Annotated in this window: 104 protein-coding genes and 1 pseudogene (2 of these 105 running past the window's edge); 43 read left to right on the forward strand and 62 right to left on the reverse strand. The window is 72.6% G+C overall.

Features of this window, described 5'->3' with window-relative positions; genetic code table 11:
- The 7 genes from P2424_RS25685 to P2424_RS25715 all read right to left on the reverse strand — a co-directional run.
- A protein-coding gene (locus P2424_RS25685) for a type II secretion system F family protein (RefSeq protein ID WP_276478082.1) crosses the window boundary here: on the reverse strand, positions 1–76 show its beginning. 917 nt of this gene lie to the left of the window's left edge; the window shows 76 of its 993 coding nt (coding positions 1–76); the start codon lies at positions 74–76; its stop codon lies off the left edge, out of view.
- The gene (locus P2424_RS25690; RefSeq protein ID WP_276478083.1) at positions 73–1,440 is read right to left on the reverse strand and encodes a CpaF family protein; all 1,368 of its coding nucleotides are present in this window, start codon (positions 1,438–1,440) and stop codon (positions 73–75) included. The genes P2424_RS25685 and P2424_RS25690 overlap by 4 nt, the downstream gene beginning before the upstream one ends.
- Positions 1,441–1,489: 49 nt before the next feature.
- Positions 1,490–1,936, reverse strand: coding sequence for a TadE family protein (locus P2424_RS25695; protein WP_276478084.1), 447 nt, complete (start codon positions 1,934–1,936; stop codon positions 1,490–1,492).
- Between the two features lie 6 nt (positions 1,937–1,942).
- A complete protein-coding gene (locus P2424_RS25700) occupies positions 1,943–3,745 on the reverse strand; it encodes an AAA family ATPase (RefSeq protein ID WP_276478085.1) in 1,803 nt (600 codons plus the stop codon).
- A 7-nt stretch (positions 3,746–3,752) separates the two neighbouring features.
- Positions 3,753–4,484: a Flp pilus assembly protein CpaB gene (gene cpaB, locus P2424_RS25705; RefSeq protein WP_276478086.1), complete on the reverse strand. Its 732-nt coding sequence runs from the start codon at positions 4,482–4,484 to the stop codon at positions 3,753–3,755.
- Positions 4,481–5,422, reverse strand: a complete 942-nt coding sequence (locus P2424_RS25710) for a hypothetical protein (protein WP_276478087.1) — start codon at positions 5,420–5,422, stop codon at positions 4,481–4,483. The genes cpaB and P2424_RS25710 overlap by 4 nt, the downstream gene beginning before the upstream one ends.
- A 159-nt stretch (positions 5,423–5,581) precedes the next feature.
- Positions 5,582–6,913 (reverse strand): Nramp family divalent metal transporter, encoded by a 1,332-nt coding sequence (locus P2424_RS25715; RefSeq protein WP_276478088.1) that lies wholly within the window; start codon positions 6,911–6,913, stop codon positions 5,582–5,584.
- Positions 6,914–7,146: 233 nt separating this feature from the next.
- Here P2424_RS25715 and P2424_RS25720 point away from each other — a divergent pair, with 233 nt between their 5' ends.
- A complete protein-coding gene (locus tag P2424_RS25720) occupies positions 7,147–8,181 on the forward strand; it encodes a chitinase (RefSeq protein ID WP_276478089.1) in 1,035 nt (344 codons plus the stop codon).
- 95 nt (positions 8,182–8,276) lie between these two features.
- Here the strand turns inward: P2424_RS25720 and P2424_RS25725 are convergent, their stop codons facing one another.
- The 6 genes from P2424_RS25725 to P2424_RS25750 all read right to left on the reverse strand — a co-directional run bounded on the left by P2424_RS25725 (position 8,277) and on the right by P2424_RS25750 (position 14,476).
- Positions 8,277–9,128, reverse strand: a complete 852-nt coding sequence (locus P2424_RS25725; protein ID WP_276478090.1) for a serine protease — start codon at positions 9,126–9,128, stop codon at positions 8,277–8,279.
- Positions 9,129–9,228: 100 nt separating this feature from the next.
- On the reverse strand, positions 9,229–10,089 hold the full coding sequence (locus P2424_RS25730) for a serine protease (RefSeq protein WP_276478091.1): 861 nt from the start codon (positions 10,087–10,089) through the stop codon (positions 9,229–9,231).
- A gap of 193 nt (positions 10,090–10,282) precedes the next feature.
- A complete protein-coding gene (locus P2424_RS25735; protein ID WP_276478092.1) occupies positions 10,283–11,794 on the reverse strand; it encodes an SLC13 family permease in 1,512 nt (503 codons plus the stop codon).
- Between the two features lie 278 nt (positions 11,795–12,072).
- Positions 12,073–12,486 (reverse strand): RidA family protein, encoded by a 414-nt coding sequence (locus tag P2424_RS25740; RefSeq protein WP_276478093.1) that lies wholly within the window; start codon positions 12,484–12,486, stop codon positions 12,073–12,075.
- Positions 12,483–13,298 carry an IclR family transcriptional regulator gene (locus P2424_RS25745; RefSeq protein ID WP_276478094.1) on the reverse strand — a complete coding sequence of 272 codons (816 nt, stop codon included), beginning with the start codon at positions 13,296–13,298 and terminating at the stop codon, positions 12,483–12,485. Before P2424_RS25745 ends, P2424_RS25740 begins: the two co-directional genes overlap by 4 nt.
- The gene (locus P2424_RS25750; RefSeq protein WP_276479128.1) at positions 13,295–14,476 is read right to left on the reverse strand and encodes a sugar kinase; all 1,182 of its coding nucleotides are present in this window, start codon (positions 14,474–14,476) and stop codon (positions 13,295–13,297) included. Before P2424_RS25750 ends, P2424_RS25745 begins: the two co-directional genes overlap by 4 nt.
- 221 nt (positions 14,477–14,697) lie before the next feature.
- Between P2424_RS25750 and P2424_RS25755 the strand changes: the two genes are divergently transcribed.
- Positions 14,698–16,011, forward strand: coding sequence for an alanine racemase (locus P2424_RS25755; protein WP_276478095.1), 1,314 nt, complete (start codon positions 14,698–14,700; stop codon positions 16,009–16,011).
- Between the two features lie 13 nt (positions 16,012–16,024).
- Positions 16,025–17,620, forward strand: a complete 1,596-nt coding sequence (locus P2424_RS25760) for a D-aminoacylase (RefSeq protein ID WP_276478096.1) — start codon at positions 16,025–16,027, stop codon at positions 17,618–17,620.
- 3 nt (positions 17,621–17,623) lie between these two features.
- Here the strand turns inward: P2424_RS25760 and P2424_RS25765 are convergent, their stop codons facing one another.
- Together P2424_RS25765 and P2424_RS25770 are read right to left on the reverse strand one after the other, a co-directional pair.
- Complete coding sequence (locus tag P2424_RS25765) at positions 17,624–18,151, reverse strand: Uma2 family endonuclease (protein ID WP_276479129.1); 528 nt, start codon at positions 18,149–18,151, stop codon at positions 17,624–17,626.
- A gap of 62 nt (positions 18,152–18,213) precedes the next feature.
- Positions 18,214–19,047, reverse strand: a complete 834-nt coding sequence (locus tag P2424_RS25770) for a hemolysin III family protein (RefSeq protein WP_276478097.1) — start codon at positions 19,045–19,047, stop codon at positions 18,214–18,216.
- 275 nt (positions 19,048–19,322) lie between these two features.
- Between P2424_RS25770 and P2424_RS25775 the strand changes: the two genes are divergently transcribed.
- Entirely contained in the window at positions 19,323–21,185 is a 1,863-nt protein-coding gene (locus P2424_RS25775; protein ID WP_276478098.1) for a phosphoenolpyruvate carboxykinase (GTP), read from the forward strand.
- Between the two features lie 108 nt (positions 21,186–21,293).
- Here the strand turns inward: P2424_RS25775 and P2424_RS25780 are convergent, their stop codons facing one another.
- Entirely contained in the window at positions 21,294–21,707 is a 414-nt protein-coding gene (locus tag P2424_RS25780; protein WP_276478099.1) for a hypothetical protein, read from the reverse strand.
- Between the two features lie 96 nt (positions 21,708–21,803).
- The gene (locus tag P2424_RS25785; RefSeq protein WP_276478100.1) at positions 21,804–23,015 is read right to left on the reverse strand and encodes a pyridoxal phosphate-dependent aminotransferase; all 1,212 of its coding nucleotides are present in this window, start codon (positions 23,013–23,015) and stop codon (positions 21,804–21,806) included.
- 255 nt (positions 23,016–23,270) lie between these two features.
- Between P2424_RS25785 and P2424_RS25790 the strand changes: the two genes are divergently transcribed.
- Positions 23,271–23,924: a TetR family transcriptional regulator gene (locus P2424_RS25790; protein ID WP_276478101.1), complete on the forward strand. Its 654-nt coding sequence runs from the start codon at positions 23,271–23,273 to the stop codon at positions 23,922–23,924.
- 82 nt (positions 23,925–24,006) lie between these two features.
- Here P2424_RS25790 and P2424_RS25795 read toward each other — a convergent pair whose 3' ends face one another.
- Complete coding sequence (locus P2424_RS25795) at positions 24,007–26,031, reverse strand: thioredoxin domain-containing protein (RefSeq protein ID WP_276478102.1); 2,025 nt, start codon at positions 26,029–26,031, stop codon at positions 24,007–24,009.
- A 218-nt stretch (positions 26,032–26,249) separates the two neighbouring features.
- Between P2424_RS25795 and P2424_RS25800 the strand changes: the two genes are divergently transcribed.
- Positions 26,250–26,816: a Uma2 family endonuclease gene (locus tag P2424_RS25800; protein WP_276478103.1), complete on the forward strand. Its 567-nt coding sequence runs from the start codon at positions 26,250–26,252 to the stop codon at positions 26,814–26,816.
- A gap of 51 nt (positions 26,817–26,867) precedes the next feature.
- Here the strand turns inward: P2424_RS25800 and P2424_RS25805 are convergent, their stop codons facing one another.
- Together P2424_RS25805 and P2424_RS25810 are read right to left on the reverse strand one after the other, a co-directional pair.
- The gene (locus P2424_RS25805; RefSeq protein WP_276478104.1) at positions 26,868–27,356 is read right to left on the reverse strand and encodes a MarR family transcriptional regulator; all 489 of its coding nucleotides are present in this window, start codon (positions 27,354–27,356) and stop codon (positions 26,868–26,870) included.
- 202 nt (positions 27,357–27,558) lie between these two features.
- Entirely contained in the window at positions 27,559–28,725 is a 1,167-nt protein-coding gene (locus tag P2424_RS25810) for a hypothetical protein (RefSeq protein ID WP_276478105.1), read from the reverse strand.
- 134 nt (positions 28,726–28,859) lie between these two features.
- On the opposite strand from P2424_RS25810, the gene P2424_RS25815 reads away from it, so the two are divergent.
- On the forward strand, positions 28,860–30,071 hold the full coding sequence (locus P2424_RS25815) for a cystathionine gamma-synthase (protein ID WP_276478106.1): 1,212 nt from the start codon (positions 28,860–28,862) through the stop codon (positions 30,069–30,071).
- Between the two features lie 56 nt (positions 30,072–30,127).
- On the opposite strand, the gene P2424_RS25820 is transcribed toward P2424_RS25815, so the two are convergent.
- The 3 genes from P2424_RS25820 to P2424_RS25830 all read right to left on the reverse strand — a co-directional run bounded on the left by P2424_RS25820 (position 30,128) and on the right by P2424_RS25830 (position 31,479).
- Positions 30,128–30,382, reverse strand: coding sequence for a hypothetical protein (locus P2424_RS25820; protein WP_276478107.1), 255 nt, complete (start codon positions 30,380–30,382; stop codon positions 30,128–30,130).
- Positions 30,369–30,881 (reverse strand): sigma factor-like helix-turn-helix DNA-binding protein, encoded by a 513-nt coding sequence (locus P2424_RS25825; RefSeq protein WP_276478108.1) that lies wholly within the window; start codon positions 30,879–30,881, stop codon positions 30,369–30,371. Before P2424_RS25825 ends, P2424_RS25820 begins: the two co-directional genes overlap by 14 nt.
- A gap of 145 nt (positions 30,882–31,026) precedes the next feature.
- Positions 31,027–31,479: a MarR family transcriptional regulator gene (locus P2424_RS25830; protein ID WP_237735864.1), complete on the reverse strand. Its 453-nt coding sequence runs from the start codon at positions 31,477–31,479 to the stop codon at positions 31,027–31,029.
- A gap of 323 nt (positions 31,480–31,802) precedes the next feature.
- On the opposite strand from P2424_RS25830, the gene ilvA reads away from it, so the two are divergent.
- The 3 genes from ilvA to P2424_RS25845 all read left to right on the forward strand — a co-directional run bounded on the left by ilvA (position 31,803) and on the right by P2424_RS25845 (position 35,199).
- On the forward strand, positions 31,803–33,050 hold the full coding sequence (gene ilvA / locus P2424_RS25835; RefSeq protein WP_276478109.1) for a threonine ammonia-lyase: 1,248 nt from the start codon (positions 31,803–31,805) through the stop codon (positions 33,048–33,050).
- A gap of 215 nt (positions 33,051–33,265) precedes the next feature.
- Positions 33,266–34,342 (forward strand): ATP-binding cassette domain-containing protein, encoded by a 1,077-nt coding sequence (locus tag P2424_RS25840; protein WP_276478110.1) that lies wholly within the window; start codon positions 33,266–33,268, stop codon positions 34,340–34,342.
- Complete coding sequence (locus P2424_RS25845) at positions 34,339–35,199, forward strand: ABC transporter permease (protein WP_276478111.1); 861 nt, start codon at positions 34,339–34,341, stop codon at positions 35,197–35,199. Before P2424_RS25840 ends, P2424_RS25845 begins: the two co-directional genes overlap by 4 nt.
- A gap of 114 nt (positions 35,200–35,313) precedes the next feature.
- On the opposite strand, the gene greA is transcribed toward P2424_RS25845, so the two are convergent.
- Together greA and P2424_RS25855 are read right to left on the reverse strand one after the other, a co-directional pair.
- The gene (gene greA, locus P2424_RS25850) at positions 35,314–35,811 is read right to left on the reverse strand and encodes a transcription elongation factor GreA (RefSeq protein WP_019357705.1); all 498 of its coding nucleotides are present in this window, start codon (positions 35,809–35,811) and stop codon (positions 35,314–35,316) included.
- A gap of 198 nt (positions 35,812–36,009) precedes the next feature.
- Positions 36,010–36,429 (reverse strand): DUF4307 domain-containing protein, encoded by a 420-nt coding sequence (locus P2424_RS25855; RefSeq protein ID WP_276478113.1) that lies wholly within the window; start codon positions 36,427–36,429, stop codon positions 36,010–36,012.
- Between the two features lie 177 nt (positions 36,430–36,606).
- Here P2424_RS25855 and mca point away from each other — a divergent pair, with 177 nt between their 5' ends.
- From mca to cutA, 4 genes and pseudogenes are all read left to right on the forward strand, one after another.
- Positions 36,607–37,485 (forward strand): mycothiol conjugate amidase Mca, encoded by an 879-nt coding sequence (gene mca, locus P2424_RS25860; RefSeq protein WP_112494235.1) that lies wholly within the window; start codon positions 36,607–36,609, stop codon positions 37,483–37,485.
- A gap of 4 nt (positions 37,486–37,489) precedes the next feature.
- Positions 37,490–37,792, forward strand: a complete 303-nt coding sequence (locus P2424_RS25865; protein ID WP_276478114.1) for a hypothetical protein — start codon at positions 37,490–37,492, stop codon at positions 37,790–37,792.
- A 53-nt stretch (positions 37,793–37,845) separates the two neighbouring features.
- The gene (gene msrA / locus P2424_RS25870; protein WP_276478115.1) at positions 37,846–38,511 is read left to right on the forward strand and encodes a peptide-methionine (S)-S-oxide reductase MsrA; all 666 of its coding nucleotides are present in this window, start codon (positions 37,846–37,848) and stop codon (positions 38,509–38,511) included.
- A gap of 110 nt (positions 38,512–38,621) precedes the next feature.
- A pseudogene (cutA, locus tag P2424_RS25875) lies at positions 38,622–38,949 on the forward strand (divalent-cation tolerance protein CutA).
- Positions 38,950–39,080: 131 nt separating this feature from the next.
- Here the strand turns inward: cutA and P2424_RS25880 are convergent.
- Positions 39,081–39,605, reverse strand: a complete 525-nt coding sequence (locus P2424_RS25880; RefSeq protein ID WP_276478116.1) for a hypothetical protein — start codon at positions 39,603–39,605, stop codon at positions 39,081–39,083.
- 460 nt (positions 39,606–40,065) lie between these two features.
- Positions 40,066–40,929 carry a SagB/ThcOx family dehydrogenase gene (locus P2424_RS25885; RefSeq protein WP_346660117.1) on the reverse strand — a complete coding sequence of 288 codons (864 nt, stop codon included), beginning with the start codon at positions 40,927–40,929 and terminating at the stop codon, positions 40,066–40,068.
- 134 nt (positions 40,930–41,063) lie between these two features.
- Between P2424_RS25885 and P2424_RS25890 the strand changes: the two genes are divergently transcribed.
- Positions 41,064–41,942 carry a potassium channel family protein gene (locus P2424_RS25890; protein WP_276478118.1) on the forward strand — a complete coding sequence of 293 codons (879 nt, stop codon included), beginning with the start codon at positions 41,064–41,066 and terminating at the stop codon, positions 41,940–41,942.
- On the opposite strand, the gene P2424_RS25895 is transcribed toward P2424_RS25890, so the two are convergent.
- Positions 41,896–43,605: a hypothetical protein gene (locus P2424_RS25895; RefSeq protein ID WP_276478119.1), complete on the reverse strand. Its 1,710-nt coding sequence runs from the start codon at positions 43,603–43,605 to the stop codon at positions 41,896–41,898. The genes P2424_RS25890 and P2424_RS25895 overlap by 47 nt on opposite strands.
- 116 nt (positions 43,606–43,721) lie before the next feature.
- Here P2424_RS25895 and P2424_RS25900 point away from each other — a divergent pair, with 116 nt between their 5' ends.
- On the forward strand, positions 43,722–44,645 hold the full coding sequence (locus P2424_RS25900) for a phosphorothioated DNA-binding restriction endonuclease (RefSeq protein ID WP_276479130.1): 924 nt from the start codon (positions 43,722–43,724) through the stop codon (positions 44,643–44,645).
- Between the two features lie 16 nt (positions 44,646–44,661).
- Here P2424_RS25900 and P2424_RS25905 read toward each other — a convergent pair whose 3' ends face one another.
- From P2424_RS25905 to hutH, 3 genes are all read right to left on the reverse strand, one after another.
- The gene (locus tag P2424_RS25905; RefSeq protein ID WP_276478120.1) at positions 44,662–45,012 is read right to left on the reverse strand and encodes a DUF1330 domain-containing protein; all 351 of its coding nucleotides are present in this window, start codon (positions 45,010–45,012) and stop codon (positions 44,662–44,664) included.
- 160 nt (positions 45,013–45,172) lie between these two features.
- Positions 45,173–46,405 carry an Ig-like domain-containing protein gene (locus P2424_RS25910; RefSeq protein WP_276478121.1) on the reverse strand — a complete coding sequence of 411 codons (1,233 nt, stop codon included), beginning with the start codon at positions 46,403–46,405 and terminating at the stop codon, positions 45,173–45,175.
- 613 nt (positions 46,406–47,018) lie between these two features.
- The gene (gene hutH / locus P2424_RS25915) at positions 47,019–48,566 is read right to left on the reverse strand and encodes a histidine ammonia-lyase (RefSeq protein ID WP_276479131.1); all 1,548 of its coding nucleotides are present in this window, start codon (positions 48,564–48,566) and stop codon (positions 47,019–47,021) included.
- Positions 48,567–48,715: 149 nt separating this feature from the next.
- Between hutH and P2424_RS25920 the strand changes: the two genes are divergently transcribed.
- Positions 48,716–49,423, forward strand: a complete 708-nt coding sequence (locus P2424_RS25920; RefSeq protein ID WP_276479132.1) for a TetR/AcrR family transcriptional regulator — start codon at positions 48,716–48,718, stop codon at positions 49,421–49,423.
- A complete protein-coding gene (locus P2424_RS25925) occupies positions 49,416–50,300 on the forward strand; it encodes an alpha/beta hydrolase (protein ID WP_276478122.1) in 885 nt (294 codons plus the stop codon). Before P2424_RS25920 ends, P2424_RS25925 begins: the two co-directional genes overlap by 8 nt.
- A gap of 84 nt (positions 50,301–50,384) precedes the next feature.
- Here P2424_RS25925 and P2424_RS25930 read toward each other — a convergent pair whose 3' ends face one another.
- The 4 genes from P2424_RS25930 to P2424_RS25945 form a co-directional block, all read right to left on the reverse strand.
- Complete coding sequence (locus tag P2424_RS25930; protein ID WP_276478123.1) at positions 50,385–51,626, reverse strand: sensor domain-containing diguanylate cyclase; 1,242 nt, start codon at positions 51,624–51,626, stop codon at positions 50,385–50,387.
- A gap of 136 nt (positions 51,627–51,762) precedes the next feature.
- Positions 51,763–52,563, reverse strand: coding sequence for an enoyl-CoA hydratase-related protein (locus P2424_RS25935; protein ID WP_276478124.1), 801 nt, complete (start codon positions 52,561–52,563; stop codon positions 51,763–51,765).
- A gap of 88 nt (positions 52,564–52,651) precedes the next feature.
- Complete coding sequence (locus tag P2424_RS25940; RefSeq protein WP_276478125.1) at positions 52,652–53,908, reverse strand: adenylate/guanylate cyclase domain-containing protein; 1,257 nt, start codon at positions 53,906–53,908, stop codon at positions 52,652–52,654.
- Positions 53,909–54,074: 166 nt separating this feature from the next.
- On the reverse strand, positions 54,075–54,923 hold the full coding sequence (locus P2424_RS25945; RefSeq protein WP_276478126.1) for a biotin--[acetyl-CoA-carboxylase] ligase: 849 nt from the start codon (positions 54,921–54,923) through the stop codon (positions 54,075–54,077).
- Positions 54,924–55,092: 169 nt separating this feature from the next.
- On the opposite strand from P2424_RS25945, the gene P2424_RS25950 reads away from it, so the two are divergent.
- From P2424_RS25950 to P2424_RS25965, 4 genes are all read left to right on the forward strand, one after another.
- Positions 55,093–56,697: an acyl-CoA carboxylase subunit beta gene (locus tag P2424_RS25950; protein WP_276478127.1), complete on the forward strand. Its 1,605-nt coding sequence runs from the start codon at positions 55,093–55,095 to the stop codon at positions 56,695–56,697.
- Between the two features lie 10 nt (positions 56,698–56,707).
- Positions 56,708–56,977, forward strand: a complete 270-nt coding sequence (locus P2424_RS25955) for an acyl-CoA carboxylase subunit epsilon (RefSeq protein WP_276478128.1) — start codon at positions 56,708–56,710, stop codon at positions 56,975–56,977.
- Between the two features lie 94 nt (positions 56,978–57,071).
- Positions 57,072–57,209, forward strand: a complete 138-nt coding sequence (locus tag P2424_RS25960) for a hypothetical protein (protein ID WP_019357729.1) — start codon at positions 57,072–57,074, stop codon at positions 57,207–57,209.
- Between the two features lie 88 nt (positions 57,210–57,297).
- Positions 57,298–57,921: a nucleoside triphosphate pyrophosphatase gene (locus tag P2424_RS25965; protein WP_276478129.1), complete on the forward strand. Its 624-nt coding sequence runs from the start codon at positions 57,298–57,300 to the stop codon at positions 57,919–57,921.
- On the opposite strand, the gene P2424_RS25970 is transcribed toward P2424_RS25965, so the two are convergent.
- Positions 57,896–58,399 (reverse strand): hypothetical protein, encoded by a 504-nt coding sequence (locus tag P2424_RS25970; protein WP_276478130.1) that lies wholly within the window; start codon positions 58,397–58,399, stop codon positions 57,896–57,898. The two genes, P2424_RS25965 and P2424_RS25970, sit on opposite strands and share 26 nt — an antisense overlap.
- A gap of 424 nt (positions 58,400–58,823) precedes the next feature.
- On the opposite strand from P2424_RS25970, the gene P2424_RS25975 reads away from it, so the two are divergent.
- Positions 58,824–60,608, forward strand: coding sequence for a biotin carboxylase N-terminal domain-containing protein (locus tag P2424_RS25975; RefSeq protein WP_276478131.1), 1,785 nt, complete (start codon positions 58,824–58,826; stop codon positions 60,606–60,608).
- 82 nt (positions 60,609–60,690) lie between these two features.
- Here P2424_RS25975 and P2424_RS25980 read toward each other — a convergent pair whose 3' ends face one another.
- Complete coding sequence (locus P2424_RS25980) at positions 60,691–61,656, reverse strand: DeoR/GlpR family DNA-binding transcription regulator (RefSeq protein ID WP_276478132.1); 966 nt, start codon at positions 61,654–61,656, stop codon at positions 60,691–60,693.
- 180 nt (positions 61,657–61,836) lie between these two features.
- Positions 61,837–63,315 (reverse strand): NAD(P)H-quinone dehydrogenase, encoded by a 1,479-nt coding sequence (locus P2424_RS25985; protein WP_276478133.1) that lies wholly within the window; start codon positions 63,313–63,315, stop codon positions 61,837–61,839.
- A 155-nt stretch (positions 63,316–63,470) separates the two neighbouring features.
- On the opposite strand from P2424_RS25985, the gene P2424_RS25990 reads away from it, so the two are divergent.
- The 3 genes from P2424_RS25990 to P2424_RS26000 all read left to right on the forward strand — a co-directional run bounded on the left by P2424_RS25990 (position 63,471) and on the right by P2424_RS26000 (position 66,759).
- Positions 63,471–63,908, forward strand: a complete 438-nt coding sequence (locus tag P2424_RS25990) for a gamma-glutamylcyclotransferase (protein WP_019357735.1) — start codon at positions 63,471–63,473, stop codon at positions 63,906–63,908.
- 144 nt (positions 63,909–64,052) lie between these two features.
- Positions 64,053–64,874, forward strand: a complete 822-nt coding sequence (locus P2424_RS25995) for a purine-nucleoside phosphorylase (RefSeq protein WP_276478134.1) — start codon at positions 64,053–64,055, stop codon at positions 64,872–64,874.
- Positions 64,875–64,983: 109 nt separating this feature from the next.
- Positions 64,984–66,759: a phospho-sugar mutase gene (locus P2424_RS26000; RefSeq protein ID WP_276478135.1), complete on the forward strand. Its 1,776-nt coding sequence runs from the start codon at positions 64,984–64,986 to the stop codon at positions 66,757–66,759.
- A gap of 66 nt (positions 66,760–66,825) precedes the next feature.
- On the opposite strand, the gene P2424_RS26005 is transcribed toward P2424_RS26000, so the two are convergent.
- The 3 genes from P2424_RS26005 to P2424_RS26015 all read right to left on the reverse strand — a co-directional run bounded on the left by P2424_RS26005 (position 66,826) and on the right by P2424_RS26015 (position 70,955).
- Positions 66,826–67,617, reverse strand: coding sequence for a PH domain-containing protein (locus P2424_RS26005; RefSeq protein ID WP_276478136.1), 792 nt, complete (start codon positions 67,615–67,617; stop codon positions 66,826–66,828).
- A gap of 144 nt (positions 67,618–67,761) precedes the next feature.
- Positions 67,762–70,554: a lanthionine synthetase LanC family protein gene (locus P2424_RS26010; RefSeq protein ID WP_276478137.1), complete on the reverse strand. Its 2,793-nt coding sequence runs from the start codon at positions 70,552–70,554 to the stop codon at positions 67,762–67,764.
- Positions 70,555–70,796: 242 nt separating this feature from the next.
- Positions 70,797–70,955 (reverse strand): hypothetical protein, encoded by a 159-nt coding sequence (locus P2424_RS26015; RefSeq protein WP_276478138.1) that lies wholly within the window; start codon positions 70,953–70,955, stop codon positions 70,797–70,799.
- 318 nt (positions 70,956–71,273) lie between these two features.
- Here P2424_RS26015 and deoC point away from each other — a divergent pair, with 318 nt between their 5' ends.
- From deoC to P2424_RS26030, 3 genes are read left to right on the forward strand one after another with little or no spacing between them, the layout of a single operon-like run.
- Complete coding sequence (gene deoC, locus P2424_RS26020) at positions 71,274–72,251, forward strand: deoxyribose-phosphate aldolase (protein ID WP_276479133.1); 978 nt, start codon at positions 71,274–71,276, stop codon at positions 72,249–72,251.
- Between the two features lie 3 nt (positions 72,252–72,254).
- Positions 72,255–73,721, forward strand: coding sequence for an aldehyde dehydrogenase family protein (locus P2424_RS26025; RefSeq protein ID WP_276478139.1), 1,467 nt, complete (start codon positions 72,255–72,257; stop codon positions 73,719–73,721).
- Positions 73,708–74,607: an aldehyde dehydrogenase family protein gene (locus P2424_RS26030; RefSeq protein ID WP_276478140.1), complete on the forward strand. Its 900-nt coding sequence runs from the start codon at positions 73,708–73,710 to the stop codon at positions 74,605–74,607. Before P2424_RS26025 ends, P2424_RS26030 begins: the two co-directional genes overlap by 14 nt.
- 203 nt (positions 74,608–74,810) lie before the next feature.
- On the opposite strand, the gene P2424_RS26035 is transcribed toward P2424_RS26030, so the two are convergent.
- Positions 74,811–75,503: a helix-turn-helix domain-containing protein gene (locus tag P2424_RS26035; RefSeq protein ID WP_276478141.1), complete on the reverse strand. Its 693-nt coding sequence runs from the start codon at positions 75,501–75,503 to the stop codon at positions 74,811–74,813.
- Positions 75,504–75,591: 88 nt separating this feature from the next.
- Here P2424_RS26035 and P2424_RS26040 point away from each other — a divergent pair, with 88 nt between their 5' ends.
- The gene (locus tag P2424_RS26040) at positions 75,592–76,803 is read left to right on the forward strand and encodes a pyridoxal phosphate-dependent aminotransferase (protein WP_276478142.1); all 1,212 of its coding nucleotides are present in this window, start codon (positions 75,592–75,594) and stop codon (positions 76,801–76,803) included.
- A 51-nt stretch (positions 76,804–76,854) separates the two neighbouring features.
- Here the strand turns inward: P2424_RS26040 and P2424_RS26045 are convergent, their stop codons facing one another.
- A complete protein-coding gene (locus tag P2424_RS26045) occupies positions 76,855–77,463 on the reverse strand; it encodes an MBL fold metallo-hydrolase (protein WP_276478143.1) in 609 nt (202 codons plus the stop codon).
- Positions 77,460–78,548 carry an S-(hydroxymethyl)mycothiol dehydrogenase gene (locus P2424_RS26050; protein WP_276478144.1) on the reverse strand — a complete coding sequence of 363 codons (1,089 nt, stop codon included), beginning with the start codon at positions 78,546–78,548 and terminating at the stop codon, positions 77,460–77,462. The genes P2424_RS26045 and P2424_RS26050 overlap by 4 nt, the downstream gene beginning before the upstream one ends.
- A 239-nt stretch (positions 78,549–78,787) precedes the next feature.
- Between P2424_RS26050 and P2424_RS26055 the strand changes: the two genes are divergently transcribed.
- Positions 78,788–79,453, forward strand: a complete 666-nt coding sequence (locus P2424_RS26055; protein ID WP_276478145.1) for an ATP-binding protein — start codon at positions 78,788–78,790, stop codon at positions 79,451–79,453.
- Between the two features lie 195 nt (positions 79,454–79,648).
- Here P2424_RS26055 and P2424_RS26060 read toward each other — a convergent pair whose 3' ends face one another.
- Positions 79,649–80,494, reverse strand: a complete 846-nt coding sequence (locus P2424_RS26060; RefSeq protein WP_276478146.1) for a SigE family RNA polymerase sigma factor — start codon at positions 80,492–80,494, stop codon at positions 79,649–79,651.
- Positions 80,495–80,696: 202 nt separating this feature from the next.
- On the opposite strand from P2424_RS26060, the gene afsQ1 reads away from it, so the two are divergent.
- The 5 genes from afsQ1 to P2424_RS26085 all read left to right on the forward strand — a co-directional run bounded on the left by afsQ1 (position 80,697) and on the right by P2424_RS26085 (position 85,253).
- Entirely contained in the window at positions 80,697–81,374 is a 678-nt protein-coding gene (gene afsQ1, locus P2424_RS26065) for a two-component system response regulator AfsQ1 (RefSeq protein WP_177214322.1), read from the forward strand.
- A 100-nt stretch (positions 81,375–81,474) separates the two neighbouring features.
- Positions 81,475–83,112: a HAMP domain-containing sensor histidine kinase gene (locus P2424_RS26070; protein ID WP_276478148.1), complete on the forward strand. Its 1,638-nt coding sequence runs from the start codon at positions 81,475–81,477 to the stop codon at positions 83,110–83,112.
- Positions 83,109–83,927 carry a hypothetical protein gene (locus P2424_RS26075; RefSeq protein ID WP_276478149.1) on the forward strand — a complete coding sequence of 273 codons (819 nt, stop codon included), beginning with the start codon at positions 83,109–83,111 and terminating at the stop codon, positions 83,925–83,927. Before P2424_RS26070 ends, P2424_RS26075 begins: the two co-directional genes overlap by 4 nt.
- 216 nt (positions 83,928–84,143) lie before the next feature.
- Positions 84,144–84,896: a VanZ family protein gene (locus P2424_RS26080; RefSeq protein ID WP_276478151.1), complete on the forward strand. Its 753-nt coding sequence runs from the start codon at positions 84,144–84,146 to the stop codon at positions 84,894–84,896.
- 153 nt (positions 84,897–85,049) lie between these two features.
- On the forward strand, positions 85,050–85,253 hold the full coding sequence (locus P2424_RS26085) for a PspC domain-containing protein (protein WP_019357753.1): 204 nt from the start codon (positions 85,050–85,052) through the stop codon (positions 85,251–85,253).
- Between the two features lie 148 nt (positions 85,254–85,401).
- Here P2424_RS26085 and P2424_RS26090 read toward each other — a convergent pair whose 3' ends face one another.
- Together P2424_RS26090 and P2424_RS26095 are read right to left on the reverse strand one after the other, a co-directional pair.
- Positions 85,402–85,827, reverse strand: a complete 426-nt coding sequence (locus tag P2424_RS26090; RefSeq protein ID WP_276478152.1) for a hypothetical protein — start codon at positions 85,825–85,827, stop codon at positions 85,402–85,404.
- Between the two features lie 209 nt (positions 85,828–86,036).
- Positions 86,037–87,167: an adenosine deaminase gene (locus P2424_RS26095; RefSeq protein ID WP_276478153.1), complete on the reverse strand. Its 1,131-nt coding sequence runs from the start codon at positions 87,165–87,167 to the stop codon at positions 86,037–86,039.
- 86 nt (positions 87,168–87,253) lie between these two features.
- Here P2424_RS26095 and P2424_RS26100 point away from each other — a divergent pair, with 86 nt between their 5' ends.
- Positions 87,254–88,114: an alpha/beta hydrolase gene (locus tag P2424_RS26100; RefSeq protein WP_276478154.1), complete on the forward strand. Its 861-nt coding sequence runs from the start codon at positions 87,254–87,256 to the stop codon at positions 88,112–88,114.
- Positions 88,115–88,302: 188 nt separating this feature from the next.
- Here P2424_RS26100 and P2424_RS26105 read toward each other — a convergent pair whose 3' ends face one another.
- Together P2424_RS26105 and P2424_RS26110 are read right to left on the reverse strand one after the other, a co-directional pair.
- Positions 88,303–89,211, reverse strand: a complete 909-nt coding sequence (locus P2424_RS26105; RefSeq protein WP_276478155.1) for a class I SAM-dependent methyltransferase — start codon at positions 89,209–89,211, stop codon at positions 88,303–88,305.
- Positions 89,208–90,185 carry a LysR family transcriptional regulator gene (locus P2424_RS26110; protein ID WP_276479134.1) on the reverse strand — a complete coding sequence of 326 codons (978 nt, stop codon included), beginning with the start codon at positions 90,183–90,185 and terminating at the stop codon, positions 89,208–89,210. The genes P2424_RS26105 and P2424_RS26110 overlap by 4 nt, the downstream gene beginning before the upstream one ends.
- Before the next feature lie 141 nt (positions 90,186–90,326).
- Here P2424_RS26110 and P2424_RS26115 point away from each other — a divergent pair, with 141 nt between their 5' ends.
- A complete protein-coding gene (locus P2424_RS26115; RefSeq protein ID WP_276478156.1) occupies positions 90,327–91,685 on the forward strand; it encodes an MFS transporter in 1,359 nt (452 codons plus the stop codon).
- A 278-nt stretch (positions 91,686–91,963) separates the two neighbouring features.
- Positions 91,964–96,070 carry an AMP-binding protein gene (locus P2424_RS26120; protein WP_276478157.1) on the forward strand — a complete coding sequence of 1,369 codons (4,107 nt, stop codon included), beginning with the start codon at positions 91,964–91,966 and terminating at the stop codon, positions 96,068–96,070.
- A 198-nt stretch (positions 96,071–96,268) separates the two neighbouring features.
- On the opposite strand, the gene P2424_RS26125 is transcribed toward P2424_RS26120, so the two are convergent.
- The gene (locus P2424_RS26125; protein ID WP_276478158.1) at positions 96,269–96,898 is read right to left on the reverse strand and encodes a DUF6461 domain-containing protein; all 630 of its coding nucleotides are present in this window, start codon (positions 96,896–96,898) and stop codon (positions 96,269–96,271) included.
- A gap of 506 nt (positions 96,899–97,404) precedes the next feature.
- Complete coding sequence (locus P2424_RS26130) at positions 97,405–97,845, reverse strand: ATP-binding protein (protein ID WP_276478159.1); 441 nt, start codon at positions 97,843–97,845, stop codon at positions 97,405–97,407.
- A gap of 154 nt (positions 97,846–97,999) precedes the next feature.
- Between P2424_RS26130 and P2424_RS26135 the strand changes: the two genes are divergently transcribed.
- From P2424_RS26135 to P2424_RS26150, 4 genes are all read left to right on the forward strand, one after another.
- Complete coding sequence (locus tag P2424_RS26135; RefSeq protein WP_276478160.1) at positions 98,000–98,845, forward strand: helix-turn-helix transcriptional regulator; 846 nt, start codon at positions 98,000–98,002, stop codon at positions 98,843–98,845.
- Positions 98,842–99,030 carry a DUF397 domain-containing protein gene (locus P2424_RS26140; RefSeq protein WP_276478161.1) on the forward strand — a complete coding sequence of 63 codons (189 nt, stop codon included), beginning with the start codon at positions 98,842–98,844 and terminating at the stop codon, positions 99,028–99,030. Before P2424_RS26135 ends, P2424_RS26140 begins: the two co-directional genes overlap by 4 nt.
- Positions 99,031–99,285: 255 nt before the next feature.
- Complete coding sequence (locus P2424_RS26145; RefSeq protein WP_276478162.1) at positions 99,286–99,480, forward strand: DUF397 domain-containing protein; 195 nt, start codon at positions 99,286–99,288, stop codon at positions 99,478–99,480.
- A gap of 222 nt (positions 99,481–99,702) precedes the next feature.
- The gene (locus tag P2424_RS26150) at positions 99,703–100,290 is read left to right on the forward strand and encodes a hypothetical protein (protein ID WP_276478163.1); all 588 of its coding nucleotides are present in this window, start codon (positions 99,703–99,705) and stop codon (positions 100,288–100,290) included.
- 155 nt (positions 100,291–100,445) lie between these two features.
- On the opposite strand, the gene P2424_RS26155 is transcribed toward P2424_RS26150, so the two are convergent.
- The 11 genes from P2424_RS26155 to P2424_RS26205 all read right to left on the reverse strand — a co-directional run.
- Complete coding sequence (locus P2424_RS26155) at positions 100,446–100,829, reverse strand: hypothetical protein (RefSeq protein WP_276478164.1); 384 nt, start codon at positions 100,827–100,829, stop codon at positions 100,446–100,448.
- A gap of 100 nt (positions 100,830–100,929) precedes the next feature.
- The gene (locus tag P2424_RS26160; RefSeq protein ID WP_276478165.1) at positions 100,930–102,207 is read right to left on the reverse strand and encodes a thymidine phosphorylase; all 1,278 of its coding nucleotides are present in this window, start codon (positions 102,205–102,207) and stop codon (positions 100,930–100,932) included.
- An 86-nt stretch (positions 102,208–102,293) separates the two neighbouring features.
- Complete coding sequence (locus tag P2424_RS26165; protein WP_276478166.1) at positions 102,294–102,716, reverse strand: cytidine deaminase; 423 nt, start codon at positions 102,714–102,716, stop codon at positions 102,294–102,296.
- 2 nt (positions 102,717–102,718) lie between these two features.
- Entirely contained in the window at positions 102,719–104,011 is a 1,293-nt protein-coding gene (locus tag P2424_RS26170) for an ABC transporter permease (RefSeq protein WP_276478167.1), read from the reverse strand.
- Positions 104,008–105,144, reverse strand: a complete 1,137-nt coding sequence (locus P2424_RS26175; protein WP_276478168.1) for an ABC transporter permease — start codon at positions 105,142–105,144, stop codon at positions 104,008–104,010. The genes P2424_RS26170 and P2424_RS26175 overlap by 4 nt, the downstream gene beginning before the upstream one ends.
- The gene (locus P2424_RS26180) at positions 105,141–106,832 is read right to left on the reverse strand and encodes an ABC transporter ATP-binding protein (protein WP_276479135.1); all 1,692 of its coding nucleotides are present in this window, start codon (positions 106,830–106,832) and stop codon (positions 105,141–105,143) included. Before P2424_RS26180 ends, P2424_RS26175 begins: the two co-directional genes overlap by 4 nt.
- 371 nt (positions 106,833–107,203) lie before the next feature.
- The gene (locus P2424_RS26185; protein ID WP_276478169.1) at positions 107,204–108,235 is read right to left on the reverse strand and encodes a BMP family ABC transporter substrate-binding protein; all 1,032 of its coding nucleotides are present in this window, start codon (positions 108,233–108,235) and stop codon (positions 107,204–107,206) included.
- Positions 108,236–108,729: 494 nt separating this feature from the next.
- Positions 108,730–110,058: an amidohydrolase gene (locus tag P2424_RS26190; protein ID WP_276478170.1), complete on the reverse strand. Its 1,329-nt coding sequence runs from the start codon at positions 110,056–110,058 to the stop codon at positions 108,730–108,732.
- Between the two features lie 206 nt (positions 110,059–110,264).
- Entirely contained in the window at positions 110,265–111,482 is a 1,218-nt protein-coding gene (locus P2424_RS26195; protein ID WP_276478171.1) for a hypothetical protein, read from the reverse strand.
- 261 nt (positions 111,483–111,743) lie between these two features.
- A complete protein-coding gene (locus P2424_RS26200) occupies positions 111,744–112,739 on the reverse strand; it encodes an N-acetylneuraminate synthase family protein (protein WP_276478172.1) in 996 nt (331 codons plus the stop codon).
- Positions 112,740–112,928: 189 nt separating this feature from the next.
- Positions 112,929–113,009 carry the 3' end of an acylneuraminate cytidylyltransferase gene (locus tag P2424_RS26205; protein WP_276478173.1) on the reverse strand. The gene runs 1,230 nt beyond the window's last position, so 81 of the gene's 1,311 nt are visible here — the last part of the coding sequence; the start codon falls outside the window, past its right edge — the gene reads right to left on this strand; its stop codon occupies positions 112,929–112,931.

Here is a 113,009-nt window from a genome sequence, read left to right on the forward strand (position 1 = left end):
GTGCCGCACCGAGAGCGGTTCCGGCGGCGGCCTCCAGTGCGAGCGCCGTGCCGGGCGGGCGCGGGTCGGGGGTCACACCGCCTCCCGGGTGGCGAGCTGGTCCTCGGAGTGGGCGATGCCGAAGGCGGCGGGCACCGGTTCCCCGGCCAGATGGAGCCGGTCGGCGACGCGGCGGGGCAGCGGCAGATGGGTGAACGTGCCGTGCACCCGGCCGTCGGGTCCGGTGGGCCGCGCCGCGAACCGGGAGACGGTCGCGATCTGGAAGGTCTCACGGCCGTGCGAGGCCAGCAGGGCGATCTCCACGATCCGGCGGGAGCCGTCCGCGAGCCGCGCGAGTTGGACGATCACGTCGACGGCGGAGTTGATCTGGTCCTGGAGGGCGGCGAAGGGAACGTCGACCTCGGACATGGAGGCCAGCGTCTGGAGCCGCATCAGGGCGTCCTCGGCGCTGTTGGCGTGCACGGTGGCCAGGGAGCCGTCGTGCCCGGTGGACATGGCCTGGAGCATGTCGAGGGTCTCGCCGCCGCGCACCTCGCCGACGATGATGCGGTCGGGGCGCATCCGCAGCGAGTTGCGCACCAGGTCGCGTACCGTCACCTGGCCCTTGCCCTCCACGTTGGGGGGCCGGGTCTCCAGCCGGATGACGTGCTGCTGCTGGAGTTGCAGTTCGGCGGCGTCCTCGACGGTGATGATCCGCTCGTGTTCGGGGATGAGCGCGGACTGCGCGTTGAGCAGGGTCGTCTTGCCGCTGCCGGTGCCGCCGGAGACGATCACGTTGAAGCGGGCCCGGATGAAGGCGGACAGCAGTGCGAGCATGTGCTCGTCCAGCGTGCCGAGTCCGATCAGTTCGCCGAGCGCGTAGGCGCGCGGGAAGCGGCGGATGGTGAGGGTGGCACCGGTCAGCGACAGCGGCGGGATGATGACGTTCACCCGCTCCCCGGACGGCAGCCGCGCGTCCACCATCGGGTTGGACTCGTCGACCCGGCGGTTGACGGTGGAGACGATGCGCTCGATGGTCTGCAGCAGTTGCTCCTCGGAGGCGAACCGGACGGGTACCTGCTCGACGCGTCCGCCGCGCTCGACGAAGATGTGGTCCGGCCCGTTGACCATGATCTCGGTGATCGAGCCGTCCTCCAGCAGCGGTTCGAGCACCCCCAGGCCGAGGGCCTCGTCCACCACGCGCCGGATCAGCAGCGTGCGGTCGCCGGTCGCCAGGACCGGGCCGTCCCGGCTGATGAGGTGGCCGAGCACCCGCTCCAGGCGGGCCCGGCGCTCGGCGGGGCTGAGCGCCGACATCTCGGCGAGGTCGATCTCCTCCAGCAGCTTGGCGCGGTAGGCCGGCACCAGGTGCCCGGTGCTGTCGGCGGTGGAGCCCGGCGCTCCGGGGCCGGCGGCCGCCGCGGGATTGTCGTGCCCGGTGATGCGGGAGCGCAGACTCATGGACCGACCTCGCTCATTCCTGTCCTCTCCGTCGCGGCGGTCGCCCGGCTCATCGGCGGCGGTCGCTCGGCATCGTCGCGGAGCGGGACGCGGAGCCCAGGCTGTCCATCCCGGGCAGCAGGGAAGGGATGGACACGGTCGCGGTGACCCGCACCTCGCCCCGGCCGTCCGCGCGCGTGAAGCTGCTGCGCTCCGCCGTCCAGTCGGACATGGCGGCCCGTCCGCCCGCCGCGTACCGGTCGCTCGTCTCCTCCCGGGAAGCCACCCGCGCCGCCGCCCGGGCGCCGGTGCCCGCCTGCTGGACGGCGTAGCCGACGATGCCGAGCTGGATCGCCGCCATCGCCACGAGCAGCAGCAGCGGCAGCATCCCGGCGAACTCCAGCGCGCTGGAGCCGCGGTCGGCCGCCCGGCCCCGAACACCCCGGCACTCCCGCAGACCTCGAAGGTCCCGAAGGCCCTCGCGGCTGGGCAACTCCCGGCGGGCGCTCCCCGGCATGCCCCCTCACCCCTCCTCCGCCGCGCCCGCCGCACCGCTCACCGTGAACGGCAGACCCGCGCCGCCCGGGAACAGCAACGGTGTGCGCAGGTCGACGTCGGCCTTCCAGACGGTGTCGCCGCGGGTGCAGCTGACCGCCGCGTCGGTACGCCACTTGGCGGGCAGGTGTGCGCGGGCCGCGGCCTCGCAGGCGCTCCGCGGGTCCCCGTAGGCGGCGGCCGCGGTGGCGGCGCGGGCTGCCTCGTCGGCGGAGTTGCCCGCGAGGGAGAAGGTGTAGCCGATCAGGACGCACTGCCACAGCAGCACCAGGGTGAGCAGCACGACCGGCGCCATCCCGGCGAACTCCACGGTCAGCGAGCCACGGTCGCCGCCCCACGCGCCGGCGCGTCCCTCCGGTGGCACCCGGCGGGGGAGGCCCGGGGCTCCGCGGTCGGAGCCGGGCGACGGCACGGTGCCGGCGGCCGGACCGGGCGGCAGCGCCTGCCGCGCCTGCCGCGCCTGCGGGGCGAGCGCGGGTCTGTGTCCGGCCTGCTCGCCCCCGCTCCCGCCGCCACCGCCCTGGCCGCCACCGCGCGCCCGGCGCCGGGCCGCGGGGCCGCGGGGCGGCTCTCCGCCCGGCCCCGCGGCCAGTCCGAGCTCGCCCGCCAGTGCCCACAGCGCCTGCCGCACGCTGCCTTTGGGGTCCAGGTCCTGCATCCGCCCGGCGTCCAGCGCGGACTGGAGCTCCTTGAAGTGGGCGGGCACGGTCGTGCGGGCCACCGGGCTGCCGGTGATGCGGGCGACGAGCTGCGGCTGGATCTCGGCCTGCCGCGAGGCCCGGTTGACGACGACGACCGTCTCCTCCGCCGTGCGGACCCGCAGCCGGTCCCACATCCGCACCATCCGCTTGGCGCCCCGTACGGCGAGCACGTCGGGGGTGGTCAGCAGCAGGGCGAGGTCGGCCGCCTCGACGGCCGCGGCGTTCCCGGCGTGCAGCTGGCTGCCGCAGTCCAGCACCACCGTCTCGTAGTGGGAGCGCAGCGCGGCGACCAGTTGGCGGGCGGTCCGCTCGTCCACGTCCTCGCCCCGCTCACCCTCGTCCGGGGCGAGCAGCAGGCCGAGACCGGTCTCGTGCGGGTAGACGGCGTCCTGGAGGACGCGCGGGGTCAGGTCCTTGATCCCGGCCAGGTCGGCGACGGACCGGCGGAAGCGCACGTCCAGGAAGGAGGCCACGTCCCCGGACTGGAGGTCGAGATCGGCCAGCACCGTGCTGCGGCCCGCGGCGCGTGCGGCGAGCGCGAGCTGGACGGCCGTCAGGGTGGTGCCGACGCCGCCCTTGGCCCCGGAGACGGTGACGACGGTGCCGCCGCCCGGTCCGGCGGCGCCGGGCGGCGCGGCGGCGCGGCCCTCGGGACCGCCCAGGTGGCGGCGGACTCCGGTGGCCCAGGCCGCGGCGGCGCCGACCCGGGCCGCCAGTTCGTCGTAGTTCAGCGGCAGTCCGGCGACACCGCGGGCTCCGGCGTCCATGGCGGCGGCGTACAGCGCGGGGCTGGTGTCCTGGGTGGCCAGGACGAGGGCGACGGCGGGGAACCGGAGGGCGACCTGACTGATCAGTTCCAGTGCGGGGATCGGGCCGATCAGTTCGTGGACGAGCACCACCTCGGGCAGCTCGGCGGGTGCCTCGCCCGCCTGCTGGGCGAGGGAGTCCAGCAGCTGCCCCGAGTCGACGGCGGGCGCCACCGGCTCGGCGTCGGGGAGCTGGCTGAGCAGGGTGACGAGAGGGCGGGCGGCGTCCGGGTCGCTGACGGCGGGCTGGATGCGGATGACCATCGGGGCCTCACTTGTCTCCGGGGAGCGTGTAGATGCGGTCCTCCTCGGGGACCTCGGTGTCGTCACCCGGTGCGACCAGGGCGAGCCGGACGTGCTCGGCGAAGGACTCGGCGTAGGCGACGCGCTGGGCGTCCTCGGTGGTGAGCGCGAAGGTGATGGGCACGCCGTCGCGGTCGCGGGCGCGTTCGTCCCGGTCCCCGCCGTCCTTGAGCGGGGTGAGCTTGCCGACGTCGATGACCTTGGCACCGCTGACGATGACCCGGGATTCGGAGGGGGTGCTGCCGCGGCCGTCGCCTCCGGCGCGCTGCTCGCCCTCGAAGGTGGCGTAGATGTTGACCCGGTTGCCGGGGCGGATCTTCCCGGCGACGCCGGTCTCGGCGTCGATCATGATGGCGATCTCCTGCTCGCCGGCCTCGAGTTCGGGCCGCTCGGCCAGCATGTCCGACTGGAGCAACGAGCCCTTCTTGAGGGGATTGACGGCGATCTTGCGCCGGATGTCGTCCAGGTCGGTGACGGCGGTGGCGGGCAGCCACCGCTTCGGCATGGACACCTCGGTGAACTGCGAGCTGTCCAGCGCCCGGTAGGCGGGCACGTCCTCCTTCAGTTCGTAGGCCGTCGTCTCCTCGCCCACCTTGGACTCCACGTTCCGGACGACGGCCAGCACTCCGGCGAACGCGGCGAGGGCGCACAGGCCCGAGAGGACCAGCAGGAGGACACCGCGGCGCTGGCGTGAGTTCATGGACGGATTCCTCGGGGGTCGGCGACGGCGGGCTCGGGCTGGGCGGGCGCGGACGGCGCCGCGGAGTGGGCGGCGGCCGCGGACGCGGGCGGAGCTGAGGCGGCGGGAGGCGTGGGCGGCAGCGCGGCGGCGCAGAACGCGCAGCGGTCGCCAATCAGTTCGAGGCCGCATCCGGGGCACTCGTCCCGGCGTACCGAGGCGACCAGTTGGTAGAGGACCGAGACGTCGGGGATGGCGGCCACGAACTCGGTCAGCCGGGCCGTGCCCCACCAGCCCGCCGAGTCCCGGGGCAGCGGCGCCTGGTGTACGTGCCCCACCCGCCAGCGGGCCGGGAGGGTGTGCAGGGCCCAGTCCGCGGCGAGCCCTCCGGGTGCGACGGTCAGCTCCGTGGCGAACTGTGGCGCGGTCAGACCCGCGTCCGCCTCGGGGGTGCCGAGCCGGACCAGTTCGGGGGTGGGCGCCGCCAGTACCGCGAACCGGCTGCCCGGTAGCCAGGAGCGGGCGTGCGAGGTGACGCCGACGGGAACCCGGTCCAGCTTGGCGACGGACCCGAGGACGGCGCCGGCGTACAGATAGTGGGTCAGCAGGCGGGCCGCGGCACCGAGCACTCCGGGGGTGAAGTCGCACAGCGAGAGCTGCCGAAGCTGCCGCACCAGCACGCCGGTGGCCAGCGGCGGCAGCTCGACCGGCAGCAGGGCGATCCGGCGGCTCTCCAGCAGGGAGCGGACGGTGTGCAGCCGGTGCCGGTGGCGCAGCGGAAGGGTGGCGGGGAAGACGGTGACCAGGTGGCCGTGCCGCTCCAGCAGGCCCTGGGTCTCGGCCAGCGCCGCGTCCAGCGGCTGCTCCCCGGGCGGGGAGAGCACATGGGCGTGCGGGGTGTGCCGGTCGGAGGCGGCGAGCAGGTGGTCGGGGCAGGTGACCGCTAACGCCGTCGACACATCAGCCTCCCCCGGAGCCCACCACCGGGCTACCACACTAGCCATGGGCCCGCGCACCGGGAACCGTTCCCCGCAACTGGGCGCAGCCGGACCACTACCCGCCCCACCCGGCCCGCCAATCCCGCGGCGGGAAAGTCCGCGGGCCGCCGGCCGGCCGCGTCACCAGGGCAGGTCGCGGACCTGCTGCACGCACAGCACGAGGAAGAGCACGCAGGAGGCCCCCAGCAGGCCGTTGCTGACCGGGCCGTTGCGCCATTCGCGGGGCGTGCGCTCGCTGTTGAGCAGCCACAGCAGGGTGGCGGCGAGGAAGGGCATGAAGAACGCGCCCAGCACTCCGTAGGCCACCACCAGGCCGAAGGGCCGGTCCAGCCACAGCAGGACCATCGGGGGGAAGGTCAGCCACAGCAGGTAGCCGCGGAAGGGCAGCGAGCGCTCCTGCTCGCCGCGGGCGAGCGGGGCGACGCCCGCCTCGGCGGGTCCGCCGCGGGCGGCCCTGCTCCGGGCCACGAAGTCGGCGAACATCAGGCTGACTCCGTGCCAGACGCCCACCAGGGAGGAGAAGGAGGCGGCGAAGAAACCGATCAGGAAGAGCGTGGCGGTGGAGCTGCCGAAGCGCTTCTCCAGGACGGATTCGAGGTCGAGCAGCCCTTGGTCGCCGGAGGCGAGCGCCAGGTGCGAGGAGTGCAGCAGTTCGGCGCCGATGATCAGCATCGCGACGACGAAGATGCCGGTCGTCAGGTAGGCGACCCGGTTGTCGAGCCGCATCATCCGCATCCAGCTGCTGTCGGCCCAGCCCTTGGCGTTGATCCAGTAGCCGTATGCGGCCATGGTGATGGTGCCGCCGACGCCGCCGATCAGGCCCAGGGTGTAGATCAGCGAGCCGGACGGCAGGACGGGGACGAGTCCGGCGAGCGCGTCGCCCAGGTCGGGGCTGACCCGGATCGCTACGTAGACCACGACCAGGAACATCACGCCGACGAAGGCCATCATGATCTTCTCGACGACGGCGTAGCGGTTGGTCCACACGAACAGCAGCCCGACCAGCCCGGTGAGGATGGCCCAGGCCTTGAGCGGCAGGGCGTCCGGGAAGAGCGCCTGCAGCGGCAGGGCGCTGGAGGACATGGCGGTCGCTCCGTAGACGAAGCCCCAGATCACGACGTACCCGGCGAAGTAGACCGTCGTCCAGGCGCCGAGGCCGCGCCAGCCGTCGAAGATGGTGCGGCCGGTGGCCAGGTGCCAGCGGCCGGTCGCCTCGGCCAGTGCGATCTTGACGACGCAGCCGATGACGGCGGCCCACAGCAGGGTGTAGCCGAACTTGCTGCCGGCCACGAGGGTGGCGACCAGGTCGCCGGCGCCGACTCCGGTCGCCGCGACGACGACGCCGGGGCCGATCTTCTTCCAACTGGGCTTGCGCACCGCGGGTGCGGCGGCGCCGGCCGTGCCGGATGCGGCACTGCCGGTCGTGCCGGGTGCGGTCTCCTCCGCTGCCATGACGCCTCCGCGGAACACGTGCTCGTGGGTGGGACGACCGTGCAGGTCGCAGGTGATGAAACCGTCTGCGGACGATCAGCACAAGGGGTTGCGTGCTGCGAGGTGGGCTCGCTTCGGGCACCGGGCCGCCACGGGTGCGCACGGTCCGGCACCTTGACAACCCCATTGGTCTGGACCAGGTTGTACGGCACACACGCACCACCCACCTCCCATCCCCCACACCGGAGGCAGTTGTGGCACGTTCCGGAAGACTCCGCTCCCCCCTGCGCCCCCTCGTCGGACTCCTCGCCTCGGCCGCACTGGCCGCGGGCGGGCTGGTCGCCCTCGGACCGGCCGCCGCGCACGCCGGCAGCACCCCCGACGGGCCCGGCCCCCGGGTCGGCGCCTCCCAGGTGCCGGCCCACGCGGTCACCGGCTACTGGCAGAACTTCGACAACGGCGCCACCGTCCAGACGCTCGCCGAGGTGCAGGACGAGTACGACATCATCGCCGTCGCCTTCGCCGACGCGACCGGCACGCCCGGCGAGGTCGACTTCACGCTCGACCCGGAACTGGGCTACTCCGAGCAGCAGTTCAAGGACGACATCGCCGCCAAGCAGGCGGCCGGCAAATCCGTGATCGTCTCCGTCGGCGGAGAGAAGGGCGCCGTCTCGGTGAACAGCGACGCCTCGGCCGACACCTTCGCGGACAGCATCGTCGGGCTGATGGACGAATACGGCTTCGACGGCGTCGACATCGACCTGGAGAACGGCCTCGACTCCACCTACATGACCAAGGCGCTGGAGTCGATCCACGCAGCCCGCGGCGACGCGGTGGTCACGATGGCCCCGCAGACGATCGACATGCAGTCGCCGCAGAACGAGTACTTCAAGACGGCGCTCAACATCAAGAGCTTCCTGACCGTCGTCAACATGCAGTACTACAACAGCGGCTCGATGCTCGGCTGCGACGGCAAGGTCTACTCCTCCGGCACGGTCGACTTCCTCACCGCGCTGGCCTGCGTGCAGATCGAGGGCGGGCTGGACCCCTCGCAGGTCGGCATCGGGACCCCTGCCTCACCGAGCGCCGCCGGATCCGGCTACGTCGACCCGGGGGTGGTCACCGACGCGCTGGACTGCCTCGCCGAGGGCACCGGCTGCGGCAGCTTCACGCCCGACGAGCAGTGGCCCGGTATCCGCGGCGCGATGACCTGGTCGACCGCGTGGGACGCCGCCGCCGGCAACGCCTGGTCCGGCACCGTGGGCCCGCACGTGCACGCGCTGCCCTGAACCGGCCCCGGCAGCTCCGCGCCCCCGGACCCGGGCGGGTCCGGGGGCGCGGCCGTACGGGTCGGCGGTGCGACGGCCGTCCGGTGCCGGAGTGACTACCCGGCCGGCTGCGGCAGGACGCAGCCGCGTGCGTCGAGGTCGAGCTGGTTGCCTCGGCCGAAGCAGCGGTTGATCCAGTAGGTCTGCTGACCGTAGGCGTTCCGGTAGCGGATGCTGACCTCGCCCTTCCGGTCCACCTCGCACGGGTTGTTGAGCGTGCAGCGCTCCCCGTCCTCGTTGTGGGTGTTGTTGACCCCCACGACCTTGCCGGTGCGGTCGTCGATCACCGGGGAGCCGGAGGTGCCGCCCTTGGTCTGGCAGTCCATGGTGTAGCGGATGGAGTTCTTCCAGGTCCAGTCCGCCTCTTTGAGCCGGTAGGCGAACCCGTCGACCGCGCAGCCGAAGGTCTCCTTCCAGTAGCCCGAGACGACGGTGATGTCCCGACCGGCGCGCGGGCGCTTGGCGTCGAGCTTCAGCGCGTCGATGCCGTACTTCTTCTTGATCTGCCGGTACGTGGAGGTGGTCTCGTACAGCGAGATGTCGGTGTCCGTCATCGTCGCGTACGCGATCTTGTCGGAGTGGATCTTCCCCGCGTCGCTGCCGTCCGCGTTCAGCAGGGTGAAGTCGCGGCTGGTGGGCTGGTCGACGACGACCTCGCCCGCGCCGGGCATGCCCTCCTGGAGGCAGTGGCCGTTGGAGAGCACGAGCGCCGGGTCGCCCGGCCGGGAGTGCTTGAGCTTGACCACGGAGCCCGAGCAGTTGCTGAGCGCGACGGTTCCCTCGAAGGAGGGGGTGCGGTGGGCGGTGGGCTGGGCGGGGGCTGCGGCGGCGGGGGCTGCGGATATGCCCACCAGCGCGGCGGCGCTCAGCAGCGCCGCCGCGGCCGTGCCGACGAGGGACTTTCTCATGTACTCCTCATTCATCTCGGGTGCGGGAGAACCGTCCCCGGGCGGGGACGGTGGTGGCGGTTCCTGCGCCGGGCCCCCGGTCCGCACGGATCAGGTGGCGTCAGGGCTTGGGGAGCGTGCAGCCCGCACGGTCGAGGTCGACCTCGTTCCCCGCGCCCACGCACGGCGCGATGATGTAGGTCTCCTGGCCGTAGCCGATCCCCGGGCGGACGGTGACCTGCCCGGACTCGTCCACCTCGCAGGGGTTGTTGAGGGTGCAGCGCGCGCCGTCCTCGTTCCGGGTGTTGTTGACGCCGACCACCTTGCCGGTGGCGTCGTCGATCACCGGGGAGCCGGAAGTGCCGCCCTTGGTGCGGCAGTCGGCGGTGTAGCGCAGTGAGTCCTTCATCGTCCAGCCGGCTTCCTTGAGCCGGTAGGCGAACCCGTCGAGCGAGCAGCCGTACTTCTCCCGCCAGTAGCCGGAGACGACGGTGATGTCGCGGCCCTGGGTGGGGTGCGCCGCGTCGACGTCGAGCGCCTCGATGCCGTACCGGGACTCGATCTGCCGGTAGGTGGAGCGCACCTGGTACAGCGAGACGTCGGTGTCGGTCATCGTCGCGTAGGCGACCTTGCTGGCGCGGACGGTTCCGGCGCGGCCGCCGCTCGCGGTCAGCAGGGTGAACGAGCGGCTGGACGCCTGGTCCTTGACGACCTGGCCGGGTGAGGGCATGCCCGTCTCCAGGCAGTGGCCGTTGGAGAGCACGAGCGCCGGGTCGTCGGGCTGCGAGGTGGGCATCTTCACGACCGAGCCGGAGCAGTTGCTGAGCGCGACGGTGCCCTCGAAGGAGGGCGTTGCCGCCGGCTTCGCGCCGTGCGCGGCCGTGTCGTGGTCGACGGCGGCGGCCGGTGCGGCGGCGATCCCGGTGAGTGCCGCGGCGCCGAAGAGCGCGGCGGAGAGGGAGGTTGCGAGAGGTCTGTTCACGGTGGGGGTTCCTCTCTTGATACCGAAGGTTCGTTCGGTCCGACGCCGTGCATTCTTGGGCCAGACGGCAGCCACCACAAGAGCGCCCCCGGAATCGGGAGAACCGATTCCGGGGGCGTACGGGTGGCCGGGGCGTCCGAACAGCGCTCCGGTCGTGCGGCGTTGCCGTCGTCCGGCCGCTGCCGGACGCGGGCTAGACGACGATGCTGACCAGCGCCGCCACCGCGAATCCCGCGACCGACAGCACCGACTCCAGCACCGTCCACGAGGCGAGGGTGTCCCGTTCGGAGATGCCGAAGTACTTCGAGACCATCCAGAAACCGCCGTCGTTGACGTGCGAGGCGAAGATGGACCCCGCGGAGATCGCCATGATGACCAGCGCCAGGTGCGCCTGCGAGGGGTCGCTCTGCGCCAGCAGCGGTGCCACGATGCCCGCGGTGGTGACGATGGCGACCGTCGCCGAGCCCTGCGCCACCCGCAGCACCAGCGAGATCAGGTAGGCCAGCACGATCACCGGCAGCCCCGCGTCCCCGAACACGTCCGCGAGGGCCTGCGCGACGCCCGACCCCTGCAGGACGGCGCCGAAGACGCCGCCCGCGCCGACCACCAGCAGGATGTTGCCGACCGGCTTGAGCGACGCGGTGGAGACCGACTCCAGCGACCTGCGGCTCCACCCCCGGCGTACCCCCAGCAGGTAGTAGGCCATCAGCAGGGCGACGGTCAGCGCCACGAAGGGATGCCCGACGAACTCGATGACCGAGCGGAGCGTCGAAGGGTCGAGCGCGAGCGACGAGAAGGTCGCCGCCAGGATGAGGACCAGCGGCGTCCCGATGATGGCCAGCACCGTCCCGAGGGCGACGGGCTGCTCCGCGGCCGCCGCTTCCTGCCCGCCCTCCGCGGACCCGCTGCCGCCGGTGCCGCTGCCGCCGGTGCCGGACGCCCGCTTCTCCGCCGCGACGGCGCGCTTGGCCTCCTCGGCGGCCTCCAGCATGTCCTGCGGCACCGCGACGAAGATCCGGTTGCCGATCCAGGCCGCGTACGCCCAGGCGGCGAGCACGGCGGGGATGCCGCAGACGACGCCCATCAGGATGACCCAGCCCAGCTCCACGTCCAGCAGCCCGGCCGCGGCCACCGGCCCGGGGTGCGGCGGCAGGAACGCGTGCGTCATGGACAGTCCGGCGAGCATCGGCATGCAGTAGAGGAGGATCGACTTGCCGCTGCGCTTGGCCGCCGCGTAGATGATGGGCGCCAGCACGAAGATGCCGACGTCGAAGAAGACGGGGATACCGAAGATCAGGCCGGTCAGCCCCATGGCGAGCGGCCCGCGCCGCTCCCCGAACAGGCCCAGCAGCCGCGCCGAGAGCGCCTCGGCGCCGCCGCTGACCTCCAGGATCGCCCCCAGCATGGTGCCGAGACCGATGATGATCGCGACGTGTCCGAGGATGCCGCCCATCCCCGACTCGATCATCGAGACGGCGTCGGACTTCTGGACGGTGCCGAAGAGTTCGGTGACGGACAGGCCCGCACCCAGCCCCACCGCGATGGAGACGGCCAGCAGCGCGACGAACGGCTGGAGGCGGACCTTGATGATCAGTACGAGCAGCAGGACGATGCCGAGGGCCGCCACGGTGAGCAGGCCCCCGGTCCCGGGTATGAGCGCGAGCAGGCCGCCCGTGTGGGGGGCTGCCTCTCCGGCGAGCAGCATGAGAACTCCGTTGTTCGGTACCGGGAGGGGGACTCCGCGCCGGCCCCGGACCGCGGGGGTGCGGCCGCGAGGGCTCGCTTGCCGTCGCCGGGTACGCCGGACCGCCCGCCCGCGGCCGGACGGGTGCCGGGGCGGGACGGGGTGACCGGTGGGGTGCGGGACGAGCGGGCGGCGCGGGGGAACCGGAGGCACACGGCCTCCGGAACGGGGAGGGGAAGGGCAAGGGAAGCGGGGAGGAGAGCGGAAGGCGCCGGGGTGGGGGCCCGGCGCGGCGGGGATCAGCCCAGGACGGCGAGGGCGTCGATCTCGACCAGCAGTCCGGCGGGCAGTCCGACGTAGACGGTGGTGCGGGCCGCGGGAGCCTCCTGGAGGGAGGCGAAGTACTCGTTGTAGATCTCGTTGAACTCCGCGAAGTGCGCGGTGTCCGTCAGATAGACGCGGATCATCATCGCGTCCTCCCAACCGGCGCCGCCCTCGGTGAGGACGGCCGCCACGTTGACGAGGGTCTGCAGGGTCTGCTCGCGCAGGCCCGGGCCGACGGGCGTGGGGGCCGCGCCCTCGGCGGCCGGGCCGAACCCGACCTGTCCGGCGACCTGGAGGATGTTGCCCTTGCGCACGCCGTGCGAGAACTTCGCGGGCGGCGTGGTGTGGGTGGCCGGGGTGAGGGCGGTCTTGGCAAGCTTCTCGCTCATGGTGCGGCTCTCTTGCTGCTCGGTTGCGCGGACGGTTGGTGCTGCGGCTCCGGCTGGGGCCGCAGGTGGGGCGACTGGCCCGTGTACTCGGCGCTGACGGCCTCGGCCGTCCGCCGGACGCGGGGCAGCAGGGCGAGGAGTTCGTCGGCGGAGACGACGACGTTCGGCGCGGAGAGCGACATGGCCGCCACGACCCGCCCCTCGGCGCCGCGGATGGGTGCCGCGACGCAGTTGATGGACTCCTCGTGGCCACCGAGGTCGGTGGCCCAGCCCTGTTCGCGCACCGCGGCCAGTTCCGCGAGGAACGCGGCGGCGTCGGGTGTCGAACGGGACGTGTAGCGGGGGTAGTCGAGCCGTTCGGCGAGGGCGCGCCGCTCCGGCTCCGGGAGGTCGGCGAGCAGCAGCTTGGCCACGGCGGCCACGGTGGGCGCGACGGGCTTGCCGATGCGCGAGTACATCCGCACCGGGTAGCGGCTCTCGACCTTGTCGATGTAGAGGACCTCGTCCTCCTCGTGGACGGCGAGGTGCACGGTGTGCCCGCAGGCCGCGTTGAGTTCGGCCAGGTAGGGGTGGGCGATCTCGCGGATGTCCAGGTTCTCCATGGCCTGCTGGGCGAGCGCGAACAGCCGCGTCCCGAGCCGGTAGCGCTGGTCGGGCTGGCGGTAGACGATGCCGTGCTCGTGCAGGGTGCGCAGCAGCCGCAGCGCCGTGGACTTGTGCACCTCCAGCCGGGCGGCGACCTGCTCCAGGTTGGCGGGCCCTTCGGCGAGCAGCGGCAGAATGCTCAGTGCCCGGTCGACGGTCTGACTCATGCGGAACGCACCTCCGGCTCCTGTGCGCCGGGGCCGTCGGGCCGTCCGGCGGCTGCGGACTGGGGCCCGCTCGCCGTCCAGCCGGGGCCCAGCCGCAGTCTCCCCCACCGCTCCTCGTCCAGTGCCACCAGCCGGTCGGCGGCGGCGCGGTCGGGCGGTGCGGCCAGGTCGCCGGCGTCGGTGAGCGCGGCCGCGGCCATCAGGTGCCCGTGCCGGACCCGGTCGCGTACCGGCAGTCCGCGCAGGGTTCCGGCCAGGAAGCCCGCGGCGAAGGCGTCGCCCGCGCCGACCGGGGAGACCACGTCCACCTCCAGCGCGGGCGCGAAGACGCCCGGTTGGTCGCCGACGAACGCGGTGGCCCCGCGTGCGCCCTGCTTGACGACGAGCACGGCGGGCTCGCGCAGCAGTGCGCGTACCGCGCCGGGCCCGCCGGTGACGCCCCAGGCGGCGGCCGCCTCGTCCTCGCCGACGAAGACGAGGTCGCTGCCCCGGGCGAGTTCGAGCAGCACCTCGGCGCCGGACTCGGCCGCGGTGTGCCACAGGCCGACGCGGTAGTTGACGTCGAAGGACACCAGCGGCCGGTGCGCGGTGTCCGTGCCGGCCGGGGTGCCGTCCGCGGTCGGGGCGCGCTCTGCCGCCGGGGCGCGGTACGCGGTCGGCTCGCGGCCCGCGGTCAGGGCGCGCATCAGGGCCAGGCAGTCGGCGGAGAGGGCCGCGGTGATCCCGGTCAGATGCAGTATCCGCCCGGCGCGTACGGCCTGCGGCGGGACGGTGGCCGGGGACATGGCGGAGGCGGCGGACCCGGCGCGGTAGTAGAGCACTTCGGACAGTTCGGCGGGGGCGGCGGCGCCGGGCACCGCGGGGTCGGCGCCGGACGCGGCGGGGGCGGGGACGCCGGGGTGCGGGGCGGCGGTGGGGCGTTCGCCGTCCGTGCGGAAGTAGATGCCGGTCGGCCGGTCCGGGTCGCGCTCGACGGCGGAGGTGTCCACCCCGTGTCCGGCGATGGTGCGGACCAGGTGGTCGCCGAAGCCGTCCGCGCCGACCCGGCCCACCCAGCGGGCACGGTGCCCGGCGCGGGCGAGGGTGCAGGCGACGTTCGACTCGGCGCCGCCGATGGCGCGGCCGAAGGAGGGCACGTCGGCGAGCGGGCCGGGGCGGGAGGGCAGGAACGTGACCATGGACTCGCCCAGGCAGACGACGTCGATGTCGGCGGTGGTGGTCACGATGGGATCTGCTCCTCGCTGCGGGGTCTTCGCCGGGCGGCCGGGCCGGTGTGGGAGGGGCTGTGCGAGCCTCGGCTCCATTGACCGGCTGTTCGGCGGGATGCTAGACAGCAACAAGCGTCATACGCAATGGTCGTTGCAAGATATGCAACACCGCGAGTGCTCAGGGAGACCGCATGGCAGCCCCCGTCCCCTCCCCCGGATCCACCGCGTCCCGGGCCGTCGCCGCGGCCGCCCGCCTCGCCGACGAGCCGGTCGGCCACCTCTTCAAGGGGCTGCCCCCGAACGCCGCCGACCGCACCCTCGGGGAGCTGGCCGCCGAACGCCGCTCCCTGTTCACCGGCGGCTTCACCACCCCGGTCCTCGCCCTGTCCGCGGAGCGCCTGGAGCACAACCTCACCGCACTCGCCGACTACACCGCGCGCCATGGCCTGGCCTTCGCGCCGCACGGCAAGACCTCCATGGCGCCCCAGCTCTTCGCCCGCCAGCTCCAGCACGGCGCCTGGGGCATCACGCTGGCCGTCCCGCACCAGGTGCGGGTGGCCCGCGCCTACGGGGTGCCGCGGGTCTTCCTCGCCAACGAACTGGTGGACGCGGCGGCGCTGCGCTGGCTGGCCGCCGAGCTGGACGCCGATCCGGACTTCCGCTTCGTCTGCTACGTCGACTCCCCGCAGGGTGTCGCGCTGATGGACGAGGTCCTGCGCACCGCCGGGGCCCGGCGCCCGGTCGAGGTCGTGGTGGAGCTCGGCGCCGGCACCGGGGCGCGCACCGGAGCCCGCACCCGGGCCGAGTGCGCCGCGGTCGCCGAGGCGGTGGCCGCGACCGGGACGCTGCGGCTGGTGGGCGTCGCCGGGTACGAGGGCGAGGTGCCCGACGCCGACCTCGCCGCGGTGCGCGGCTGGCTGCGGCAGCTGGTCGAGGTCACCGCGGCGCTGGACGCGGCGGGCCACTTCGCGGGGGCCGAGGAGATCGTGGTCAGCGCGGGCGGCAGCGCGTGGTTCGACGCGGTCGCGGACGCCTTCGCCGAGCTGCCCGAACTGTCCGCGCCAGTGCTCAAACTGCTGCGCTCGGGCGCCTACGTCTCCCACGACGACGGCCACTACCACCGGTTGACACCGTTCAACCGGCACCCCGACGAAGGGGCCCTCCAGGCCGCCTTCACGCTGTGGACCCAGGTCGTCTCCCGGCCCGAGGCCGGGCAGGCGTTCCTCAACGCGGGCAAGCGGGACGCCGCCCACGACCTGGAGCTCCCGCAGCCGCACGCGGTACGCGGCACCGACGGCACGGTGCGCCCCGCCACCGGGCTCGCCGTCACCGGACTCAACGACCAGCACGCGCGAGTGCGGGTCGAGGAGGGCACAGCCTTGGAGGTGGGCGAGTGGGTGGGCCTGGGGATGTCCCACCCCTGCACCATCTTCGACAAGTGGCAGGCGATCCCCGTCGTCGACGCCGACGGCGCGGTCACCGACCTGATCCGCACCTTCTTCTGAGGCCGGTGACCCCATGGACACGGTCATCCGCGGCGCCCGCGTCATCGACGGCTCCGGCGCCCCCTCCTACCGCGCGGACGTCGCCCTGAGCGAGGGCCGCATCGCACGGATCTCCCCGGAGGGCGAGCCGCGCCCGCACGGCGCCCGCACCCTGGACGCCGACGGACTCGCGCTGGCCCCGGGCTTCATCGACATGCACGCGCACTCGGACCTGGCGATCCTGCGCGACCCGGAGCACACCGCGAAGGCCGCCCAGGGGGTCACTCTGGAGGTGCTCGGCCAGGACGGGCTGTCCTACGCGCCCACCGACGACACCACTCTCGCGGCGATCCGGGAGGCGATCACCGGCTGGAACGGCGACGGCAGCGACATCGACTTCGACTGGCGCACGGTCGGCGGCTATCTGGACCGCATCGACCGCCAGGGCACGGCCGTCAACGCGGCGTATCTGATCCCGCAGGGCAGCGTCCGGATGCTGGCCGCCGGCTGGGAGGACCGCCCGGCCACCGCGGACGAACTGGCGGCCATGCGGCGCCTGGTCGCCCAGGGCATGGCGGAGGGCGCGATGGGCATGTCGTCCGGCCTGACCTACACCCCCGGCATGTACGCCTCGGACGCCGAGCTGACCGAGCTGTGCCGGGTGGTGGCGGCCCACGGCGGCTACTACTGCCCGCACCACCGCTCCTACGGCGCCGGCGCGCTGGAGGCGTACGCGGAGATGGTGGCGCTCACCCGCGAGGCCGGATGCGCACTGCACCTCGCCCACGCCACCATGAACTTCGGCGTCAACCGGGGACGGGCCCCGGAGCTGCTGGCTCTGCTCGACGAAGCGCTCGCGGACGGCGCCGACATCACACTCGACACCTACCCCTACACCCCCGGCTGCACCACGCTGGCCGCGATGCTGCCGAGCTGGGCCAACGAGGGCGGCCCCGAGGCGACGACGGCCCGGCTGGCCGACCCGGCGACGGCGGCCCGCATCCGGCACGTGATGGAGGTGGAGGGCGCCGACGGCTGCCACGGGGTGCCGATCGAGTGGGACACGATCGAGATCTCGGGCGTCGGCAACCCGGCGCTGGCCGACCACGTGGGCCGCACCGTCGCCGAGTCCGCCGCGCTGCACGGCCGGGAGCCGTGGGAGACGGCGCTGCGGCTGCTGGTCGAGGACCGGCTCGGCTCGACGATCCTGCAGCACGTCGGCCACGAGGAGAACGTCCGGGCGATCATGCGGCACCGGGTGCACACCGGCGGCAGCGACGGCATCCTGCAGGGCGCCAAGCCGCATCCGCGGGCTTACGGCACCTTCCCGCACTACCTGGGGCACTACGTACGCGAGTTGGGCGTCCTCTCGCTGGAAGAGTGCGTCGCCCACCTCACCGGCCGCCCGGCCGCCCGACTCCGCCTGCCCGACCGCGGCCTGGTCCGCGAGGGCCACCGCGCTGACCTGGTGCTCTTCGACCCGGACACGGTGGCGGCAACGGCCACCTTCGAGGCGCCGCGCTCCCTGCCGGCCGGCATCCCGCACGTCCTCGTCGCCGGGCAGCCGGTCGTCGCGGACGGCCGCCGCACGGATGTCCTCGCCGGACGGGCGGTACGGCGGGCGGGGTGAGGGTTACGTCCGCACAGGGAAGTCGGAGGTGTCGATCTCGATCCGTTCGCCGGTGGAGAGGCCGAGAGTGAAGCTCTGCCCGTAAGGGATTTCCTGGACCTTGGTGTATCCCGTCGGCTGTGGCCCGGTCATCAAGGTACAAACTTGCTTGAACGGATCAGCGATCACGTAGGTCGCGATGCCGTACCGGCCATACTTGGCAACGTTGCGCACGTAATCCTTTTCATCACCCGGCCGAGAAGCGACCTCAAGCGCGGCCAGAACGTCAACGCAGTAGTAGCTGTTGCCCTCGCCATCAGCACCATCGGCGACGATCACCCAGTCCGGAGCGGCGTCATTCTCCCCGGGAAACCGCACCAGCACATCACCGGCCATGCGCCCAAGAGGAACACCCGCCGACTCCGCAGCCCTGCTGAATCGGTAAACAGTCTGAAACTGCTGAGTACTCCGCGGAGTCATGATCACTTCCCCGTCGAAGATCTCGATCTTGTAGCCCTCGGGGACGGCTCCGCGTTCGAGCAGGTCATCCATGACTGTCACGGCCGCTCACCTCCTGTGCCCATTATGCGTGCTCTCCGCCCTCCTCGTGGGGACTACGCGTGCTGGTAGGCGACCAGCGAGATGCCCACGTAGTGGACGACGAAGGCGGCCAGGGTGAAGGAGTGGAAGACCTCGTGGAAGCCGAACCAGCGGGGCGAGGGGTTCGGGCGCTTGATGCCGTAGATGATGCCGCCCGCACTGTAGAGCAGGCCGCCGACGATGACGCACACCATCACCGCGATGCCGCCCTGCCGCATGAACTCGGGCAGGAAGAAGACCGCGGCCCAGCCCATGGCGATGTAGCAGGGGGTGTAGAGCCAGCGGGGGGCGCCGACCCAGAAGACGCGGAAGGCGATCCCGAGGCCCGCCGCTATCCAGATGCCCCACAGCAGCAGATCGCGCCGCCCGTCGGGCAGCAGCAGGATCGTCAGCGGGGTGTAGGTGCCCGCGATGATCAGGAAGATGTTGGCGTGGTCGAGGCGCCGCAGCACGGCGTTGACCCGGGGGCTCCAGTCGCCGCGGTGGTAGAGCGCGCTGACGCCGAACAGCAGGCAGGCCGACAGCGTGTAGACGGCGCAGGCGACCCGGCCGCGCATGCTGTCGGCGAGCGCGGTCAGGAACATGCCGGAGATGAGCACGGCGGGGAACATGCCCAGGTGCAGCCAGCCGCGCAGCTTGGGCTTGATGACCTGGGCCGCCGAGTGCGCCGAGGCGGACAGCTTGGCGGCGGAGAAGTGCGCGGAGGAAGACGCAGCGGAAGGAGCGGAAGAGGAGGACGAAGAGGAAGAAGAGGGGGCTGCGGAGGGCGCTTCGGGGGACGACGAGGCGCCGGGAGACGGGGAGATCACAGCGGCGGGCTCCGGGGACGGGGACGCGGAGTCTGTCATCGGGACATCGTACCCACGACACCTTCACGACCTACGCCTCCGTAGGTTACGGCCCGTGGACAGCGAGTATGACCCTGTGTGGCACAGGGAGGAACCCTGCGTGTCGACAGCCACACGCCCCCCGTCTGGACAGACGAAGCCTCCGCACCGCATGATCAGATGAGCACAAGCGGCACCGGATGAGCGAAAGACATATTGCCACGAAAGCATCCGGGTCGCGGCCCCCAAGGGGCGCGCTGGCAGTCGGTACCCAACCCTCAACGTCTGGAGCGATCGTGGCGCGCAGTTCTGCGGCTCCCCTCACCTCGACCCCGTCCGACCCGTCTTCCTCGAAACCCGGGGACGCCCCCACCCGCCACCAGGAGCTGCTCTCCTGGGTCGACGGGATCGCCGAGCTGACCCGACCCGACCGCGTCGTCTGGTGCGACGGCTCCGAGGCCGAGTACGAGCGCCTGTGCGAAGAGCTGGTCGCCAAGGGCACGTTCAAGAAGCTCGACCCGGTCAAACGCCCCAATTCCTACTACGCCGCGTCCGACCCGTCGGACGTCGCCCGGGTCGAGGACCGCACCTTCATCTGCTCCGAGAAGGAGGCGGACGCGGGCCCCACGAACCACTGGAAGGACCCCGCGGAGATGAAGGAGGTCTTCGCCGGGGAGCAGGGCCTCTTCCGCGGTGCGATGCGCGGCCGCACGATGTACGTCGTCCCGTTCTGCATGGGCCCGCTGGGGTCCCCGCTCTCCGCGCTCGGTGTCGAGATCACCGACTCGGCGTACGTCGCCGCCTCCATGCGCACGATGACCCGCATGGGACAACCAGTGCTGGACGAGCTGGGTGAGGACGGCTTCTTCGTCAAGGCCGTGCACACCGTGGGCGCCCCGCTGGCCCCGGGCGAGGCGGACGTGCCGTGGCCGTGCAGCACGACCAAGTACATCTCGCACTTCCCGGAGACCCGCGAGATCTGGTCCTACGGCTCCGGCTACGGCGGGAACGCGCTGCTCGGCAAGAAGTGCTACGCGCTGCGCATCGCCTCGGTGATGGCGCGCGACGAGGGCTGGCTGGCCGAGCACATGCTGGTGCTCAAGCTGACCCCGCCGCGCGGCGAGTCGAAGTACGTCGCCGCCGCCTTCCCGTCCGCCTGCGGCAAGACCAACCTGGCCATGCTCCAGCCCACCGTCCCCGGGTGGACCGTGGAGACGATCGGTGACGACATCGCCTGGATGCGGTTCGGCGAGGACGGCCGCCTCCACGCCATCAACCCCGAGGCCGGCTTCTTCGGTGTCGCCCCGGGCACGGGCGAGGACACCAACGCCAACGCCATGAAGACCCTGTGGGGCAACGCGGTCTTCACCAACGTCGCGCTCACCGACGACAACGACGTGTGGTGGGAGGGGATGACCGACGAGCCGCCCGCCCACCTCACCGACTGGAAGGGCAACGACTGGACGCCGGAGTCGGGCACCCCCGCCGCGCACCCCAACGCGCGGTTCACCGTCCCGGCCGGGCAGTGCCCGATCATCGCCCCGGAGTGGGAGGACCCGCGCGGCGTGCCGATCTCGGCCATCCTCTTCGGCGGCCGCCGGGCCACGGCGGTGCCGCTGGTGACCGAGTCCTTCGACTGGCAGCACGGCGTCTTCCTCGGTGCCAACGTCGCCAGCGAGAAGACCGCGGCGGCGGAGGGCAAGGTGGGCGAGCTGCGCCGCGACCCGTTCGCGATGCTGCCCTTCTGCGGCTACAACATGGGCGACTACTTCGCCCACTGGCTGGAGGTCGGGGAGAACGCCGACCCCGCCAAGCTGCCGAAGATCTACTACGTGAACTGGTTCAAGAAGGACGCGGACGGCACGTTCGTCTGGCCCGGCTTCGGCGAGAACAGCCGGGTGCTCAAGTGGATCGTCCAGCGGCTGAACGGTGAGATCGAGGGGGTCGAGACGCCCATCGGGATCCTGCCGCACAAGGAGGACCTGGACACCGAGGGGCTCGGGCTCTCGGACGCCGAGCTGGACTTCGTCCTCGCCGTCGACAAGGAGGTCTGGCGGGACGAGGCGGCACTCGTCCCCGAGCACCTGAACACCTTCGGCGAGCACACCCCCAAGGCCCTGTGGGACGAGTACCGGTCCCTGGTGGAGCGCCTGGGCTGAGCCCCGCGCGCGTGGGGCGGGCGGCGTGCACAGCACCCCGGCCGCCCCACGCCGCCCGGGCTCTTCCGTACCGGGAGGCGGGATGCCCGCATCCGGCATCGGGGCCGGCTACACCGGGAGGGCCTCCGCCGCGGTGTGGGCCGCGAGGCGTTCGGTCATCAGGGCGGTGACCTCCTCGTCGCCGCGGGAGGTGGCGACGGCGAGGGCGTTCCCCGCGAGGGTGCCGGCCCGGGCGTGCAGGGAGGCCACATGACCGGCCTCGGCCCGCGCCGCGGAGGGCGCGGCCCGCAGCGGGTCGCGGCCGCCGGAGAGCCGGGCCGCGTGGGAGGCGAGCTGCGCGGCGGCGGTGTCCAGCGCGGAGGACGGCGTCAGCACCCGCAGCTCGTCCGTCACCGTGAGCAGCGCGGTCAGATGTCCGGCCAGGCGGATGTCCAGCTCCTCCTCGCGGGTGCGCCGCGGCAGGCCGGACCGGGTGCTCTCGGCCGCGGTGTGGACCGATTTGGTGCGGATCGGTTCGTACATGGATGGCCTCCTGATGCTCCAGAAGGCCATCCTAACTTGGACAGCGTCTAAATTTGTCCTTCGTTCATCGAACTCGCCACGAACGGTCACACTCGGTCACGGCTGGCTGTATCCGTCCAGGAAGCGACCGATCCTGGTCACGGCATCGCGCAGTTCCGTCACGCTCGGCAGATTGACGATCCGGAAGTGATCGGGCTCGGGCCAGTTGAACCCGGTGCCGTGCACGATCATGATCTTCTCGGCGCGCAGCAGGTCGATCACCATCTGCCGGTCGTCCTTGACCTTGTACACCTTGGGGTCGAGCCGCGGGAACGCGTAGATCGCCCCCTTGGGCCGGACACAGCTGACGCCCGGGATGTCGGTCAGCAGCTCGTACGCCGCGTCCCGCTGCTCGCACAGCCGGCCCCCGGGCAGCACCAGATCCTCGATCGACTGCCGGCCGCCCAGCGCGGCGGCCACCGCGTGCTGCGCGGGCATGTTCGCGCACAGCCGCATGTTGGCCAGCACCGTCAGACCCTCGATGTAGCTCGCGGCGTGCGCCTTGGGCCCGCAGACCGCCAGCCAGCCGCTGCGGTATCCGGCGACCCGGTAGGACTTGGACAGACCGTTGAAGGTCAGCGTCATCAGGTCGGGTGCGACCAGGGTCGTGGGGGTGTGGGTGGCGCCGTCGTAGAGGATCTTGTCGTAGATCTCGTCCGAGCACACCACCAGGTTGTGGCGCCGGGCGATGTCGGTGAGGCCGCGCAGGACCTCCTCGTCGTAGACCGCGCCGGTGGGGTTGTTCGGGTTGATGATGACGAGGGCCCGGGTGCGGTCGGTGACCTTGCGCTCGACATCCGCCAGGTCGGGCATCCAGTCGGACTGCTCGTCGCAGCGGTAGTGCACCGCCGTGCCGCCCGCCAGCGAGACCGACGCGGTCCACAGCGGGTAGTCGGGCGCGGGCACCAGCACCTCGTCGCCGTCGTCCAGCAGCGCCTGCATCGACATCTGGATGAGCTCCGAGACCCCGTTGCCCAGGTAGACGTCCTCGACCGACAGCTCTATGCCCTGCGTCTGGTAGTGCTGCGCCACCGCCCGGCGCGCCGAGAGCAGGCCCTTGGCGTCGCCGTAGCCGTGCGCCGTCCCGACGTTGCGCAGCATGTCCTCGAGGATCTCCGGCGGGCAGTCGAAGCCGAACGCGGCGGGGTTGCCGGTGTTGAGCTTGAGGATCTGGTGCCCTGCCGCCTCCAGCCGCGTCGCCTCCTCCAGGACCGGGCCCCGGATCTCGTAACAGACGTTGGCGAGCTTCGTCGACTGGATGACCTGCATAACGTCAGCCTACGGGCGGTGTTGACCCGGCGCGCTATGTTTTCCCTCACCTCGGGGACCCTCGAACACCCCTTCACCCTGGAATGGCAGTAACTGTCAATCGCCACTCACTGCCATAACCCGGCCGACGGCACGGCACGGTGCCGTACGGGAGGCCGTGTCGCCGACCGGCACCGGACGCGTGCGGCACCGTGAAGACACCGGCGGCTTCCGGAACATGGCCCTGCCCGCGGACGATGCATGACAATGAGATCCATGGCCCCCGCACCCACAGAAGCCGACGACGACACCGCCGTGGACTCCGACGCGCCTCCGGCCAGACCGGGGCTGCGCGAGCGCAAGAAGATCCGGACCCGCCAGGCCATCCGGCGGGCCGCCTACCGGCTCTTCGAGGAGCAGGGCTACGACACCACGCCGGTGGACCGGATCGCCGAGGAGGCGGACGTCTCCCCCAGCACCGTCTTCCGCTACTTCCCCACCAAGGAAGACATCGTCCTCACCGACGAGTACGACCCGCTGCTGGAGGAGGCGCTGCGGCAGCGCCCGCCCGGAGAACCGCCCGTCACCGCGCTGCGCGAAGCCCTGTGCACCTCGCTGACGGGCATCTACCGGGCCGACGCCGAGGAGACCATGCTGCGCATCCGCCTCATCCGCGAGGTGCCCGCACTGCGCGGCCGGATGAGCGAGCACTCCGCCGACACCGCGTGGCTGCTGCGGCGTTCCCTCGCCGAGCGCACCGGACGCGCCGAGGACGACCTCGAACTGCGGATCGTGACCAGCGCCATGCTCGCCGCGCTCACCGAGGCCCTGTACTCCTGGGCGGACACCGGCATGGCGGGCACCCTCGAGGACCTGCGCGCCCTGGTCACCCGCGCCCTGGGCGTACTGGAGCGCGGCCTGACGCTGTAGAGGCGGAGCAGGCCGACGGGGCACGGCCCGCGACCGCCGGGGCCCGGCCACCCGGCCCGGCGGCGGACGACCCGGCGGCACGCTACTCGCGGAGGGCGGCGTCCAGCGCTTCGGGATCGGTCACCGGTGCGGCGCACACGAAGCCGCGGCACACATACGCGGCCGGGTTCCCGTCCACCAGGCCCCGGTCCCGCAGCAGCGGAACGCCGGAGGCACCCGGTACGCCCACCGCCACCACCGCGCCGGGCGCGCCGGACAGCAGGGCGGCCCGGTGCAGCGCGCCGCCCGGCTCCTCGCCCACCACGGCGACCTCCCGCGGCCCGTCCAGCAGGGCCTCGCCCGCGGCCAGCCCCCAGCCCAGGAAGCGGGGTGCCCGCGCGGCGAGTTCGCGTACGACGCCCAGGGCGCGCTCGGCGGCCTCCCGGTAGCGGTGCTCCCCGGTGTAGGCGCCGTAGGTGAGCAGCGCGGCGGCCGCCGCGTTCCAACCGGAGGGCACGGCGTTGTCGGTGGGGTCCTGGGGGCGCCGGATCAGCTGCTCGGCGTCGTCGGCCGTGTCGAAGAGGGCGCCGTCCGCACCGGCGAACCGCTCCAGCACGGTGTCCAGCAGGGCGCCCGCACGGGTCAGCCACTCCGCTTCGCCGGTCACCGCGTACAGCGTCAGGTAGCCCTCCGCCACGTCGCCGTAGTCCTCCAGCACCCCGGCGCTGCTGCCCGGCACCCCGTCCCGCGAGGTGCGCACCAGGCGCCGGCCCGCGTCGGAGGTGTGCACCTCGGCGAGCAGCGCGGCGGCGCCCGCGGCGGCCTCCACCAGGTCTGGCCGGCCGAACCAGGCACCGGTCTCGGCCAGGGCCGCGACGGCCAGCCCGTTCCAGGCCGTGACGACCTTGTCGTCGCGCGCGGGCCGGGGACGCTCCGCACGCGCCTCGAACAGCCTGCGCCGGACCGACGCGAAGCGGTCGGCGTCCAACAGCGGCGTCTCCCGGTCGGGGAGTTGCAGCACCGAGGCGCCGCCCTCGAAGGTGCCCTCCTCGGTGACGTGGAAGCACTCGGCGGCCAGTTCGCCGTCCGCCTCGCCCAGCACCTCGGTCAGCTGCGCCGGGGTCCACACGTAGTAGGCGCCCTCGGCATGGCCGCCGTGCCCGTCGTCGCTGTCGGCGTCCAGTGCGGAGGCGAACCCGCCCTCGGCGGTGCCCAGTTCGCGGACCAGGAAGTCCGCGGTCCGCAGGGCCACGTCGCGGGCCTGCTCCGAACCGGTGGCCCGCCACAGACGGGCGTAGACGCGGCACAGCAGCGCGTTGTCGTACAGCATCTTCTCGAAGTGCGGGACGACCCATTCCGCGTCGACGGAGTAGCGGGCGAACCCGCCGCCGAGCTGGTCGTGGATACCGCCGCGGGCCATTGCCTCGCACGTCGCCGAGGCCATCTGCAGTGCGCCCTCGGACCCGGTGCGGGCGTGGTGCCGCAGCAGGAACTCCAGCACCATGGGCGGCGGGAACTTCGGCGCGCCGCCGAACCCGCCCCACCGTGCGTCGAAGTCCTTGGTCAGCCCGAGCAGCGCGGCGCCCATCTCCTCGGCGCCCGGGGGCTGCGGCTCTCCGCTCAGCCGGATGCTGCGCCCTGCCAGGTCGGCACTGATCCGGGAGGCGACGTCGGCCACCTCGTCGTGCCGGTCCTGCCACGCGGTGCGCACGCCCTCCAGGATCTGCCGGAAGGACGGCATGCCGTGCCGCGGCTCCGGCGGGAAGTAGGTGCCGAAGTAGAACGGTTCGCCGTCCGGCGTCAGGAACACCGTCATCGGCCAGCCGCCTTGCCCGGTCGCCGCCTGGACGGCCTCCATGTAGACCGCGTCCACGTCCGGGCGCTCCTCGCGGTCCACCTTCACGCTGACGAAACCCTCGTTCATCAGCCGCGCTGTCGCCTCGTCCTCGAAGCTCTCGCGTGCCATCACGTGGCACCAGTGGCACGAGGCGTAGCCGACCGACAGCAGCACGGGCACCTCGCGCCGCCGCGCCTCCTCGAAAGCCTCCGTCGACCAGGGCCACCAGTCGACCGGATTGTCCGCGTGCTGGAGCAGATAAGGCGAGGTCACGCCAGCCAACCGGTTCATACGCCCCAGGCTCTCACGCTGCCGCACCCCGGACGGCTCAGCCCGCGAGCCGATTGCCTGCTCGGCCGAATTACACTCATGCGCCTTCACGTGGGAAGACCAGTTCGCCCCGGTGCAATCGTGTGGAAGGCGGGCTTCGAGCCCGTCTGTGGACTCGTGGGAACAGTAAGCTGGTACCGAGCAGTACGGAATCGTCGGCCACGTGAGGGAGGTACGCCGTGACCGCGGAGATGATCGCCCCCGACTGGATGCATACGCAGATCAGCGCGGAACAGTACGACTCCTGGACCGAGGAGCAGTGCGCCGGCATCGAGATCGTGGACGGGATGGTCGTCGTGAGCCCGAGCGCCTCCAAGCGGCACAACAGGCTCGCCCGGATCCTGGCCAATGCCCTGGACGCCGCCGCAGGCCCGGACTGGAACGCCGACACGGACTTCGATGTCCGCCTGCAGGACGTTCCGCTCACCAACCGCCGCCCGGACGTCATCGTCTACCGGGCGGAGACCATCGACCTCACGCCCACCCGCCCCGAGCATGTGCTCCTGGTCGTCGAGGTCGTGTCGCCCGGTTCGGAGACCACCGACCGGATCGTGAAGGTCGACCAGTACGCCAAGGCCGGCATCCCCTTCTACTGGCGGGTCGAACAGGCCGCCACCGGCGTCCCGATCGTCTACACCTACGTCCTCGATCCCGCTACCAGGACCTTCCGGGACGGCGAGATGTTCACCGGCGTGATCAAGACTGCCGCGCCGTTCACCCTCACCGCCGATCTCGACGCCCTCTGAGGACTCGCCTCCGTCGGGTCACGCGCACACCTCCGATGGGCGGCCCGGCTCCTACGTGTCGGCCCTGGCGGTCCTGGCGGCCTTGTCGGCCTGGCGGCCGAGGTCCGCGAGGCGGACCAGGGCCGGCAGGGCCTCGGCGATCGACCGTCGCTCCTCGGGGGTCAGTTGGGCGATCAGCGGGGCCAGATGGCGGCCACGGTCCTCGTGCCGCGCCAGGCAGATCTGCCGGCCGCGGTCGGTGAGGTGGACGAGGACGGCGCGGCCGTCCGTCGGATCGCGACGGCGTTCCACGAGCCCGTCGTGTTCGAGCCGGGTGACCAGCTGGGTCAGCCCGGGCTGGCTGATCTGCTCGGCACGGGCGAGTTCGGTGAGCCGCCTGGGACCGCTCTGGGAGAGGGTGTCCAGCACGGACAGCGTGGTGAACGGCAGCTTCTGCACCACGGGGAGCCGGATGTAGTAGCGGTTGAAGTCCTCGATCGCCCGGGTGAGGTCGCCGACGGCCAGGTCGGTTCCGTGGCCGGAGGGCTGCGTAGAAGTCACTCCGTAAACATATCGCGAACTTATATAAATGCTTGATCGACCACTTGGTGCGGTCCTGCCGCACCGGAGTCGGTGGCGTCCGACTGCGGCCTCGCCTACGCGCTCGGCCCGGTGCCGGGCGCACGGCTGGACGGCTGGACGGCTGGACGGCTGGGGGCGCGCCTTCGGCCGACGGCGGTTGTTCGCCGAAGGCGCGCCGCGCTCAGTGCGGGGCGCGGGCGCCGCCCGCGGCCTCCCAGCCGGCCACCGCGAGGGCGCGGTAGGCGGCGTAGGCGGCGGCGGGATCGCCCTCGTCCACCCACGGGACGGCGCCGACGTGGCCGTCGACGGCGGCGAGGGCCTCCATGGCCTCGCCGTAGCGCTCGGCCCGCACCAGGAACCAGACCAGCAGATGGAGGATGTGCGGGCGCACCGGGTGGTCGTCCTCGACCTGGTCGACGGCGTACTCGGCGGCCTCGATGGCGTTGCCGATCTCCTCGCTCTGATACAGCCCGCGGACCATGTTCACCTCGGGCAGGTGCCCGTAGACCGCGAACAGCGGCAGCGCCGCCAGCAGCGAACCCTCGGGCGCCTGCGCGGCGGCGGCGCGGGCGAACGCGTCGGCCTGCTCCTTGGAACCGGCTCCCCGCGCCGACCAGTAGGGCAGCACCGCCAGATGGGCGCCCATGTGCTCGGGCGCCAGCCCGCGGACGGTGCCCCACAGGGAGTCGAAGTCGGCCTCGCGGTAGCCGAGATGGCGTGCGAGGGTCAGCTCGGTCAGATGCGGTGTCGGATCGGCGGGGGCGAGCTTCGCCGCGTCGTGTGCGACGTTCCGCGCCTCCTCCAGGATGATGCGGCGGCTGTCGGGGTCGCTCTCGGCCAGCGCCTGGAAGACCAGGAAGTGCGCGTACACCTGGGCGCCCCCGTGATCGCGCGGCTGCTGGGCGCGCCACTCGCGCAGCCACCGCGCGTCCGGCAGCCCGGCGGCCGGCTCCTTGCTGAAGGACACCCCTTCGGTACCGGTGTCCGCACCCGCCGCGGCGGCGTGCTCCCGGGAGCGGGCCAGTTCCATGGCCGCGGCGCCCGCCAGGGACTGCACCCGCTGCCAGCGCAGCTCGTACTCGTCGCCGGTGAAGGCCAGCAGGTGCGCGACCGGCTGCCAGTCCTGGGTGCGCTGCACCTCCTCCAGCGCCTCGACCAGCTCCCGGTCCGGCCCCGGCAGCCGCACGTCGAGCTCGTCGGAGGGGACGAAGCCGTACCCGGCCGTCGGGTCGACCGCCTGGGCCAGGCCCCGGGCTCCGTCCTGCCGCAGCTTCCTGCGGCGCATGGCGGGGTAGACGACCACGCCGAAGACGGCGGCGAGGGCGATCAGGAGGAGCAGGGCTTCCATGGCGTCGGATCTCCACGCTGTGACGGACGGCTGGGCGGGGCGGCACGCCCCGGGGGCGCTGCCGCCTCCGGGGCGGTACGTCCCCGGGGAGGAGTGCGCCCCACTCCACCGTACGGCCCACTAGTCTCGCCCCCATGAGTGAGCAGCGCGACAACGGCATCGACAGCGGGGCGGACGGCACCCCGGACACCCCGCGGCAGAGCTTCGAGACCCTCGCCATCCATGCGGGGCAGGCCGCCGACCCGAGGACGGGGGCGGTGGTCCCGCCCATCCACCAGGTCTCCACGTACAAGCAGGACGGTGTCGGGGGGCTGCGCGGCGGCTACGAGTACAGCCGCTCGGCGAACCCGACCCGCAGCGCGCTGGAGGAGAATCTGGCGGCGCTGGAGGGCGGCAGACGCGGGCTGGCCTTCGCCTCCGGGCTGGCCGCCGAGGACTGCCTGCTGCGTACCCTGCTCACCCCCGGGGACCACGTGGTGATCCCGAACGACGCGTACGGGGGCACCTTCCGGCTCTTCGCCCGGGTCGCCGAGCGGTGGGGTGTGCAGTGGTCGGTGGCCGACTCCTCCGACCCGGCGGCCGTCCGCGCCGAGCTGCGCGAGCGCACCAAGGCGGTCTGGGTGGAGACCCCCTCCAACCCGCTGCTGGGGATCACCGACATCGCGGCGGTCGCCGAGGTGGCGCACGGGGCGGGCGCCCGGCTCGTGGTCGACAACACCTTCGCCAGCCCCTACCTCCAGCAGCCGCTCGCGCTGGGCGCTGACGCGGTCGTGCACTCGACGACCAAGTACATGGGCGGCCACTCCGACGTGGTGGGCGGCGCACTGGTCGTCGGCGACCCCGCGCTCGGCGACGAACTGGCCTTCCACCAGAACGCGATGGGCGCCGTCGCGGGGCCGTTCGACGCCTGGCTGGTGATGCGGGGGATCAAGACGCTGGGCGTGCGCATGGACCGGCACGGGGAGAACGCGGCCCGCGTGGTGCAGCTGCTGACCGCGCATCCGGAGGTGACGGAGGTCTACTACCCGGGGCTGGCCACGCATCCCGGGCACGAGATCGCGGCCAAGCAGATGCGCGGCTTCGGCGGGATGGTGTCCTTCCGGGTGGCGGGCGGCGAGGAGGCCGCGGTGCGGGTGTGCGACCGGGCCCGGCTCTTCACGCTGGGCGAGTCCCTGGGCGGGGTCGAGTCGCTGATCGAGCACCCGGGGCGGATGACGCACGCCTCGGCGGCGGGCTCCGCGCTGGAGGTACCGGCTGACCTGGTGCGCCTCTCGGTGGGCATCGAGTCGGCCGACGACCTGCTGGCGGACCTGACGCAGGCGCTGGAGGGGGCCGCAGCGGGCTGAATCCGCAGGGCCGGGACGCGGGTCACCGGCCCGCCGCGGACGGGATCGCCGCCGGGTCACCAGCCCACCGCGGGCGGGGTCGTCGTCGGGGGCGGGGCCGACCAGGGGTGCAGCACCAGCGCCCACACGGCCAGGGCCAGCAGCCCGGCCAGCACCCCGGTCCACAGCACCGCGCCGAGCGCCCGGCGGCGCCGCAGCAGCCGGGCGCCCTCCGCCAGGGCCCGCTCCGCCAGGTCGGCGGGGACGGGCTCGGCGGTGCGCTGCTGGACCAGGCGCCGCACCTCGGCCTCCTTGCGATCAGGCGGGCTCATGGGCGCTCTCCGCTGTGTCCGTCTCGTCCCGCTCGTCCCGCGGGGGCTGTGCCGGTCCGCGGGCCGGGCTGCTGAGCACCGTCGCCATGGCGCGGGTGTGCAGGGCGCGCACGCGTTCGACGGGGAGCCCGAGGCCGGCGGCGACCTGTTCCTCGGCGATCCCCTCGTGCAGCCGCAGGACGAGTACGAGCCGCTCCTGCGGGGCGAGGACGCCCAGCAGCCCGCCGCGCGGACGGCGGTGCCGTCGGCCGGTGCGGGCGAAGCGGAGGGCCAGCGCCTGCCGGGTGTGCTCGTAGGGATCGTCGCCGCGCAGCCGGGCCCAGTCGGCGCGGGTCCGCGCGAGTGCCCGCACCAGCAGCCGCTCCGCCTCCGGAGCGGCGCCGGGAGGTTCCGCGGTCAGCAGGGTGGCGGCATGCAGCAGCCGGCCGCCCGCGCCCGCGACGAACGCCTCGAACTCCTGGGCGCGGAGGCTCTCCTGCCGTGCCTGACGCTCTCGCACGCCGCCTCCCGTGCCGCCTATAGGACGGTAGGCAGGGAGATCAAATCAAGAGGCGCGTCACCACCGCGCCGCCGCCGGAACCGGAGTGCTCGGCGCCCCGGCGGTGGCGGCCGGGTTCCCGCGGCCGGGGGCGGGCCCGGGCGGGTCAGGAACCGGACTCCGGCGGCTGCGAGAGGCTGCTCGGGTTCAGTTCGAGCATCGCCGTGTTGAAGCGGGTCAGCAGTTTGCAGAACGTCCCGCGCTCCTCCTCGGTCCAGTCCTTGGTGATGAGCTGCATCAGGTTGCGGCGGGAGGAGCGGACCTCCTCCAGCCGGGCCTCACCGCGCGGCGAGAGTTGGAGGACGACGGCGCGCCCGTCCTCGGGGTGCGAGGTGCGCTTGACCAAGCCGGACTCGACGAGCGGGGCGACCTGCCGGGTCACCGTCGAGGAGTCGATGCCCATGCCGGCGGCGAGCGCCTTGACGCCCATCGGGCCTTCCTGGTCGAGGCGGTTGAGCAGCAGATAGGCGGCGCGGTCCATGGAGTTGCGGGCCTGTCCGAGCCCGCCGAGGCGGGTCTGCTCCGCGCGCCGCGCGTACACCGCGAGTTGGTGCTGCATGGCGTCCAGCGCGGCGGTTCCGGAGGCGGCACCGTCGTCGGCAGGCACCGCGGAGTCGTCCGGCGCGTCGGGGGTGTCTGTCGTCATGTCCGGATGCGTGGGCATGGCAGGTGCGCTCACTTCGTCGATCAGCAGGAGTTTTTGTTGAGTTTTGACAGTTTTGGGGTGGTCTGTTGGGTGTATCGACCTGAGGTGGTGGCCACAGAGTACGCGGAGCGGACCCACGGCGTACCTCCACTGCACGAACCAGTGACGCGGACCACCCCGCGCGGCCGCCCGGGCGGTGATCCGCCCACCGGCCGGGCGGCTGCCAGACTGGCGGAATGGTCACCAGCGCAGCCCCCTCCGCCACCTCCGGGCATCCCGAACTCCCCGTCTCGCTGGACGAGGTGCGCCTCGCCCGCAAGACGCTCGCGGGGGTCGCCCGCACCACCGCCGTCGAGGGCAGCCGGCACCTCTCCTCGCTGGTCGGCTCACCGGTGCACCTCAAGTGCGAGAACCTGCAGCGCACCGGGTCGTTCAAGCTGCGCGGCGCGTACGTGCGGATCGCGGGCCTGACGCCCGAGGAGCGGCGGCGCGGCGTGGTCGCGGCGAGTGCGGGCAACCACGCGCAGGGCGTGGCGCTGGCGGCGTCGCTGCTGGGAGTGCCGTCCACGGTCTTCATGCCGGTGGGGGCACCGCTGCCGAAGGTGGCGGCCACCCGCGACTACGGAGCGCGGGTGCGGATGCACGGCCAGGTGGTGGACGAGACGCTGACGGCGGCGAAGGAGTACGCGCAGGCCACCGGGGCCGTTCTCATCCACCCCTTCGACCACCCGGACGTGGTGGCCGGCCAGGGCACGCTGGCCCTGGAGCTGCTGGAGCAGTGCCCCGAGCTGCGGACCGTCGTGGTGGGGGTCGGCGGCGGCGGGCTGCTCGCGGGCATGGCGGTGGCGATCAAGGCGCTCCGCCCCGATGTGCGGGTGGTGGGGGTGCAGGCGGAGGGCTCGGCCGCGTATCCGCCCTCGCTGCGGGCCGGGCGTCCGGTGGCGCTCGGTTCCGTCTCGACGATGGCGGACGGCATCAAGGTCGGCCGGCCCGGCGACGTGCCGTTCGAGATCATCCGGACGCTGGTCGACGACATTCGCACAGTGTCCGAGGACGCGCTCTCCCGGGCGCTGCTGCTCTGCCTGGAGCGGGCCAAGCTGGTGGTGGAGCCCGCGGGGGCGAGCTCGGTCGCGGCGCTGCTGTCGGCCCCGGACAGCTTCGAGGGGCCGGTCGCCGCGGTGCTCTCGGGCGGCAACGTCGACCCGCTGGTCCTGCAGCGGACGCTGCGGCACGGCATGGCCGCGGCCGGCCGCTATCTGTCGCTGCGGCTGCGCCTCTCGGACCGGCCGGGCGCGCTCGCGGCGCTGCTCGGGGAACTGTCGGTGGCGGATGCCAACGTGCTGGACGTCGGCCATGTGCGGACCGATCCGCGGCTGGGCCTGGACGAGGTGGAGGTGGAGCTGCACATGGAGACGAAGGGCCCGCAGCACTGCGTGGAGGTCGCCTCGGGGCTGCGCGCGGCGGGGTACACGGTCATGAGCTGAGCGGGCGCGGGACGCCTCACCCCCTCGCTCCCCGGTTCTCACGCCCGGGAAGCACAGGACGCGAACTATCGCGTATTTCTTGACGCGATACATCGCGTCGCTTCATACTGCTGTGCGGCGAACCCCGGTACGCCGCATCTCCGTACATGCCGGAACTTCCCGGCACCTCTAGCATTTTCGTAGCGTGTCTCGCTCCACACTCTGGGAGTCCATCCATGCCAGGTGCCATATACGCCGAGGGGCTGGTGAAGACCTTCGGCGAGGTGAGGGCTCTGGACGGCGTCGACCTCGACGTCCCCGAATCCACCGTGCTGGGCCTGCTCGGCCCCAACGGCGCGGGCAAGACCACCGCGGTCCGGGTACTGACCACCCTCCTGCGTCCCGACGCGGGCCGCGCCGTCGTCGCCGGCCTCGACGTCCTGAAGAACCCGACCGCGGTACGCCGCTCCATCGGCCTCTCCGGCCAGTTCGCCGCCGTCGACGAGTATCTGACCGGCCGCGAGAACCTGCAGATGGTCGGGCAGCTCTACCAGATGTCCGGACGCGACGCGAAGAAGCGCGCACGGGAACTGCTGGAGCGCTTCAACCTCGCCGACGCCGCCGACCGGACGGCCAAGACCTACTCGGGCGGCATGCGCCGCCGCCTGGACCTCGCCGCCGCGCTGGTCGTCAGCCCGCCGGTGATGTTCATGGACGAACCCACCACCGGCCTCGACCCGCGCAACCGGCAGCAGTTGTGGGAAGTCATCGAGGAACTCGTCGCGGGCGGCACGACGCTGCTGCTGACCACGCAGTACCTGGAGGAGGCCGACCGGCTCGCGCACGACATCGCCGTCGTCGACCACGGCAAGGTCATCGCACGCGGCACCTCCGACCAGCTCAAGGCCCGCACCGGCGGCGAGCGCATCGAGGTCGTCGTCCACGACCGCGCGGACATCCCCGCGGCCCGCTCCATCCTCGACAGCCACGCGCTGCCCGGCCCGGCCCACGAGGGCTGCACCGTCGAACAGCACACCCGCAAACTGACCGTCCCGGTCGCCGGCGGCGCCAAACTGCTGGCCGAGGTGATCCGGGAGTTGGACGGCCGCGGCATCGAGATCGACGACATCGGCCTGCGCCGCCCCACCCTCGACGACGTCTTCATCTCCCTGACCGGCCACGCCGCCGAAGACGCGCGCGGCCCGGGCACGACCGACCAGGACGCGATCCCGAACCCGGGACCGGACGGGGACCGGTCCGCATCCCAGCAGCCGGGCGCGCACGCGCCGGAATCCGAGGAGAACACGCCATGACCGCCGCAGCGCAGGCGGCGTCGCCCACGGCCCCCAGGGGCCGCGGCGGCGCCGCCCAGTCGATCACCGACTCACTGGTGATGGCCAAGCGCAACCTGATCCGCATGGTGCGCATCCCCGAAGTCGTCATCTTCGGACTGATCCAACCGATCATGTTCGTGGTGCTGTTCAGCTACGTCTTCGGCGGCTCCATCAAAGTCCCCGGAGCCGGCACCGACGCCGGTTCCTACCGCGAGTTCCTGATGGCGGGCATCTTCGCGCAGACCGTCACCTTCGCGACCGCCGGCGCCAGCGCGGGCATCGCCGAGGACATGCACAAGGGACTCGTCGACCGGTTCCGCTCGCTGCCGATGACCCGCGGGGCCGTACTGACCGGACGCACCCTGGCCGACCTGGTGCAGACGGCACTGACCCTGGTCGTACTCGCCGTCGTCGCCGCACTCGTCGGCTGGGCACCGCACGACGGCATCCCCGACGCACTCGCCGGCTTCGGCCTGCTGCTGCTGCTCGGCTACGCGTTCACCTGGATCGGGGCGCTCATCGGGCTCTCGGTACGCACCCCGGAAGCCGCCACCTCCGGCGGGCTGATCTGGCTGTTCCCGCTGACCTTCATCTCCGTCGCGTTCGTCCCCTCCCAGAACATGCCCGCCTTCTTGCAGCACGTAGCGGAATGGAACCCCTTCAGCGCCACCGTGGTGGCCTGCCGCGAACTGTTCGGCAACCTGCCCGCCGGCTACCCCGTCCCGGACGCCTGGCCCATGCAGCACCCGGCCGTGGCCTCGGTGCTGTGGTCCGTGGTCATCATCGCCGTCTTCCGCACCCTGGCGGTCCGCAAATACCGCTCGGCCACCGGGTGAACGGCGCGGGCCGCACGGCCCGCGGCGCACCCGCCCCAGCACCCGCGCACACGCGGCGGACGGCCCGCGCGAAACCGCGCGGGCCGTCCGCCGCAGGCGTCGGGAGTTCCGCCATCAGCTCCGGTAGGGCTTCGCCTCCATGATGCGGACGGAGGCCATCTTGCCGTTCGGCAGCTCGTACTCGGCGTCCTGGCCGACCTTCTTGCCCATCACGCCGGAGCCCAGGGGCGACTGCGGAGAGTAGGTCTCGATCTCGGAGCTGGCGTACTCGCGTGAGGCCAGCAGGAAGGTGATCGTGTCGTCCTCGTCACCGTCGAAGGCGATCTTGACCACCATGCCGGGCTCCACCACACCGTCGTCCGCCGGAGCCTCACCGACCTTGGCGTTCTCCAGGAGCTGCTGGAGCTGCCGGATACGCAGCTCCTGCTTGCCCTGCTCCTCCTTGGCCGCGTGGTACCCGCCGTTCTCGCGGAGGTCGCCCTCCTCGCGAGCCGCCTCGATCTTCTTGGAGATCTCGGTGCGTGCAGGACCCGACAGGTACTCCAGCTCGGCCTTGAGCTGGGAGTACGCCTCCTGGGTCAGCCAGGTGACGTTGTCGCTGGTCTGGGTCACAGGTGCTCCTCGTCGGTACTGGGATATGAAGCTGATGCAGAAAACGCCCTACCAGAAAGGGTGCGCCTGCACTGGTGGGCGAAACCACGAGCTTAACAATTCCGCCGGAAAAGGGAAGAAGACTCCGGCTCCACCCCAGGTCAACAGGGTCCGCCGGACGAGCCGGAAGGTCGGCCGGACGCCGGGAGGCCGCCCGCCTCAGCGCTCCTGGCAGCCGATCAGCTCGGCACTCGTGGCGCGCGCCGTGGTACGCACGGTGACGACCTCGTCCACCCGGGAAGCCCCCGCGGCGAACTCCGCGTTCTTGCGGCCGACCTCGCTGCCGTCCTCCGCACGGGTGCGCAGCGTGCACACGCCCGCGGCCCCGGCCTCCTTGCGCACCTCCACGTGGACCTGCACCGCGCTGTCGGAGACCACCTTGAACTTGATCAACTCTCCGCTCACCTGCTGGCCGGAGATGTACGCGACCCCGAACCAGGTGATCAGCGCGAGCATCAGCGCCCCCAGCACACCGCCGGTGACCTTCAGCCGACGATCCGTGCGCGCCTCCCCGCCCGCGGCACGGCCCGCGGCACGCCCGTACCGCCCCTCGGGGACCTGTTGGCGCAGGTCGACCATGGTCCGTTCCTCTCGGCAGGCGCTCCGACCGTGCGCGGCGGACCCGGCCGGAGCCGGGCGGGCCCGGACCGGGAATACATCACGGTGCTGATTCGGTCACTATAGAAGCCGCTCCCGAATCCGCCGACGGCGGGCGGGGCCGATGGCGGAGCCGCTTTGACCTATGAGGATTGAGTTGTGACTGAGCAACTGCGACTGATGGCCGTGCACGCACACCCCGACGACGAGTCGAGCAAGGGTGCGGCCACCATGGCGAAGTACGTCGACGAGGGGGTGGACGTGCTCGTCGCGACGTGCACGGGGGGCGAGCGGGGCTCCATCCTCAACCCGAAGCTCCAGGGCGACACCTACGTCGAGGAGCACATCCACGAGGTACGCCGCAAGGAGATGGACGAGGCCCGGGAGATCCTGGGCGTGAAGCAGGCGTGGCTCGGCTTCGTCGACTCGGGCCTGCCCGAGGGCGACCCGCTGCCGCCGCTGCCCGAGGGCTGCTTCGCCCTCCAGGAGGTGGACGAGGCCGCCGGAGCGCTGGTGCGGCTCATCCGCGAGTTCCGCCCCCAGGTGATCACCACCTACGACGAGAACGGCGGCTACCCGCACCCCGACCACATCATGACCCACAAGATCTCGATGGTCGCCTTCGAGCACGCGGCGGACACCGAGAAGTACCCCGAGGAGGCGTTCGGCCCGGCGTGGCAGCCGCAGAAGCTCTACTACAACCAGGGCTTCAACCGGCAGCGCACCGAGGCGATGCACCAGGCGATGCTGGACCGCGGCCTGGAGTCGCCCTACACCCAGTGGCTGGAGCGCTGGGAGAAGATGGGGATCAAGGAACGCGAGATCACCACCTTCGTACCCTGCGGCGACTTCTTCGAGATCCGCGACAAGGCACTGATCGCGCACGCCACCCAGATCGATCCGGACGGCGGCTGGTTCCGCGTCCCGATGGACATCCAGCGGGAGGTCTGGCCGACCGAGGAGTACGAGTTGGCGAAGTCCCGCGTGGAGACCTCGCTCCCCGAGCACGACCTCTTCGCGGGCATCCGCGAGAATTGACGGTATGAGCCCGACGCAGACAACGCTCGTCCAGGTCCTTCCGCTCGCGAAGGACCTGGACGAGAACAAGGTGACCCCCGGCGTGCTCGGCTTCGTCGTCTTCGCCCTCATCGGCGCGGCCGTGTGGATGCTGATGAAGTCGATGAACAAGCACATGCGGCGCGTGGACTTCGAGGAGCCCGCCGGCACCGCGCCCGCGGCGGGCGCCACCGGCGGGACCGCCGAGGAGACCGCCGACGGGACCGACGCCGCCGACGCGCGCAAGGCCGAGGCCGCCGCCCCGGCACCATCCGAGCGAAAGGGCTGAGCGGCCCGCCGACCGCCCCGGCCCCTCGCCGCGACCTCCGTCTGGAGAACGACATGCTGTTCGGCAGGTTCAAGAACCGCGTCCCCACCCCCGAGGAAGCCCTCCAGGGCCGCCCCGAGCCGGAGTACGCGGTACCCGGGCGCCACACCGTGCTCGGCACGGCGCTCCAGGGCCCGTACCCGGAGGGTCTGGAGATCGCCGACTTCGGCATGGGCTGCTTCTGGGGCGCCGAGCGCGTCTTCTGGACGACGGACGGCGTCTGGACGACCCTCGTCGGCTATCAGGGCGGATCCACCCCGAACCCCACCTACGAGGAGGTCTGCTCGGGCCTGACCGGGCACACCGAGGCGGTACGCGTCGTGTACGACCCGGCGAAGGTCTCCTACGAGACGCTGCTCAAGCGCTTCTGGGAGTCCCACGACCCCACCCAGGGCTTCCGCCAGGGCAACGACACCGGCACCCAGTACCGCTCGGCGATCTACACTCACTCCCCCGCGCAGGCCACCACCGCCGAAGCCTCCCGGAACGCCTACCAGCAGGTCCTCACCGGCTCCGGACACGGCGGGATCACCACCGAGATCCTCCCCGCCGAGGGCCGCCCCTTCTACCCCGCCGAGGGCTACCACCAGCAGTACCTCGACAAGAACCCGGCCGGCTACTGCGGCATCGGCGGCACGGGCGTCAGCTGCCCGATCGGGCTGGCCCCGTCGGGCGAGTGAGGCGCGGAGAGCGGGCCCGCAGCCGCGTGGGGGCGCCGTCCGCAAGGACGGGGCGAACGAGCGTCGCCGCATCGGAGCGCTGACCGGCGAGGCGGACTGGGCTCGCCGGTATGACCGACTTCCTTCAGGTGGCGACGGAGACCCGGGAGCAGGCCACCACCCTCGCGGGATCGGTGGTGACGGCCCGGCTCGAGCCACGTGCGCAGATCGTCGGTCCGGTGGTCTCCGTCTTCCGGCACCTGGGCGAGTTCGGCACGGGGGAAGAGTGGCAACTGCTGTTCAAGAGCCCGTGCCGACCGGTACGCAGATCTTGAGGCGCACCTCGTGGAGCACCACCCGTGGAAGAACCCGGAGGTGTCGGCAGTGCCGATCGTGGCGGGTTCGGACGCCTACCTGCGGTGGGTGGAGCGGACAACCGAGCCGAACCCTGCGGACTGATCACTCAATTCCGGCCCGCTCCAGCACATCGGCCACGGCCGGAAGCCCCCGGTGATCGCTGAGCTGCCGGAGGAGCGGGGCGAGGCGCTGCCGTGGTCGGGCGGACGCACCGGAGGTCACGGGACGCTCTCCTACACCGCCCCGGGCGGCAGTGGCCATACACCCTCATGTACGGCACGGTGCACTGTCAGCGACAGCTCCGCGGCGTCTTCGGTGAATCCGGTGAGCAGCAGGCTCTTGTCGGCCCTGGTCCGGATTCGGCAGTGTACGTCCCATCCCATGGCCCTACTGATTGCGTTGTCCTGTCCGTGATCAGACACCTTGGCGATACTTTCCCATGGAATCACCCGGGTTTCGCCGGTCCTGCGATAGACCAGCCCGCCCTGGCGCAGCATGTAGACCTCGCCGTGCCGGCTGAGGTAGCGCAGCCCGTTGGTGATCCCCGACCAGAGAGAAACCAGCGCTACGCCGAGCAGCAGTCCGGCAAAGGCGCCGCTGGCCGACTCCTTGAAGGTCTGGATGACGACCGGAACGGAAACGGCCAAAGCCACCAACCCGGTCGGTAACCAGATGATCCCGGCCCGTCCATGTCGCGCCACGTCGGTCTCGTACCGACGCACGAACCTGCCCAGCTCTCTCTCACCCGGTACTGCCATCCGCCCCTCCCCCTGTCGTGCGTAGCATCTTCACTAGATGCTACGCAGGGCAAGAACACCGTGACAGTGGCTCCTTGCTCCCCGTGCCGTGCGGCGCGTCGTCCAGAGGGTTCCTCGCGGGAGCGGTCAGGGGGCGATCCGCCGCGCCGCACACAGAACCCGAACGAGAGCTCTCGGGCAGCCGGGGCTGATCCATCGGGGCGAGGCGCTGCCATGGGCGGACGGATGCCACTCTCGCTGAGAGTTCCCATCCCCGGCGATGGCTCGGCGATGGCCGTGGCCTGCTCGATCTCTCCCGCCAGGGAAGCGTCCCCGGGGCATCAGGATCGCGAACAGGTTCTGCCGACACACCGGCTCCATGCTGCGACCTGCGGCCATCAGATGTTCGATTGCCCTTACAGGCCGATGGTCAATGGCCGCACCTGTCGGCGCCGCAACGTCAGGTGCAGATGCGCCTCTGTCATTCGGCCGGATGGCCGACGCCGAGCAGGGCCAGAGGGTGCTGACCGGATGGCACTACCGCAGGAGTGAGCTCAAGGAGCTGGTCGTCGTCGAATCCGGCGACGAGCACAGCCCCCAGGCCGCTCTCGGCGGCTTGGAGGTAGATGTTCTGGCTGGCGTGCCCGGCCTCCAACCACACGTACCGCGCGCCCCGCTGCCCCAGCGGCCGCTGGTCGGCGAAGTGTTGCGTAGCCGCCTCCAGATCTCCGCTGAGCAGCAGGAGCACCGGCGCCTGACGCAGCCAGAGGTGGTCGGCGAGGGTGGTGCCGGCGACCCGGTCGCGGTGGTCGCCGTCGGCGATCAGGGTCAGGACATCGCGCTCGGCGTCGTATCGGTAGGCACCGGGGGCCAGGCCGTCGACGCTTCCCGCGACAGCTGTGAGTGTCAGTGGGTACAACGCATGTGCCGACGGGCTTGTGCGGCGCTCACCAGTAGTCCGCCCCTGCGCCGCCCACACCATGAGCGCGACGTGGCCGATGCTCAAGGGACGGGGCGCGAAACTGCGAGTGCTGCGTCGCTTTATCAGCATGGCCCCCAGACTTCCGACGGGAGGCGTGTGCCGAGCAGCCTGCAGTGGCGCTTCTCGCTGTGTCATCAGCCCAGGCAAGCACACACCGCAGGGCGGAGGTTGAGAGTGCCATGGCTGTCCCCGAGCAACGCGGGGAGGCCTCACGGTCGCATAGAGGTACGGCGTCTGTCGACGGAACTTCGAAGGCGCCAGTCCGGCACGCCTCCGGCCGCCTGCGGCGAGAGGGCCCTGGACATCGGGTTCACCGGGGTCGCCCGAGAGGCTGCCTTGGAATCCGAAGGCGTCGGCGAACATGCTCGCCGGAGGGGCGGGCAACGGCCGCGGGTCCGGCGGGACGACGCTGGGCTGTCCGCCGGGCGTGCCGGCCGGGCCCGAGGACGCGGGCTCACCTGCTGTGTCCGGGGCGCCGCGGAGCGCATGCTGGGTGGATGGATTGGTTGGTGTCGCTCCTCGGGGCCGGGCTGGTGCTGGCCGCACTGCGGGATCTGTTCCACACGCTCTGGCATCCGACCCGCAGGGGCGGCGCCAGCCGCCTCGTGATGACGGCGCTGTGGAGGCTGTCGCATCTGTTCCCCGCGCGCAGGGGCATGAACGAGCTGGTCGGGCCGCTGGCGATGGTGACGGTCGTCGGGATGTGGACCTGTCTCGTGGTCCTGGGGTGGGCGCTCGTCTATCTGCCGCACATGCCGGAGGGGTTCGCCTTCGCGGCCGGGCTGGCGCCGCACGAGCACGGGGATCTGCTCGACTCCCTGTACGTGTCGCTGGTCAACCTGGCGACGTTGGGGATCGGGGACATCGCGCCGACCGCGGGCTGGCTGCGGCTCGTCGCACCGCTGGAGGCGCTGGTGGGGCTGGCGTTGCTGACCGCGACGGTCTCCTGGGTGCTGCAGATCTATCCCGCGCTGGCCCGCCGGAGGAGCCTGGCGCTGCGGCTGGCCATGCTGCGCCGCGTCCAGCCGCCCGCCCAGTATCTGCACTCGGCCACGGGGGCGGCACTGCTGGAGGGCATCGCCGCGGAAGTGGTGCGGATCCGCGTGGATTTCACCCAGTACCCGGACGCCTACTACTTCCACGACGGCGAGGAGGACCTCTCGCTGGCCGCCACGATCGACTATGCCGTCGATCTCGGCCGCCGCGGGCACTCCAGTGAGCAGAGCGAGGTGCGGCTGGCCGCCACCGTACTCGGGAATGCGCTGGCAGACCTCGCTCTCGCTCTCGACCAGCGGTTCCTGCGGACGGGCGGCACTCCCGCGGAGGTCTTCACCGCGTACGCGCACGACCATGGGCGGCGGCCTCCCCTGCCATGACGGGGTCGGACGACTGCGCGTCCGGGAGCCGGCCGCCGGAGAGCCGCCGGGGCGCCCCGAGGACGGTCGGCGGGGGGACCGCGACGCGCCAGCCCGGGTTGTAGGTGTGCGGTACCGGGTGCAGTCGCCAGTCGGCCCGCGCCGCCCACGCGGGCAGCGGGACGCCGCGCAGGACGAGGGCGTGGGGGCGGCCCCCCGCGGCAGGACGGTCCTCCGCAGCCGGGTGGCCCTGCGCGGCGGGCCGGCAGCCCGCGGTGTGGGCGACGGGGATGGTGGAGCTGTTCCCGGCCAGTACGCACGGTGGGCGCACACCGTGGGCGCGCAGGACGCGTTCCATGCGCTGCCAGTCCTGGCGGGCCGCTGCCTGGATGCCGGAGTGGAGGTCCAACTGGTGGAGTTGGAAGCCGAGGTGCAGCAGCGCCAAGGTCGCCGCGAGCGGGACGAGCAGCCGCAGCTTCCGCGCCGTCCTCGCCCACCGGAGTGCTCCGCACACTCCCAGCGCGGCCACCGGTGCCAGCAGCGCATAGGTGGGCAAAAGGAAGCGCGGCGCCGCGTAGTCCATGAAGAACAGGTACGGGACGGCCACGGCGGCCGCCGCCGCGGTGGGCAGCACCGCGAGTGCCGTACGGCCCTCCTCGCGCGCCGTGTTGACGCCGAGGGCGACCAGTGGCGGGATCAGCAGCCACCATGCGGCGGACGCCCATCCGACGGTCGCCCCTTCACAGGGGCGGCAGAGCAGTGGCCCGTCGAGTGCCGCGGCGTGCCGGAACACGGTGTCCAGGGACAGGTGGAGGTGCATCCCGCCCTGGATGTCACCGGCCGCACGCACCCGCTCCAGCACGCTGCCGAAGCGCAGTCGGGCCTCCACTGCCCAGGGCAGCAGCCCGAGCAGCACCCCGGCCGTCGCGGCGAGCGCGACGGCCGGGGCCAGGGGCGGGGCCGGGGCCGGGGCTCCGGAGCGTGGCGGCCGGCCCGATTCCGGCCCGCCCGGCTCCGTCCGCTCCGGCTTCCGCCGGCTCTGCCTCAGGTGGGCCCACAGCGCGGCCCCGAGCAGCACGGCGACCGGCCAGACGGTGTCGTTGGGCCGTATCAGGGTGGCGGCGGCCAGCGCCGCCGCCACGGCGCCCCAGGTGCGCACCCGCGCCCGGACCGGTCCGGGCGTGGCCCCGCCCGCGGCCGCGGGGGACGACGTGTCACCGGGCGCGGGCACGCAGCAGCCGAGGGCCGCGGTCAGCCCCATGGCGACGTAGTGGTTGGGCATGGCGGCGCCCGCGTAGAACAGCGCGAACCACACGCTGCTGTAGAGCGCGGCGGCGAGCGGCACCACGCCCCGCCGGGCGACCGCGCGCAGCCACGGCAGGAAGCCGAGGTAGAGGGCGAGTGCCGCGGCGACGGTCAGATAGCAGCGCAGCAGCGGCACGGAGTGGCCGAGGGCGGCGACCGGGGCGATCAGCAGCGGCACGCCGCGGGTGCGGGGGGCGCTGAACGGCGTCTCGGGGCCGTAGGGGGCGAAGCGGCTGGCGTAGACGAGCTCGTCCCAGCCGAGTGGCAGGCCGGGGTGGACGACCGCCAGTGAGAGCGCCCCGAAGACCCCGCAGACGCCGGCCAGCCACCAGCGGTCCCGGCAACCGGTCGGCTCGGCATTCCGTGCAGTTGTGGACATGCACGGCATCCTGCCGCCGCGGCGGTGCCGTTCGCCGCAGGCGCCGCCGCGCGCCGGACCACGTGCGGGCGGGACGGCGTACCCTCGCTCGGGTGGTGGACGTGGACGTGGCGGACGTGGACTGGGTGGGGCGGGTCGGCGGACTGCGGCAGTGGTCCTCCGGGACGGAACGGGCGCCGCACAAACCGCTGTTGCTGCTGTACGCGCTGGGCCGGTTCCAGACCGCGCCGGGGAGCGGGCTGCGGTACACGGATGTCGAGGAGGACCTGGCCGGGCTGCTGCGCGAGTACGGTCCGCCCCGCAGGACGTCGCCGGGGTACCCCTTCCATCATCTGGTGAACGACGGCGTGTGGGAGGTGCGTACGGACTCCGGCCCGGACAGTCCGGGTCCCGGCGTCCGGCGGCTGCGGGAGAGCGGCGCGGTGGGCCGGCTGGTGCCGGAGCTGCGCGAGGCGCTGGACACCGATCCCGCCCTGCTGTCCGTCCTCGCCCGCACTCTCCTCGACCTGCACTTCCCGCCGTCCCTCCAGGCGGACATCGCCGCCGACGCGGGGCTGGACCTGGAGGCGGCGGACCTGGCCCGGATGACCGGGGAGCCCGGCGGGGCGGCAGACCGGACGCGGGTTCCGGCCCACCGCTTCGTCCGGGACCCGGGTGTCGCGCGGCGGCTCCGTGCCCGGGTGCTGGCCGCGTACGGCAACCGCTGCGCCTTCTGCGGTTTCGACGGCGCGCTGGGCCGCCGCCCGGTGGGGCTGGAGGCGGCGCATGTGCACTGGTGGGCGTACGACGGGCCGGACGAGCTGTCGAACGCGCTGTGCCTGTGCTCCCTGCACCACAAGCTGTTCGACAAGGGCGTGCTGGGATTGGACCCGGGGCTGCGGATCACCGTCTCCGCCCGCTTCTCCGGCGCGGGCGCCGCGGCCCGCGCCCAGGTCCGGGAACTGGCCGGGCGGCCGGTGGCGGCACGGGAGGAGGCCGGGGCGGCGCCGGTCGCCGCGCCCTACGCGCGGTGGCACACCACGCAGGTCTTCCGGGGTTAGGCCGGGGGTCGACGTATTACGGCTGCCGGGCCATCGCCCGGTGGAAGGCGGCGGCCATGGAGGCGGGGTCGTAGTCCTCGCCGACGCCCTCCGCGATGATCACGTCGCCGTCGATGTGCGCGGTGCGCAGCGGGAGCAGTTCCTGGTAGGCCGGGGAGGCGTACCAGGCGCGGGCCGTCTCCCGGTCGGGGAACTCGATGACGGCGACGCCGCCGGCCCAGGAGCCCTCCACCACCTCGGGGGCGCCGCAGTGCACGAGGAAGCGGCCCCGGTAGGGGTCGAGGCCCGCCTGGATGCGCTCGACGTAGGTGACCAGGTCGGGGTGGATCTCGCGGTTGCGCAGCCGGGCTATCGCGTACGCGGCCATGGGGGCCTCCGTGGGTCGAGTGGCGGTCTGGTGCGGCGCGACCAGTGTCGCCACGCGAGGGCCCGGAGGCGATGACCCGGCAGGTAAGGGCGGGCCCGCACACGGCTGCGGGCCCCGCGCAACGCGGGGCCCGCAGCCGTGTGGCGGAGGTGTCGGCGGATCAGACCGCGGAGCCGGCCTTCCACTCCGACCAGCTCATGTTCCAGCCGTTGAGGCCGTTGTCGGGCTGGATCGTCTTGTCCGGGGAGCCCTTGACCACGACGACGTCGCCGATCATCGAGTTCTCGTAGAACCAGCCGGCGTCGGTCGAGGTGCTGCCCGCGCCGCGGGTGTCCTTGAGGCCGACGCAGCCGTGGCTGGTGTTGCCGGAGCCGAAGGGCGCGCCCCAGTAGTTGCCGTGGATGAAGGTGCCCGAGGTGGACAGCCGCATGGCGTGCGGGACGTCCGGGATGTCGTAGCCCTCGGCGCCCTTGCGGCCGAACCCGACGGTGTTGCCGTCCATCCGGGTCTCCTTGTGCTTCTCGGAGATCACCATCTGTCCGTTGTACGTGGGGTTCTTCGCGCTGCCGGCCGAGATCGGGATGGTCTTGACGACCTTGCCGTCGCGCTCGACCTTCATCTTGTAGGACTTCACATCGACTGTGCTGACCTGCTTGCGCCCGATGTTGAAGGTGACCTTCTTGTCCTGGACGCCGACGTTGCCGTTGCCCGCCTTCACCCCGTCGAGGCCGAGGTCGAGGGTGACCTTGGTGTTGGGCTGCCAGTAGTCCTCGGGGCGGAAGTCGAGGCGGTCGTTGCCGAACCAGTGGCCGACGACTTCCTGGCCGCTGCTGGAGCTGACCTTGATCGCGGACTGGACGGCCTTCTTGTTCTGGATCTGCTTGTCGAAGGTGATGGAGACCGGCATGCCGACCCCGACCGTGGAGCCGTCCTCACCGGCGTAGGTGCCGATGAAGCTGTGCTCGGGCGCGACGGTGGTGAAGGTACGGTTCTCGACGGCCTTGCGGCCCTCGCCGTCCTTGGCCGTGGCGCTGATCTCGTACTTGGTGGCCCGCTCGAGCTGCTTGCCGGGCTTCCAGCTCTTGCCGTCGGAGCCGAGGCTGCCCTCTATGGTGGCGCCGCTCTGGACCGCCTTCAGGCTCACCTCGGTGAGCTTGCCGCCGGTGACGGTGACGTTGCCGCCGGTGTTGATGCTGGCGTTGTCGGCCCCGTCCTTGGCGGAGATCTTTATTCGGGCGGACGAGCTGTCCTTCTCGGCGGATATGTCGTTCTTGGTGGCCGACTTCTCGGTGTCGTCGCCGTCGTCACCACCGCCGCAGGCACTCAGCGTGAGCACCCCACCGAGCAGCGCGGCCGTGACCGCGAGACCCCTGCGGTGCTTCCCACCCGTCATCACTGGCTTCTCCATCTGCCTTCGGAACCCCATGTCTCCCCGGTAAAAAAAGCTGCGCAGCCCCCACAGCGTCCGAAATCGGACATGTGCGCTCCAGCTCCTTGCACAAGAACGCATCGGGGACTATGACCGGTTCCACTTTCTGTCAAACTGTGGTCCAGGACACCTGTCGCCTGGTAGGTAACTTCTCCTGGTTCCCAGGAAAAGCGGAAGTATGACTTCCCCCTTGCCTCCGCTTCTCAGTAACATCGGCCCGCGTACGGCCAGTTCGTCACTGACCCCCAAGCCGTACGCCGTACCCACGCACCCAGGAGGGCGTTCGTGTCCGAGGCCGGACCCTCGAAGCTGTCAGTCCACCGCCGCCCTCTGGCCACTGCCGCGGCGGCCGGCGGAGTCCTGCTCGCTCTCGGGTTCGTACCCACCGCCAACGCTACCCCCGAAAAACCTGAACATCCCACCCATCACAGCAACTCTGTGACGCGGTTGGAACATGCCGGGGGCGCGGCCGCGGAGTGACCCGCCGGTCACCGGGGGCGACGCTGCGTCACTCCGCCGCGGCGGCCCGGGCGGTCCCGCCGTCCCCGCGAGCCCGGCGAGGCCCGTAGCGGCGCAGCTAGGCGAGCGGTCCGGTGACCGGCCGGATCGCGTCCAGCAGCGCGCCGGAGCGGACGAAGTCCTCGGCCGCCGCGAGGTCCGGGGCGAGGTAGCGGTCCCCGCCCGGCCCCCCGGCCCCGGCCTCGCGCAGTCCCGCGATCACGGCCCGCGCAGCCTCCCCGGGCGCCAGTCCGGCCGTTCCGGAGCGCAGCTCGACGGCCCGGGCCGCCGCGTACACCTCGACGCCGATCACCCGGGCGAGTCCGTCCACCGCGGTGCGCAGCTTCCGGGCCGCCGACCAGCCCATCGACACATGGTCCTCCTGCATCGCGGAGGACGGGATGGAGTCGACCGAGGCGGGCACCGCCAGCCGCTTCAGCTCGCTGACCAGCGCGGCCTGCGTGTACTGGGCGATCATCAGTCCGGAGTCGACACCCGCGTCATGGGCCAGGAACGGCGGCAGGCCGTGGGAGCGGTTCTTGTCCAGCAGCCGGTCGGTGCGGCGCTCGGCGATCGAGGCGAGGTCCGCGACGGCGACGGCGAGGAAGTCGAGGACGTAGGCGACCGGGGCTCCGTGGAAGTTCCCGTTGGACTCGACCCGCCCGTCGGGCAGCACCACGGGGTTGTCGACGGACGAGGCCAGCTCCCGCTCGGCGACCGCGCGGGCGTGCGCGAGCGTGTCCCGGCCCGCTCCGGCGACCTGCGGCGCGCAGCGCACCGAGTAGGCGTCCTGCACCCGCGGCGCGTCGTCCTGGTGGTGGCCGGTGAGCCCCGATCCCTCCAGCACCTTGAGCATGTTGGCCGCGCTGGCGGCCTGCCCCGGGTGCGGCCGGACGGCGTGCAGTTCGGGGGCGAGCACCCGGTCGGTCCCCAGCAGCGCCTCCAGCGACAGAGCCGCCGCGACATCGGCCGAGCTGAACAGCCGCGCGAGGTCGGCGCACGCCATCAGCAGCATGCCGAGCATCCCGTCGGTGCCGTTGAGGAGGGCCAGCCCCTCCTTCTCGCGCAGTTCCACGGGGGCGAGGCCGTGCTGGTCGAGCAGCTCGGCGGCCGGTCGCAGCACGCCGTCGGGGCCCTCCGCCTCGCCCTCGCCCATCAGCGTGAGGGCGCAGTGGGAGAGCGGGGCGAGGTCGCCGGAGCAGCCGAGCGAGCCGTATTCGTGCACCAGCGGTGTGATGCCCGCGTTGAGCAGGTCGGCCATGGCCTGGGCCACCTCGGCGCGTACCCCGGTGCGGCCGGAGGCGAGGGTCTTGAGCCGCAGGAACATCAGCGCGCGCACCACTTCGCGCTCCACCCGCGGGCCCATTCCCGCGGCGTGCGAGCGGACGATGTTGCGCTGGAGCTGGGCGCGCAGGTCCGGGCCGATGTGCCGGACGGCGAGGGCGCCGAAGCCGGTGGAGACGCCGTAGACCGGGTCGGGCTTGGCGGCCAGGTCGTCGATGAAGCGGCGGGCGGTGCGCAGCGCTTCACGGGCCTCTTCGTGCAGCTCGACCCGGGCGCCGTCCCGGGCCACGGCGACGACCTCCTCGGGGCTGGTGCCCGAGCTCCGGACGACCACAGTGTGCATATTCATATTCACGAACCCTAGTGAGTGAATTGCCATCTGTCACGAGGTGCCGACCGGCCCCGGGCTAGGAAAACTAGCTTTCTACCTAGGGATCCTAGGTTTAGGCTGCGGACCGTACGCGGCCGACGCCGGAGAGGATGGGTGAGCGCATGGTGCGCGCGGGTCTGACCGTGGACCGGATCGTCCAGGCGGCAGCCGAGCTCGCGGACGAGGTGGGCCTGGACAATGTCACGCTGTCCGCGCTGGCCCGCGGGTTCGGCGTCAAGGACGCCAGCCTCTACTCCCACGTCCGCAACCTCGCCGACCTGCGCACCCGGCTCTGCGTCCGCGCGGCCCGCGAGATGACCGACCGGATCGGCGCCGCGGTCGCCGGGCGCGCGGGCAAGGACGCGCTGATCGCGTTCGCCGACGCCTTCCGCGGCTACGCCCTCGAGCACCCCGGCCGCTACGCCGCAGGGCAGCTCCAGGTCGATCCCACCGTCGCCGCCGAGTCCGTCGGCCACCGCCGCAGCATCGAGCTGACCTACGGCATGCTGCGCGCATACGGCCTCCGGGAACCCGATCTGACCGACGCCGGACGGCTGCTGCGCAGCACCTTCCACGGCTACGCGGACCTGGAGACCCGCACCGGGTTCAGCCACCCGCGGCGCCTCGACGACTCCTGGCACCGCTCCCTGGAAGCGCTGCACTTCCTGCTGGAGAACTGGCCGCGGACCACGCAGCCGGAGCCGCGGAACACCGGTGCCCCGCACCCGGTTCCGGACCCGGACCCGGCCGCCGGGTGCGGGGCCGAGGACACCGGGTACGGGGCCGAACACATCGAGCACACCCGAGAAGAGGAGAAGACCGGTGAATGACCGATCCCCCGACGCCGCCGAGCCCCGTTCCGGCTCGCTGCCCGTCCCGGGCGCCACCCTCGGCTACGAGGTGCGCGGCACGGGACCGCTGCTGCTGCTCATACCGGGCGGCGCCGGGAACGCGCACGTCTTCCACGGCGTGGCGCCCGCGCTCGCCGCCCACTTCACCGTGGCGAGCTACGCACCGCGCGGGGTCAGCGGCAGCCCGCTGGACGCCCCCGGTGAGGAGCAGCGCGTGGCGGTGCACGCGGCCGACGCCGGACGGCTGCTCGATCTGCTCTCCCCCGACGAGCCCTGCTATGTGTTCGGCACCAGTTCCGGCGGCATCACCGCCGTCGAACTGCTGACACTCCACCCCGACCGGGTGCGGCTCGCCGTCGCGCACGAGCCCCCGCTGGCCCGGGTCTCAGCCGACCCCGGACCGGCACTGGACGCGTTCGCGCAGATCAGCGACGTCGCCGTACGCGAGGGTGTCGGGCCCGGCTACGCGCGGATGGGTGCGGCGATGGGCGAAGCCAAGCCGCTCGACCCGGACGAGGACGAGGGCGCGCCGGAACCGATGCCGGAGGGGCTGCGGGCCGCCGTCGAAGCGAGCAGCGCCCACTTCCTGGGACACGTGCTGAAGCCCTTCTCCCACCACAGCCCGGACCTCGCCCGGCTCCGGGCCGCCTCGGGCCGTCTGGTCGTCGGGGTCGGCCGGGCCTCCCGCGGGCAGCTCCCGCACACCCTCGCCACCGAGCTGGCCGAGTCGGTGGGGGCGCGGTGCCGGGAGTTCCCCGGCGGCCACCTCGGCAGCGTCGAGCACCCGGCGGCGTTCGCCCGCGCGCTGCACCGCACCCTGCGGGAGGCGGAACCCGCACCGGAAGCCGACCGCTGACACCGGCGCCGCGGCCGGCGACTGCGCCTGCGCGCCTGCGCCCGACGAGGACTCCGTCCGGGGGCGGGCGCGCGGCGACCGGGCTCAGCTCCGGCGGAAGCGACGGCGCTCGGGGGCGGGCGGCAACGGATCGGGGGTGGCGGCCAGCCGGACCGTGGGGTCGTCGGGCCCGCCCTCCCGGCCGGCGATCACCGGCTCGCCGGAGCGCAGTGCCTTGGCGCGGTACTGGGCGGCGTCCGCCAGCCGGAAGAGGCGGTGCGCGGAGCGTACGGCGCCCACCGGCTCGCCGGTCGACGCGATCCCGCAGGCCACCCCCTCCCCCAGCTCCAGCTCGGCGGCCCTGCGGCACAGTCCGCCGACGGCGTCCACCACCTCGTCGGCGGCGGGGCCCACGGCCAGCAGGCAGAACTCGTCGCCGCCCAACCGCCCGGCCAGTGCGCCGGGCAGGGCGGCCGCCCCCGCGGACAGCACGGCGGCGAACCGTTCCAGCAGCCGGTCGCCCGCCTCGTGGCCCTGGGCGTCGTTGACCCCTTTGAGCCCGTTGATGTCGCAGACGACGAGGCTGACGACGGTGCCCAGATCGCGGTGGAGCGCGATCGCCTCGTCCAGCCGGGTCTCGACGGCGCGCCGGTTGGCGAGTCCGGTGAGGGGATCGGTGTAGGCGAGCCTGCGGACCTCCTCGAGCTGCTCGTTCTGTGCGATGCCCGAGGCTATGAGGGCGGCGAGCACCGCGGCGAAGTCGGCGTCACCACGGGTGAAGGGGGAGGCCCCGGCGGGCCGTGCCACATACAGCTCTCCCCAGGCCCGGCCGCGCAGCACTATCGGTGCGATCACGCAGGAGCCGCGGCCCCTGCGGCGGCGTGCGGCCACCTGCCGGTAGCCGTACGCGGCCGGGTCCCCGGCGCCGCCCACCGCCTCCGGGCCGTCGCCCACCACCCACGCCTGCGGCCGGCCGCCGCCCGCCCACCACTCGTGGAGCAGGTCGGCGAGCTGCGGGAAGTCGTGCACCGGGTAGGACTCGTCGGCGGGGAACTCGGCCTCTTCCGGGGCCCGCTCCCCCACGTTGGCCAGTACGCGCAGTCTGCCGCCGGCCGGCTCCCAGACGGACACGGCGGCGAACGCGCCGCCCATCGCCGCGCGGGCGCCCTCGGCCGCCGCGTGCGCTATGTCCCGGTGGGAGCGTGCGACGGCGGCCGCGGGGTCTTCCTCGGGGTGCGGGTGCGGGCGGGCCGCTGCGGGCGCCGAGGTCTGGGCCGCCGCCATGGCCTGGGACAGCACGACGACGGCATCGAGGCGCGCGTCCGCGTCCTCCACTGTTCGACCCATACGCCAAGATTAGGAGGCTTCGTCCTGTTCCGCCGCACGGATCATTACGCAGAGCCTCACTCTAAGAAGAAATCCCCGGGCCGCACACCGGACCGCCGGGCCGCCGCAACGACCCGCCGACGGGCGAGCCCCGAGGTCAGACCCCGGGCCAGTCCGGCTTCCGCTTCTCGTTGAACGCCGCGACCCCCTCGGCGCGGTCACCGGAGAAGGCAACCGTGCGCCAGGCGGCCTCCTCCACCTCCAGCCCCGCCCGCAGGTCCATCCCCCATCCGGTGCGCAGCGCCCGCTTGGCGGCGCGCAGCCCGACCGGCGAGTTGGCCGCGATCCGGGCCGCCAGCGTCAGCGCCTCGGCCCGGTCCTCACCCTCCTCCGCGAGCAGGTCGACCAGGCCGAGCGCCTGCGCCTCCTCGGCGGCCACCCGGCGCGCGGTGAAGATCAGCTCGGCGGCCCGGGCCGCACCCACCCGGCGCGGCAGCAGTTGGGTGCCGCCGCCGCCCGGCACGACACCGACCGACACCTCGGGCAGGCCCAGCACCGCGGTGGGGTCGGCCACGATCAGATCGCAGGCCAGCGCCAGTTCGTACCCGCCGCCCAGCGCGTAGCCGTGCACGGCGGCGATCGTCGGCATCGGCAGCTCCAGCACCCCGGTGTAGGCGGCCCGGGCGTGCGGACGCTGGGCCGCCAGCTCCGCGTCGCTGAAGGAGTTGCGCTCCTTGAGGTCGGCGCCGACGCAGAACGCGCGCTCGTGCGTGGAGGTCAGCACGGTGGCCCGCACCTCGCCGTCCCGCGCGAGCGCGGCGCACGCGTCGGCCAGGGCGCCCGCGAACGCCGTCGACACGGCGTTCATGGCCCCTCTCCGGTCCATCACCAGCTCCGCGACGTGCCCGTCCTTGCGGACCCGCACCCACTCCCCGAACGCCTGCTCGCTGAGATCCATGGCCGCCACGATAACGGTCGCTAACTTCCGCCCGTCAACGTCCGGCGCGCACCCGGCCGCGTCCCGCGACCCACCCGGGTCGGCGCAGCTAGCCCCCGGTGCCGCGGCGCCGCAGCAGCCAGGGCTCCACGACGCCCAGCCCGCGCACCGGACGCTGGTAGAGCGGCTGGAGCGCGAACCGGTACCCGGACAGGTCCTCGCTCTCCTTCTCCGACTCCGGCGCGGCGCCCGAGGCGGTCAGCTCGGCCCGCAGCGCACCGTCCACCAGCACCGTGTCCTTGGGCGCTATCGAGGTCAGCCTGCTGGCGAGGTTGACCGTGTTGCCGAAGACATCACCCATCCGGGTCGTCATCGTCCCGAAGGCGATACCGACCCGCAGCTCCGGCATCGTCGCGTCGTTGGCCATCGTCTCGATCAGCCGCAGCCCGATCTCCGCCGCCGTGCCCGCATCCTCGGCGACGTAGAGGATCTCGTCGCCCAGCGCCTTGATGAGCCGCCCGCCGTGCGCGGCGACCAGGTCGGCCGAGGAGGTCTCGAACGCCTCCACCAGCTCGCCCAGTTCCTCGTCCTCCAGGCGGCGGGTCAACCGGGTGAAGCCCACCAGGTCGGCGAAGCCGATGGCCTGCCGCCGGTTGACCATCTCCTCGTCGTCCTGCGCCTGGACGACGCGGCCGGTGGCGGCGGCCAGCTGCCGCCGCCACACATAGACCAGGAACTCCTCCAGTTCGGGCAGCAGCAGCTGCACCAGCGGGAAGGTGACCTCGTTGCGGGTCATCCCGGGCTCGGGCGGCTCGGTCAGCCCCATCAGGAACGAGTCGATCTGCCAGTCCGCGAGCCGTGCCGTGGTCTGGCCGGTGGAGCGGGCCACCTGCACCGCCATCGTCTCGCTCAGCAGTCCCGCCTCGACCAGGCCCGACAGCCGCCGCAGCGCCAGCACGTCGGCCTCGGTCAGCGCCCTGGCCTGGCCGACGTCGGCGAAGCCCATCGCCCGCCAGAACCGGGAGGCCAGCTCCATGGAGACCCCGGCGGCACGAGCGGCCTGGAAGGGCGTGTACTGCCGCTCGGACCCGAGGATGAGCTCCTCGATGCGCAGCGCGCTGGGGTCGGGCTCGTCGTCCGGGTCCCCGGCGCCCTCGGCGAAGGGGCCCGCGAGATCGCCCGCCGCGGGAGCACCGTCAGCGGGGTCGCCGGGCGGATCCGCCGCGGCATCCGCCGGATCGGCGGCGTCCGGCGTTCCGCGGTCGTCGTCCCCGGCTCCGGCTCCGGCGCCCGTGGCACCCGGTTCCGATGCGGGCCCGGCTGACGCCGCTCCGCGTCCGGGCACGCCCGGTTCGTCCGCGGTCACCGCGGGCTCCCCGCACCCTCCGCGGCGTGGTGTCGCGGCCTCGCGTCGTCCCTGCGCACAGCCCTTCCGTTCCCTCTTGCCCGATCTGCCGGCGGGCCGGCCACCGCTCCCGGATGGCACCCGATGTCACCGCCGATTGCCCACCCTACGGCAGTTGTGCGCTACCTCACGCTCCGGCCGCGGGGCGCAGATGGACGATGTCACCGGCCGCGACCGGATGCTGTACGCCCTGTTCCGAGGCGATGACCAGGCGGCCGTCGCCGTCCACCGCGACGGCCTCGCCCACCAGCTCGCCCCCGCCGGGCAGCGTCGCGCGCACGGTCCTGCCGAGTGTCACGCAGCCCGCCGCGTAGGCGTCCAGCACGGCCGACGCCGCCGGATCGCCGTCCGCCGCCGTCCAGCGGCCGTACCAGTCCTCCACCGCGCGCAGCACCGCACGCAGCAGCGGGTCCCGGTCCGTGCCCTGAGCTCCGGCCAGCAGCAGCGAACCGGCGGTGGGGACCGGCAGCTCGTCCTCGCGGAGGCTGACGTTGAGCCCGATACCGAGGACGACGGCGTCGGAGTCGACCCGTTCCGCCAGGATGCCGCCGACCTTGCGTTCGCCGCCCCGGCCGGTCGTCAGCACGTCGTTGGGCCACTTGAGGCCGGTGTCGACACCGGCCGTACGGGCGAGCGCACCGGCTGCGGCGACCCCGGCCAGCAGCGGGAGCCAGCCCCAGCGCTCCGCCGGGGGCTCGGGGCGCAGCAGCATCGAGAAGAAGAGGCCGGAGCGGGGCGGGGCCGTCCACGAGCGGTCCAGCCGGCCCTTGCCCGCGGTCTGCTCCTCGGCGACGAGGACGGCGCCGGGCTCGGCCTTCCCTGTGCGGGCGCGGGCCACCAGCTCGGTGTTGGTCGAGCCGATCGACTCGACCACCTCCAGATCGGTCCAGAGGGAGTCCTGGGCGAGCAGGGCCCTGCGCAGGGCCGCCTGACGGAGCGGGGGGCGGTCGAGGTCGGACCAGCGGTGTGACGTCATGCGGCCAGGTTATGGGCGTACGCCGGATCCGGCCCTCCGCCACCCGCCGACGAGGCCGGACGCCGGTCCGGGTGGACCCGAGTGTGGCCAACGACGCACTCCGTGACGGGCAGGTCGCAGATAGCCTACGGGTCGGTAGCCAACCCGCGACGGTAAGGAGCCCTCCGAGATGTCCTCGCCCAGCCCCGACATCGACGACCTCGACATCCACACCACCGCGGGCAAGCTCGCGGACTTCGAGCAGCGCACGGCGGAGGCCGTGCACGCGGGCTCGGAGCGTGCGGTGGAGAAGCAGCACGCCAAGGGGAAACTGACCGCCCGGGAGCGGGTGGAACTCCTGCTCGACGAGGGGTCGTTCACCGAGCTGGACGAGTTCGCGCGGCACCGCTCGACCAACTTCGGGCTGGAGAAGAACCGCCCGTACGGAGACGGCGTGGTCACCGGCTACGGCACCGTCGACGGCCGCCCGGTGTGCGTCTTCTCGCAGGACTTCACCATCTTCGGCGGCGCCCTCGGCGAGGTCTACGGCGAGAAGATCGTGAAGGTCATGGACTTCGCGCTGAAGACCGGCTGCCCGGTCGTGGGCATCAACGACGGCGGCGGCGCCCGGATCCAGGAGGGGGTGGCGGCGCTCGGCCTGTTCGCGGAGATCTTCCGCCGCAACACCCATGCCTCCGGGGTGATCCCGCAGATCTCCCTGGTCCTGGGCCCGTGTGCGGGCGGCGCGGTCTACTCGCCCGCGATCACGGACTTCACGGTGATGGTCGACCAGACCTCGCACATGTTCATCACCGGGCCGGACGTGATCAAGACGGTCACCGGTGAGGACGTCGGCTTCGAGGAGCTGGGCGGCGCCCGCACGCACAACGCGACCTCGGGTGTGGCGCACCACATGGCGGGGGACGAGAAGGACGCCATCGAGTACGTCAAGGCGCTGCTGTCCTACCTGCCCTCCAACAATCTCTCCGAGCCGCCCGGCTATCCGGAGGAGGCGGACCTGGAGACCTCCGAGGAGGACCGGGAGCTGGACGCCCTGATCCCGGACTCGGCGAACCAGCCCTACGACATGCACACCGTCGTCGAGCACGTGCTGGACGACAACGAGTTCCTGGAGACGCAGGCGCTGTTCGCGCCGAACATCGTCACCGGGTTCGGCCGCGTCGAGGGCCGCCCGGTGGGGGTGGTCGCCAACCAGCCGCTGCAGTTCGCCGGCTGCCTCAACATCGACGCGAGCGAGAAGGCGGCGCGCTTCGTGCGCACCTGCGACTCGTTCAACATCCCCGTGCTCACCTTCGTGGACGTCCCCGGCTTCCTGCCGGGCACGGACCAGGAGTACGACGGGATCATCCGGCGCGGCGCCAAGCTGATCTACGCCTACGCGGAGGCGACGGTGCCGCTGATCACGGTGATCACCCGGAAGGCGTTCGGCGGCGCCTACGACGTGATGGGCTCCAAGCACCTGGGCGCCGACCTCAACTTCGCCTGGCCGACGGCGCAGATCGCGGTGATGGGCGCGCAGGGCGCGGTCAACATCCTGCACCGCAAGAAGCTGGCCGGCGCCGGTAGCCCCGAGCAGACCGAGGAGCTGCGCGCCCAGCTCACCCAGGAGTACGAGGACGCGCTGCTGAATCCGTACGTGGCGGCCGAGCGCGGCTACGTGGACGCGGTGATCCGCCCGGCGGAGACCCGCCGCCACATCACCCGCGGCCTGCGCACGCTGCGCAGCAAGCGGGAGCAGCTCCCGCCGAAGAAGCACGGCAACATCCCGCTGTGAGGAGAGTGCGATGACGACGGAGTCCGTCGAGACCGCCCCGCGGGGCGCAGCCGAGGGCAACGCCGGGGACGAGCCGTCCATCCGGGTGGTCCGGGGCAACCCCACTCCCGAGGAGTTGGCGGCGGCGCTGGCGGTGGTGCGGGTGCGGGCCGGCGCCGTGCCGGCCGAGGCGCCGCGGCGGGCGGTGCCCAGCGCCTGGTCCGACCCGGCCCGTACGGTGCCCGGCCCGCCGCCGGCTCCGGGGCCGGAGGCCTGGCGCCGCACCTTCTGGGCCGGCTGACCGGTCGCGCACGCCCGCCGGCGTGCCGCGCGTGCGCCCGCGCCTGAGTACGCGTACTCAGGCGCGGGCGCGGTGGTGCGGCCACCATGGGCGGATGCTGTGGTCCGACCCCCGAGACGAGCCGCCGCCGGACATCCGCAGGACCCAGGAGAAGGTGCACCGCCTCGGCTGGGTACTGCTCGTGGTCACCGCGGTGGTGATGATGCTGCTGTTGTCGGTCACCTACTCGTAGGCGTTCCCGGTCTCCCCGGTCTCCTGGGCCTCCCCGGCCTCCCTGGACGCGGGCGCCCCCGCCGTACCCGGTCCGGCGACTCCTTACGATGGCCCGCATGAACTCACCGCGTCTTGTGCTGGCCTCCGCCTCCCCCGCCCGTCTCGCGCTGCTGCGGCAGGCCGGGATGGCGCCCGAGGTGGTCGTCAGCGGGGTGGACGAGGACGCGCTCGACGCGCCGACGCCCTCCGAACTGGCCCGGGTGCTGGCCGAGGCCAAGGCCGCGGCGGTCGCCGCGCGGGCCGAGGCCGCCGAGGCGCTGGTCGTCGGCTGCGACTCGGTGCTGGAGCTGGACGGGCTGCCGCTGGGCAAGCCCGCCGACGCGGCGGAGGCGACGGCCCGCTGGCGGGACATGCGCGGCCGCTCCGGGGTGCTGCACACCGGGCACTGCGTCGTGGACACCCGCGCGGCCGCGGAGGGCGCGCGCCGCTCGGTGACGACCTCGACGACGGTGCACTTCGGGCGGCCCTCCGACGCGGAGGTCGCGGCCTACGTCGGCAGCGGCGAACCGCTCCACGTGGCGGGCGCGTTCACGCTCGACGGCCGCTCCGGGCCGTTCGTGGACGGTATCGAGGGCGACCACGGCAATGTGCTCGGGCTCTCCCTGCCCACGCTGCGCAGGCTGTTGGGCGAGCTGGGCGTCGCCGTCACGGACCTGTGGGCTCCGCGCTGACGCCGGCGCCGGTCCCGTCGCCGGGGCGCTCATCGGTCCCGTCGCCGGGGTGTCCGGCGGGGCGCCCGGCCGGCTGGGCCATCGCCTCGCCGTACCAGGTCAACGACCAGACGATGAGGCCCAGGACGCTCACCATCAGCGCGAACGCCAGCCAGCCGACGAGGCCGACGCAGAAGGCGCCGAGCACCCCGTGCACCACCGCGCAACTGATCAGCACGATGCGCCAGAAGCCGCGCGGCGGTACGTCACGTATCGCCGTCCGCAGGAGGATCAGCGCGCAGCCGAGCAGATAGCCGCCGACCAGCACGGCGCCGATCACCGCGGAGATCGTCATGGCGCGCGGTTCGATACCGGCCAGGGACATCTGCTGGGCGTCCGCGACCTTGCCCAGGAAGAGATTGAGCCCCACGAGCACGGCTGCTTCCATCGTGAGCACCAACGCGGTCACCGCGGCCACTGCCCGTCTGCGCCCTGCCACTCCGCCACCTCTTCCGTCGCCTGCATCTTCGGTGCGCCGACGGTCACTTGACGGCCGTCCCGCCCGACACGGTTCCGCTGCGCGCTGCGTGTTACTCCAGGTACGTGCTCTTGGCAGGGCGAACGCTACTCACGGGTACAAGCCGGGGCAAGAGAATCGACGCAAAGCAAAAATTACGTCTATGAGTCGTAGGGACCCCACAAAGACGACGCGCTCAGGCGCACGACTCCGACAGAGAGCTAGCCCACATGCCCGAGGCGCACATTCCACCGCCGAATGCGGCGTACCGTGGGACAACGAGGGGAGATCCGGTCCTGCGTGACCCACGGGTGACACTCCGTGTGGGCAAGCTCACCCCCCTTGGCGGCTCGGCGTCAGGTGTCGCCTGTACCTAAACTCAGGTTGTTCCAAGGAGGGAGCCATCGTGCGCAAGGTGCTCATCGCCAACCGCGGCGAAATCGCCGTCCGCGTCGCCCGCGCGTGCCGGGATGCGGGAATCGCGAGTGTCGCCGTCTATGCCGAGCCGGACCGGGACGCGCTGCACGTCCGCGTGGCCGACGAGGCATTCGCCCTGGGCGGTGACACCCCGGCGGCGAGCTATCTGGATGTCAGCAAAGTACTGAAAGCGGCCGCCGACTCGGGAGCCGACGCCGTCCACCCCGGCTACGGATTCCTCTCCGAGAACGCCGAGTTCGCGCAGGCGGTGCTCGACGCGGGCCTCAACTGGATCGGCCCGCCCCCGCAGGCCATCCGCGATCTGGGCGACAAGGTCGCCGCGCGGCACATCGCGCAGCGCGCGGGCGCCCCGCTGGTCGCGGGCACCAAGGACCCGGTCTCCGGCGCGGAGGAGGTCGTCGCCTTCGCCGAGGAGCACGGCCTGCCCATCGCCATCAAGGCCGCCTTCGGCGGCGGCGGGCGCGGGCTGAAGGTGGCCCGCACCCTGGAGGAGGTCCCCGAGCTGTACGACTCGGCGGTCCGCGAGGCCGTGGCCGCCTTCGGCCGCGGCGAGTGCTTCGTGGAGCGCTATCTGGACCGGCCCCGGCACGTGGAGACGCAGTGCCTGGCCGACAAGCACGGCAACGTGGTGGTCGTCTCCACCCGCGACTGCTCTCTCCAGCGCCGCCACCAGAAGCTCGTCGAGGAGGCCCCGGCCCCGTATCTGACGGACGAGCAGAACGCCGAGCTGTACCGCGCGTCCAAGGCCATCCTCCGCGAGGCGGGCTACGAGGGCGCGGGCACCTGCGAGTTCCTCGTCGGCCAGGACGGCACGATCTCCTTCCTGGAGGTCAACACCCGCCTCCAGGTGGAGCACCCGGTCACCGAGGAGGTCACCGGGATCGACCTGGTCCGCGAGATGTTCCGGATCGCCGACGGCGAGAAGCTGGGGTACGACGACCCGCCGCTGCGCGGTCACTCCTTCGAGTTCCGGATCAACGGCGAGGACCCGGGCCGCAACTTCCTTCCGGCGCCCGGCACCGTCACCACGTTCGCGCCGCCCAGCGGTCCCGGCGTACGGCTGGACGCGGGCGTCGAGTCCGGCTCGGTGATCGGTCCGGCGTGGGACTCGCTGCTCGCCAAGCTGATCGTCTCCGGCGCCACCCGGCAGCAGGCGCTCCAGCGCGCGGCCCGTGCGCTGGACGAGTTCGAGGTCACCGGCATGGCCACCGCACTGCCCTTTCACCGCACGGTGGTCCGGGACGCGGCGTTCGCGCCCGAGGTGAGCGGCCGCGAGGGTGAGCCGTTCGACGTCCACACCCGGTGGATCGAGACGGAGTTCGTCAACGACCTCAAGCCGTTCTCGGCGCCCGCCCCCGGCGAGGCCGAGGAGGACGACGCCGCGGGGCGCGAGACCGTCGTCGTCGAGGTCGGCGGCAAGCGGCTGGAGGTCTCCCTGCCCTCCTCGCTGGGCATGCCGCTGGCGCGGGCCGCGGTCGAGGGCGGTGCCCGCAAGCCGCGGCGCAAGGCCGCCAAGAAGTCCGGCACCGCCGTCTCCGGCGACGCGCTCGCCTCCCCCATGCAGGGCACCATCGTCAAGGTGGCCGTGGAGGAGGGCCAGCAGGTCGAGGAGGGCGAGCTCGTCATCGTCCTGGAGGCGATGAAGATGGAGCAGCCGCTGAACGCGCACCGCGCCGGTACCGTCAAGGACCTCAACGCGGAGATCGGTGCCGCGGTCACCGCGGGCGGCGTCATCTGCGAGATCAAGGACTGACCCGGACCGGCCCCGGATCCGCACGCCGCGCCCGCCGCCGGAGGTACGCCTCCGGCGGCGGGCGCGTCATGTGCGCGGCCGGTCAGCGGCGCCTGGGTGCCATGTCCGCCACCCGGGGCGGCGCCGCGGCCGCCGGTGCGGACCGCAGATGGCCGGGAGGTGGGCCGCCCGGCGCACCCGCGGACGGTCCCGGGTGGTTGTGGTTTCCGGGGTGGCCGCCGGAGTGGTTTCCGCCCTGCGGCGCCGCCCTGCGGGGCGTGGGCATCGGCACCTCGGGGCGGCCCCGCTCCGGACCGGCGGACGGCGTCCCGGCGACGGCCACCTGGACGCCCCGGTCGGCGAGGGCCTGCAGTTCGGTCTCCGCACGGTCGTCGTGCGGCGGGGGCTCGTCCGTCACCAGCCGGGTGATCACGTCGGTGGGCACCGTCTGGAACATCGTGTCGGCACCCAGCTTGGTGTGGTCGGCCAGCACCACCACCTCCCCGGCCGCCTGCACCAGGGCCCGGTCCACGCTCGCGGAGAGCATGTTGGAGGTGGACAGCCCGCGCTCGGCGGTCAGCCCACTGCCGGACAGGAAGGCCCGGGAGACCCGCAGCCCCTGCAGGGACTGCTCGGCACCGCTGCCGACCAGCGCGTAGTTGGAGCCGCGCAGGGTGCCTCCGGTCATCACCACCTCCACCCGGTTGGCGTGCGCGAGCGCCTGGGCCACCAGCAGCGAGTTGGTGACCACCGTCAGGCCGGGCACTCTCGCGAGCCGGCGCGCCAGCTCCTGCGTCGTCGTCCCGGCTCCGACGACGACGGCCTCGCCCTCCGAGACGAGGCCCGCGGCCAGATCGGCGATCGCCGTCTTCTCCGCGGTGGACAGGTGGGATTTCTGGGGGAAGCCGGATTCCCGGGTGAAGCCTCCCGGCAGCACGGCTCCGCCGTGACGGCGGTCGAGGAGCCCTTCGGCCTCCAGCGCCCGTACGTCACGGCGCACGGTCACCTCGGAGGTCTGGACTACGCGGGCCAGCTCACGGAGCGAGACTGCTCCGTTCGCTCGCACCATTTCTAGGATCAATTGACGACGTTCCGCAGCGAACACGAAACTGACAGTAACCCCAACGACCGTCTGGTTTCAGCGCTATCCGCCGATTAACAGAAGTTGTCCGTCCAGCGTCCCCGAATGTGGTATGGCGGACTGTTCGGGACTGCGGCGCCCCGGCAGGCACCCCGCTTCCGCCCCGGTTCAGTGCAGTTCGGTCATCTTGCGGGTGTGCAACTGACGGGCGACCTCGGCGATCGAGCCGGTCAGCGAGGGGTACACGGTGAACGTATTGGCGATCTGCTCCACGGTCAGATTGTTGTCAACCGCGATCGAGATCGGATGGATCAGTTCGCTGGCCCGCGGCGAGACGACCACCCCGCCCACGATGATCCCGGTACCGGGGCGGCAGAACAGCTTCACGAAGCCGTCCCGGATGCCCTGCATCTTGGCCCGCGGGTTGCGCAGCAGCGGAAGCTTCACGACGCGGGCCTCGATGGCCCCCTTGTCGACGTCCGCCTGGCTGTAGCCGACCGTCGCGATCTCCGGGTCGGTGAAGACGTTCGCGGAGACCGTCCGCAGATCGAGCGGGTTCACCGCGTCGCCGAGGAAGTGGTACATCGCGATCCGGCCCTGCATCGCCGCGACGGACGCGAGCGCGAGGACACCGGTGCAGTCGCCCGCGGCGTAGACACCCGGGGCCGAGGTGCGCGAGACCTTGTCGGTCCAGATGTGCCCCGAGTCCTTGAGCCGGACCCCGGCCTCCTCCAGCCCCATGTCCGAGGTGTTGGGGATGGCCCCGACCGCCACCAGGCAGTGCGTACCGGTGATCTTCCGGCCGTCCTGGAGCGTGACCTCGACCCGGTCCCCGTCCGGCTTCGGCTCGCCCCCGGCCGCGGCCACCCGCTGCGCCGAGGCGGCCCGCGAGCGGCTCATCACGTTCATCCCGCGGCGCCGGAAGACGTCCTCCAGCACCGCCGCCGCGTCCGGGTCCTCGCCCGGCAGCACCCGGTCCCGCGAGGAGACCAGGGTGACCTGCGAGCCCAGCGCCTGGTAGGCGCCCGCGAACTCGGCCCCGGTCACACCGGAGCCGATGACGATCAGCTCCTCGGGCTGCTCCTGGAGGTCGTAGAGCTGTGTCCAGTTCAGGATGCGCTCGCCGTCCGGGCGCGCGTCCGGGATCTCCCGCGGGTGGCCGCCGGTGGCGACCAGCACCGCGTCCGCCGTGAGCTGCTCCTGGCTGCCGTCCGCCGCGGTGACCGTCACGACGCGGGAGCCGTCCGGGGCCTGGCCGGGCTCCAGCCTGGCGCGGCCGCGCACCACCCGGCCGCCCGCCCGGGTGACCGAGGCCGTGATGTCGTGGGACTGGGCCAGCGCGAGCCGCTTGACCCGCCGGTTGACCTTGCGGATGTCGACCCCGACCACGCGCGCCGGATCGTCCGGGTCGTGGGTGGTGTCCTCCACCCGGATGCCCAGCTCCTCGTACGAGGAGTCGAAGTTGGTCATCACCTCGGCCGTGGCGATCAACGTCTTGGACGGCACGCAGTCGGTGAGCACCGACGCACCGCCGAGGCCGTCGCAGTCGACGACGGAGACTTCCGCGCCGAGTTGCGCCGCCACCAGCGCCGCTTCGTATCCGCCAGGGCCACCACCGATGATCACGATCCGAGTCACATGCCCCATTGTCCCGCACCCGTCAGGTCCGGACCCGCCGGGGGGCTCCCTCCCCGCGCCGGTCCGGCGCCCCGGCGGGTCCGCGCTCCGGCCGCACCGCCCGGCCCACGGGGCGCGGCCGCGGGAGACGCCCCTCCCGTGAGGGCCCCCGTTACCCTCGTGGGATGTCGCTCTACGCCGCCTACGCCGGCAACCTCGACGCCCGCCTGATGGCCCGCCGCGCCCCGCATTCCCCCCTCCGCGGCACCGGCTGGCTCACCGACTGGCGGCTCACCTTCGGTGGCGAGCACATGGGCTGGGACGGCGCGCTGGCCACCCTCGTGGAGGCGCCGCGCTCCCAGATCTTCGTCGCGCTGTACGACATCGCGCCGATGGACGAGGACTCGATGGACCGCTGGGAGGGCGTCGGTCTGGACATATACCGGCGGATGCGGGTGCGGGTGCACACCCTGGAGGGTGAGGAGCCGGCCTGGTGCTACGTCCTCAACGGCTACGAGGGCGGCCTGCCCTCGGCCCGCTATCTGGGGGACATCGCCGACGCCGCGGAGTCCGCCGGTGCCCCGCACGACTACGTCATGGAGCTCCGCAAACGACCGTGCTAGCGGCGGAACGCTAGCGTCGCGGGCCGACAGAATCTCCACACGCGCCCCGCCCGCTCCTCCCGTCGCCCGTGTGTTCGTCCGGACTTGCGGACGAGTTGCGCCGCGCGTCTACGCGCGTAGGCGATAACGGGCTACCCTCGTCGCGTGAACGCATCTGCCACTACTCACGCTGCCGACGACCCCTACCGCTCCGCCGAGGAGGCCGCCGCCCGGCTGCGCGCCCTGACCGGCGAGGACAGCCACGACGTGGCGCTCGTCATGGGCTCGGGCTGGGTTCCCGCCGCCGACACGCTCGGCGCGGCCGACCACGAGCTCACGATCACCGAGCTGCCGGGGTTCCCGCCGCCCACCGCCGCGGGCCACGCCGGCCAGATCCGCTCGCACCGGGTGGGCGACAAGCGCGCGCTCGTCTTCCTCGGCCGTACGCACGCGTACGAGGGCCGCGGTGTCGCGGCCGTCGCGCACGGGGTGCGCACGGCCGTGGCGGCGGGCTGCAAGACCATCGTCCTGACCAACGGCTGCGGGGGGCTGCGACCGGGCATGCGGCCGGGCCAGCCGGTCCTCATCAGCGACCACATCAACCTCACCGCCACCTCGCCGATCGTCGGCGCCAATTTCGTCGACCTGACCGACCTGTACTCGCCGCGGCTGCGCGCGCTCTGCCAGGAGATCGACCCGACGCTGGAAGAGGGCGTCTACGTCCAGTTCCCCGGCCCGCACTACGAGACCCCCGCGGAGATCAACTACGTCCGCACCATCGGCGGCGACCTGGTGGGCATGTCCACCGTCCTGGAGGCCATCGCCGCACGCGAGGCGGGTGCCGAGGTACTCGGCGTCTCCCTGGTCACCAACCTCGCCGCCGGGATGACCGGCGAGCCCCTCAACCACGAGGAGGTCCTGCAGGCCGGCCGCGACTCCGCGGTGCGCATGGGCACCCTGCTCGGCGAGGTACTCAAGCGGCTCTGACCGGCCGGGGCCGCCCCGGAGCATCCCGGAGGCGGCTCTTTCCGGGCCCCACGGGCCCCTCAGCCCCACCGGGCTCCCCAGCCCCACCGTGAAAGGCAGGACCACCAAGATGACCGACAGCCTGCGGGAGGACGCGACAGCCGCACCGGACGCGCCCGCGCCCGGATCGGACGACGCGCTGCTCGCCCGTGCCCGCGACTGGCTGGCCGAGGACCCGGACCCGGAGACCCGCGAGGAACTCGCCGCGCTGCTCGAGGCCGGCGACCTGGCCGAGCTGCGGAACCGGTTCACCGGCACCCTCCAGTTCGGCACCGCCGGACTCCGCGGCGAGCTGGGCGCGGGGCCGATGCGGATGAACCGCGCCGTCGTCATCCGCGCCGCGGCCGGCATCGCCGCGTATCTGCGCGCCCGCCTCCCCCACCCGGCGGAGGGCGACGCGCCGCTGGTCGTGATCGGCTACGACGCACGCCACCGGAGCGCCGACTTCGCCCGGGACACCGCGGCGGTCATGACCGGCGCCGGACTGCGCGCGGCGACGCTGCCCGAGCCGCTGCCCACCCCGGTGCTGGCGTTCGCCGTACGGCAGCTCGGCGCGGCGGCCGGGATCATGGTCACCGCCAGCCACAACCCTCCGCGCGACAACGGCTACAAGGTCTATCTGGACGACGGCCTGCAGATCGTGCCGCCCGTCGACGGCGAGATCGCGGACGCCATCGCGGCCGTCGGCCCGCTCGCGGGCGTGCCGCGCCCCGAGTCGGGGTGGCAGGTGCTCGGCGACGAGGTACAGGACGCCTACCTGGCCCGCACCCGGGCCGTGCTCACCGAGGGCTCGGCCCGCGAGGTGCGGGTCGTACACACCGCCCTGCACGGCGTCGGCCACCGCACGGCGCAGCTCGCCTTCGAGCGGGCGGGCTTCCCCCGCCCGGTCCCGGTGCCCGAGCAGGCCGAGCCGGACCCGGACTTCTCCACCGTCGCGTTCCCCAACCCGGAGGAACCGGGCGCGATGGACCGCGCGTACGCGACCGCCCGCGCCTGGGAGACCGAACACGGCGAACGCCCCGACGTGATCATCGCCAACGACCCGGACGCGGACCGCTGCGGCGTGGCCGTACCGGACGCGGCGGCCGGAAGCGGCTGGCGGATGCTGCGCGGCGACCAGGTGGGCGCGCTGCTGGCCGCCCATCTGATCCGCAAGGGCGCCGCCGGGACCCTCGCGACGACCATCGTCTCCTCCTCGCTGCTCTCCCGGATCGCCGAGTCCGCCGGGCTGCCGTACACCGAGACGCTGACCGGCTTCAAATGGCTGGCCCGCGTGGAGGGGCTGCGCTACGGCTACGAGGAGGCGCTGGGGTACTGCGTCGACCCGCAGGGCGTCCGGGACAAGGACGGCATCACCGCTGCGCTGCTCGTCGCCGAGCTGGCCGCCGAGCTCAGGCAGGCCGGGCGCACGCTGTCCGACCTGCTGGACGAACTCGACGTCGAACACGGCGTGCACGCCACCGACCAGCTGTCGGTGCGGGTGGCGGACCTGTCGCTGATCGCCTCCGCCATGGAGCGGCTGCGCGCCCAGCCGCCGGCCTCGCTCGGCGGGCTGGCCGTCGCGCGGGCCGAGGACCTGAACCGGGGCAGCGCGGCCCTCCCGCCCACGGACGGACTGCGCTACCTGCTCGGCGGCGCGGACGGCGACGCGGCCGACGGCACGGCGGGGCGGATCGCCGGGGGCCGGGTCGTGGTGCGGCCCAGCGGTACCGAGCCGAAGCTCAAGTGCTACCTGGAGGTCGTCGTCCCGGTCGGAGAGGCGGCCGGCCTCCCGGCCGCGCGGGAGCGCGCGGCCGGGGTGCTGGAGCGGATCAAGGACGACCTCAAGCGGGCCACGGGGTTCTGAACCGTCCGGCGGGCCGGCGGGACTGTGCGGACCGGACTGCCCGGCTCTCCCGTGCCCGCGGTCGGGTCAGCCCGTCGCCAGCAGCACGGCCAGCAGCACGGCACCCGCCAGCGCCGGGGCGATGACCTCGAAGGACCACCGGACGGCGACCTCTCCCTGGGCCGCCTCCTTCCGGCCGTGGGTCTCGGCCAGCTCGCGGAGCTCGTCGACGGACTGGTCGGAGGCGGCCCGCTTCTCCCGCAGCTCCGAGGTGTCCGGACCCACGTTCGGCATCCCGCGGCCGCCGAACAGCCCGCCCGGCCCGGTGGCGGGCGGCCGACCCGAACCGATCCGCTCGTTGTGCCGGGTCGCCTTCTTGCGGGCCCGCAGGGAGACGGGGATGGACCACAGCTGGTACTTCGCGCCTCCGGCCAGCACCTCGCTGGAGTACCCGGCCCGCAGCGACTCCACGGCTCCCCACGGCACCTCGATGGTGCGGAACGGGTTGCGCACCCGCATCCGCCGCTCCCCCGCGAACACGGCGGGACGCAGCGTGAAGGCGACGACGAGCGGCACGACGCACAGCATCGCGGCGAGCGTCAGCCACGGCGTCCTGCCCTCGCCCCCGAGGACCGCGTCCGTCGCGAGCCACAGCCCGATGGCGAGCAGGACGATGCCGCCCGCCATCCCACCGGCCGAGCGGTACACCCGGTCGGGGAACTCCTGTCCGCCGGTCCCGCTCCCGGAGCCGCTGTCGCTTCCGGAACCGGTCTCCCCGCCGGAGCCGGGAGCGCTTCCGCGTTCCCTTCCGGCCGCGCGGTCGCCGTCCGTCGCGCCGCCGCGGTCCTCGCCCGTGCCCTCGCTGTCCTCGCTCGTCATGCGAACGATTGTGCCGGACCGTCCGCATGACGGACATTGCGGTACGGCATCGAAGGGACAGCCGGTGGGCCGGTGCCCCCCAGCGCCCGGACCGGACTCACCGCAGGGCCACCCCGGCCCCGGCCCCGGCGTGGCCCTGCGGGCTCAGCCGCCGACCGTCCTCCCGTGCGGGGCCGGGGTGTTCCGTGCCGTCGGCTCCGGCAGCAGATCGGGGCCGGCCGGCTCGCGCAGCCGCCGCAGGAAGGCCAGGATGCCCGCGTAGCCCTGCGCCCACGAGTAGGGGGCGTCCCTGGTGTGGGTGTTGGCCACGAGGGCGGGCGCGTCGTCCGGGCCGTGGCTGCGCCGCATCAGATGGCGTGCCGCCTCGTGGGCGGCGTCGAGGTAGCGGTCCTCCCCGGTGTCCACGGCCAGGTCCAGCAGGACCGCGCCGAGCCCGGCGGTGCCGCAGCACTGGCCGAGCGTGCTGAGCCTGGTCAGCCAGGGCAGGCAGCCCCTGGTGGCGGTCTCGGCGGCCCGGCGCAGCTCCGGTTCGTCGAGGACGAGCCAGGCGTGGCGCAGGACACGGGCCAGGCCGCCGAGCCCCCGGCACCAGGAGACCGCCATCTGCGAGGCGGTGGGCGCGGCTGCGGCGGCGACCACGTCCGGGACGAGAGCGGCCAGCCGGTGGGCCCGCAGCCGGCCGGTCTCCAGCAACCCTCGGTCGCCGTTGCGGGCGGCGAGCAGCAGCAGGAAGTCGGTGACGCCGAGATATCCGTGCGCGTACCCGAAGGTGGTCTCGCGGCCCAGTTCAGCGGCCAGGTGTGCGGATGGGACGGCAGGGTCCTCGCGCCGCAGCAGCGGCTCGGCGAGGGCCGCGGCCGCCGCCGGCGCGCCCGGGTCGCCGAGGTCGGCCAGCAGGAGCCTGCCGAGTCCGACGCCCGCGTGCCCGGAGACGACGTCGATGTCGACGGCCCGCAGCACTTCCGGAACCTCCGCGGCGTCCGGTGCGCGGCCGCGGGTGGCGGCGGGCAGCACCGGTCCGGTCGGCACCTCCACTCCGGCACGGCGGGCCGCGGCCAGGAACACCTCGGTGCCGGTGCGGCCGGAGAAGAGGCCGTCCGCGGTGGGCACGGTGGCCAGGCTGCGGTGGGCGTGCCGGGCGAGCCGCCGCAGCAGTTCCGGGACGCCCGGGCGGTGGCGGTGTTGCAGCAGTTCCAGCCCGACCCCCGCGCTTCCGGTGTACAGGCTGGCGTCGACGGCCGGGAAGTCCACGCCCTCTCCGCCGAGGTGGTACTCCCCCGCCTCGGCCAGCAGGATCTCCAGCACCCGGTCGGCGAGGTCGGCCTGGCCGGTGGGGGCCGCGGGAGGCGTGAGGGCGTGGCCGCCGGTGCGGGCGCGCCAGTCCCCGGAGGCGAGGTCGGCGAGCGCCCCGGCGGAGCGGTCCGGATCGCGGGAGAGGAGGTCGCCGACCACCGCGCGGAGTTCCGGCCGCCGGGTGCCGTGTACGGCGTGCAGGCACTGCAGCGCCCGGGTGCGGGCGAGGGCGGTCGACGCCTCCCCGGTGACCGGGGGCAGCCCGGTGGCGGCGAAGACGAGGACCATGCCGAGCGCGTAGTGGTCGTCGGCCGCCGACGGTTCCTGCGTGCGGTCGAGTTGCTCCCGCGGGGCGTAGCCCGGGGTGCCGCCCGGCAGGTGGATGCCGTCGAGCGCCGAGATCCCGAAGTCGATGAGGTGGGACCGCCCGGTGTCGTCCAGGACGATGTTGCGGGGTGTCACGTCCCGCATGACCACCCCCTCGGCGTGCAGAGCGCCGAGCGTGGTGGCGAGTTCACGTGCGAGGCGGGTGAACGCGTCGGCCTCGTCCGCCGGCCGGGTGGCCCCCGCCTCTCCGGTGGCCCCGGGGTCCTCGCCGTCATCGGCGGCGGGCATGGAGGCGGGCGTGCAGGGGGCCGGCAGCAACGCGCCGTTGCGCCATATGTGTTCCATGAGGTTGCGGTCGCCGACATCGCTGGTGACCAGGTATTCGTCGGCGGCGTGGGCGAAGTGGTCGAGGAAGGCGGGGATGCCCGGCACCCCGGCACACGCCGTCAGGACGCGGCGCTCGTTGCGCAGCCGGACCCGGACGTCGTTGCCGTCGCGGTCCTCGCTGACGTGCGCGCGGGCGGTCTTGACGATGACGGTGCGCCCGTGCGCGGCGTCGCCGGCCCGGCCCGTCGTCTCCACGGCGCGGTAGACGTTGCCGCGGGCCGACTCGTACACGCCCTCGACGGCCCGGTACCGGCCCCCCAGCAGCACGTCGGCGGCGGGGCGCGGCGCGTGGTCGTCCGGCGCGGGGTGAGCCGCGGTGTCCGCGGGGGCGACTTCGGTGCCGGGCGGCGGTTCGTCCGTACGGAACGGGTCGCTCACCCAGGGGGGCTGGCGGTAGCCGAGCGAGGCGGCTGCCTCGAACTCCTGGCCGTCCGGGCCGTGGATGACCACCACCAGGGTGCCGTAGGGGCCGCTGCGCCAGTGGGTGCGGAAGGGGCCGTAGCGGTAGTACACGGGGGCGTCCTCCGCCACCCGTCGGTCGCTGGGCACTCTCGGGCCGGGATGGCCCCGGAGCAGCTCGGCCAGTTCCCGGCCCAGCTCGCGGACCCGTTCGGGCGGCGGATAGACGGTGACGGCCTTGCCCACCGCTCCCGACCCGGCTCCGGCGTCGTTGAGCCGGCGCAGCACCCGGTCCGAGCGGGCCACTTTGAACCCGCACCCCTCGGCGAGCAGACGGGGGAAGAGAACCGGCGCCAGTTGCGGCAGCGCGTCGGCCCGGGAGGAGATGTGCAGCTTCCAGCCGTGTTCGGGGAGGTCGGGTGCGGGCTCACACCTCACCCGTGTCCAGGTGGCCCCGGTGACGAGCGAGTGCGGAGCGCCGCACTCCTCGGTCAGTCTCCGGAGCACGTCCTGCGCGTTCCAGTCGGCCACCCGCCGCTCCTCGGTCTTCGGGGCCGCTCGGTCGGGCCCTGGGCTTCCACCGTGTGAGCCGGTCGGTACGGGGTGCCGGGCGTTCGCCGCCGGACCGGTGAGCGCCCGCTGACGCACGGGCGGCCCGAGGCGGCCCGGCCCAGGACGCCGCGGCGTCCGGTCCGGCGACCTCCTCGGGCCGTCGTGCGGGGCGCCGACCGCCGCGCGCGGCGGTCGGGGCACCCCGGTGGTGGTGCGCTGGGTCAGCCGGTGTTGCCGGTCCCCATGCAGGTGTAGTCGCAGGCGGTGATCGGGCAGCGGTCGGTGGCTCCGGCGGCGAGGTCGTTCTCGTGGAACGACACCTCCGGGTCCTGGTTCAGCACCCCTGCCTCGCGGGGCGTGAACTGGGACAGGAATTCCATGGTCTCTCCCGTGCCAGTAGGGACAGTTGCGTGAACTCCTTGCTGAATCACCGCACTTGAGGTTCGAGTGCCTGGTGATGTGAACGAGGCTAGGGCGCCCGTCGAAGGGGCGGCAACCCCCGCGCGACGTGCCGTTCCGCTCGGGCTTCCGACCTGCGTTCCGACACAGGTCCAGACCCGTGCCGACGTGCTCGCCGGGCGCCCTGGAGGGGGAGTGACGCCGCGGAAGGCCGACAGCCCGGGCCCGGAGAGCCGGTGGCGGTCCCCCCGGGGGGGGGTGACAGCTCCTACGCGCGTAGATATGGTGCTCTGGTGACCATGCCTACCGATGCGGCCCCTCGCGACGCGGGGAGGGGCTCCCTCTCCGACGTCGCGACCTCCGATGCCGCACTCCGCCGCTTCCTGCAGGGGCTCCCCGGTGTCGACGCGGTCGGGCTGGAAGCCCGGGCCGCCGCGCTGGGGACCCGTTCCATCAAGACGACCGCCAAGGCGTACGCGCTCGACCTGGCGATCTCGATGATCGACCTGACGACGCTGGAGGGGGCCGACACACCGGGCAAGGTGCGGTCCCTGTGCGCGAAGGGCGCGCGTCCCGACCCGGGTGACCGGTCCGCGCCCCCCGTCGCCGCGATCTGCGTCTATCCCGACATGGCGGCCACCGCACGGCAGGCGCTGACGGAACTGGGCGCCGAAGGGATCAACGTGGCGTCCGTCGCCACCGCGTTTCCCTCCGGACGTGCCTCGATGGCGGTCAAGCTGGCGGACACCCGGGAGGCGGTGGCCGCCGGGGCCGACGAGATCGACATGGTGATCGACCGGGGCGCCTTCCTCGCCGGCCGCTACCTCCAGGTGTTCGAGGAGATCCGCGAGGTGAAGTCCGCCTGCGGCGCGGCACACCTGAAGGTGATCTTCGAGAACGGGGAGCTGGCCACCTACGACAACATCCGCCGGGCCTCCTGGCTGGCCATGCTCGCGGGCGCCGACTTCATCAAGACCTCCACCGGCAAGGTGGCCGTGAACGCGACGCCGCCGAACACGCTGCTGATGCTGGAGGCCGTCCGCGACTTCCGCGCCGCCACCGGGCAGCAGGTGGGCGTGAAGCCCGCGGGCGGCATCCGCACGGCCAAGGACGCGGTCAAGTACCTGGTGATGGTCAACGAGACGCTGGGGGACGACTGGCTCAGCCCCCACTGGTTCCGCTTCGGCGCCTCCAGCCTGCTGAACGACCTGTTGATGCAGCGCCAGAAGCTCGCTACCGGCCGCTACTCCGGCCCCGACTACGTAACGGTGGACTGAGCCATGAACGACCAGCAGTCCGGGTCGACGACGTCGACTCTGTTCGGCTACGCGCCCGCGCCCGAGTCGCGGTCCGTGGTCGACATCGCACCGTCCTACGGCCTGTTCATCGACGGGGAGTTCCGCGAGGCCGCCGGCGGCATGGTGTTCACCACCCGCTCCCCGGCCGACGAGGAGGTGCTGTCCGAGGTCGCCTACGGCCAGGCGGACGACGTCGACGCGGCGGTGCGCGCCGCACGCGCGGCGTTCGAGACCTGGTCGGCGCTGCCGGGTGCCGAGCGGGCGAAGTACCTGTTCCGGATCGCCCGGATCATCCAGGAGCGCTCGCGCGAGCTGGCGGTACTGGAGACCCTGGACAACGGCAAGCCGATCCGCGAGACGCGGGACGCGGACCTGCCGCTGGTGGCGGCGCACTTCTTCTACTACGCGGGCTGGGCCGACAAGCTCTCCTACGCCGGCTGCGGGCCCGACCCGCGGCCGCTGGGGGTCGCCGCACAGGTCGTCCCGTGGAACTTCCCGCTGCTGATGCTCGCCTGGAAGATCGCCCCGGCGCTGGCCGCGGGCAACACGGTGGTGCTCAAGCCCGCCGAGACGACGCCGCTCTCGGCGCTGTTCTTCGCGGACATCTGCCGGCAGGCGGGACTGCCCAAGGGCGTCGTCAACATCCTCACGGGCGACGGCGCGACGGGCGCGGCCCTGGTGGGCCACCCGGACGTGCACAAGGTCGCGTTCACCGGATCGACCGCCGTCGGCAAGGAGATCGCGCGGACGGTCGCCGGTACGGACAAGCGGCTGACCCTGGAACTCGGCGGCAAGGGCGCCAACATCGTCTTCGAGGACGCCCCGCTCGACCAGGCCGTCGAGGGCATCGTGGGCGGGATCTTCTTCAACCAAGGGCAGGTGTGCTGCGCCGGTTCCCGGCTGCTGGTGCAGGAGTCGGTGCACGACGAGGTGCTGGACGCGCTCAAGCGGCGGCTGCGCACCCTGCGGGTCGGCGATCCGCTGGACAAGAACACCGACGTGGGCGCCATCAACTCCGCCGAGCAGCTGGCCCGGATCACCGAGCTGGCCGAGGCGGGCGAGGCCGAGGGCGCCGAGCGCTGGTCCCCGCCGTGCGAGCTGCCCGAGCGCGGCCACTGGTTCGCGCCCACCGTCTTCACCGGAGTCGGCCAGGCGCACCGGATCGCGCAGGAGGAGATCTTCGGCCCGGTGCTCTCGGTGCTCACCTTCCGTACGCCCGAGGAGGCGGTCGCGAAGGCCAACAACACGCCCTACGGGCTCTCGGCGGGCATCTGGACGGAGAAGGGCTCGCGCATCCTGAAGCTGGCGAACCAGTTGCGCGCGGGCGTCGTCTGGGCCAACACGTTCAACAAGTTCGATCCGACCTCGCCGTTCGGCGGCTACAAGGAGTCCGGCTACGGCCGCGAGGGTGGCAGGCACGGTCTGGAGGCATACCTTGAGCACGCCTGAGGCACGTACATCCCCGGCACGGGGCGCACGACTGTCCGTGCTGAAGACCTACAAGCTGTACGTGGGGGGCAAGTTCCCCCGCAGCGAGAGCGGCAGGGTGTACGAGGTGACCGACGCGAAGGGCCAGTGGCTGGCCAACGCCCCCCGCGCGTCCCGCAAGGACGCGCGGGACGCGGTCGTCGCGGCCCGCAAGGCGTTCGGCGGCTGGTCGGGCGCGACGGCCTACAACCGCGGCCAGATCCTCTACCGCGTCGCGGAGATGCTGGAGGGCCGCCGCGAGCAGTTCGCCGCCGAGGTGGCAGCGGCCGAGGGGCTGTCGAAGGCGAAGGCGCAGGCCCATACGGATGCGGCCATCGACCGCTGGGTCTGGTACGCGGGCTGGTCGGACAAGGTGGCCCAGGTGGTGGGCGGCGGCAACCCGGTCGCGGGCCCGTTCTTCAACCTCTCCACGCCCGAGCCGACCGGTGTGGTGGCGGTAACGGCCCCGCGGAACTCGTCACTGCTGGGTCTGGTCTCCGTGCTGGCGCCGGTGATCGTCACCGGCAACACGGCCGTCGTCGCCGCCGCACAGGACGCTCCGCTGCCCGCGCTCTCCCTCGCGGAGGTGCTGGCGACCTCGGACCTGCCCGGCGGCGTGGTCAACGTGCTGTCCGGGGAGACCGCCGAACTCGCCCGGCCGCTCGCCGCACACCAGGACGTGAACGCGATCGACCTCGCGGGCGCGGACCCGGAGCTGGGCACGGAGCTGGAGCGGGCTGCTGCGGAAAACCTCAAGCGGGTGCTGCGCCCGGCGCCGGGCGCCGTCGACTGGACGGCCGAGCCGGGGCTGGAGCGGATGACGGCCTTCCTGGAGACGAAGACCGTCTGGCATCCGATCGGCGCCTGAGCACAGCCGGGACGGCGCCCCGCGCGGCGGGCGCGCCTCGCTCCCGGTCGGGCCGCGGCCCGCGCCCCCTGGCGGGGCGTGGTCCGCGGCTCTTCTCGTGCGCCCGGCACGGTCCGCGGCCGGTGCCGCGGTGTGCCCGGCGCGGTCCGCGGCCCGGCCCGCGCTGCCCCGGTGCCCCGCTTCCGGGGCGCCGGCGGGAGCGCTCAGTCCGCCGCGGCCAGCGCGTGCGCCAGCGGCCCTTCCCGGGCGCCGTCCGGGAACGTCACCCGCACCGTCCCGGCCCGGATGCCGTCGGCCAGCGCCAGCGAGCCCTCCGCGAGGGCCGCGCACGCCTCCGCGTCCAGTTCCAGCCGCGCCTCGGCGTCGTCCGCCGGGCCCTCGCCGTACAGCGGACCGTCCGACGCGTCGCCCACCCGCAGGTGGAACGCCCCTTCGGGCAGGACGACCTCGATGAGCGCGGCCGCGCCGGCCCCGGTCAGCCGGCCGACCGCGTCGCGCAGCGGGAGGGCCCACCAGTGGGCGCGCACCGCGTCGGTGGGGCGGGGTGCGCCCAGCGCGGGGGCTCCCCAGGAGGCGAGCGCGGTCAGCACGGGCAGCAGCGCACGGCCGCGCTCGGTCAGTTCGTAGACGTGGCCGGAGGCGGGGCGCGGCTGTCGGCGCCGCTCGGCCAGCCCCTCGCCCTCCATGTGCTTGAGCCGCGCCGCCAGCACGTCGGTGCTGACGCCGGGCAGGTCGGCGTGCAGATCGGTGTAGCGGCGCGGTCCGGCGAGGAGTTCGCGGACGATGAGCAGGGTCCAGCGGTCCCCCACCGAGTCGAGGGCGCGCGCCGTGGCGCAGAACTGGTCGTAACTGCGGCGGGTGCGCCCCGGACTCGGCTGGCTGGCGTGGCTCGGCATGCCGTTCAGTGTAGACATGTGGTTGGACTTTCCAAGTGCCGACTTGGTAGAACCAAGAAGCCAGGTTGGACGAGGAGGGTGGGGCAGCATGGAGTTCCGGCAGTCGAACAAGCTCAGCGAGGTCTGCTACGAGATCCGCGGTCCGGTGATCGAGCAGGCCGACGCGCTGGAGGAGGCCGGCCACAGCGTGCTGCGGCTGAACACCGGCAACCCCGCGCTCTTCGGCTTCGAGGCGCCCGAGGAGATCATCCAGGACATGGTGCGGATGCTCCCCCAGGCGCACGGCTACACCGAGTCCCGCGGCATCCTGCCGGCCCGCCGCGCCGTCGCCCAGCACTACCAGCAGCGCGGCTTCCCCGACGCCGACGTGGACGACGTCTACCTGGGCAACGGCGTCTCCGAACTCGTCTCCATGGCCGTGCAGGCGCTGGTGGAGGACGGCGACGAGATCCTCATCCCGGCACCGGACTTCCCGCTGTGGACGGCCGTGACGACGATGGCGGGCGGCAAGGCCGTGCACTACGTGTGCGACGAGCAGGCCGACTGGCTGCCCGACCTGGACGACATGGCGGCGAGGATCACTCCTCGCACCAAGGCCGTCGTCATCATCAGCCCCAACAACCCGACCGGCGCCGTCTACCCGCGCGAGCTGCTGGAGGGCATCCTCGACCTGGCGCGCCGCAACGGGCTGATGGTCCTCTCCGACGAGATCTACGACAAGATCCTCTACGACGGCGCCGTCCACCACCACGTCGGCGCCCTCGCCCCGGACCTGGTGTGCCTCACCTTCAGCGGACTGTCCAAGGCCTACCGGGTGGCGGGCTTCCGCTCGGGCTGGCTGCTGGTCTCCGGCCCCAAGCAGCACGCCCGCGACTACCTGGAGGGGCTGGGCATGCTCGCCTCCATGCGGCTGTGCCCCAACGCCCCGGCGCAGCACGCCATCCAGGCCGCGCTGGGTGGCCGCCAGTCCATCGAGGACCTCGTACTGCCCGGCGGGCGGCTGCACGAACAGCGCGACGTGGCCTGGCAGAAGCTCAACGAGATCCCCGGTGTCAGCTGCGTCAAACCGAAGGGCGCGCTGTACGCCTTCCCCCGGCTGGACCCCGAGGTGCACCGCATCCACGACGACGAACGGTTCGTCCTCGACCTGCTGCTGCGGGAGAAGATCCAGGTCGTCCAGGGCACCGGCTTCAACTGGGCCCGCCCCGACCACTTCCGGGTGCTCACCCTGCCCAGGGCGGAGGACCTGGACGCGGCCGTCTCCCGCATCGGCCGCTTCCTGGAGAGCTACCGGCAGTGACCGTCCGTTCCGCCCCGGCCCGGGGCGGAACGGACGGTACCGGGCGCCGTGTCAGACGTTCGCCGTCTCCTCCCCCACCGTGGTGCTGTCGCCGTGCCCGGTGCGCACGACGGTCTCCAGCGGCAGCGTCAACAGCCGCTCCTTGATCGACCGGACGATGGTGGGGTGATCGGAGAAGGACCGGCCGGTGGCACCCGGGCCGCCCTGGAAGAGGGTGTCGCCCGTGAAGACGGTGCCCAGCGCGGGAGCGTAGAGGCAGACCGCGCCCGGTGCGTGGCCCGGGGTATGCAGGACGGTCAGCTCGACGCCCGCCACCTGCACGGTTTCGCCGTCGGCCAGTTCCCCGTCCGGCGACCGGTCCGGGTGGGTCATCTTCCACAGCGGCAGGTCGTCCGGATGCAGCAGGACGGGTGCACCCGTGCGGTCCGCGAGGGCGGGCGCGGCGTCGATGTGGTCGTTGTGCGCGTGTGTGCACACGATCGCGCGCAGCGTCCGCTGCCCCAGCGCCGCCGCGATGGCATCGGCGTCGTGTGCCGCGTCGATGACGACGGCCTCCGTGTCGTCGCCGACGATCCAGACGTTGTTGTCGACCTGGTGCGTCTCGCCGTCCAGGCGGAACTCCCCGCTGGTGACGAGGTGGTCGATCCGGGCCGCCGTCACAGGACCACCACCGAACGCAGCACGTCGCCGCCGTGCATCCGCTCGAACGCCTTCTCCACCTCGTCCAGCGCGATGGTCTCGGTGACGAAGGCGCCCAGGTCGAGCCGCCCCTGCTGGTGCAGGTCGATCAGCATCGGGAAGTCCCGGGAGGGCAGGCAGTCCCCGTACCAGGAGGACTTGAGCGCACCGCCCCGGCCGAAGACGTCCAGCAGCGGCAGCTCCAGCGTCATCTCCGGCGTCGGCACGCCGACCAGGACGACCGTGCCCGCCAGGTCGCGGGCGTAGAACGCCTGCTTGTAGGTCTCGGGACGGCCGACCGCCTCGATGACCACATCGGCGCCGAACCCGCCGGTCAGCTCCCGGATGGTGGCGACCGGGTCGGTGGTGGCGGAGTTGACGGTGTGGGTCGCGCCGATCTTCTCGGCGGTGGTGAGCTTGCGGTCGTCGATGTCCACGGCGATGACCTTCGCCGCGCCCGCGAGCCGCGCCCCCGCGATGGCGGCGTCCCCCACCCCGCCGCACCCGATGACCGCGACCGAGTCGCCGCGCGTCACCTGGCCGGTGTTCATCGCCGCGCCGATCCCCGCCATGACGCCGCAGCCCAGCAGTCCGGCGACGGCGGGCGAGACCGACGGGTCGACCTTGGTGCACTGCCCGGCGGCGACCAGTGTCTTCTCCGCGAACGCACCGATGCCCAGCGCGGGCTCCAGTTCCCGCCCGTCGCTCTTGAGGGTCATCTTCTGCTCGGCGTTGTGGGTGTCGAAGCAGTACCACGGCCGCCCGCGCTTGCAGGCCCGGCACTGTCCGCACACCGCACGCCAGTTGAGGACCACGAAGTCCCCGGGCGCCACCTCGGTGACCCCGTCACCGACCGCCTCCACGACACCCGCCGCCTCGTGCCCGAGGAGGAAGGGATAGTCGTCACTGATGCCGCCCTGCTTGTAGTGCAGGTCGGTGTGGCACACGCCGCACGCCTGCACCTGGACGACGGCCTCGCCGGGCCCCGGGTCCGGAACCACGATCGTCTCGACCCGCACCGGCTCGTCCTTGCCCGGTGCGACGACTCCGCGTACTTCCTGAGCCATACGTGCGGGCCTCCCTCTTCCCTCGGCTGCTTGGGGGGTCATTCTCGCTGGCCGGGGGCCGATTTCGGGAGGGGCGGAGCCGAGTCGGCCCGGACGAGTTTCCGCGGCCCGCCCGCGCGGGGTGTGCGGGCCCGCCACGGGGGGGTGCCGCCCCGCCGCGCGGGAGTGCCGCCCCGACTCCCGCTCTCTTCCGCACGCGCCTTCGAATCCGGCGGGGTGATGGCGGACAATGGGTGCCCGTGACCGACTCCAGCCACGCATGCGACCTGTCCGAGCGAACCGCCTCCGCCGGGGGCACCGCGCGGGTCATCCTGCTCACCGGCCCTTCCGGGTCCGGCAAGACCCGCCTCGCCGCGCGCAGCGGGCTCCCCGTGCTCCGCCTGGACGACTTCTACAAGGAGGGCGACGACCCCACCCTCCCGCGTATCGGAGCCGGGACCGACTGGGACTCCCCGCTCTCCTGGGACGCCGAAGCGGCCGTCCGCACCATCGCCCGGCTCTGCCACGAGGGCGCGGCCACGGTGCCGCTCTACGACATCGCCACCAGCGCCCGCACCGGCGCCGAGCACCTGGCACTCGGCGGGTCCCCGCTCTTCATCGCGGAGGGCATCTTCGCCGCGGACATCACCGCGCGCTGCGCGGCACTCGGCCTGCTGGCCGACGCCATCTGCCTGCGGGGCCACCCCACCACCACGTTCCGCCGACGCCTGCTCCGCGACATCCGCGAGTCCCGCAAGCCGCTCCCGGTGCTGCTCACCCGCGGCGTCCGGCTGCTGCGCGCCGAACCCGCCATCGTCGCCCGCCACCGGTCGCTGGGCGCGCACGCCTGCGCCCACCGGGAGGCTGCGGCGCGCATCGCCCGCCTCGGCCGGACGACCGCACCGGTGCCGCACGGGAACCGCTGAGAGGGCGGTTGCGGCCGGGACCCCCGTCCCGGGCGCAACCGCCCTCTCTCATCCCCCGATTCCCCCTGTTTCCCCTTTTCCCTTTCCCCAGTTCCCCCCGTTTCCCCGTTTTCCCCCGTTCCCCCGTATCCCCCTTGCGCCCCATGTCCCCGAGGGGCGGCCGGAGGACCGTTCGTGCGGCCGAGCGGTGCGCCGTCAGGCGACCAGCTCGCCGAAGCTCTCCCCCTGGTCCCGGCCGAAGCTGAGGACCTCGTCGTCGCGGAGGCGGCGGAGCGAGCGCCAGATGCTGCTCTTGACCGTGCCGACGCTGATGTCCAGTATCTCGGCGATCTCCGGGTCGGTGCGCCCCTCGTAGTAGCGCAGCACCAGCATGGTGCGCTGCATCTCGGGCAGCCGGGCGAGGGCCTGCCACAGAACGGTGCGCAGTTCGGTGCCGCGCATGGCGTCCTGGTCGCCGGCGGTCTCCGGCAGCTCCTCGGTCGGGTATTCGTTCAGCTTCCGGCGGCGCCAGGCGCTGATGTGCAGGTTGGTCATGGTGCGGCGCAGATAGCCGCCGAGTGCCGCCTTGTCGCTGATCCGCGACCAGGCCCGGTAGGTGGAGAAGAGGGCGCTCTGCAGCAGATCCTCCGCCTCGTACCGGTCACCGGTGAGGTGGTAGGCGGTGGCGTACAGGGAGGCCCGGCGCTCGCGTACGTACGCGGTGAACGCCGCTTCGGCGTCCGCGTCCGCACCGTCCGCGACGGCGTCCCCCGTGGGCGCCCCGGCCGTCCCCAGGACGGCCGCCTCCCTGTACTCGCCACTTCCCCGGGAGCCCCCCTTGCTCCCGTTCTCCCCCGTCCCCCCAGGGGCCTCCCCCCGGAGCCCCTCGACCGCGGGACCGAAGACGGTCCGCGGACGCATACGCCCCGTGCCGCGAGCGCACCCCCGTCCGCTCACGGCACCGGGCTTCTCCGCAGACCGGGTCTGCTGAGCGGGAACCGAGGGGAGGTGCAGACGCGTGTGAAGTACTGCGCTCGTGTTGGTGCCGTGCAGTGTGTTCATCTCGCGCCCCCTCGGAGCAGACCCAGTCGCTTGCTTGACCCCGTAAACACTGCCGCCCCGACTTCATCGCCAGGTCCCCCGTCTGTCACAGCGGTGTCACAAGGCTCGGCGGGCCGCATACTGCGCAGGTCGGCGGGCGTGTCGCTGCGCTGCGGCGACCACCGGTCGAACTATGGGTGCGCCATGGGCCAGAATGGCGCGCGTGCCTTTCCTGTTGCTGATCGAGGACGATGACGCTGTCCGTACCGCCCTGGAGATGGGTCTCACCCGCCAGGGGCACCGCGTGGTGACTGCCGCGTCCGGCGAGGACGGCCTGAAACTGCTGCGCGAGCAGCGCCCCGACCTGATCGTGCTGGACGTGATGCTTCCGGGCATCGACGGCTTCGAGGTGTGCCGCCGCATCCGCCGTACCGACCAGTTGCCGATCATCCTGCTGACCGCCCGCAGCGACGACATCGACGTCGTGGTGGGCCTGGAGTCGGGCGCGGACGACTACGTCGTCAAGCCCGTGCAGGGCCGGGTGCTGGACGCGCGCATCCGCGCCGTGATGCGGCGCGGCGAACGGGAGTCCAACGACTCGGCGACGTTCGGCTCGCTGGTGATCGACCGCTCGGCGATGACGGTCACCAAGAACGGCGAGGACCTGCAGCTGACGCCGACCGAGCTGCGGCTGCTGCTGGAGCTGAGCCGGCGGCCCGGCCAGGCCCTCTCCCGGCAGCAGTTGCTCCGGCTGGTGTGGGAACACGACTACCTGGGCGACTCGCGGCTGGTCGACGCCTGCGTGCAGCGGCTGCGGGCCAAGGTCGAGGACGTGCCCTCCTCGCCCACCCTGATCCGCACGGTGCGGGGTGTCGGCTACCGGCTGGACGTTCCCCAGTGAGCGCACGACTCCCCACGGTGCGCGCACGCACGACGGAACCACGCACGACGGAACCGGGCCGGGCGCCGGTGGCGACGTGCACGGCGAACGGATCCGCCGCGTGACAGACGCTCCCTCCACCGGCGGGCGGCTGGGCACCCGCCTCGCCGGTGTGCTGCCGACTCTGCGCCTGCGACTGGTCGTCGTCTTCGCGCTGGTGGCGCTCACCGCCGCCGTCTCCGCTTCGGGTATCGCCTACTGGCTCAACCGCGACGCGGTCCTCACCCGTGCCCAGAACGCGTCCCTCAACGACTTCCGCAAGGCGATGGAGGACAACGCGGGCAACCTGCCGCGCAAGCTGAGCTGCCAGGAACTGCGCGAGGCCGCCGCCAAGATGGCCCACAGCTCGCAGAACTACCAGGTGCTGCTCATCGACCGCGCCGAGGACGGCAGGACCTGCGCCACCGCCTCCAACGAGGACGACTTCACCCTCGCCGACGTCCCCCCGCAACTGCGCAGGGCCGTGGCCAAGAAGCGCACCGTCGACGAGAAGAACAAGCATCCGTACCACCTGTACTGGCAGCGGATCACGCTGGACGGCGACCCCTATCTGGTGGGCGGCGCCAAGGTGGTGGGCGACGAGCCGACCCCCACCGGCTATCTGCTCAAGTCCCTGGGGCCCGAGCGCGACGACCTCAACTCGCTCGCCTGGTCGCTGGGGATCGCCACGGCCCTGGCCCTGATCGGTGCGATGCTGCTGGCCCAGGCGGCGGCGACCACCGTGCTGCGCCCGGTGCGGAGGCTGGGCGACGCGGCCCGCAGGCTGGGCGAGGGCAAACTGGAGACGCGGCTGCGGGTCTCGGGCACGGACGAACTGGCCCAGCTCTCCCGCACATTCAACGACGCGGCCGCCTCGTTGGAGCAGCGGGTCGCCGACCTGAGTGCCCGGGAGGCCTCCAGCAGGCGCTTCGTCGCCGACATGTCGCACGAGCTGCGGACCCCGATGACGGCGATCTCCGCGGTCACCGAGGTGCTGGAGGAGGAGCAGGAGAATCTCGACCCCATGATCGCTCCGGCCGTGCAGCTCGTGGTGAGCGAGACCCGGCGGCTCAACGACCTGGTGGAGAACCTGATGGAGGTCACCCGCTTCGACGCGGGCACGGCCAAGCTGGTGCTGGACGACGTGGACGTCGCGGACCAGGTCACCGCCTGCATCGACGCCCGCGCCTGGCTGGACGCGGTGGAACTGGACGCGGATCGCGGCACCATGGCCCGGCTCGATCCGCGGCGCCTCGATGTCATCCTCGCCAATCTGATCGGCAACGCGCTCAAGCACGGCGGCTCCCCGGTGCGGGTCTCGGTACGGACCCGGGAGCGGGAGGACGGCGCCGGAGTCGCGGGAGGCGGCGACGAGCTGGTGATCGAGGTCGCCGACCAGGGCCCGGGTATCCCGGAGGACGTACTGCCGCACGTCTTCGACCGCTTCTACAAGGCCAGCGCCTCCCGCCCCCGCTCCGAGGGCAGCGGTCTGGGCCTGTCCATCGCGATGGAGAACGCTCACATCCACGGCGGTGAGATCACCGCGCACAACGCGCCCGAAGGCGAGGGCGGCGCGGTCTTCACTCTGCGGCTGCCCCGGGACGCCCGCCGGATCGCCGAGGAGCGGGAGAGCGGCGACGAGCACGCGGACGAGGGCGGGGGCGACCCCGACGACGACGCGCGCCCGAGTGACGGACGGGACCGGGGAGGTGACCGATGAGCGACCGTACGGCCGACCGCACGATGCCGCACACCACCACGCGGCCCACGCCCGCGACCGCGCCCGCGCCGACCCCGGCGGCCGCGTCCCCGCGTCGCCGGGTAGCGGGGGGCCGCGTGCCGGGCGCCGGGCGGGGCCGGGGACTGCGCCGCGCCGCGCTGAGCGCCCTGGCGCTGTCCGTCCTCGTCCTGCCGGCCGCCGGGTGCGGCATCCGTGCCACGTCCGTGCCGGTGGACGCGGGGGCTGCGCCGTCCCGGGTGGGCTGCGTGCTGCCGGACGACCGCAAGAGCCCGGAGGGCGGCGGCGGAGCGTCCGTCGTCCGGGTCTATCTGGTGTGCGGGGCGCGTGTCTCGCCCGTCGAGCGGAAGGTGCGGATGCCCGACGGGCGCTCCTCGGCCCGGCGGCTGCCGGTGGCCCGGGAACTGCTGGACGAGCTGCGGCAGCGGCCGGAGCCGGGGGAGGACACGGCGGGCTTCGAGACGGCGGTACCGCGAAGGCTGACGGTCAGCGGCGGGACGGACGGCGACCCGGACGGGGCGCTGCGGCTGAGTGAGCCGCTCGAGGAACTGCCGCCCTACGCGCTGGCGCAGATCGTCTGCACGTACGCGGACACCTCCGCGGCCGACGCCGAGGGAGGTGTGATCCTCGGGGGGCCCGCCGGCGACCGTTCCGCGGGCGGCGACGACGCCGTCAGCGAGGCGGAGGGTGCCGAGGGCGCCGACGGCGAGGCCCGCTCGCCGCTGCGCCGCTACGAGTGCGGCACGGCACTGCGCACCCACCCCCGGTCCGCCGAGTCGGCCGGCACCCAGGTGTGAGCACCGCCCCGGGCCTCCGGTGCTCGGGGCGGCCCCGCGCTGCCCGGCTGCCCGGCTGCCCGGCTGCCCGGCTGCTCGAGGCGACTGAGGCGCAAGGTGTGGATGTGACGGGAGGGGCAGGACCGACAGCCGCTGGAACACGCGTGTGACACAGCCTTGACCCGCTCAGGACACCGCGCCGGAACCGCGGCGGAACGGAAGGGCGTCTTCAGTGACGTGCAGCGCCTAGGCCACGGCGGCCCGACCTCCGCCGCCTCCCGAATCCGCCTCGCGGGACTCCTCCTGCTGGCGGCGCATCTGTGTCTCGTCGGCTGGCTGACGCTGCGCCCGCTGGCGGTGCCCTGGGTGACGCCGGCCAATCTGCATCCGCTGGCGACCATCCGTACCGATCTGTCCGAGGGCCCCCGCGCCGCGCTGACGGGGATCGGTGGCGATCTGCTGCTGCTGGCCCCACTGGGTGTCCTGCTGCCGCTCGCCACCGGGCGGCTGCACCGGGGGCTGCCGGGCACCGTGACCAGGACCGTCTTCGCGGGCGCGATGCTCTCGGTCGTCCTCACCCTGGCGCAGTCGGGGGTGCCGGGGCACGTGGCCGATGTCGACGCGATGCTCCTGAACGCCACGGGGGTGGCGCTGACCGTCGGGTTCGCCTTCCCGCCGCTGCGGCGCAGGCTGCGGCACCGGGACGGCGGCCCCGGCAGAGCCGACCGGCTCCGGACCGGACGACGGGGAACCGAACTGCCGAGAACCGAACTGCTCGGGGATGCCGGCGTCGCGGACGGCCCGACCGTTAGCAGCCGGGCCAACGGCGCCGGAACCGCGGAGGTACGGGGGACGGACGGGCGGGTGGCCGACCGGCGGTCCAGGCGAGCGCACTCCGCGAGCGTGGCACCGCGGGCCGGGCTCCGGCTGCGGGAGGGGAGGACTCAGGGTCCGACCCCGAGGACGACCAGGGTCGGAACAGCCCCCTGAGGGGAGGTTTCGCACCCTCTGTCCGGTCTACCGTCGAAGGCAGGACGTCAGCACAGCGACGGCGGCCGCGGCGGCACCCGGCAGGGCAACCGTACGGCGCAGACAGTGCGACCGCGCAGCCGCACCGGACCGGAGAGCTAAGGAGCATTCCTCATGTCCACACTCGCCCGCCCCACCGAAGGCCGGATGATCGCCGGCGTGTGCGCCGCACTGGCCCGCAGGTTCGGCACCACACCCACCACGATGCGGGTGATCTTCCTCGTCTCGTGCCTGCTGCCGGGACCGCAGTTCCTGCTCTACCTCGCCCTGTGGATCCTCCTCCCGGAGGAGGGGCGCACACACAGCTCCGCCTGGTAGTCACCCGGCAGTCGTCTGGTGATCGCCTGAGGGCCGTCCGGCGGGCGCCGCCGCACGAGGGCGGCAGCGCGCGGCGGCGGGCCCCCGAGGGGTGCCCGCCGCCGCCTACGTGCCCGTACGCATCTGCCCGGGGGCAGAAACGCTTCGGTCAGTGCGAGCCGCCGACCGGCAGGGCGCTGCCCAGCGGCAGCCCGCCGATCATGCCGCCGCCGGGTGCGGAGCTCTTGCCCTCGACGGACTTCTGCGCCTGGCCGGCCACCTTCTCGGTGGCGTCCAGCGGGGTGCCGGTGAGCGCGCCGGACAGCGCCTCCTGGGCGACACCGACCGGCTGCGAGAGCCCGCCCGGAAGGCCCTGGGTGGCCTCCTCGAGGGGAAGGTTCCCGAGGGTCCGCCCCGCGGTCTGGGCGAGCGGGCCCAGGGCCCGGCCACCGGCGCCGACCGCGTCGGTGCCGACCACGTCGGTGGGGGCACCGAGACCTTCGACGGGGAGCGCGGAGGCGGCACCGGCGCCCGCCACGACGACCGCCGCGCTCATCGCGGCGACACCCAGGGTCTTCTTGGCTACCTGCTTCATCAGTTTTTACGTCCTCGAAATGGGGGCTTGAGCAACCCGGAAAGGGGCTTGAGCAGCCCGGCGAACGTAGCCAGGAATTCCGAGGGGCCGCAAACACCCTGGTGCTGCCGTAAGTCGCCGCCGCGCGGCGCATTCCGGCTCCGTGCGGCACCGGCCCAGCCGTCCCGCACAGGGTGTGCGACGACGGCTGAACCGCTGGTCACGGGGGGTCAGCGGGGTGAGTCCTGGAAGAGCCACTCGGACTTCAGCGCGGCATAGCCCGGCTTGACCACATCGTTGATCATGGCGAGACGTTCATCGAAAGGAATGAACGCCGACTTCATCGCATTGACCGTGAACCACTGCATGTCGTCCAGCGTGTAGTCGAACGTCGAGACGAGGTGCTCGAATTCGCGGGTCATGCTCGTCCCGCTCATGAGCCGGTTGTCCGTGTTCACCGTCGCCCGGAAGTGCAGCCGCCGGAGCAGTCCGATGGGGTGCTCCGCGTAGGAGGGGGCGGCTCCGGTCTGCAGGTTGGAGGTGGGGCACAGCTCCAGCGGGATGCGCTTGTCGCGCACATAGGACGCCAGCCGGCCGAGCTTGACGGCGTCGTTCTCACCGACCTGGATGTCGTCGATGATGCGCACCCCGTGGCCGAGCCGGTCGGCACCGCACCACTGGAGGGCCTGCCAGATCGAGGGAAGCCCGAAGGCCTCGCCCGCGTGGATGGTGAAGTGGTTGTTCTCGCGCTTGAGGTACTCGAACGCGTCGAGGTGGCGGGTGGGCGGGTGGCCGGCCTCGGCCCCGGCGATGTCGAACCCGACGACGCCCAGGTCGCGGTAGCGGTTGGCCAGCTCGGCGATCTCCAGGGCGCGGGCCGCGTGCCGCATGGCCGTCAGCAGCGCGCCGACGCGGATCCGGTTGCCCGCGGCGCGGGCGCGGCGCTCTCCCTCGCGGAACCCCTCGTCGACGGCCTCGACGACCTGTTCGAGGGTCAGCCCGCCGAGCAGGTGCTGTTCGGGTGCGTACCGGATCTCGGCGTAGACCACGCCGTCGGCGGCCAGGTCCTCGGCGCACTCGGCGGCGACCCGGAAGAGCGCGTCGCGGGTCTGCATGACGCCCACCGTGTGGGTGAACGTCTCCAGATAGCGCTCCAGCGAGCCGGAGTCGGCGGACTCGCGGAACCAGACCTCCAGTTCCGCCGCGTCGGTCGCCGGGAGCGCGTCGTAGCCGGTCTCGCGGGCCAGCTCGACGATCGTCGCGGGGCGCAGCCCGCCGTCGAGGTGATCGTGGAGCAGGACCTTGGGTGCCCGGTGGATCTGCTCCTGGGTGGGGACGGTGCTCGAAGATTCGCTTACCATCACGGCACTGTAGCTCCTACGCGCGTAGATCGCATGTGCTTTCCCAACTGCCTTACGTACGCGTGCGGCCGTGCCATTGTTGCGCCATGGCTCAGCGAGCTTCGCCCGAGAGGGACTCACGTCTGGGAAGGCCCCGCGGGGCCGCGGGAAGGGCCCCGCACGCCGCCGTCCTCGTCCTGCCGGGCGGCGGATCGTCCGGGGGCGCCCGCGGCGGAAGCGTGCTGGCGGCGGCCTCCGCGCTGCCGCTGGCGCGCCGGCTGGGGCGCGCGACCTCGGACGACGACCCCGTGGTCACCCACCTGGTGCACTACCGCAACGGACGGCGGCCCCGCCCCGGAGCGGACGCCGCCCGCCGGACGGCGGACTGCGCGGCCGACGCGGAGGAGGCGGTCGCGGAGGTGGTGCGGCGATACGGCGACATCCCGGTGTGCCTCGTGGGCACCGATGTCGGCGCCCTGGCCGCACTGCGCGCCGCGGGGCACGAGGCGGTCGCCTCCGCCGTCGCCCTCGGGCCGCTGCTGCGGACGGACCCGGACCACCCGCGGAGCGGGAGCGGGGCCGGGGACCGGCCCGCCGAGGGGAACGCGAGCGGGGCCGGCGACCGGAGCGGGGGCGGGGACGGCGAGGAACCCGTGCAGCAGTTGCGCGGACGGGACGTACTGATCGTGCACGGGACGAACGACACCCGCTGCGACCCCGAACTGTCCTTCCGGCTCGCGGAGCGTGCGAAGAAGGTCAACACCCGGGTGTGCCGCTTCGAGGTGCACACCGACGGGCACGGCCTGCGCGGATACGCCGCCGAGGTCGCGGCGTTGACCGAGGATTTCGCCCTCGGCACGCTCTGCGGCCGCGATCTGTGCCGCCCGCTGACCGATGCCCTGGCCGCGCCGCCGCCGCTGGGGCTGCGGATGCCCCTGGCGAGCGGTTTCGGCAAGAACCTGCGCTAGTCGCAACGCCGCTGGACCTGCCACCGCGCCTTCCGCGGCGGCACCGGGCCCGTGTCCCGGGCCAGGGCCCAAGGCCCGGGGCACGGGGCCCGCTCCGGCGGGGCTGCGCCGGGACGGCGGCCCGCCGGGCGGCAGTACGGGTGCGAGCGGCGGGCCGGCGCGCGGCGGCGGCCGGAGACGGATGCCCTTCAGGTGCGTACCGCCGTGTGCACGGTGGTCGCCGTGAGGAAGAAGGCGTCGGGGCGGCGCAGCAGGCCCTCCGGCGAGACGTCGTCGAGCAGGGTGTCGAGGGTGGCCAGATCCTCGGCGGACAGGTCGTCCGCCAGGCTCTCGCGGAGGCGTTCGACGCGGGCGCGCACATGGGCGCGGGCGACGGGGTCCAGCGGGGCCGAGAGGTCGGTGAGGAAGGTGCGGCTGCCGGTGGGGGTGAGTCCGGCGGCGACCAGCAGCGCGGGCCAGTCCTCCACGACGCGGGTGTGGTCGGGCAGTTCGGCGCGCATCGCGCTGAACCGGTCCTCCTCGGCGGCGTCCAGGCGTGCCTGCAGGCCGGCGCGTCCGATACCGATGTCGCGGGGCAGGAACCGGGTCGGCAGGCCGCCCTCGCGGACCGCCAGCACCCCGCCGGGACGCAGCGCCCCGGCGAAGGTCTCCAGCGCGGCGCGCTGGTCCCCGAAGTGGTGGACGACGTTGCTGGTCCAGATGAGTTCGGCGGTTCCCAGGTCCGGCAGCCCGGCCGGGAGTTCGGCCGCGCGGAAGGTGATGCGGGCTGCCAGGCTCTCCCGTTCGGAGCGGGCCCGGGCACGCTCCAGCAGCGCGGGGGAGCTGTCGACCGCCACGGTCTCGGCACCGGGGAAGGCGTGCGCGAGTGCGACGGTGGTGACTCCGGGGCCGCTGCCCAGGTCGAGGACGCGGGTGACGTCGAGGGGGCCGAGCAGGTCGTGCAGCCAGGCGGCGGCCTCCTCGAGGAACGGCACCTTCAGCTCGGCCTCCCGTTCGAGGTGCACGGCCAGCGCCTCCCAGTCGGGCTCGGTCCCGGTGTTCCCGGTGTGTCCGGTGTGCGGGGCGGCGTGCCGGGGGTCGTGCGGGTGCGGGGTCATGGACGCTCCTCGGAGGCGGGGTGGGCGGACCGGTCGGGGGCGGGGTGGGGCGACGGCGCACGCAGGAGGTGTCCCCTGCGGCCGAGCAGGAACTTCTTGAACGCCGCGACCGGCGGCGGGTCGGGGCGCCCCGCGAGCCAGGCGAGCCCGATCTCGCGGACGGCACGCGGCGCGGTCACCGTCAGTTCGCGCACGCCGGGCCGCGGGAAGACCGGCGGCGGCAGCAGCGCGACGCCGAGCCCGGCGGCGACCAGCCCGCGGATCGTCTCGGCTTCCTCGCCCTCGAAGGCGATCCGCGGTGTGAACCCGGCCTCGGCGCACAGCGTGTCGAGGATGCGCCGCATCCCGTAGCCGGGCTCCAGGGTGACGAAGGACTCCTCGGCGGCCTCGGCGAGCCGCACCCTTCTGCGCGCGGCGAGCCGGTGGTCGTCCGGTACGACCAGCCGCAGCCGCTGCTCGTCCAGCCGTCGGACCACCAGGTCCGGCGCCTCCGGCATGGGCGAGGTGAGGCACAGGTCGAGTTCACCGGCGCGGAGCCGCTCGAGCATGGCGTCACCGTAGTTCTGCACCAGCGCGAAACGGACCCGCGGATGGTCGGCGCGGAAGGCGCGCAGCAGTTCGGGGACCGTCTCCCAGCCGAGGGTGTGCAGGAAGCCGAAGGCGACCTTGCCGGTGGCGGGATCGGCGTCGGACCGCACGTCCTCGGCCGCCTGTTCGACGGCGGCCAGGGCGCGTTCCGCGGAGGCGAGGAAGGTGCGGCCGGCCGGAGTGAGGGAGAGCGCGCGGCCGTGCCGGGCGAACAGGGCGATGCCCAGGTCCTCTTCCAGCCGGGCCAGGGCGCGACTGAGGGAGGACTGCGGGATGCCCAGCTCCTGCGCGGCACGGGTGACGTGTTCATGGCGGGCCACCGCGGCGAACTGCGCCAACCGCGGGGTGAGGGTGAGCGCCGAGGGCGGCGCGGCCTGGCCCGGCACCGTGAACGAGGGGTCCTTCTTGTTGCGCGGCGGTGACACAGGACGCTCCCGCTGTCGGCTGGCTGCGATGATGCATAAGGGGATCGATTGTCGCACTTTCATGCATTGGACGGATGAAAGGCCGAGTCGTACGTTCGGGGCATGCCTGCTCTCGATACCGAGGCGTCCTCCGGTCCGGTGGACGCCTCCCCCGCCGGTCCCGCCTCTCCTGTCACTGACGCCTCCCCCGCCCTTGCCGTCGCCGCTCCAGCCGCTCCCGATGCTCCAGCCGCTCCCGATGCCGCTTCAGCCGAGCACTCCGACGCGACCAAGCTGAGCCCCGGCGACCCCGGGCACGGACGGATGCGGCTGGCGCTCTTCGCCGCCGGACTGTCCACCTTCGCGCTGCTCTACTCCACCCAGGCGCTCCTCCCCGAGATCTCGCAGGCGCTGCACGCCGCCCCCGAGCAGGCGAGCTGGACCGTCTCCGGGGCGACCGTCGGGCTCGCCGTCGCCGTCCTGCCGCTGGCGGCGCTCTCCGAGCGGTTCGGACGCCGCCGGATGCTGACCGCCTCCCTGGCGGTGGCGGTCGCCCTCGCCCTGGTCATCCCCTTCGCGCCCAGCCTGCCGGCGCTGATCGCGCTGCGGACGCTCCAGGGCGCCGCCGTCGCCGGGGTGCCCGCCTCGGCCATGGCGTTCCTGTCCGACGAGGTGCGGGCGCGGCATCTGGTGGGCGCCGTCGGGCTGTTCGTCGCGGGCAACAGCGTCGGCGGGATGAGCGGGCGGATCCTCACCGGATGGGTCACCGAGGCGTGGGGCTGGCGCGCCGGGCTGGGCGCCGTCGCCGTCACCTCGCTGCTGTGCGCGGTCGCCTTCCGGCTCCTCGTCCCGCCCGCCCGGCACTTCACCCCCGCTCCGCTGCACCCGCGCCGGATCGCCGCGACCGTGCGCGCGCACCTGGGCAACGCGCTGCTGCTGCGGCTGTACGCGATCGGGCTGCTGTTCATGGTGGTCTTCGGCGCGGTCTACACCGTCATCGGCTACCGGCTGGTGGCTGAACCGTTCGGGCTCTCGCAGGGCCTGGTCGGCTCCGTCTTCGCCATCTACCTGGTGGGCACGGCCGCCTCCGCCACCGCCGGGCGGCTCAACGCGCGGCTGGGCCGGCGCGGCACCCTCTACCTGGGCATCGGCACCGCGTCCACGGGGCTGCTGATCAGCCTCGCGGACAGCGTCGCGGCCGTCGTGGCGGGCCTCGTGCTGATCACCGCCGGGTTCTTCGCCGGGCACGCGGTGGCCTCCGGCTCGGTCAGCCGCACCGCGGCACACGGAGCCGCCCAGGCGTCCGCGCTGTACCAGATGAGCTACTACGTGGGCAGTTCCCTGGGCGGCGCGCTGGGCACTGTCGCGTTCGCCGCGGCCGGCTGGGCCGCCACGGTCGCGCTGGCGCTGGGCGCCATGGTGCTCGCGGCCGGCATCACCCTGTACGCGAGCCGCCGCGCGGCGGTTCCGGCCCGCGCCTGATCCCATTCCGCCGCGCGCTGTTCCGGTTCCGGGGGGCGCGTGGCGGAGAACGGGTACGGCGCACGGCGGGGAACAGCCCGGCGCGCGGCGAAGATCGAGCGCTGCGAGTGCCGGAGGGCTCCGCGAGTCGCCGAAGTGCGCCGGAAGAACGTCACCCGAACGGCCCTGCCCGGCGACCGCCGCACCATGTTCGAAACGCCTGTCTCCGAAAGGTGCCCTCTCCCCTGTCCGTCTCGTTGTGCTCCCAGACGTGAGGCTGCGATCGGGAGTTGGTACGGATGGCCAGGTTCGACATCGGTGAGGGTCTGCCGTTGACGGCGGCGCAGTCGGGGATGTGGTTCACCCAGCAGCTCGCGCCGGACAGTCCCTGCCTCCAGCCCGCCGAGGTGGTCGAGATCCGGGGCGCCGTCGACGAGGAGCTGCTGGAGCGCGCCCTGCGCCGCACCGTCACGGAGACGGAGGCGCTGCGCGTCCGGTTCGTCCCCGAGGGGCCCGAAGGAGGCCGCGGCGTCCGGCAGGTCGTCGAGCCCTGCGAGGGCTGGCCGCTGCACCGCCTCGATCTGCGGGGCGAGCCCGACCCCTGGGCCGCGGCGCACTCCTGGATGCGGGCGGACCTGGAGTCGCCGCTGGACATGCGCGGCGCCGGGCTGTTCTCGTTCGGCCTGCTGCGCACGGGCGACGCCCGCTACCTCCTCTACATCAGCAGCCACCACATCCTGATGGACGGCTACGCCACCAGCCTGTTCCTGCCGCGCGTCGCCGAGGTCTACACCGCGCTGGAGGCCGGTGCCCCCGTACCGCCCACCCGGCTGGCGCCACTGCGGCAGGCGCTGGAGGAAGAGGCCGCCTACGCGGGCTCCGAGCGGATGCGGCGGGACCGCGACTACTGGTCCGGCGAGCTGGAGCGGTGCGCCGCGGCCACCCACCAGGCGCCGGGCCGGCTGCCCAGGCCGGCGCCCTCTTTCGTACGGGAGACCGGCCATCTGGACCCGGAGACGGCGGGGAAGCTGCGCGCGCTGGCCCGTGGCGCACGCACCGGGCTCGCGACCGTGGCCATGGCGGCGCTGGCCCTCTACGTCCAGCGGCTCGCGGACGACCGCCGGGAGGACGCAGTCGTGGACATGACCGTCGCGGCGCGCGGTCCGGCCAGCCGCGACGTCCCGTGCATGGTCGCCAACGTGCTGCCGCTGCGCGTCCCGCAGCCGTCCTCGGGAACCGTCGGCGAACTGCTGCGCAAGACCGCCGCACAGGCCAAGACGCTGCTGCGGCACCAGCGCTACTCCTACGTCCACCTGGTACGCGGCCCGCACGCCCGGCGGCCGACGGCCGGAAGGATGGAGGACTGGGGCATCAACGTCATGCTGCACGACCCGCAGATCAGCTTCGGCCGCCACCCCGCCACGCTGCACAACCTCTCCAACGGCCCGGTCACCGGCATGGCCGTCAACGTCTACGACCGCCCCTCGGACGGCTCCCTGCGCATCGACTTCCAGTCCGATCCGGAGATCTACCCGGCCGAGCGGATCGCCGCACACCACCGCCGCTTCCTCGCACTGCTGCACACCCTCACCGACGCCACCGAGGCGACACCGCTGGCCGACATCGAACTGCTGACGCCGCAGGAGCGGACGCGCGTCCTGGAGTGGGGCCGCGGACCCGAGGCCGATTTCGGCCAAGAGCTGCTGCACACCGCTTTCGAGGAGCGGGTGCGCGAGGAACCCGCGGCGACCGCGCTGGTGTGCGGCACGGGTACCGGCGCCGTCGCCCTCTCCCGCGGCGAACTCAACGCGCGCGCCAACCGGCTCGCCCACCTGCTGCTCGCCCGGGGCGCGGGCCCCGGCAGCACCGTCGCGCTCGTACTGCCCCGCACCGCCGACTACGCCGTCGCACTGCTGGCCGTCCTCAAGTCCGGCTCCGCCTGCCTGACGCTGGACGCCGACCACCCGATGGCCCGCGCCCGGCAGATGCTCGCCGACACCGCACCCGTGTGCGTACTGACGGCCGGGCAACCACCCTGCGCCGACTCCCGTCCGCCGCACACGCTCCTCGACCTCGGCGCGGCGGCGACCGCACAAGCCCTGGAGCAGCAGCCGGCCACCGACCCCGGCGACCGCGACCGGCCCCGCGCGCTGCGGCCGGACGACGTGGCCTACCTCGCCTTCACCTCCGGCACGACGGGCCGCCCCAAGGGCGTCCAGGTCGAGCACAGGCAGCTGGCCAACCTGTACCACGACCACCGCACCGCGCTGCTGCGCCCCGCGGCGCCCACGCCCGCCTCCTCGTCCGCCTCCTCGTCCGCATCCGCATCCTCACCCGCGTCCTCGTCCCCGCCCTCGTCCCCGCCCGGACCCGGCCGCCGACTGCGCGCCGCGCAGACCGCCTCGTTCTGCTTCGACGCCTCCTGGGAAGGATGGCTGTGCCTGGCCGCCGGATACCGGCTCCACCTGATCGAGGACGCCGTACGCCACGACCCGGCCGCGCTCGCCGAGCAGATCCGGGAAGAGCGCATCGACCTGCTCGCCCTCACCCCCACCCATGTGCGCGCGCTGCTCGCCGCCGGGCTCCTCGACTCCGCCGGGCACCGGCCGACGGCGTTGATCGTCGGCGGTGAGGCGCTGGACCCCACGCTGTGGCAGCGGCTGCGCGCGCTCCCGGACACGTCCGTGTACAACTGCTACGGCCCGGCCGAGTGCACGGTCGACGCCGTCTGGTGCCGCCTGGACGAGCAGGGCCCGCACCCGGTCATCGGACGCCCCGGCCACAACGTCCGCGCCTACGTCCTCGACCGGCACGGACACCTGGCCCCACCCGGCGTCGTCGGCGAACTCCACCTCGGCGGCGCCCAGGTGTCCCGCGGCTACCTGGGCGCGTCCGGTCCGACGGCGGAGCGGTTCGGCCCGGACCCGCACGGCCCGCCGGGCGCCCGCCGGTACCGCACCGGAGACCTCGTGCGCTGGACGGAGGACGGCGTACTGGAGTATCTCGGCCGCTCCGACATCCAACTGAAGGTGCACGGCGTACGCATCGAACCCCAGGAGATCGAGACGGTACTGGCCCGGCACCCGCACATCGCGCAGGTCGCCGTCGCCGCACAGCCCGCCGCCGAGGGCGCGACGACCGGCACCGTGCGGCTGGCCGCACACGTGGTGCCCGCGCCACGGAAGGGTCAGCAGCACCCGGATCAGGCCCCGGCCCTCGATCCGGTCGAGATGCGCGCCTGGGCCGCCGCCCGGCTGCCGTCCGCCATGGTGCCCGCCGCCTTCTACACCCACGAGGCGCTGCCCATGACCCCGCAGGGCAAGCTGGACCGCACCGCGCTGCGCACCGCCGCGGCCCCGCTCCTCCCCGCCGCCCGCGCACCCCGCGAGCGGCAGGCCACCGACCGGGAGCGAGCCCTGTGCGCCCTGTTCGCCGAGGTCCTCGAACTGCCGCCGAGGAGCCCCGAGGACCTGCCCCGCGTCGGCCCGGACGACGACTTCTTCGCCCTGGGCGGCCACTCCCTCTCCGGCACCCGCCTGCTGGGCCGCGTCCACGCCGAACTGGGCACGGAACTCTCCCTCGGCGCCCTCTACGAGTCCCCCACCCCGGGCCAACTGGCCAAACGGCTGGACGCCTCCGCCCACCCGCACCCGTCCGGGGAAGGGACCGACAGCGCCGACAGCGCGCCGGACGCCTACGAGATGCTGCTCCCCCTGCGCACCCACGGCACGGAGGCGCCGCTGTTCTGCGTCCACCCGGCGGGCGGGCTGGGCTGGTGCTACGCCACACTGCCCCCGCACCTGCCGCCGTCCGTCCCCGTCTACGCGTTGCAGGCGCAGGGCCTGCGCGCCGGGGACGCGTCGGCCGCCACCTTCCCCGGCCTGATCTCCGCCTACACCGCCCGCGTCCGCTCCGTCCAAGCCAACGGCCCCTACCGGCTGCTGGGCTGGTCCCTGGGCGGCGCACTGGCACACGCCGTCGCCGCCCGACTCCAGGACGAGGGCGAACACGTCGACGTCCTCGCCCTGCTGGACGCCGCACCGCTCGACCGCACCCCGCGCCTGGACCCGGACGCCGGCCCGGCCGTGGTGCGGCGCCTGATCACCGAGGCGATGGGCCACGACCTGCCCGACGACACCCGGCTGACTGCCGTCACCCGCATGCTGGCGCACTACGCCTCGCTCCGCCCGACCTGGACCCCGGCCGTCCACCAAGGCGACGCCCACTACTTCCGCGCCACCGGCACCGCCCCGGACCTGGCACCCGCCCCCGACGCCTGGCACCCCCACCTGACCGGCACCCTCACCGTCCACGACCTCCCCTGCACCCACAGCGCCATGGGCCAACCGGAAGCCATGGCCGAGGTGGGCCGCCTGCTGAGCCCCCTGCTGACCCCGGCGGAGTAACAGCCCCCGGGCGGGCGGAGGATCCGCGACGGGGCGGCAGGGGTGTCGCAAGCCGCGTCACCGCTCTCACCGCTCCCATTGAGGGTTTCCCGACATGCAAGAAGGTGGTGACGCACGGGCCGGCGACGAGCGCGGCGGACAGAAATGTCTGGTGGAGGAACGACGACGCCGGCAACAATCCTCACTGGCGGGATCGTCTCAGTACCCTCCAGGAATGCGGACAGCCAACAGACGGGGGGCGTCTGCTTCCTGGGGCACAGCACAGCCGAGTTCGTATTGGATCTTCCGTAGCGCGTTCTGGTGGGCCTTTGCGGGGGCGCCGCGCTCGATCGCCTCTCGGTACCCGGTTATGTTGTCGAGTACGTCCGGCCGAAGTCCGGTGTCGCACTGAGGAAGAAGGGGATCGAAAGAAGAGAGGATCTCCTCGTCCTCTGCGTAGGATATCCAGGTGATTCCTGTTTCACTTTTCAGTGCGGAGAGAGCGACTGCACCCCGTGATACGGAGCGGATGATCTCCTGCTTGGCCAGGTAAGGCCCCTCCGACTCAATGACGAAGCACCAGTCCTCGTGAGTACCGGCGCGCAACAACGGGCCGTCGGCGCAGATCATTCCGCTACTGCGCAGCTCATCGATATCCAGTTCAGGAACGTCCTCCTCTTCGAGATCCTCCCCAGCCATTTTGATGGCCTCGGCTTCCATTCGGTCCACAAGAACGGCGCGACACTCATCACCCGATATCCGGGAGAGAATGTCCGCGGGTGAAATCCTGCGTACGAAGAGAGCGCAGTATCCGGTGTCGTACAGCTCCGAGTTCGGCAAAAGTTTCATTTTCGCGATGCCGCCTCACTGGTCAGATCATCACTGTGCGACCTGGTCCCCGGTCGGCGGACCAGGCCGCAGGGGAGCGGGTGCTAGCCGTTTCCGGCACCGGCATCCACCCAGTAGGAATCATTCTCCAGCAGGCGCCACTGCACGGTCTTCCGGCCGAGGTCACCACCCACACCCGTATTCTGCTTCTTCGGCATGCTGGCGCGACCGCACTTGGCGGCGGACTCGTAGCCGAGCTGGGCTACTCGCCTCGGTCCGCAGTGCTCAGCACCGGCTGCACGACCGGGACCGACGCCCTGGTACGCGCCTTCCTGGACGGAGGGTGCGCTGCCTACCTCGCGCCTCGGAGATCCCCAGAGGGAGCAGCCTTCTGGCTTACTTCTCCGCTTTCTCCTACCAGGTGCCGACTCTCGGCGCCTCGCTGCCCGATGCGGTGACCGGCGCCGGAGCGCTGGGCGGAGACACCGAACTGTTCCGCCTGTGGACCTGACGACCGGGCACGCCGGTCAGGCGTGCCCGGGGGCGTCCACCTCGGCCCAGACGGTCTTGCCCGGACCCAGCCGCGCGCTCACGTCCCACCGGGAGGCCAGCGCGTCGACGAGCAGCAGGCCGCGCCCCCAGTCCTGGTGCGTGGAGGGGGCCAGCCGTACGGGAAGCCCGGGGTAGGTGTCGGAGACCTCGGCCCGCACCCGTCCGCTCTCCCGGTCGCGGAGGAGCCGCAGTTCGAAGTCACGGCCCGGAACGCGGCCGTGCAGCACCGCATTGGAGCTGAGCTCCGCGACGATCAGCGTAACCGCCTCGGAGAGCGAGGCGCCGTACGGCACACCCCACACATCCAGCTGGTACGCGGCCAGTCGGCGGGCGAGCCGCGCGCCGCGCCGGGTCGCGGAGAACCGCTGTACGAACACATCCGTGGTGAGGGGCACTTCGGCCCGGGGAGCGTGCATGATCCCCAGCGTTCCGGGACGCCCTGGTCACTGACAGATACGGCACCGGTACAGATCCCGCTGTACTGGTTCACACACTGGACTGGGCCCGCCACCGTCCGTGACCCTGAACGGGTTGAGCGGGGAAGGCACACGGCACGGAAGGCACGCGACGATGACGTCGGACCAGGACGCGACCGCACCCAGCGAACCCGAAGTCTCGGACGGACTCAAGACCTTCGGCTCGGTGCTGAAGGCCCTGCGCGACGAGGCGGGCCTCACCCAGGAGGAGTTCGCCCCACGCATCCGCTACTCGACCCACTACGTCGCCAAGATCGAACAGGGCAAGCGGTTCCCTCCGGGAGACCTGCCCCAGCGGTCCGAACCGGTACTGGGCCCCCTCGCCGCCAAGATCCTCAAAGCCGCCGCCAAGAGCCTGCGGCGCAAGGCCGGACTCGCCTCCTGGTTCCAGCAGTGGGCGGGCATCGAAGAGGAAGCGATCACCCTGTACGCCTACGAGTGCCGGGCGATCCCGGGGCTGTTGCAGCCGGAGGCGTACATCAGGGGCCTGTCCGAACGCAGGCTGCCGCCCCTCACCCCGGAGCAGATCGACTGGCAGGTGACTGCCCGGCTGGAACGCCAGAACCTTCTGGTCGAGCGCCCCGACACCGCCTTCAGCTTCATCATCGAGCAGTACCTTCTCGAACGCGATCTGGGCGGTCCCGAGGTGACCGCCGCAGTGATCGACCACCTGCTGGAGATGGGACGCCGGATCAATGTAGAGATCCAGCTCATGCCGGTTCACCAGCCGGAGCACGTGGGTGCTGACGGCCAGATGTACCTGGCAGAAACACAGACCAACGAGTGGGTCGGGTACGTGGAGGGACACGAGAGCAGCGCTCTCCTCACCGACCCGAAAGCTGTCAGTGCAATGCTCCAGCGCTATGGCAAGATGCGCTCACAGGCCCTGAGCCACGAAGCCTCGGTGAGGCTGCTGAAGCAGATGCGAGGAGCGCTATGAGCACCGAACTGGACTGGCACAAGAGCAGCTACAGCGGCAGTAGCGGCGACAACTGCGTCGAGGTCGCTGTCGGGTCGGAGACGGTCCACGTCCGCGACTCGAAGGACACCGGGATCCGCCCTCTCGCCGTCTCGCCCACCGCATGGGCAGCCTTCACCACTCAGACGGCGACCACCACCCTGTGAGCTGACCACTCAGCCGTCGGCGGGGCGGAGCACCACCCGTCCGCCCCGCCACTCAGCGGTCACCCGGCGCCCAGCACCAGTTCGTCCTGCTCGGCGACGGCCTTCTTGCCCGGTTGAGCGGCCAAACAGCGCCTTCGGCTTCGTTGTCGACCAATGCCTTCTGGACCAATGCATGGGCGGCACGGATGCCACCCGCAGCCCCTCGATCGCATCCTGGAGATGGGAAGCCGGACGAACGCGGAGATGAGGAGCGCTATGAGCACGGCCGATGACCTGTCCTGGTTCAAGAGCAGCTACAGCGGAGGGGAAGGTGACAACTGCGTCGAGGTCGCTGTCGGGCCGGAGACGGTCCACGTCCGCGACTCGAAGGACACCGGAATCCGCCCCCTCGCCGTCTCGCCCACCGCATGGGCAGCCTTCACCGCGCGGACGGCGGCCACCATCCTGTGAGCTGACCACCCGGCTGCTGGCGGGGTGGAGCGCTACCTGTGGCGGCAACGCCTTCCTACGCGGCCGAGCGGCCCGCCGCCCTTGCCCCTGCTTGGCCAGCCGCCACGTCGTCAACTGCGCTTCTCCTCACCCGTGCTGAGGCAGCAACCGGCGGCAGCCGGCGTCGAACTGCCATGAACTGTTCACTGACATCAACACGGCGCATCGACGATTGGGCACGCGATGCACACTGAACTCCTACGCACCTGTCCCACACAATCCGTTGACACAATCCACTACATATACCCCGATGCGGTCGGAGTCAGCGACCTCGAAGGGATCCGGCTGCAACTGGCGAACGGGGTCGATGTCTATCTGAGTTCGGGAACCGACTGGACGTTGACCTGGGATGAACGTGCCGATTCAGATCTTCCCGGTTGGTGCTACCCGACAAGCAGCTGGGAACCGCGACCGCTGGAAGGGAAAATCCCTCAAGAGCTGGGACACTGCCGGGAAATTGACGAGATCAGGAATGCCGCACGGGAGATCTACGGCTTGTCGATCACTTATGCGCGCGTCGAGATCAGAGCAACAGCCGGAGCAATCATGATCAACAAAGTGGGGAGAATCGCGTCGGGTGACGAGCAAGGAAAATTCGTGAAAATCGAAGAGTTTTCTGGCGCTCCTACCAGCTATTTGGTTCTCACCGCATCGGACCGCGATTTTCAGCTCGCCGGGGGCGACGAGTGGGTGGAGGACTACGCTTCGCTTGAGCAGTTCTTCGAGGAAGCCCGATGGGTGGTGGCATGGGAGGACGATTCACAGGCCTGACCCGTCAAAAGCACCGGGGAACGGGTGAAGCAAGATCCCTTCGCCCATTCTCGCGAGCAGGTGAGAACTTGCGCACACGCCTCGTGCGAGAGGTCGGCCGGCCCTGTCGACCTCGGCGACCACGTCAACACCCCGGACCGCGCATGGGCAGCGAATCAGCGGGTCAGGGCGAAGCCCGCCAGGAGGACGGTGACGACCGACGCGGCGAGGAAGAGCTGGTGGCGGGGTGGGGCCTTGAGGTGGTGGGTGGGTTCGCCTCGGCGCCAGCGGTCGAGGATCTCCCGGAACAGTGTGCGCTGCGGCAGCAGGCCGACGGTCAGGCCGATGTGGGCGCAGGCGTACATGACGAGGGCTCCGCTCAGGCCGATGTCGTTCCAGCGGCAGACGGCGACCAGGAGCGCGCCACCCACGGTCATGACCACCGGATAGGCGATGCGGAACTTCCGCAGCGGGATCCAGCTTCCCAGCAGGTAACTCGACAGGGCGAGGGATGCCGCGGCCAGCAGCCAGAGCCATTCGACCGGTATGGACGTGAGCATGGGGCTGCTCCTCTGCAGCGCGGCGGGGAACCGGCCCGGAAGCGGGCCTGAGCGGGCTCGGGAACCGGTCCCCCGACTGATCGACTCGGTGCTGCCGAATCTAGCCGATGCGGCCCAGGATCAGCGGCGTCGGCTCGTGGGAAGTGCCGGGCGCCGCGATGTCCCAGGCGCCTTCGAGGGCGTCCTCCGCGTAGCCGAAGGCGTCCGGGGTGTCGGTGTGCAGGGTCAGCAGCGGGGCGCCGGCGGTGACGGTGTCGCCGGGGCGGGCGTGGAGTTCGATGCCGGCTCCGGCCTGGACCGGGTCCTCCTTGCGGGCGCGGCCCGCGCCCAGGCGCCAGGCGGAGAGGCCGACGGCGTAGGCGTCCAGCCGGGTCAGCACACCGGAGGCGGGGGCGGTGACGACGTGCTGCTCCCGCGCGCGCGGGAGTTCGGCGTCGGGGTCGCCGCCCTGGGCGGCGATCATGCGGCGCCAGACGTCCATCGCGGAGCCGTCGGCGAGCGCCTTGGCCGGGTCGGCGTCGGGCAGTCCCGCCGCGTCGAGCATCTCCCGGGCCAGCGCGACGGTGAGTTCGACGACGTCGGCCGGGCCGCCGCCGGCCAGGACCTCGACGGACTCGCGGACCTCCAGCGCGTTCCCCGCGGTCAGGCCGAGCGGGGTGTTCATGTCGGTGAGCAGTGCGACAGTCCGCACCCCGTGGTCGGTGCCCAGTTCCACCATGGCGGTGGCCAGCTCCCGGGCGTCCTCGACGTTCTTCATGAACGCGCCGGAGCCCGCCTTGACGTCCAGGACCAGCGCGCCGGTGCCCTCGGCGATCTTCTTGGACATGATGGAGGACGCGATCAGCGGGAGGGACTCCACGGTCGCCGTCACGTCGCGCAGCGCGTAGAGGCGCTTGTCCGCGGGGGCGAGTCCGTCGCCCGCGGCGCAGATGACGGAGCCGACCTCGTCCAGTACCCGCATCATCTCGGGGTTGGTCAGCGACGCACGCCAGCCGGGGATGGACTCCAGCTTGTCCAGGGTGCCGCCGGTGTGGCCGAGGCCGCGGCCCGAGAGCTGCGGGACGGCCGCGCCGCAGGCCGCCACCAGGGGCGCCAGCGGCAGGGTGATCTTGTCGCCCACGCCGCCGGTGGAGTGCTTGTCGGCGGTGGGGCGGGCCAGCGCGGCGAAGTCCATCCGCTCGCCGGAGGCGATCATCGCGGCGGTCCACCGGGAGATCTCGGTGCGGGTCATGCCGTTCAGGTACACGGCCATCGCAAGGGCCGACATCTGCTCGTCGGCCACCGCTCCGCGCGTGTAGGCGTCGATGACCCAGTCGATCTGCTCGCCGGTCAGCTCCTGGCGGTCGCGCTTGGCGCGGATGACGGAGATGGCGTCCATGCTGTGGTTCCTCTTTCGTTCCGACGGTCTCGCCCGACGGTCCCGTCCCGGCGGTCCCGTTCCGAGGGCCCGCGGGCGGGGCCGGCTCAGCGGGCCAGTTGTTCGGGGCCGAACGCGTCGGCGAGCAGTTCCGAGAGGGGGCGTACCCCCGAGGGTGCCTCCACCAGGAGGCTGCCGCCGCCGTGTTCCCACAGCAGTTGGCGGCAGCGGCCGCAGGGGGCGACGACGTTCCCGTCGTCGCCGCCCACGCAGGTGAAGGCGAGGAGTCGGCCGCCGCCGGTGGCGCAGAGGTCGGAGACCAGTCCGCATTCGGCGCACAGTCCGATGCCGTAGGAGGCGTTCTCCACGTTGCAGCCGGTCACGGTGCGGCCGTCGTCCACCAGCGCCGCGGCGCCGACGGGGAAGCCGGAGTAGGGCGCGTAGGCCCGGGCCATGGCGGCCCGGGCGCGGGCGCGCAGTTCCTGCCAGTCGATGTCGGTGCCGGGTGCGGTCGCGGCGGCCTCGTGCACGGTTATGTTCCCTCGCCTCGTCGGTACGACTTGCCGATCGCGCGTGGCGCACGGAGGCGTTGGGCCGCGAGGGAGAGCACCAGCAGCGTCGTGACGTACGGCGTCATCTCGACGAACTCCAGTGCCACGGTGTCGGTCAGCGCGTACCACAGCACGAGCAGCACGGCGATAACGAGGCTGACGGCCGCCTGGATACGGGCGCCCCGCAGGCCGGTGCGCAGCTTCCAGACGGCGAGCCCCACCAGCAGCACGGCCATCAGGAGCAGCATGGCGTGCACGGTGGTGCCGCCGCCGACGACGCGCAGCGCGTCCATGAAGCCGAACAGCCCGGCGCCCATGGCGACACCGCCGGGCCGCCAGTTGCCGAAGATCATGGTGGCGAGGCCGATGTAGCCGCGGCCGCCGGTCTGGTTCTCCTGGTAGATGTGCACGCCGACGGCGAGGAACGCGCCGCCGAGCCCGGCCAGCGCTCCGGAGATGGTGAGCGCCGCGTACTTGTAGAAGTAGACGTTCACGCCCAGCGACTCGGCCGCCACCGGGTTCTCGCCGCAGGAGCGCAGCCGCAGCCCGAACGAGGAGCGCCACAGGACGAAGAAGCTGCCGACGAACAGCAGCGCGGTGAGCACCGTGAGCCAGGAGACGTCGTCGACCAGGGCGCGCAGGATGCCCGCCAGGTCGGAGACGAGGAACCAGTGGTGCTTCTCGATGCTGCCCAGTCCGTCGGCGAGGCCGGGTACGGAGAAGGTGGACATGCTGTCCATGGGCGGCGACTGCTTGTCGTTGCCCCCGGCCTCGGCCGCGGCGCTGCCGGTGGCGCCGAACCACAGCTTGGCCAGGTAGCGCACCAGGCCCAGCGCGAGGATGTTGAGCGCGACACCGGAGACGATGTGGTCGACGCCGAAGGTGACGGTGGCCAGCGCGTGCAGCAGCCCGCCCAGCGCGCCGCCGATGATCCCGGCGAGGACGGCGGCCCACGGGCCGTACTGCCAGCCCATCCATCCGGCCGCGAAGGTGCCGAGCATCATCATGCCCTCGAGGCCGATGTTGATGACGCCGGCGCGTTCGGCCCACAGCCCGCCGAGGCCGGCCAGTCCGATGGGGACGGCGGCGCCGAGCGCGGAGGAGAACTGCTGGCTGTTGCTGAGCTGCACGTCCCCGGTGATGACGCGGACGAGCGAGAGCAGCAGCAGCCCACCGGCGACGAGGAGCAGGACGACCGGGTAGGAGAGCTTGCGCTTGCCGCGCGGGGATGCGGACGCCGGGGCTTTCTTCGGCGCGGACGTGGTGGTGCTCATGCGGTGGTCCCCGCCTTCTCTGCCTGGGTGCTCTCCGTGCTCGGGGTGTTCTGGGCGCTCAGCTCGGCGCCCACCGCGCTCTGCTGCCTGCGCAGCACCACGCGCCGGACGATCTCGTACGCGATCACGACGCACAGCACGATGACGCCCTGCATGACGCCGACGATCTCCTGCTCGTAGCCCTCGAACTCCAGTTGGATGCCGGTGCGTTCGAGGAAGCCCCAGAGCAGCGCGGCCAGCGCCATGCCGATCGGGTGGTTGCGGCCCAGCAGGGCGATGGCGATGCCGGTGAAGCCGACGCCGGTGGGGAAGTCGGTGCCGTAGCTGAAGGACTTGTTCAGCAGCGTCGGCATACCGACCAGGCCCGCGACCGCGCCGGAGAGCAGCATGCTGGTGACGACCATCCGGCGGACGCTGACCCCGCTGGCGGCGGCAGCCGACTCGCTGCGGCCCACGGCACGCAGGTCGAAGCCGAAGCGGGTGCGGCCGAGCACGAACCAGTACGCCAGCCCGATGACGGCGGCGATGATCACCGTGCCGTAGATCGGGTCGGGTGTGGTCGGGATGAGGAAGAACCGGCCCGAGTCGGGGATGGTCGGGGTGTGGAAGAGGTTGCCGTCCTTCACACCCAGCTTGTTCTCGGAGAGGAAGTAGCCGATCAGCGAACCCGCGATGGAGTTCAGCATGATCGTGGTGATGACCTCGCTTACCCCGCGGGTGGTCTTGAGCACGCCCGCGATGCCCGCCCACAGCGCACCGACCGCCATCGCGGTGATGATGATCACCGGGATCTGCAGCACGCCGGGCAGCGCCAGCGCCCCGCCGACGACCGCGGCGAAGAAGGCGGCCACCCGGTACTGCCCGTCCACGCCGATGTTGAACAGGTTCATCCGGAAGCCGATGGCCACGGCGGCCGCCGACAGGTAGTACGGGATCGCCTTGTTGATGATCCAGACCTGGCTGTCGCTCTTGAAGCCGAAGTCGACCATCACGTAGAAGGCGTGGAAGGGGTCCTTGCCGGTCGCCATGATGACGGCGGAGGAGAGCGCGAACGCCGCGAGCAGGGCGAGCGCGGGCGCGGCCAGCGCCTGGAGCACAGCCTGGGCGCTGAATTTGTCCTTGAGGCGGCTCACTTGTCGCCTCCCCTCTCCGGGTCGGTCGACGAGTCGGTCTGCGCGGCGTCCCGCGGGGTGTCGGCTGCGGCGGTCCGCGGGGCGTCCGCGGAGTCCGCGCCGTCGGTGTCCCGCGGCGGACGGTCGTCCTCCGGCTCGCCCGCGGCGTCCTCCTGGTGCTCCAGGTGACCGGTGGCCGCGCCGGTCATCGCCGAGCCCAGCTCCTCCGGGGTGACCGTCGCCGGATCGGCGTCCGCCACCAGGCGGCCCCGGTACATCACCCGCAGGCAGTCCGAGAGGCCGATCAGCTCGTCCAGGTCCGCGGAGATCAGCAGGACGGCGAGGCCCTCGCGGCGGGCCGTGCGTATCTGGTCCCAGATCTGCGCCTGGGCGCCGACGTCCACACCCCGGGTGGGATGCGCGGCGATCAGCAGCTTGGGGTCGTGGCTCATCTCGCGGCCGACGATGAACTTCTGCTGGTTGCCGCCCGAGAGGCTGGCGGCGGTCACCTCGATACCGGGCGTGCGCACGTCGTACTCACCGACGATCCGCTCGGCGTCGGCCCGCGCCTGGCCCAGGGCCAGCAGCTGGGGTGCGCCGGGGATGCCGAGCGCCGGCCCCTTGGAGTTGGGCTTCTCGGTGACGTGCCCGAGGATGCGGTTCTCCCACAGCGGCGCTTCCAGCAGCAGCCCGTGCCGGTGCCGGTCCTCGGGGATGTAGCCGATCCCGCTCTCCCGGCGGTGCCGGGTGGGGGCGTGCGAGATGTCCTGGCCGTCCAGGGTGATCAGCCCGTCGTCCGGGTCGCACATGCCCATGATGGCCTCGACCAGTTCGGCCTGGCCGTTGCCCTCCACGCCGGCGACGCCGAGCACTTCGCCCTTGTGGATGGTGAAGCCGATGCCGTCCAGCACGGTGCGGCGGCCGCCGTCGGGGTCGGCGGCCGACAGGTGCAGCCCGTCCACGTGCAGCATCGGTGTGTCGGTGACGGTCGACTCGCGGGTCTCGGCCGACGGCAGTTCGCTGCCCACCATCAGCTCCGCGAGCTGCTTGGGCGTCGTCTCCTCGGGCCGCACGGACGCGACCGTCGTCCCGCGCCGGATCACCGTGATCGCGTCGGCCACGGACAGCACCTCGCCCAGCTTGTGCGAGATGAACAGCACGGTCAGGCCCTCGGCCTTGAGCTCGCGCAGGTTGGCGAAGAGCGCGTCGACCTCCTGCGGGACCAGCACGGCCGTCGGCTCGTCGAGGATGAGGATGCGGGCGCCGCGGTAGAGGGCCTTGAGGATCTCCACCCGCTGCCGGTCGGCCACGCCCAGGTCCTCGACGAGGACGTCGGGGCGGATGCCGAGCTGGTAGGCGTCCGACAGCTCCTTGATCTTCTTGCGGGCGCGGGAGCCGATGCCGTACAGCCGCTCGGCGCCCAGCACCGTGTTCTCCAGCACCGTGAGGTTGTCGGCCAGCATGAAGTGCTGGTGCACCATCCCGATACCGCGGGCGATCGCGTCCGCCGGGCTGTGCAGGGCGACCTCGTCGCCGTCGATGCTGATGGTGCCCTCGTCCGGCCGCTGCATGCCGTAGAGGATCTTCATCAGGGTGGACTTGCCGGCGCCGTTCTCACCCACGAGGGCGTGCACGGTGCCCCGGTCGACCCGGATGTCGATGTCGCGGTTGGCGACCACTCCCGGGAACCGCTTGGTGATGCCGCGCAGTTCGACGGCCGCCGCGGGCGCCTGACCCGCCTCGGACGGCTCGCCGCTGCTGCCGCTGGACTCGCTGGACACTTGACTGACGCGCTCCCTTGCTGGCGCTGGGGCCGGCCGGTCCGCGGACCGGCGGCTACCGGCTCCGGGGCGCTTGCGCGCGCCGGGCCGGACGGCATGGTTCCGCCGTGCGGGCACGACGGCTCATGATGCGGAGACGAGTGCCGGGGCACTGCGTACGGAGACGGGTGCCCGGGGCACTGCCTACGGGGACGGGTACCGCGGGGCACCGCGGACGGGACGCCTCGACGAGGCGGACGGGGGCGGCACCGTACGCGCCGCGGCTGTGCCGGGCTGCGTACGGTGCCGCCTCCACCGGGTCACGGGCGGGTCGGAACCTTGACCTCGCCGGAGGTGATCTTCTCGGTGGCCTTGTCGATGTCGTCCTTGATGTCGTCGATGAAGCCACCGGAGGTGGCGACCGAGACACCCTTCTCCTTGAGCGAGAAGGTCTGGTTGCCGGTGAGCGGCTTGCCGTCCTTGACGCTCTTGATCAGCTCGAAGACGGCCACGTCCACGTTCTTGACCGAGGAGGTCAGGATCGCGTCCTTGTACTTGCCCAGGCCCTTCTGCCGGTACTGGTCGGAGTCGACCCCGATGGCCCAGGCGCCCTTCTTCTTGCTGATCTCCTCGATGGAGCCGGCGCCGGACTGGCCCGCCGCCGTGTAGATCACGTCGTTGCCGCGGGAGAGCATGCCCTTGGCCATGTTCTTGGCCCGCGCCGGGTCGTTGAAGCCCTTGTCGGACTCCTTGTACAGGTAGTCGACCTCGACCTTGATCTTCGGGTCGGTGTCCTTGACGCCCTTGACGTAGCCCGCCTCGAACTTCTGGATCAGCGCGTTGTCCACGCCGCCGATGAAGGAGACCTTGTCCGTCTTGGTCTTCTTGGCAGCGGCCACGCCGACCAGGTAGGAAGCCTCGTTCTCGGCGAAGGTCATCCCGACGACGTTCTTGGCGTGGGACTGCTCGTCCACCACACCGAAGGTGGTGTCGGGGAAGTCCTTGGCCACCTTGTTGACCGACTTGCCGTAGTTGAAGCCGACGCCGATGACCGGGTTGTAACCCGCCTTCGCGAGCGAGGTGAGCCGCTGCTCGCGGGTCTCCTCCGTCTCGTTGTTGCCGGCGGTCATCTCCTTGGTCTTGACGCCGAGTTCCTTCTCGGCCTTGTCCGTGCCGCGGGCCGCCGCCTCGTTGAACGAGTGGTCGTCCCGACCGCCGACGTCGAAAGCGAGTCCGACGCCCTTGTTCTTCTTGCCACCCGACTCCGTAGAGCTCTCACCGCACGCGGTGGCCGTCAGTGCGAGAGCCGCGGTGGCCGTGACCGCCGCAGCCAGTTTTGTTACCCGACGCAACAGGGTCCCCTTCGAATCGTGGAGCACCGGTTCCGGCCCCGCAGTTCGGGTTCCGGCCCTTGAGACGGCCACAGATTAACGCGCGTAGATTTCCAGCAGAAGAAGACGGGAACCGCTGTTATCGGATCGTCGCGAACGACGCCCTGATGTACGTTTTTGACCTTTTTGTGGCGGTGCGGAATTTCCCCTGCCCCGAGGTAAGGGCGAAATGTGCGGCACCGTGCGGGACTACAGCCGGGTCGCTGCCCGGACTCCGCCGCCGGGCAGCGGGTGGGGTGCTCCCCGGGCCCCTGCCGAGTGGGGCGGGGCCGGGTGAGGCGGCGCGGGCGGGGCCGGGTGAGCGGCGCGGGTGGCGCGGAACGGCCGAGCGGCGCGCGGGTGGCGCGGATGGCGCCGGAGTCCGTGGGTGGCGCGGGTGGCGCCGGAGTCCGTGGTGCGTTCCGGTCCTCGGTTCGCCGGTCCGGGAGGCCGGGTCGCGGCCCCGGGTGGGCGGGCTAGGAACGGTGCAGCAGCGCGGCGGCGGTGAAAAGTTCGACGCCGGTGGTGATCGCGGACTCGTCCGCGTCGAAGTCGCCCTGGTGCAGATCACGGCTGCGGCGGTCGCCGACGGGCCGCACCCCGAGCCGGGCCATCGCGCCGGGGACGTGCTCCAGATACCAGGAGAAGTCCTCCCCGCCCAGGCTCTGCTCCGTCGTCTCCACGGAAGCGGCGCCCGAGCGGGCTGCCATCGCCTCGCGCAGCAGCGCGGTCGCGGACGGTTCGTTGACCACCGGCGGTACCCCGCGTACGTAGGTCAGCTCGCACTTGGCCCGGTGCAGCGTCGCCACCTCGTCGACGGCCTCGTGCACCAGATCCGGAGCCTCCCGCCAGGTCGGCAGATTCAGGCAGCGCAGCGTGCCGGAGAGCTCCGCGCGCTGCGGGATCACGTTCGGCGCGTGCCCGGACTCGATCCGGCCCCAGGTCAGCGACAGGCCGGAGCGCGCGTCCGCCCGCCGGGCCAGCAGCGCCGGCACCTCGGTGGCCAGCTTCGCCGCCGCCGTCACCAGGTCGGTGGTCAGGTGCGGCCGCGCGGTGTGCCCGCCGGCGCCGGTGAGCACCACCTCCAGCCGGTCGCAGGCCGAGGTGATCGGCCCGGCACGCAGCCCGATCCGGCCCGCGTCGACCCGCGGGTCGCAGTGCACGGCGAGGATCGAGCCGACGCCGTCCAGCACTCCGCAGTCCACCGCGTCGGCGGCACCGCCGGGCAGCACCTCCTCGGCGGGCTGGAACAGCAGCCGCACCGGACGGGGCAGGGCACCGGCCTTGGCCAGCTCCGCCAGCACCAGACCGGTGCCGAGTACGACGGTGGTGTGCACGTCGTGCCCGCAGGCGTGGGCCCGGCCGGGCACCGTCGAGCGGTAGGGCACTTCCTTGGTGTCCGGGATCGGCAGTGCGTCGATGTCCGCGCGCAGGGCCAGCATGGGCGGGGCCGCATGGGCAGGACCCGCCGCCTGCGGCACCGCGGCACCCTTCTGCCCGGCGGCCTGCTGCTCGGCGGTCTGCTGGTCGGCCCCCGGGCCGGGCTCGGGGTGGATGTCGCAGATCAAGCCGGTGCCCATGGCCAGCACCCGGGGGCGCAGCCCGGCACGCTCCAGCCGGGCCTTGATCGCCTTGGTCGTGCGGAACTCCTGGTTGCCCAGCTCTGGGTGCATATGGAGATCGCGACGGAAGGCGATGAGCTCACGGCGGAGGGGATCGGTCAGCCGGCCGGGCAGCTCGGGAAGTACGCCGGCGGCCTCGCGTGCGTCTACCTCCGGTACTGCAGGGGACAGGAGTTCGTTCATGGTCCGAAGAGTAGGCCCCTTGACACCGCAACTGACCAGAGATCCAGCAAAGTTCAACCTCTCAGGGGAAGAAAATCTAGGCTGGGCGGCGGTTATGTCCCTATGCGGTTGGGTATACCTGCGAAATTTTCCCTGTGCGGCCTCCCGGCCGACCGGGAGGGAGAGCAGCAGCGCAGGGCAGTGCGTGCGGCGGTGCCGCCTTGGGCTCATACGCTCCGGCCCGGTGGGGCGGGCAGCGTCGAGGGGAGCCTGCGCACCCCCCGGGCCGTCCCCGTGACCCCCGCAAGGAAGCCCTGGGCGCGCGGCGAGGCGGTACGCGTGAGCCAGGCGGGGTCGACGTCGCACACCGCCACGGTCACCGCCGTGCCCGCGAGCGCCAGCGGCAGGGTGTGGACGACGGTGGAGGGGAAACTCAGGATGGTCCTGCCGACGGGCCCGCGGCGGGCGACCAGTTCGAGCGGCAGATCCGGGCGGACGATCTCCAACCCGGTGGCAGCCGTGACCTGCTGCAGCTTCTCGCTGCTCTCCCGGCGGTGGGCGAAGTACCGGGTGGCACCATAGGCACGGGCCAGCGACGCGACCGCCTCCAGATACCGCTCGGTGTCCACCACACCCGTCTCCACGAGCGAGGTGCCCACCAGGTCGGCACCCCGGGTCAGACGCGGCGGACCGAACCGGGCGCGGGTCCACGCGAACTCGTTCGCCGTCACGATCACGTTCTCGGGAGGCTCCACCGGCATCGAACTGAACACCTCGACCGGGCGGGAGCCGTCCTGGCGCGGAGTGAGACGGCGCCGTGCCCGGCGCGAGACCGGCGCGAACAGCAGTCCGCGCACCCCTCCCCGCACCCCGCGCCGATGCCACCGTACGAAGCGCTCCCCCTGAGCCAGCTGGGAGACGAACTCCATGGTGGCCGTACCGTCGTCCACCACCGTGATCCGCCGCTCGGCGCGCGCGGGCGTCAGAGCCAGCAGCAGCTGCACGTACCGCGAGAAAGGGTCGCCGATCACCAGGGTGCGGGCTCTGCGCACCCTGCGGGCCAGCGCGAGCAGGCTGCTGAGCGCGCCACCCAGGCCGTCCCTGGCCTCCTGCCAACTCACCCCGATCCCCTCGTCACGGGCCAGCTCCGCCATCCGCCGCAACTGCCCGCGGGTCATCGGATCGTGCGGGGGCAGCACGACGAGAGCGAGCGGACTCACCGCATCGGGCGCCGGATGGTTGTGTGCCCACTCCAGCACGTTGAGGAGCTGGACGGGGCTCTCGACGAAAGCGAGAGCCCCGTCCCGCGTCCCGGGGTTGGCTCCGCCCCCGGGGTCGGCAGCGGCCCGGACCGCCGGCCCCGCTCCCTGACTGGACGCACGGTCCGGGGCGCGGTCGGCGGCGGGGCGGGCCGCGGCATGTGCGGCGGGGCCGGAGTGGCTCATCGCTCCTGATGCGGAGCGGCTACGGGACATGTGCGCATACGCTCCGTTCCGCTGTGCGGGGTCGGGGGGTGGGGTGAGCGGGGGTGGGTGAGCGGGGGTGGGTGAGCGGGGGTGGGTGAGAGGTGCGGGGTGCGGGGCTGCTGTCCGTGCGAGCCGGGACCAGGGGTGTGGCACCGGCCTGGGCCGGCCCGCCGGGGGCGGGCCGGGCGGGGGCCTGGGGCCTGTACGGGCCGGTGCCCGTACAGGCGGTGCCCGTCCGCCTCAGACCGTGACCGGCTCGCGAGCCCCCGTCTCCTCCGCGGCCTCCGCGCCCTCGGCCACGACACCCTTGACGCGGCGCAGCTTGCGCATGGGCGCCAGCTCGCTGTCGTACACCTTCTTCACGCCGTCACCGAGGGACTCCTCGATGGTGCGGATGTCCCGCACCAGACGCTGGAGGCCCTGCGGCTCGACGGAAGCCGCCTGGTCGGAGCCCCACATGGCGCGGTCCAGGGTGATGTGCCGCTCGACGAAGACAGCGCCGAGAGCGACCGCCGCCAGCGTGGTCTGCAGGCCCGTCTCGTGGCCGCTGTAGCCGATCGGGACGTTCGGGTAGGCGTCCTGCAGGCTGTGGATCACCCGCAGGTTCAGCTCCTCGGCCTTGGCCGGGTAGGTGGAGGTCGCGTGGCAGAGCACGATGTTCTCGCTGCCCAGCACCTCCACCGCGTGCCGGATCTGCTGGGGCGTGGACATGCCGGTGGAGAGAATGACCGTCCGCGCGGTGGCGCGCAGCGCGCGCAGCAGATCGTCGTCGGTGAGGGAGGCGGAGGCCACCTTGTGCGCGGGTACGTCGAACTTCTCCAGGAAGGCGACGGCCTCCTCGTCCCACGGGGAAGCGAACCAGTCGATGCCGCGCTCGGCGCAGTGCTCGCCGATGGCGCGGTAGTCGTCCTCGCCGAACTCGACACGGTGCCGGTAGTCGATGTACGTCATCCGGCCCCACGGGGTGTCCCGCTCCAGATCCCACTGGTCACGGGGGGTGCAGATCTCCGGAGTCCGCTTCTGGAACTTGACCGCGTCGCAACCCGCCTCCGCGGCGGCGTCGATCAGGGCGAAGGCGTTGTCCAGGTCGCCGTTGTGGTTGATGCCGATCTCACCGGTGACGTAGACGGGGTGGCCGGGGCCGACCGTCCGGGTGCCGAGGTTGCGGATGCGGGAGACGCCGTGGAGGTCGCGGCGGGCGTCGGTGTGCTGGGCGTTGCTGGTCATGTTCACCATTTCCGGGAGTTTCTTTCTCTGGTGTGTGCAAAAGGTCGTCAGGCGCTGCACGGGGTGCCGAGTGCGCCGATCCGGGTACGGTTTGCGCTGGTCAGGAGGCGGCGGGTGGGGGGCGTCGGGGCTCCGGCGGGCTTCCTTTGTGGGTGGGCCCAACCAAGGCGCAGAGCCTGCGCCCGCCCCTCACCCCCCTCACAGCTCGGCCCCCACCAACCACCCCGCGATCTCGCGGACGGCTCCCGCTCCCCCACCCCGGGTGGTGACGGCACGGGC

This window comes from Streptomyces sp. WMMB303 (assembly GCF_029351045.1).
In the GTDB taxonomy this organism is placed as follows: domain Bacteria; phylum Actinomycetota; class Actinomycetes; order Streptomycetales; family Streptomycetaceae; genus Streptomyces.

Excerpts from the sequence above, each read along its gene's own strand:
- P2424_RS25715 (WP_276478088.1), bottom strand. The coding sequence starts at position 6,913 with ATGGCAGCGGAGGAGACCGCACCCGGCACGACCGGCAGTGCCGCATCC.
- P2424_RS25865 (WP_276478114.1), top strand. The coding sequence starts at position 37,490 with ATGAGCCCGACGCAGACAACGCTCGTCCAGGTCCTTCCGCTCGCGAAG.
- P2424_RS25760 (WP_276478096.1), top strand. The coding sequence starts at position 16,025 with ATGGACACGGTCATCCGCGGCGCCCGCGTCATCGACGGCTCCGGCGCC.
- P2424_RS25890 (WP_276478118.1), top strand. The coding sequence starts at position 41,064 with ATGGATTGGTTGGTGTCGCTCCTCGGGGCCGGGCTGGTGCTGGCCGCA.
- P2424_RS25920 (WP_276479132.1), top strand. The coding sequence starts at position 48,716 with ATGGTGCGCGCGGGTCTGACCGTGGACCGGATCGTCCAGGCGGCAGCC.
- P2424_RS26025 (WP_276478139.1), top strand. The coding sequence starts at position 72,255 with ATGAACGACCAGCAGTCCGGGTCGACGACGTCGACTCTGTTCGGCTAC.
- P2424_RS26160 (WP_276478165.1), bottom strand. The coding sequence starts at position 102,207 with ATGGACGCCATCTCCGTCATCCGCGCCAAGCGCGACCGCCAGGAGCTG.
- P2424_RS26145 (WP_276478162.1), top strand. The coding sequence starts at position 99,286 with ATGAGCACGGCCGATGACCTGTCCTGGTTCAAGAGCAGCTACAGCGGA.
- P2424_RS26075 (WP_276478149.1), top strand. The coding sequence starts at position 83,109 with ATGAGCGACCGTACGGCCGACCGCACGATGCCGCACACCACCACGCGG.
- P2424_RS26135 (WP_276478160.1), top strand. The coding sequence starts at position 98,000 with ATGACGTCGGACCAGGACGCGACCGCACCCAGCGAACCCGAAGTCTCG.
- P2424_RS25820 (WP_276478107.1), bottom strand. The coding sequence starts at position 30,382 with ATGAGCCCGCCTGATCGCAAGGAGGCCGAGGTGCGGCGCCTGGTCCAG.
- P2424_RS25795 (WP_276478102.1), bottom strand. The coding sequence starts at position 26,031 with ATGAACCGGTTGGCTGGCGTGACCTCGCCTTATCTGCTCCAGCACGCG.
- P2424_RS25950 (WP_276478127.1), top strand. The coding sequence starts at position 55,093 with ATGTCCTCGCCCAGCCCCGACATCGACGACCTCGACATCCACACCACC.
- hutH (WP_276479131.1), bottom strand. The coding sequence starts at position 48,566 with ATGCACACTGTGGTCGTCCGGAGCTCGGGCACCAGCCCCGAGGAGGTC.
- P2424_RS25885 (WP_346660117.1), bottom strand. The coding sequence starts at position 40,929 with ATGTTCGCCGACGCCTTCGGATTCCAAGGCAGCCTCTCGGGCGACCCC.
- P2424_RS25910 (WP_276478121.1), bottom strand. The coding sequence starts at position 46,405 with ATGACGGGTGGGAAGCACCGCAGGGGTCTCGCGGTCACGGCCGCGCTG.
- P2424_RS26060 (WP_276478146.1), bottom strand. The coding sequence starts at position 80,494 with ATGAACACACTGCACGGCACCAACACGAGCGCAGTACTTCACACGCGT.
- P2424_RS26200 (WP_276478172.1), bottom strand. The coding sequence starts at position 112,739 with ATGGTGAACATGACCAGCAACGCCCAGCACACCGACGCCCGCCGCGAC.
- P2424_RS25855 (WP_276478113.1), bottom strand. The coding sequence starts at position 36,429 with ATGGTCGACCTGCGCCAACAGGTCCCCGAGGGGCGGTACGGGCGTGCC.
- P2424_RS26005 (WP_276478136.1), bottom strand. The coding sequence starts at position 67,617 with ATGACGAGCGAGGACAGCGAGGGCACGGGCGAGGACCGCGGCGGCGCG.
- P2424_RS26140 (WP_276478161.1), top strand. The coding sequence starts at position 98,842 with ATGAGCACCGAACTGGACTGGCACAAGAGCAGCTACAGCGGCAGTAGC.
- P2424_RS25960 (WP_019357729.1), top strand. The coding sequence starts at position 57,072 with ATGCTGTGGTCCGACCCCCGAGACGAGCCGCCGCCGGACATCCGCAGG.
- P2424_RS25930 (WP_276478123.1), bottom strand. The coding sequence starts at position 51,626 with ATGGGTCGAACAGTGGAGGACGCGGACGCGCGCCTCGATGCCGTCGTC.
- P2424_RS25895 (WP_276478119.1), bottom strand. The coding sequence starts at position 43,605 with ATGTCCACAACTGCACGGAATGCCGAGCCGACCGGTTGCCGGGACCGC.
- ilvA (WP_276478109.1), top strand. The coding sequence starts at position 31,803 with ATGGTCACCAGCGCAGCCCCCTCCGCCACCTCCGGGCATCCCGAACTC.
- P2424_RS25695 (WP_276478084.1), bottom strand. The coding sequence starts at position 1,936 with ATGCCGGGGAGCGCCCGCCGGGAGTTGCCCAGCCGCGAGGGCCTTCGG.
- P2424_RS25790 (WP_276478101.1), top strand. The coding sequence starts at position 23,271 with ATGGCCCCCGCACCCACAGAAGCCGACGACGACACCGCCGTGGACTCC.
- P2424_RS26120 (WP_276478157.1), top strand. The coding sequence starts at position 91,964 with ATGGCCAGGTTCGACATCGGTGAGGGTCTGCCGTTGACGGCGGCGCAG.
- P2424_RS25785 (WP_276478100.1), bottom strand. The coding sequence starts at position 23,015 with ATGCAGGTCATCCAGTCGACGAAGCTCGCCAACGTCTGTTACGAGATC.
- P2424_RS26050 (WP_276478144.1), bottom strand. The coding sequence starts at position 78,548 with ATGGCTCAGGAAGTACGCGGAGTCGTCGCACCGGGCAAGGACGAGCCG.
- P2424_RS25690 (WP_276478083.1), bottom strand. The coding sequence starts at position 1,440 with ATGAGTCTGCGCTCCCGCATCACCGGGCACGACAATCCCGCGGCGGCC.
- P2424_RS25740 (WP_276478093.1), bottom strand. The coding sequence starts at position 12,486 with ATGAGCGAGAAGCTTGCCAAGACCGCCCTCACCCCGGCCACCCACACC.
- P2424_RS26195 (WP_276478171.1), bottom strand. The coding sequence starts at position 111,482 with ATGAGCCACTCCGGCCCCGCCGCACATGCCGCGGCCCGCCCCGCCGCC.
- P2424_RS26015 (WP_276478138.1), bottom strand. The coding sequence starts at position 70,955 with ATGGAATTCCTGTCCCAGTTCACGCCCCGCGAGGCAGGGGTGCTGAAC.
- P2424_RS25815 (WP_276478106.1), top strand. The coding sequence starts at position 28,860 with ATGAGTGAGCAGCGCGACAACGGCATCGACAGCGGGGCGGACGGCACC.
- cpaB (WP_276478086.1), bottom strand. The coding sequence starts at position 4,484 with ATGAACTCACGCCAGCGCCGCGGTGTCCTCCTGCTGGTCCTCTCGGGC.
- P2424_RS26155 (WP_276478164.1), bottom strand. The coding sequence starts at position 100,829 with ATGCTCACGTCCATACCGGTCGAATGGCTCTGGCTGCTGGCCGCGGCA.
- P2424_RS25770 (WP_276478097.1), bottom strand. The coding sequence starts at position 19,047 with ATGACAGACTCCGCGTCCCCGTCCCCGGAGCCCGCCGCTGTGATCTCC.
- P2424_RS25955 (WP_276478128.1), top strand. The coding sequence starts at position 56,708 with ATGACGACGGAGTCCGTCGAGACCGCCCCGCGGGGCGCAGCCGAGGGC.
- P2424_RS26190 (WP_276478170.1), bottom strand. The coding sequence starts at position 110,058 with ATGAACGAACTCCTGTCCCCTGCAGTACCGGAGGTAGACGCACGCGAG.
- P2424_RS25985 (WP_276478133.1), bottom strand. The coding sequence starts at position 63,315 with ATGGGGCATGTGACTCGGATCGTGATCATCGGTGGTGGCCCTGGCGGA.
- P2424_RS25810 (WP_276478105.1), bottom strand. The coding sequence starts at position 28,725 with ATGGAAGCCCTGCTCCTCCTGATCGCCCTCGCCGCCGTCTTCGGCGTG.
- P2424_RS25905 (WP_276478120.1), bottom strand. The coding sequence starts at position 45,012 with ATGGCCGCGTACGCGATAGCCCGGCTGCGCAACCGCGAGATCCACCCC.
- P2424_RS25745 (WP_276478094.1), bottom strand. The coding sequence starts at position 13,298 with ATGAGTCAGACCGTCGACCGGGCACTGAGCATTCTGCCGCTGCTCGCC.
- P2424_RS26130 (WP_276478159.1), bottom strand. The coding sequence starts at position 97,845 with ATGCACGCTCCCCGGGCCGAAGTGCCCCTCACCACGGATGTGTTCGTA.
- P2424_RS26150 (WP_276478163.1), top strand. The coding sequence starts at position 99,703 with ATGCACACTGAACTCCTACGCACCTGTCCCACACAATCCGTTGACACA.
- P2424_RS25765 (WP_276479129.1), bottom strand. The coding sequence starts at position 18,151 with ATGGATGACCTGCTCGAACGCGGAGCCGTCCCCGAGGGCTACAAGATC.
- P2424_RS26095 (WP_276478153.1), bottom strand. The coding sequence starts at position 87,167 with ATGGTAAGCGAATCTTCGAGCACCGTCCCCACCCAGGAGCAGATCCAC.
- P2424_RS25845 (WP_276478111.1), top strand. The coding sequence starts at position 34,339 with ATGACCGCCGCAGCGCAGGCGGCGTCGCCCACGGCCCCCAGGGGCCGC.
- P2424_RS26085 (WP_019357753.1), top strand. The coding sequence starts at position 85,050 with ATGTCCACACTCGCCCGCCCCACCGAAGGCCGGATGATCGCCGGCGTG.
- P2424_RS25700 (WP_276478085.1), bottom strand. The coding sequence starts at position 3,745 with ATGGTCATCCGCATCCAGCCCGCCGTCAGCGACCCGGACGCCGCCCGC.
- deoC (WP_276479133.1), top strand. The coding sequence starts at position 71,274 with ATGCCTACCGATGCGGCCCCTCGCGACGCGGGGAGGGGCTCCCTCTCC.
- P2424_RS25840 (WP_276478110.1), top strand. The coding sequence starts at position 33,266 with ATGCCAGGTGCCATATACGCCGAGGGGCTGGTGAAGACCTTCGGCGAG.
- P2424_RS26040 (WP_276478142.1), top strand. The coding sequence starts at position 75,592 with ATGGAGTTCCGGCAGTCGAACAAGCTCAGCGAGGTCTGCTACGAGATC.
- P2424_RS25780 (WP_276478099.1), bottom strand. The coding sequence starts at position 21,707 with ATGTACGAACCGATCCGCACCAAATCGGTCCACACCGCGGCCGAGAGC.
- msrA (WP_276478115.1), top strand. The coding sequence starts at position 37,846 with ATGCTGTTCGGCAGGTTCAAGAACCGCGTCCCCACCCCCGAGGAAGCC.
- P2424_RS26035 (WP_276478141.1), bottom strand. The coding sequence starts at position 75,503 with ATGCCGAGCCACGCCAGCCAGCCGAGTCCGGGGCGCACCCGCCGCAGT.
- P2424_RS25945 (WP_276478126.1), bottom strand. The coding sequence starts at position 54,923 with ATGACGTCACACCGCTGGTCCGACCTCGACCGCCCCCCGCTCCGTCAG.
- P2424_RS25750 (WP_276479128.1), bottom strand. The coding sequence starts at position 14,476 with ATGGTCACGTTCCTGCCCTCCCGCCCCGGCCCGCTCGCCGACGTGCCC.
- P2424_RS25965 (WP_276478129.1), top strand. The coding sequence starts at position 57,298 with ATGGCCCGCATGAACTCACCGCGTCTTGTGCTGGCCTCCGCCTCCCCC.
- P2424_RS25935 (WP_276478124.1), bottom strand. The coding sequence starts at position 52,563 with ATGGATCTCAGCGAGCAGGCGTTCGGGGAGTGGGTGCGGGTCCGCAAG.
- P2424_RS26090 (WP_276478152.1), bottom strand. The coding sequence starts at position 85,827 with ATGAAGCAGGTAGCCAAGAAGACCCTGGGTGTCGCCGCGATGAGCGCG.
- P2424_RS25755 (WP_276478095.1), top strand. The coding sequence starts at position 14,698 with ATGGCAGCCCCCGTCCCCTCCCCCGGATCCACCGCGTCCCGGGCCGTC.
- P2424_RS26170 (WP_276478167.1), bottom strand. The coding sequence starts at position 104,011 with ATGAGCACCACCACGTCCGCGCCGAAGAAAGCCCCGGCGTCCGCATCC.
- P2424_RS26115 (WP_276478156.1), top strand. The coding sequence starts at position 90,327 with ATGCCTGCTCTCGATACCGAGGCGTCCTCCGGTCCGGTGGACGCCTCC.
- P2424_RS26105 (WP_276478155.1), bottom strand. The coding sequence starts at position 89,211 with ATGACCCCGCACCCGCACGACCCCCGGCACGCCGCCCCGCACACCGGA.
- P2424_RS25880 (WP_276478116.1), bottom strand. The coding sequence starts at position 39,605 with ATGGCAGTACCGGGTGAGAGAGAGCTGGGCAGGTTCGTGCGTCGGTAC.
- P2424_RS25830 (WP_237735864.1), bottom strand. The coding sequence starts at position 31,479 with ATGCAGCACCAACTCGCGGTGTACGCGCGGCGCGCGGAGCAGACCCGC.
- P2424_RS26100 (WP_276478154.1), top strand. The coding sequence starts at position 87,254 with ATGGCTCAGCGAGCTTCGCCCGAGAGGGACTCACGTCTGGGAAGGCCC.
- P2424_RS25980 (WP_276478132.1), bottom strand. The coding sequence starts at position 61,656 with ATGGTGCGAGCGAACGGAGCAGTCTCGCTCCGTGAGCTGGCCCGCGTA.
- P2424_RS26000 (WP_276478135.1), top strand. The coding sequence starts at position 64,984 with ATGACCGACAGCCTGCGGGAGGACGCGACAGCCGCACCGGACGCGCCC.
- P2424_RS25735 (WP_276478092.1), bottom strand. The coding sequence starts at position 11,794 with ATGCTGCTCGCCGGAGAGGCAGCCCCCCACACGGGCGGCCTGCTCGCG.
- P2424_RS25990 (WP_019357735.1), top strand. The coding sequence starts at position 63,471 with ATGTCGCTCTACGCCGCCTACGCCGGCAACCTCGACGCCCGCCTGATG.
- P2424_RS26125 (WP_276478158.1), bottom strand. The coding sequence starts at position 96,898 with ATGAAACTTTTGCCGAACTCGGAGCTGTACGACACCGGATACTGCGCT.
- P2424_RS25725 (WP_276478090.1), bottom strand. The coding sequence starts at position 9,128 with ATGAGAAAGTCCCTCGTCGGCACGGCCGCGGCGGCGCTGCTGAGCGCC.